This window comes from Serratia sp. CY38905, assembly GCF_052168875.1.
In the GTDB taxonomy this organism is placed as follows: Bacteria; Pseudomonadota; Gammaproteobacteria; order Enterobacterales; family Enterobacteriaceae; genus Serratia; species Serratia sarumanii.
Map to the genome: position 1 here is coordinate 166717 of NZ_JBJNLV010000002.1, position 112040 is coordinate 278756.

At 58.6% G+C, this 112040-nt stretch carries 106 protein-coding genes, 2 tRNA genes, 2 other RNA genes, 1 pseudogene and 1 other annotated feature (1 of these 112 running past the window's edge); of the genes and pseudogenes, 56 read left to right on the top strand and 55 right to left on the bottom strand.

The window, feature by feature from the left end:
* Positions 1-121 precede the first annotated feature (121 nt).
* From ACJ8MK_RS07550 to yeaG, 4 genes are all read right to left on the bottom strand, one after another.
* Positions 122-400 (bottom strand): hypothetical protein, encoded by a 279-nt coding sequence (locus ACJ8MK_RS07550; protein ID WP_103773598.1) that lies wholly within the window; start codon positions 398-400, stop codon positions 122-124.
* A gap of 53 nt (positions 401-453) precedes the next feature.
* Positions 454-684 (bottom strand): hypothetical protein, encoded by a 231-nt coding sequence (locus ACJ8MK_RS07555; protein ID WP_004932237.1) that lies wholly within the window; start codon positions 682-684, stop codon positions 454-456.
* Positions 685-1021: 337 nt separating this feature from the next.
* Entirely contained in the window at positions 1022-2290 is a 1269-nt protein-coding gene (locus ACJ8MK_RS07560; protein ID WP_033634813.1) for a YeaH/YhbH family protein, read from the bottom strand.
* Between the two features lie 132 nt (positions 2291-2422).
* Positions 2423-4357 carry a protein kinase YeaG gene (gene yeaG / locus ACJ8MK_RS07565; RefSeq protein ID WP_004932230.1) on the bottom strand — a complete coding sequence of 645 codons (1935 nt, stop codon included), beginning with the start codon at positions 4355-4357 and terminating at the stop codon, positions 2423-2425.
* 42 nt (positions 4358-4399) lie between these two features.
* Between yeaG and ACJ8MK_RS07570 the strand changes: the two genes are divergently transcribed.
* Complete coding sequence (locus ACJ8MK_RS07570) at positions 4400-4675, top strand: hypothetical protein (protein ID WP_154067234.1); 276 nt, start codon at positions 4400-4402, stop codon at positions 4673-4675.
* A 108-nt stretch (positions 4676-4783) separates the two neighbouring features.
* Positions 4784-5548: a MipA/OmpV family protein gene (locus ACJ8MK_RS07575; RefSeq protein ID WP_033647613.1), complete on the top strand. Its 765-nt coding sequence runs from the start codon at positions 4784-4786 to the stop codon at positions 5546-5548.
* Between the two features lie 94 nt (positions 5549-5642).
* On the opposite strand, the gene ACJ8MK_RS07580 is transcribed toward ACJ8MK_RS07575, so the two are convergent.
* Both ACJ8MK_RS07580 and gapA read right to left on the bottom strand, forming a co-directional pair.
* Complete coding sequence (locus tag ACJ8MK_RS07580) at positions 5643-6518, bottom strand: D-hexose-6-phosphate mutarotase (protein WP_033634810.1); 876 nt, start codon at positions 6516-6518, stop codon at positions 5643-5645.
* Between the two features lie 83 nt (positions 6519-6601).
* Positions 6602-7597, bottom strand: a complete 996-nt coding sequence (gene gapA, locus ACJ8MK_RS07585) for a glyceraldehyde-3-phosphate dehydrogenase (protein ID WP_004932222.1) — start codon at positions 7595-7597, stop codon at positions 6602-6604.
* Between the two features lie 348 nt (positions 7598-7945).
* Between gapA and msrB the strand changes: the two genes are divergently transcribed.
* Both msrB and ACJ8MK_RS07595 read left to right on the top strand, forming a co-directional pair.
* Positions 7946-8359 (top strand): peptide-methionine (R)-S-oxide reductase MsrB, encoded by a 414-nt coding sequence (gene msrB, locus ACJ8MK_RS07590; protein WP_004932219.1) that lies wholly within the window; start codon positions 7946-7948, stop codon positions 8357-8359.
* A 63-nt stretch (positions 8360-8422) separates the two neighbouring features.
* Positions 8423-8695: a YeaC family protein gene (locus ACJ8MK_RS07595; RefSeq protein ID WP_033634809.1), complete on the top strand. Its 273-nt coding sequence runs from the start codon at positions 8423-8425 to the stop codon at positions 8693-8695.
* A gap of 46 nt (positions 8696-8741) precedes the next feature.
* On the opposite strand, the gene ACJ8MK_RS07600 is transcribed toward ACJ8MK_RS07595, so the two are convergent.
* The 4 genes from ACJ8MK_RS07600 to sppA form a co-directional block, all read right to left on the bottom strand.
* A complete protein-coding gene (locus ACJ8MK_RS07600; RefSeq protein WP_060438579.1) occupies positions 8742-10019 on the bottom strand; it encodes a glycoside hydrolase family 18 protein in 1278 nt (425 codons plus the stop codon).
* A 232-nt stretch (positions 10020-10251) separates the two neighbouring features.
* On the bottom strand, positions 10252-10884 hold the full coding sequence (gene pncA, locus ACJ8MK_RS07605; protein WP_033654376.1) for a bifunctional nicotinamidase/pyrazinamidase: 633 nt from the start codon (positions 10882-10884) through the stop codon (positions 10252-10254).
* Between the two features lie 22 nt (positions 10885-10906).
* Positions 10907-11923: an asparaginase gene (gene ansA / locus ACJ8MK_RS07610; protein WP_033638505.1), complete on the bottom strand. Its 1017-nt coding sequence runs from the start codon at positions 11921-11923 to the stop codon at positions 10907-10909.
* Between the two features lie 93 nt (positions 11924-12016).
* A complete protein-coding gene (gene sppA, locus ACJ8MK_RS07615) occupies positions 12017-13873 on the bottom strand; it encodes a signal peptide peptidase SppA (protein ID WP_033634806.1) in 1857 nt (618 codons plus the stop codon).
* A 160-nt stretch (positions 13874-14033) separates the two neighbouring features.
* On the opposite strand from sppA, the gene ACJ8MK_RS07620 reads away from it, so the two are divergent.
* From ACJ8MK_RS07620 to ACJ8MK_RS07640, 5 genes are all read left to right on the top strand, one after another.
* Positions 14034-14585, top strand: a complete 552-nt coding sequence (locus tag ACJ8MK_RS07620) for an NAD(P)H nitroreductase (protein ID WP_004932204.1) — start codon at positions 14034-14036, stop codon at positions 14583-14585.
* 157 nt (positions 14586-14742) lie between these two features.
* Entirely contained in the window at positions 14743-15786 is a 1044-nt protein-coding gene (gene selD, locus ACJ8MK_RS07625) for a selenide, water dikinase SelD (RefSeq protein WP_308885807.1), read from the top strand.
* An 8-nt stretch (positions 15787-15794) separates the two neighbouring features.
* Complete coding sequence (mnmH, locus tag ACJ8MK_RS07630) at positions 15795-16904, top strand: tRNA 2-selenouridine(34) synthase MnmH (protein ID WP_060418874.1); 1110 nt, start codon at positions 15795-15797, stop codon at positions 16902-16904.
* On the top strand, positions 16904-18829 hold the full coding sequence (locus tag ACJ8MK_RS07635; RefSeq protein ID WP_033647606.1) for a DNA topoisomerase III: 1926 nt from the start codon (positions 16904-16906) through the stop codon (positions 18827-18829). Before mnmH ends, ACJ8MK_RS07635 begins: the two co-directional genes overlap by 1 nt.
* The gene (locus ACJ8MK_RS07640; protein WP_442517634.1) at positions 18826-19122 is read left to right on the top strand and encodes a YnjH family protein; all 297 of its coding nucleotides are present in this window, start codon (positions 18826-18828) and stop codon (positions 19120-19122) included. The genes ACJ8MK_RS07635 and ACJ8MK_RS07640 overlap by 4 nt, the downstream gene beginning before the upstream one ends.
* 9 nt (positions 19123-19131) lie before the next feature.
* On the opposite strand, the gene ACJ8MK_RS07645 is transcribed toward ACJ8MK_RS07640, so the two are convergent.
* The 9 genes from ACJ8MK_RS07645 to ACJ8MK_RS07685 all read right to left on the bottom strand — a co-directional run bounded on the left by ACJ8MK_RS07645 (position 19132) and on the right by ACJ8MK_RS07685 (position 23425).
* Positions 19132-19545: a pyrimidine (deoxy)nucleoside triphosphate diphosphatase gene (locus ACJ8MK_RS07645; RefSeq protein WP_442517689.1), complete on the bottom strand. Its 414-nt coding sequence runs from the start codon at positions 19543-19545 to the stop codon at positions 19132-19134.
* 44 nt (positions 19546-19589) lie between these two features.
* Complete coding sequence (gene xthA / locus ACJ8MK_RS07650) at positions 19590-20396, bottom strand: exodeoxyribonuclease III (protein ID WP_033647602.1); 807 nt, start codon at positions 20394-20396, stop codon at positions 19590-19592.
* A gap of 101 nt (positions 20397-20497) precedes the next feature.
* Positions 20498-21070, bottom strand: a complete 573-nt coding sequence (locus ACJ8MK_RS07655) for a TIGR00730 family Rossman fold protein (protein ID WP_004932190.1) — start codon at positions 21068-21070, stop codon at positions 20498-20500.
* A gap of 184 nt (positions 21071-21254) precedes the next feature.
* Positions 21255-21381, bottom strand: a non-coding RNA gene (locus ACJ8MK_RS07660) — RtT sRNA.
* 47 nt (positions 21382-21428) lie between these two features.
* A non-coding RNA gene (locus tag ACJ8MK_RS07665) (RtT sRNA) lies at positions 21429-21555 on the bottom strand.
* A 47-nt stretch (positions 21556-21602) separates the two neighbouring features.
* Positions 21603-21687 (bottom strand) — tRNA-Tyr (locus ACJ8MK_RS07670).
* 96 nt (positions 21688-21783) lie between these two features.
* A tRNA-Tyr gene (locus tag ACJ8MK_RS07675) sits at positions 21784-21868 on the bottom strand.
* Positions 21869-22043: 175 nt separating this feature from the next.
* The gene (purU, locus tag ACJ8MK_RS07680; protein ID WP_016927485.1) at positions 22044-22892 is read right to left on the bottom strand and encodes a formyltetrahydrofolate deformylase; all 849 of its coding nucleotides are present in this window, start codon (positions 22890-22892) and stop codon (positions 22044-22046) included.
* Between the two features lie 68 nt (positions 22893-22960).
* Positions 22961-23425 (bottom strand): YchJ family protein, encoded by a 465-nt coding sequence (locus tag ACJ8MK_RS07685; protein ID WP_039565804.1) that lies wholly within the window; start codon positions 23423-23425, stop codon positions 22961-22963.
* 118 nt (positions 23426-23543) lie between these two features.
* Between ACJ8MK_RS07685 and rssA the strand changes: the two genes are divergently transcribed.
* The 5 genes from rssA (at position 23544) to ACJ8MK_RS07710 (ending at position 29098) form a co-directional block, all read left to right on the top strand.
* Complete coding sequence (rssA, locus tag ACJ8MK_RS07690) at positions 23544-24446, top strand: patatin-like phospholipase RssA (protein WP_033634795.1); 903 nt, start codon at positions 23544-23546, stop codon at positions 24444-24446.
* A 103-nt stretch (positions 24447-24549) separates the two neighbouring features.
* A complete protein-coding gene (gene rssB / locus ACJ8MK_RS07695; protein ID WP_033634794.1) occupies positions 24550-25563 on the top strand; it encodes a two-component system response regulator RssB in 1014 nt (337 codons plus the stop codon).
* 213 nt (positions 25564-25776) lie between these two features.
* Entirely contained in the window at positions 25777-26694 is a 918-nt protein-coding gene (galU, locus tag ACJ8MK_RS07700; protein ID WP_033634792.1) for a UTP--glucose-1-phosphate uridylyltransferase GalU, read from the top strand.
* 40 nt (positions 26695-26734) lie between these two features.
* On the top strand, positions 26735-28078 hold the full coding sequence (locus tag ACJ8MK_RS07705; RefSeq protein WP_101427006.1) for a UDP-glucose dehydrogenase family protein: 1344 nt from the start codon (positions 26735-26737) through the stop codon (positions 28076-28078).
* Between the two features lie 9 nt (positions 28079-28087).
* A complete protein-coding gene (locus tag ACJ8MK_RS07710; protein WP_033634790.1) occupies positions 28088-29098 on the top strand; it encodes an NAD-dependent epimerase in 1011 nt (336 codons plus the stop codon).
* Between the two features lie 186 nt (positions 29099-29284).
* Here the strand turns inward: ACJ8MK_RS07710 and hns are convergent, their stop codons facing one another.
* On the bottom strand, positions 29285-29692 hold the full coding sequence (gene hns, locus ACJ8MK_RS07715; protein ID WP_004932170.1) for a histone-like nucleoid-structuring protein H-NS: 408 nt from the start codon (positions 29690-29692) through the stop codon (positions 29285-29287).
* 700 nt (positions 29693-30392) lie between these two features.
* On the opposite strand from hns, the gene ACJ8MK_RS07720 reads away from it, so the two are divergent.
* Positions 30393-30977 (top strand): thymidine kinase, encoded by a 585-nt coding sequence (locus ACJ8MK_RS07720; RefSeq protein ID WP_033634789.1) that lies wholly within the window; start codon positions 30393-30395, stop codon positions 30975-30977.
* A gap of 119 nt (positions 30978-31096) precedes the next feature.
* Here ACJ8MK_RS07720 and adhE read toward each other — a convergent pair whose 3' ends face one another.
* Entirely contained in the window at positions 31097-33769 is a 2673-nt protein-coding gene (gene adhE, locus ACJ8MK_RS07725; RefSeq protein ID WP_038877249.1) for a bifunctional acetaldehyde-CoA/alcohol dehydrogenase, read from the bottom strand.
* A 531-nt stretch (positions 33770-34300) separates the two neighbouring features.
* On the opposite strand from adhE, the gene ACJ8MK_RS07730 reads away from it, so the two are divergent.
* Positions 34301-34945 (top strand): YchE family NAAT transporter, encoded by a 645-nt coding sequence (locus ACJ8MK_RS07730; RefSeq protein ID WP_015378089.1) that lies wholly within the window; start codon positions 34301-34303, stop codon positions 34943-34945.
* A gap of 145 nt (positions 34946-35090) precedes the next feature.
* Here ACJ8MK_RS07730 and ACJ8MK_RS07735 read toward each other — a convergent pair whose 3' ends face one another.
* Positions 35091-35309 (bottom strand): hypothetical protein, encoded by a 219-nt coding sequence (locus ACJ8MK_RS07735; RefSeq protein WP_133160015.1) that lies wholly within the window; start codon positions 35307-35309, stop codon positions 35091-35093.
* A gap of 332 nt (positions 35310-35641) precedes the next feature.
* On the opposite strand from ACJ8MK_RS07735, the gene ACJ8MK_RS07740 reads away from it, so the two are divergent.
* The 6 genes from ACJ8MK_RS07740 to oppF all read left to right on the top strand — a co-directional run bounded on the left by ACJ8MK_RS07740 (position 35642) and on the right by oppF (position 43019).
* Entirely contained in the window at positions 35642-37279 is a 1638-nt protein-coding gene (locus ACJ8MK_RS07740) for an ABC transporter substrate-binding protein (RefSeq protein ID WP_033634786.1), read from the top strand.
* A gap of 149 nt (positions 37280-37428) precedes the next feature.
* Complete coding sequence (oppA, locus tag ACJ8MK_RS07745) at positions 37429-39066, top strand: oligopeptide ABC transporter substrate-binding protein OppA (protein WP_033647597.1); 1638 nt, start codon at positions 37429-37431, stop codon at positions 39064-39066.
* A gap of 83 nt (positions 39067-39149) precedes the next feature.
* Positions 39150-40070: an oligopeptide ABC transporter permease OppB gene (oppB, locus tag ACJ8MK_RS07750; RefSeq protein WP_033654356.1), complete on the top strand. Its 921-nt coding sequence runs from the start codon at positions 39150-39152 to the stop codon at positions 40068-40070.
* A 14-nt stretch (positions 40071-40084) separates the two neighbouring features.
* On the top strand, positions 40085-40993 hold the full coding sequence (gene oppC, locus ACJ8MK_RS07755) for an oligopeptide ABC transporter permease OppC (protein ID WP_033634783.1): 909 nt from the start codon (positions 40085-40087) through the stop codon (positions 40991-40993).
* Positions 40994-41004: 11 nt separating this feature from the next.
* A complete protein-coding gene (locus tag ACJ8MK_RS07760; RefSeq protein WP_033634782.1) occupies positions 41005-42021 on the top strand; it encodes an ABC transporter ATP-binding protein in 1017 nt (338 codons plus the stop codon).
* Positions 42018-43019 (top strand): murein tripeptide/oligopeptide ABC transporter ATP binding protein OppF, encoded by a 1002-nt coding sequence (oppF, locus tag ACJ8MK_RS07765; protein WP_025303071.1) that lies wholly within the window; start codon positions 42018-42020, stop codon positions 43017-43019. The genes ACJ8MK_RS07760 and oppF overlap by 4 nt, the downstream gene beginning before the upstream one ends.
* 73 nt (positions 43020-43092) lie before the next feature.
* On the opposite strand, the gene ACJ8MK_RS07770 is transcribed toward oppF, so the two are convergent.
* Both ACJ8MK_RS07770 and cls read right to left on the bottom strand, forming a co-directional pair.
* Positions 43093-43416, bottom strand: a complete 324-nt coding sequence (locus tag ACJ8MK_RS07770; RefSeq protein WP_004932139.1) for an HI1450 family dsDNA-mimic protein — start codon at positions 43414-43416, stop codon at positions 43093-43095.
* Positions 43417-43472: 56 nt separating this feature from the next.
* The gene (gene cls / locus ACJ8MK_RS07775; RefSeq protein ID WP_033634781.1) at positions 43473-44933 is read right to left on the bottom strand and encodes a cardiolipin synthase; all 1461 of its coding nucleotides are present in this window, start codon (positions 44931-44933) and stop codon (positions 43473-43475) included.
* A 242-nt stretch (positions 44934-45175) separates the two neighbouring features.
* Here cls and ACJ8MK_RS07780 point away from each other — a divergent pair, with 242 nt between their 5' ends.
* A complete protein-coding gene (locus ACJ8MK_RS07780) occupies positions 45176-45352 on the top strand; it encodes a YciY family protein (RefSeq protein ID WP_025159792.1) in 177 nt (58 codons plus the stop codon).
* A gap of 45 nt (positions 45353-45397) precedes the next feature.
* Here the strand turns inward: ACJ8MK_RS07780 and ACJ8MK_RS07785 are convergent, their stop codons facing one another.
* Together ACJ8MK_RS07785 and smfY are read right to left on the bottom strand one after the other, a co-directional pair.
* Complete coding sequence (locus ACJ8MK_RS07785; protein ID WP_004932132.1) at positions 45398-45889, bottom strand: Dps family protein; 492 nt, start codon at positions 45887-45889, stop codon at positions 45398-45400.
* 200 nt (positions 45890-46089) lie between these two features.
* Entirely contained in the window at positions 46090-47562 is a 1473-nt protein-coding gene (gene smfY, locus ACJ8MK_RS07790) for a multidrug efflux MFS transporter SmfY (protein ID WP_033634780.1), read from the bottom strand.
* Positions 47563-47689: 127 nt separating this feature from the next.
* Between smfY and ACJ8MK_RS07795 the strand changes: the two genes are divergently transcribed.
* Complete coding sequence (locus ACJ8MK_RS07795; protein WP_103798473.1) at positions 47690-48253, top strand: TetR/AcrR family transcriptional regulator; 564 nt, start codon at positions 47690-47692, stop codon at positions 48251-48253.
* Positions 48254-48395: 142 nt separating this feature from the next.
* On the opposite strand, the gene ACJ8MK_RS07800 is transcribed toward ACJ8MK_RS07795, so the two are convergent.
* The 5 genes from ACJ8MK_RS07800 to ACJ8MK_RS07820 form a co-directional block, all read right to left on the bottom strand.
* Positions 48396-49403, bottom strand: a complete 1008-nt coding sequence (locus ACJ8MK_RS07800; RefSeq protein ID WP_033634778.1) for a substrate-binding domain-containing protein — start codon at positions 49401-49403, stop codon at positions 48396-48398.
* A 33-nt stretch (positions 49404-49436) separates the two neighbouring features.
* Positions 49437-50414: an ABC transporter permease gene (locus tag ACJ8MK_RS07805; RefSeq protein ID WP_369783701.1), complete on the bottom strand. Its 978-nt coding sequence runs from the start codon at positions 50412-50414 to the stop codon at positions 49437-49439.
* A 76-nt stretch (positions 50415-50490) separates the two neighbouring features.
* Positions 50491-51996 (bottom strand): sugar ABC transporter ATP-binding protein, encoded by a 1506-nt coding sequence (locus ACJ8MK_RS07810; protein ID WP_049195458.1) that lies wholly within the window; start codon positions 51994-51996, stop codon positions 50491-50493.
* Positions 51993-53510 carry a xylulokinase gene (xylB, locus tag ACJ8MK_RS07815; RefSeq protein WP_103772333.1) on the bottom strand — a complete coding sequence of 506 codons (1518 nt, stop codon included), beginning with the start codon at positions 53508-53510 and terminating at the stop codon, positions 51993-51995. The genes ACJ8MK_RS07810 and xylB overlap by 4 nt, the downstream gene beginning before the upstream one ends.
* Positions 53511-53514: 4 nt before the next feature.
* Complete coding sequence (locus ACJ8MK_RS07820) at positions 53515-54549, bottom strand: NAD(P)-dependent alcohol dehydrogenase (RefSeq protein ID WP_033634775.1); 1035 nt, start codon at positions 54547-54549, stop codon at positions 53515-53517.
* 228 nt (positions 54550-54777) lie between these two features.
* Here ACJ8MK_RS07820 and ACJ8MK_RS07825 point away from each other — a divergent pair, with 228 nt between their 5' ends.
* Positions 54778-55332, top strand: a complete 555-nt coding sequence (locus ACJ8MK_RS07825) for a D-lyxose/D-mannose family sugar isomerase (RefSeq protein WP_060706585.1) — start codon at positions 54778-54780, stop codon at positions 55330-55332.
* Positions 55333-55402: 70 nt separating this feature from the next.
* Positions 55403-56404 carry a LacI family DNA-binding transcriptional regulator gene (locus ACJ8MK_RS07830; protein ID WP_039565832.1) on the top strand — a complete coding sequence of 334 codons (1002 nt, stop codon included), beginning with the start codon at positions 55403-55405 and terminating at the stop codon, positions 56402-56404.
* A 17-nt stretch (positions 56405-56421) separates the two neighbouring features.
* On the opposite strand, the gene ACJ8MK_RS07835 is transcribed toward ACJ8MK_RS07830, so the two are convergent.
* Positions 56422-57372: a DMT family transporter gene (locus ACJ8MK_RS07835; RefSeq protein ID WP_243403108.1), complete on the bottom strand. Its 951-nt coding sequence runs from the start codon at positions 57370-57372 to the stop codon at positions 56422-56424.
* A 92-nt stretch (positions 57373-57464) separates the two neighbouring features.
* Between ACJ8MK_RS07835 and ACJ8MK_RS07840 the strand changes: the two genes are divergently transcribed.
* Positions 57465-58331: a LysR substrate-binding domain-containing protein gene (locus tag ACJ8MK_RS07840; RefSeq protein WP_103798474.1), complete on the top strand. Its 867-nt coding sequence runs from the start codon at positions 57465-57467 to the stop codon at positions 58329-58331.
* Positions 58332-58364: 33 nt separating this feature from the next.
* On the opposite strand, the gene ACJ8MK_RS07845 is transcribed toward ACJ8MK_RS07840, so the two are convergent.
* Together ACJ8MK_RS07845 and ACJ8MK_RS07850 are read right to left on the bottom strand one after the other, a co-directional pair.
* The gene (locus tag ACJ8MK_RS07845; RefSeq protein ID WP_103798475.1) at positions 58365-59306 is read right to left on the bottom strand and encodes an amidohydrolase family protein; all 942 of its coding nucleotides are present in this window, start codon (positions 59304-59306) and stop codon (positions 58365-58367) included.
* A gap of 171 nt (positions 59307-59477) precedes the next feature.
* The gene (locus ACJ8MK_RS07850; RefSeq protein WP_033634770.1) at positions 59478-59774 is read right to left on the bottom strand and encodes a YciI family protein; all 297 of its coding nucleotides are present in this window, start codon (positions 59772-59774) and stop codon (positions 59478-59480) included.
* 175 nt (positions 59775-59949) lie between these two features.
* On the opposite strand from ACJ8MK_RS07850, the gene ACJ8MK_RS07855 reads away from it, so the two are divergent.
* Positions 59950-60603 carry an epoxyqueuosine reductase QueH gene (locus ACJ8MK_RS07855; protein WP_025303057.1) on the top strand — a complete coding sequence of 218 codons (654 nt, stop codon included), beginning with the start codon at positions 59950-59952 and terminating at the stop codon, positions 60601-60603.
* Between the two features lie 236 nt (positions 60604-60839).
* Positions 60840-61583: a TonB system transport protein TonB gene (gene tonB, locus ACJ8MK_RS07860; RefSeq protein ID WP_016927510.1), complete on the top strand. Its 744-nt coding sequence runs from the start codon at positions 60840-60842 to the stop codon at positions 61581-61583.
* Between the two features lie 67 nt (positions 61584-61650).
* Here tonB and yciA read toward each other — a convergent pair whose 3' ends face one another.
* The gene (gene yciA, locus ACJ8MK_RS07865; protein ID WP_004932085.1) at positions 61651-62079 is read right to left on the bottom strand and encodes an acyl-CoA thioester hydrolase YciA; all 429 of its coding nucleotides are present in this window, start codon (positions 62077-62079) and stop codon (positions 61651-61653) included.
* Between the two features lie 76 nt (positions 62080-62155).
* The gene (locus tag ACJ8MK_RS07870) at positions 62156-62695 is read right to left on the bottom strand and encodes a septation protein A (protein WP_033647586.1); all 540 of its coding nucleotides are present in this window, start codon (positions 62693-62695) and stop codon (positions 62156-62158) included.
* A gap of 221 nt (positions 62696-62916) precedes the next feature.
* Between ACJ8MK_RS07870 and ACJ8MK_RS07875 the strand changes: the two genes are divergently transcribed.
* A complete protein-coding gene (locus ACJ8MK_RS07875) occupies positions 62917-64620 on the top strand; it encodes a SulP family inorganic anion transporter (RefSeq protein WP_033634768.1) in 1704 nt (567 codons plus the stop codon).
* 52 nt (positions 64621-64672) lie between these two features.
* Here the strand turns inward: ACJ8MK_RS07875 and ACJ8MK_RS07880 are convergent, their stop codons facing one another.
* A complete protein-coding gene (locus tag ACJ8MK_RS07880) occupies positions 64673-65425 on the bottom strand; it encodes a YciC family protein (protein WP_033647584.1) in 753 nt (250 codons plus the stop codon).
* Between the two features lie 34 nt (positions 65426-65459).
* Entirely contained in the window at positions 65460-65900 is a 441-nt protein-coding gene (locus ACJ8MK_RS07885; protein ID WP_033634766.1) for a YkgJ family cysteine cluster protein, read from the bottom strand.
* Between the two features lie 286 nt (positions 65901-66186).
* Between ACJ8MK_RS07885 and ompW the strand changes: the two genes are divergently transcribed.
* A complete protein-coding gene (gene ompW / locus ACJ8MK_RS07890) occupies positions 66187-66819 on the top strand; it encodes an outer membrane protein OmpW (protein ID WP_004932076.1) in 633 nt (210 codons plus the stop codon).
* Between the two features lie 44 nt (positions 66820-66863).
* On the opposite strand, the gene ACJ8MK_RS07895 is transcribed toward ompW, so the two are convergent.
* The 6 genes and pseudogenes from ACJ8MK_RS07895 to ACJ8MK_RS07920 form a co-directional block, all read right to left on the bottom strand.
* Positions 66864-67178, bottom strand: a complete 315-nt coding sequence (locus ACJ8MK_RS07895) for a BON domain-containing protein (protein WP_025303053.1) — start codon at positions 67176-67178, stop codon at positions 66864-66866.
* A 217-nt stretch (positions 67179-67395) separates the two neighbouring features.
* Positions 67396-68202: a tryptophan synthase subunit alpha gene (gene trpA / locus ACJ8MK_RS07900; RefSeq protein ID WP_033634763.1), complete on the bottom strand. Its 807-nt coding sequence runs from the start codon at positions 68200-68202 to the stop codon at positions 67396-67398.
* Positions 68202-69392 carry a tryptophan synthase subunit beta gene (trpB, locus tag ACJ8MK_RS07905; protein WP_033634762.1) on the bottom strand — a complete coding sequence of 397 codons (1191 nt, stop codon included), beginning with the start codon at positions 69390-69392 and terminating at the stop codon, positions 68202-68204. Before trpB ends, trpA begins: the two co-directional genes overlap by 1 nt.
* Positions 69393-69433: 41 nt before the next feature.
* Complete coding sequence (gene trpCF, locus ACJ8MK_RS07910) at positions 69434-70795, bottom strand: bifunctional indole-3-glycerol-phosphate synthase TrpC/phosphoribosylanthranilate isomerase TrpF (protein ID WP_080431139.1); 1362 nt, start codon at positions 70793-70795, stop codon at positions 69434-69436.
* A gap of 3 nt (positions 70796-70798) precedes the next feature.
* Positions 70799-72395: pseudogene (gene trpD, locus ACJ8MK_RS07915) on the bottom strand (bifunctional anthranilate synthase glutamate amidotransferase component TrpG/anthranilate phosphoribosyltransferase TrpD).
* Positions 72395-73957: an anthranilate synthase component 1 gene (locus ACJ8MK_RS07920; protein WP_442517635.1), complete on the bottom strand. Its 1563-nt coding sequence runs from the start codon at positions 73955-73957 to the stop codon at positions 72395-72397. Before ACJ8MK_RS07920 ends, trpD begins: the two are co-directional and overlap by 1 nt.
* Before the next feature lie 24 nt (positions 73958-73981).
* Positions 73982-74085 (bottom strand) — a sequence feature (Trp leader region).
* A 253-nt stretch (positions 74086-74338) separates the two neighbouring features.
* Between ACJ8MK_RS07920 and rnm the strand changes: the two genes are divergently transcribed.
* The 5 genes from rnm to rluB all read left to right on the top strand — a co-directional run bounded on the left by rnm (position 74339) and on the right by rluB (position 78378).
* Complete coding sequence (rnm, locus tag ACJ8MK_RS07925; protein ID WP_440527616.1) at positions 74339-75220, top strand: RNase RNM; 882 nt, start codon at positions 74339-74341, stop codon at positions 75218-75220.
* Positions 75221-75267: 47 nt separating this feature from the next.
* Positions 75268-75888: an L-threonylcarbamoyladenylate synthase gene (locus tag ACJ8MK_RS07930; protein WP_033643268.1), complete on the top strand. Its 621-nt coding sequence runs from the start codon at positions 75268-75270 to the stop codon at positions 75886-75888.
* Between the two features lie 115 nt (positions 75889-76003).
* The gene (locus ACJ8MK_RS07935) at positions 76004-76363 is read left to right on the top strand and encodes a Rap1a/Tai family immunity protein (protein ID WP_033634755.1); all 360 of its coding nucleotides are present in this window, start codon (positions 76004-76006) and stop codon (positions 76361-76363) included.
* Between the two features lie 148 nt (positions 76364-76511).
* Positions 76512-77309 (top strand): alpha/beta fold hydrolase, encoded by a 798-nt coding sequence (locus tag ACJ8MK_RS07940; RefSeq protein WP_033634754.1) that lies wholly within the window; start codon positions 76512-76514, stop codon positions 77307-77309.
* A gap of 163 nt (positions 77310-77472) precedes the next feature.
* Complete coding sequence (gene rluB, locus ACJ8MK_RS07945; RefSeq protein ID WP_033647574.1) at positions 77473-78378, top strand: 23S rRNA pseudouridine(2605) synthase RluB; 906 nt, start codon at positions 77473-77475, stop codon at positions 78376-78378.
* A gap of 37 nt (positions 78379-78415) precedes the next feature.
* Here rluB and cobO read toward each other — a convergent pair whose 3' ends face one another.
* Both cobO and ACJ8MK_RS07955 read right to left on the bottom strand, forming a co-directional pair.
* Positions 78416-79006 (bottom strand): cob(I)yrinic acid a,c-diamide adenosyltransferase, encoded by a 591-nt coding sequence (gene cobO, locus ACJ8MK_RS07950; RefSeq protein WP_060421319.1) that lies wholly within the window; start codon positions 79004-79006, stop codon positions 78416-78418.
* A gap of 11 nt (positions 79007-79017) precedes the next feature.
* Positions 79018-79779 carry a YciK family oxidoreductase gene (locus ACJ8MK_RS07955; protein WP_442517636.1) on the bottom strand — a complete coding sequence of 254 codons (762 nt, stop codon included), beginning with the start codon at positions 79777-79779 and terminating at the stop codon, positions 79018-79020.
* 359 nt (positions 79780-80138) lie between these two features.
* Between ACJ8MK_RS07955 and sohB the strand changes: the two genes are divergently transcribed.
* Positions 80139-81185, top strand: a complete 1047-nt coding sequence (gene sohB / locus ACJ8MK_RS07960; RefSeq protein WP_033634750.1) for a protease SohB — start codon at positions 80139-80141, stop codon at positions 81183-81185.
* A 51-nt stretch (positions 81186-81236) separates the two neighbouring features.
* Here sohB and ACJ8MK_RS07965 read toward each other — a convergent pair whose 3' ends face one another.
* Entirely contained in the window at positions 81237-81488 is a 252-nt protein-coding gene (locus ACJ8MK_RS07965) for a YciN family protein (RefSeq protein WP_033634749.1), read from the bottom strand.
* A gap of 427 nt (positions 81489-81915) precedes the next feature.
* Here ACJ8MK_RS07965 and topA point away from each other — a divergent pair, with 427 nt between their 5' ends.
* The 3 genes from topA to acnA all read left to right on the top strand — a co-directional run bounded on the left by topA (position 81916) and on the right by acnA (position 88928).
* Positions 81916-84513, top strand: coding sequence for a type I DNA topoisomerase (gene topA, locus ACJ8MK_RS07970; protein ID WP_033647571.1), 2598 nt, complete (start codon positions 81916-81918; stop codon positions 84511-84513).
* Positions 84514-84873: 360 nt separating this feature from the next.
* On the top strand, positions 84874-85848 hold the full coding sequence (gene cysB / locus ACJ8MK_RS07975; RefSeq protein ID WP_033634747.1) for an HTH-type transcriptional regulator CysB: 975 nt from the start codon (positions 84874-84876) through the stop codon (positions 85846-85848).
* A gap of 407 nt (positions 85849-86255) precedes the next feature.
* Entirely contained in the window at positions 86256-88928 is a 2673-nt protein-coding gene (acnA, locus tag ACJ8MK_RS07980; protein ID WP_103798479.1) for an aconitate hydratase AcnA, read from the top strand.
* Between the two features lie 56 nt (positions 88929-88984).
* Here acnA and ribA read toward each other — a convergent pair whose 3' ends face one another.
* Positions 88985-89578, bottom strand: a complete 594-nt coding sequence (gene ribA / locus ACJ8MK_RS07985) for a GTP cyclohydrolase II (RefSeq protein WP_019452695.1) — start codon at positions 89576-89578, stop codon at positions 88985-88987.
* A gap of 279 nt (positions 89579-89857) precedes the next feature.
* Between ribA and pgpB the strand changes: the two genes are divergently transcribed.
* Complete coding sequence (pgpB, locus tag ACJ8MK_RS07990; protein ID WP_049195440.1) at positions 89858-90619, top strand: phosphatidylglycerophosphatase B; 762 nt, start codon at positions 89858-89860, stop codon at positions 90617-90619.
* Between the two features lie 22 nt (positions 90620-90641).
* Here the strand turns inward: pgpB and ACJ8MK_RS07995 are convergent, their stop codons facing one another.
* Positions 90642-91436 (bottom strand): DeoR/GlpR family DNA-binding transcription regulator, encoded by a 795-nt coding sequence (locus ACJ8MK_RS07995; protein ID WP_033647568.1) that lies wholly within the window; start codon positions 91434-91436, stop codon positions 90642-90644.
* A 388-nt stretch (positions 91437-91824) separates the two neighbouring features.
* Here ACJ8MK_RS07995 and ACJ8MK_RS08000 point away from each other — a divergent pair, with 388 nt between their 5' ends.
* The 11 genes from ACJ8MK_RS08000 to lapB all read left to right on the top strand — a co-directional run bounded on the left by ACJ8MK_RS08000 (position 91825) and on the right by lapB (position 102692).
* Entirely contained in the window at positions 91825-92628 is an 804-nt protein-coding gene (locus ACJ8MK_RS08000; protein WP_033634732.1) for a transketolase, read from the top strand.
* A 2-nt stretch (positions 92629-92630) separates the two neighbouring features.
* On the top strand, positions 92631-93536 hold the full coding sequence (locus ACJ8MK_RS08005) for a transketolase family protein (RefSeq protein WP_060418851.1): 906 nt from the start codon (positions 92631-92633) through the stop codon (positions 93534-93536).
* Between the two features lie 10 nt (positions 93537-93546).
* Positions 93547-94347 carry a GolD/DthD family dehydrogenase gene (locus tag ACJ8MK_RS08010; RefSeq protein WP_033647564.1) on the top strand — a complete coding sequence of 267 codons (801 nt, stop codon included), beginning with the start codon at positions 93547-93549 and terminating at the stop codon, positions 94345-94347.
* 63 nt (positions 94348-94410) lie between these two features.
* Positions 94411-95343: a D-ribose ABC transporter substrate-binding protein gene (locus ACJ8MK_RS08015; RefSeq protein ID WP_041035342.1), complete on the top strand. Its 933-nt coding sequence runs from the start codon at positions 94411-94413 to the stop codon at positions 95341-95343.
* Between the two features lie 64 nt (positions 95344-95407).
* Positions 95408-96025, top strand: coding sequence for a DUF2291 family protein (locus ACJ8MK_RS08020; protein WP_103829573.1), 618 nt, complete (start codon positions 95408-95410; stop codon positions 96023-96025).
* A gap of 9 nt (positions 96026-96034) precedes the next feature.
* Positions 96035-97534 (top strand): sugar ABC transporter ATP-binding protein, encoded by a 1500-nt coding sequence (locus ACJ8MK_RS08025; RefSeq protein WP_033653017.1) that lies wholly within the window; start codon positions 96035-96037, stop codon positions 97532-97534.
* Between the two features lie 10 nt (positions 97535-97544).
* On the top strand, positions 97545-98609 hold the full coding sequence (locus tag ACJ8MK_RS08030; protein WP_041035336.1) for an ABC transporter permease: 1065 nt from the start codon (positions 97545-97547) through the stop codon (positions 98607-98609).
* Complete coding sequence (locus ACJ8MK_RS08035; protein ID WP_442517637.1) at positions 98602-100125, top strand: FGGY family carbohydrate kinase; 1524 nt, start codon at positions 98602-98604, stop codon at positions 100123-100125. Before ACJ8MK_RS08030 ends, ACJ8MK_RS08035 begins: the two co-directional genes overlap by 8 nt.
* A complete protein-coding gene (locus ACJ8MK_RS08040; RefSeq protein ID WP_060421004.1) occupies positions 100122-100919 on the top strand; it encodes an SDR family oxidoreductase in 798 nt (265 codons plus the stop codon). Before ACJ8MK_RS08035 ends, ACJ8MK_RS08040 begins: the two co-directional genes overlap by 4 nt.
* A 291-nt stretch (positions 100920-101210) precedes the next feature.
* The gene (locus ACJ8MK_RS08045) at positions 101211-101513 is read left to right on the top strand and encodes a LapA family protein (protein WP_442517638.1); all 303 of its coding nucleotides are present in this window, start codon (positions 101211-101213) and stop codon (positions 101511-101513) included.
* Positions 101514-101519: 6 nt separating this feature from the next.
* Entirely contained in the window at positions 101520-102692 is a 1173-nt protein-coding gene (gene lapB, locus ACJ8MK_RS08050; protein ID WP_033634721.1) for a lipopolysaccharide assembly protein LapB, read from the top strand.
* Positions 102693-102750: 58 nt separating this feature from the next.
* Here the strand turns inward: lapB and ACJ8MK_RS08055 are convergent, their stop codons facing one another.
* Complete coding sequence (locus tag ACJ8MK_RS08055; protein ID WP_033653022.1) at positions 102751-103050, bottom strand: Arc family DNA-binding protein; 300 nt, start codon at positions 103048-103050, stop codon at positions 102751-102753.
* A gap of 172 nt (positions 103051-103222) precedes the next feature.
* The gene (bhsA, locus tag ACJ8MK_RS08060) at positions 103223-103483 is read right to left on the bottom strand and encodes a multiple stress resistance protein BhsA (RefSeq protein WP_041035330.1); all 261 of its coding nucleotides are present in this window, start codon (positions 103481-103483) and stop codon (positions 103223-103225) included.
* A gap of 329 nt (positions 103484-103812) precedes the next feature.
* Between bhsA and pyrF the strand changes: the two genes are divergently transcribed.
* Together pyrF and yciH are read left to right on the top strand one after the other, a co-directional pair.
* Positions 103813-104541, top strand: a complete 729-nt coding sequence (gene pyrF / locus ACJ8MK_RS08065; RefSeq protein ID WP_193169311.1) for an orotidine-5'-phosphate decarboxylase — start codon at positions 103813-103815, stop codon at positions 104539-104541.
* 10 nt (positions 104542-104551) lie between these two features.
* Entirely contained in the window at positions 104552-104878 is a 327-nt protein-coding gene (gene yciH / locus ACJ8MK_RS08070) for a stress response translation initiation inhibitor YciH (RefSeq protein WP_033647552.1), read from the top strand.
* 190 nt (positions 104879-105068) lie between these two features.
* Here the strand turns inward: yciH and osmB are convergent, their stop codons facing one another.
* The 4 genes from osmB to ACJ8MK_RS08090 form a co-directional block, all read right to left on the bottom strand.
* On the bottom strand, positions 105069-105287 hold the full coding sequence (osmB, locus tag ACJ8MK_RS08075) for an osmotically-inducible lipoprotein OsmB (RefSeq protein WP_004945176.1): 219 nt from the start codon (positions 105285-105287) through the stop codon (positions 105069-105071).
* Positions 105288-105558: 271 nt separating this feature from the next.
* Positions 105559-106305 carry a DeoR/GlpR family DNA-binding transcription regulator gene (locus ACJ8MK_RS08080; protein ID WP_033647550.1) on the bottom strand — a complete coding sequence of 249 codons (747 nt, stop codon included), beginning with the start codon at positions 106303-106305 and terminating at the stop codon, positions 105559-105561.
* 50 nt (positions 106306-106355) lie between these two features.
* Positions 106356-108788, bottom strand: a complete 2433-nt coding sequence (locus ACJ8MK_RS08085) for a formate C-acetyltransferase/glycerol dehydratase family glycyl radical enzyme (RefSeq protein ID WP_101426986.1) — start codon at positions 108786-108788, stop codon at positions 106356-106358.
* 4 nt (positions 108789-108792) lie between these two features.
* Positions 108793-109692 carry a glycyl-radical enzyme activating protein gene (locus ACJ8MK_RS08090; RefSeq protein WP_049195431.1) on the bottom strand — a complete coding sequence of 300 codons (900 nt, stop codon included), beginning with the start codon at positions 109690-109692 and terminating at the stop codon, positions 108793-108795.
* A gap of 149 nt (positions 109693-109841) precedes the next feature.
* Here ACJ8MK_RS08090 and fsa point away from each other — a divergent pair, with 149 nt between their 5' ends.
* Both fsa and ACJ8MK_RS08100 read left to right on the top strand, forming a co-directional pair.
* Positions 109842-110507 (top strand): fructose-6-phosphate aldolase, encoded by a 666-nt coding sequence (fsa, locus tag ACJ8MK_RS08095; protein ID WP_033647546.1) that lies wholly within the window; start codon positions 109842-109844, stop codon positions 110505-110507.
* Positions 110508-111437: 930 nt separating this feature from the next.
* On the top strand, positions 111438-112040 hold the 5' portion of the coding sequence (locus ACJ8MK_RS08100; protein WP_086579923.1) for a glycosyltransferase family 9 protein. Its footprint extends 582 nt past the window's final position; 603 of the gene's 1185 nt are visible here — the first part of the coding sequence; the start codon lies at positions 111438-111440; its stop codon lies beyond the right edge, outside the window.

Sequence of the window (112040 nt, forward strand, 5' to 3'; positions counted from 1 at the left end):
CTAACTCGTCGTTGCCATTGCTGAACGCCTGAGGCTGACTATAGAAAATGGGGACTGCGTGGCGCCAAAGGCAGCCACGCGCCTCCCTTAAGGGGAGCCATTCATCTGTCTACGGCGCAGTCTATGAGATGAAGGAGTCGGCAATGAGCACGCAACCCATTATCGTGCTGGTACGCTGATTCTGGGGCGGCGTCGCGCAGGGGATATTCGGCGATTCATACGGTGGAAATGCGTTGACCTCGCTGGTTTCCATGCCGATGAGGTGGCGGGTTTGATTGATGAGGCGGCCGGCGCGAAATACAGCAAGGGCAGAAAGGGTTTTCGGACTAAAAGATGACATTCTGCGGCAGGCTATCCCTTCGCTGATATCGCTATCGATATTAATAATCAACAGCATCATCGACACGCGGCGGCGGCAATAATGGCGTAGATGCCTGCCTTACGTATATCGCCTTAGCGTCCGTTAACGCCGATCATTTCTATGGCTGCACGATGCAACCGCTGAAAATAATCATCGGGCTGTTTTTCTATCTCCTGGATAAGGCTGGCGAGCAGGTTCTGTTTGGTTATCGGCTTGTTGGCGGTCAGCACCAGCAGCACGTTTTTGCCAAGCAGGCAGCATATTTGCTTATGGTATTCATCAACATCGTGCTTGTTGAGGCCATAGAGGGTGTAATCGATCATGATGTCTAACCTGCTGACAGGTAAATGCCCGCCGCAGCGGGCTGAGAAGCCATAGAAAAATAAAATGAGGCAAATTTCGCTTAGGAAGAGACTTAAGCGACGGGGTAACGATAACTGAATGGGAATATTCCTATCAAGCCGTGTGGGCACAGAGGCGAATGTTTAGGAATAACCTCAGAAGAACAAATAATAGAGACGACCGTTCTGGGGAATCTGACTTATTATTGATATTGCCATTGCCTAAAAATCAAACATAGGTGATGTAAATATATAATGCGAAAAAGAAACAGCCGGAAAACGGCGTTTTCCGGCTGTGGTGACATTCACGCGACGTTATTCACACGGTCTGTTTGCGAAACAGTTCGCGGAATACCGGATAGATATCGTCCGGTTCGCGGATATGCTGCATGGCGAAGTTATCGAATCTCGCCTGCAGATCCTCATATTCGCGCCACAGCGTTTGGTGAGCGCGGCGAGTGATTTCTATGTAGCTGTAATAACGCACCATCGGCAGGATCTTCTTCGCCAACAGCTCATGGCACAGCGGTGAATCGTCGGCCCAGTTGTCGCCGTCCGACGCTTGCGCGGCGTAGATATTCCATTGCGCCGGGTCATAACGCTCTTCGACCACGTCGTTCATCAACTTCAGCGCGCTGGAGACGATGGTGCCGCCGGTTTCCTGCGAATAGAAGAACTCCTGTTCGTCCACCTCTTTCGCCTGGGTGTGATGGCGAATATAGACCACCTCGACGTTCTTGTAGGTTCGGCTCAGGAACAGATAAAGCAGAATGTAAAAGCGCTTGGCCATGTCTTTGGTCGCCTGATCCATCGAACCGGACACGTCCATCAGGCAGAACATCACCGCCTGGCTGGAAGGCTCCGGCCGGCGCTCATAGTTTTTGTAGCGCAGGTCGAAGGTATCGATAAACGGTACGCTTTCGATTTTCTTGCGCAGTTCGGCAATTTCCTTGCGCAGCCGCTCCTCTTCCAGCAATTGCACCGGTTCGGTGTTTTCCAACTGGGTCAGCGCGTCTTCCAGCTCGTGCAACGCGCGTCTTTTACCGGCGGTCATGGCGGTACGTCGCGCCAACGAGTTCTGCAGCGAACGCACGACGCTGATGTTGGCCGGCACGCCGTTGGCGGTATAGCCGGCGCGATGGGTTTTGAACTCGGTCAGCTGCTTGTACTGATTCTTTTTCAGGTTGGGCAGGGCGAGATCCTCGAACAGCAGATCGAGGTACTCGTCTTTGGAGATCTGGAAGACGAATTCATCCTGGCCTTCACCGTCCTGGCTGGCGTTGCCCTGGCCGCCGCCACCGCCTGCGCCGCCCTGAGGCCGCTCAACGCGATCGTTCTGCACGAAGTGGTCATTGCCCGGGTGAACGCGATGGCGAGTGCCGCCGCGCCCCTGATGAAACATCGGTTCGTTGATATCGTCAGTGGGGATGGAGACCGACTCCCCGCTGTCTACGTCGGTGACCGAACGCTTGTTGATGGCTTCGGCAATCGACTGTTTGATTTGCGACTTGTAACGGCGCAAGAAGCGCTGGCGGTTCACCATGCTCTTGTTTTTGCCGTTCAGCCGCCGGTCAATGAAATAGGCCATACTTCCCCCAAACGACGTTGCCAACTCTTCATGTCCCGGCCGCGACAGCGCAATATGCCAGCCCCTCCCTGGGCTGCGCTGCAACGTCCATGACTGTGGACATGGCCCTGATAATGCCGCTTACCTGAGGCGTTATGAGGATTTTCTGACCCGCAGATACCATTCACACAGCAGGCGCACCTGCTTGCGGGTATAGCCTTTCTCCATCATGCGGTCGACGAAGTCGTCGTGTTTCTTCTGCTCGTCCGTCGATGTTTTGGCGTTAAACGAAATGACCGGCAACAGCTCTTCGGTATTGGAGAACATTTTCTTCTCGATCACGGTGCGCAGCTTCTCGTAGCTGGTCCAGTTCGGATTACGGCCGTTGTTGTTGGCGCGGGCGCGCAGCACGAAGTTCACGATTTCGTTACGGAAATCTTTCGGGTTGCTGATGCCGGCCGGTTTCTCGATTTTCTCCAGTTCGGCGTTCAACGACTCGCGGTCGAACAGCTGACCGGTGTCGGGATCGCGATACTCCTGATCCTGGATCCAGAAGTCCGCGTAGGTCACGTAACGGTCAAAAATGTTCTGCCCGTATTCCGAGTAGGATTCCAGATAGGCGGTCTGGATCTCTTTGCCGATAAATTCGGCGTATTTCGGGATCAGATAGCCTTTCAGGTGCTCCAGGTATTTCTCGGCCAAATCCTGCGGGAACTGTTCGCGTTCGATCTGCTGTTCCAGTACATAGAACAGGTGTACCGGGTTGGCCGCCACCTCGGCGTGATCGAAGTTGAATACCCGCGAGAGGATTTTAAAGGCGAAACGGGTGGAGAGGCCGTTCATGCCTTCGTCAACCCCGGCGTAGTCGCGGTACTCCTGATAGGACTTGGCTTTCGGATCGGTATCCTTGAGGCTTTCACCGTCATACACGCGCATTTTCGAGTAAATGCTCGAGTTTTCCGGCTCTTTCAGCCGCGACAGCACGCTAAAGCGCGCCAGCGTTTCGAGGGTGCCCGGCGCGCAGGGCGCGTGGGTCAGCTCGCTGTGATCCAGCAGCTTGTCGTAAATCTTGATCTCTTCCGACACGCGCAGGCAGTAAGGCACCTTGACGATGTACACGCGGTCGAGGAACGCTTCGTTGTTCTTGTTGTTACGGAAGGTCACCCACTCGGATTCGTTGGAGTGCGCCAGAATGATGCCGTTGAACGGCAGGGCGGAGATGCCCTCGGTGCCGTTGTAGTTGCCTTCCTGGGTCGCCGTCAGCAGCGGGTGCAGCACCTTGATCGGCGCTTTGAACATCTCGACGAATTCCATTATCCCCTGGTTGGCGCGGCACAGGGCGCCGGAGTAGCCGTAGGCGTCCGGATCGTTCTGCGCATGATTCTCCAGCTTACGGATGTCCACTTTACCGACCAGCGCCGAGATGTCCTGGTTGTTCTCATCGCCCGGTTCGGTTTTGGCGATGGCGATCTGCTCCAGGATGGATGGGCGCACTTTGACGACTTTAAACTTGGTGATGTCGCCGCCGAACTCATGCAGGCGCTTCGCCGCCCACGGCGACATGATGGTGCCGAGATAGCGACTCGGGATGTTGAACTCTTTCTCCAGGATCGAGGCATCTTCCTGCGGGTTGAACAGGCACAGCGGATGATCGTTGACCGGGCTGCGTTCGCCGTTGGCGCTGAGGGTGTAGATGGGTACGCGCTGCATCAACGCCTTAAGACGCTCCGCCAGCGAGGATTTACCGCCGCCCACCGGGCCCAGCAGGTAAAGGATCTGTTTCTTCTCTTCCAGGCCCTGCGCGGCGTGTTTCAGGTAAGAGACGATCTGTTCGATGGCCTCTTCCATGCCGTAGAATTCTTCAAAGGCCGGATAGCGTGCGATCACGCGGTTGGAGAACAGGCGCGACAGGCGTGATTCTAGCGCAGTGTCGACCATCACAGGTTCACCGATAGCCATCAGCAGACGTTCGGCCGCGTTGGCATAGGCACTGCGATCTTGCCGGCAAATGGTAAGAAATTCCTGCAGTGTGAACTCTTCGTCCTTGGCAGCTTCGTAGCGCTGGCGATAGTGGTCAAATATGTTCATGATGCCCGTCCTTTCGTTATTAGCACAGGTTAAAGAGAGCGTGTGATAGTGTTCTGGCCCCCGGAAGATGAGAATACGCCTGAGTACAGCAACCCGTATGCCAACTTGGTGCGCTTATTATCGCGAGTTGCGCTGTTTGCCACTGGGCTCAGGATAAATTCACCTTCTGATTTAAGCTTAGTTTGCTTGCCGGAAAATTTCCTGCCGCAGAAAAAGCTTTTTTTAAGTCATATCAATGACTCAGTTATTACAGTGGAAGCCAAATGCCTTGTCTGGCGCGGCCTGCAGGATGAAACGTCATCGTTCCGCCATGATTAATTCATAATTCCGCTATAAGTTATTCGATCTTGGTCGTTTTCTATTGTAAAGATTAGGCGCGCAACTAAATTTTCACATAAACTATTGCGGCTATTAACCCTGTAATTTATGGAAAAAGAACCAGTGAAGATTTCAAAACTCAAAACGCTAGCAATTATCGCTTCCGCAATGGTTTGTGCGCAAAGTGCTCAGGCGGGAACCTGGTCACTCGGCGCCGGCGCGCTGGTTAGCCCGGACGCGTATCGCGGTTATCAGGATCGCGTATATCCGGTGCCCGTCATCGACTATGAAGGTGACGACTTCTACTTCCGTACTCTGACCGCCGGTTACTACCTGTGGAAAGATCAAGAAAACCAGCTGAGCATCATGGGTTACTACACGCCATGGGGCTACCGCCCTGGCGACAGCGATGACGATCGCATGAAGCGTCTCGACAAACGCCGCGGCACGCTGATGGCCGGCCTGGCTTATTCGCACCACGCGGAGTGGGGCACCCTCCGCACCACCTTCACCGGCGACACGTTGAACTACAGCAACGGGCTGGTGGGCGATGTGGCTTATCTGTACAAGTTTGATCTGGACGCGCTGACGCTGGTTCCGGGCGTAGGCGTGATGTGGAACAGCAAAAACCAGAACAAATATTACTACGGCGTCAGCGCCAATGAATCGCGCCGCAGCGGCCTGGACAGCTACACCCCAGGCGATAGCTGGGCGCCGTACCTTGAGCTGAGCGCCAATTACCAGATCAATAAAAGCTGGAACGCCTTCTTCCTCGGCCGCTATGTGAAGTTGTCGGATGAAGTGAAAGACAGCCCGATGGTGGATAAATCCTACACCGGTTTGTTGATGACGGGTGTGAGCTACACCTTCTAATCACGCATTGCACGATTATCGTGCATGGCGTGCATCAAAAAGGGGCGCTGGCGCCCCTTTTGCACATCTGCAGTGCGCTGTCGCGCGCGGCGCCTCAGGCCTTCTTACGGCTGCGGAAGGTCACGCCCAAACGGGCGGGCTGCTCGCCGGCGGCGACCAGCGGTTTGCTGACGCGCCCGGTCTCGATGCAGACCATGGTCTTGTAACCGTCGTTCGGCATATCCCCCATGCTGCAGGAGAGCTCCACGCCGGGGTTCCAGGCGATGACGTCGCTCATATGATGGTGGTGAACCTCTATGGTGCGCGCGAGCGCCGGATCGCGGATCTGGCTGAAGGCCTCCGGGCGGGTATAGACGCGGTCGGTTTGGCCGACGAAGGTCACTTCGCCTTCCTGAAGCGCCTCTGCGCCGCCCGCCACCTTGTCGATATAAGGCTCGCCCAGGCCCGCCACGCTGACCCGATCGATGTCGCCGACCTGGAAGTAACTGTGCAGCGCCGCCGTGGCCTGATAATCGCCGTGCGATTCCAGTTCGATTTCGCACTCCGCACCCAGCTTGAAGCGGGCAATCAGCGTGAAAGCGTGCGGCCACAGTTTGCGGGTCTGCTCATTGTCTTTCAGCGTAAAGGTCAGGATGACGCCGTTGTCATCTTCATCGTGCGCCGTCAGGCTCCAGGGCTGGTTGCGGGCAAAACCGTGGGAGGGTTGCGCCACCGGGCCGAACCACGGCCAGCAGATCGGCACGCCGCCGCGGATGGCCTTGCCTTTGGCGAAGGGGGTATTGTTGCTGAGCCAAATCACCGGCTGCTCACCGCTGGGCTGCCAGGCCAGCAAATGGGCGCCCTGCAGCGCGACGGCCGCGCGCACTTTCGGATGCGACACCACAACCACGCCCAGCTCATCGAGTTGCCGCTGGCTGATGTATGGCGAAATCTGTTCGGAAACGGGCAGGGTGAAAATTTTCTCGTTCATTTCATGACCTATTGTTTGCCGGAGAGACAAATAAAAAAGGGCGACAAAAATGTCGCCCTCATTATCAGCTTAACATCATGCCATTACTTGGAGATGTGAGCGATCAGATCCAGAACCTTGTTGGAATAACCGGTTTCGTTGTCGTACCAGGAAACCAGTTTCACGAAGTTGTCGTTCAGTGCGATACCGGCTTTGGCATCGAACACGGAAGTCAGCACTTCGCCGTTGAAATCGGTGGAAACCACGTCGTCTTCAACATAGCCCAGAACGCCTTTCATAGAACCTTCAGCGGCGTCTTTGATGGCTTTCTTGATTTCTTCGTAGGTAGCCGCTTTTTCCAGACGCACGGTCAGGTCAACAACGGATACGTTTGGCGTCGGTACGCGGAACGCCATACCGGTCAGTTTGCCTTTCAGCTCTGGCAGAACAACGCCAACCGCTTTCGCTGCGCCGGTAGAAGAAGGGATGATGTTCTGGGATGCGCCGCGGCCGCCGCGCCAGTCTTTGTGGGACGGGCCATCAACGGTTTTCTGAGTTGCGGTGGTCGCGTGAACGGTGGTCATCAGGCCTTCAACGATACCGAAGTTGTCGTTGATGACTTTAGCCAGTGGCGCCAGGCAGTTGGTGGTGCAAGAGGCGTTGGACACGATGTCCTGGCCGGCATATTTATCAAAGTTGGCGCCGCGCACGAACATCGGGGTCGCATCTTTGGATGGGCCAGTCAGAACCACTTTTTTGGCGCCGGCGGTGATGTGCTTACGTGCGGTTTCGTCGGTCAGGAAGATACCGGTCGCTTCAGCAACCACGTCAACACCCACTTCGTTCCACTTCAGGTTAGCCGGGTCTTTCTCTGCGGTAACACGGATGGTTTTGCCGTTAACAACCAGGTGGCCGTCTTTAACTTCTACCGTACCGTTGAAACGGCCGTGAGTAGAGTCATACTTCAGCATGTAAGCCATGTACTCTGCGTCCAACAGGTCGTTGATTGCAACGATCTCGATGTCAGAACGCTCTTGAGCAGCACGGAAAACAATGCGACCGATACGGCCAAAACCGTTGATACCTACTTTGATAGTCATATATTCCACCAGCTATTTGTTAGTGAATAAAAGGTTGGTTGTAAAATTACAAAAACCTTACCCAGCGTCAAGCGGAATCGTGTCAATTCTTGCGGCAAGTCAAACCGGAAGGGTGGTTTTGCACGCTTATTGCACAGTCCATTTGCGCTCGGCCTCATCCGTTATATGGGGACAAGCCGCCAAGTATAAAGTCAGCATACGCAAGATGTGTGATCGCTATCACATATCATCGTGACGTGGCCTTTATGGGCTACAGTTTAGGCCAAAAACCCCTGCAGCGGTGTTAATTTTTTGTTATTATTAATCATTGTTTTCGTTGACATTATCCACATTCAGAGATAAGCACAAATGGCTAAAGAGACAACCCCCGGTCATCCGGTCACGGAACTGAATGAAATCCAACGTTATGTGACGCAACAGCGCGGCACCGAAGCGCCGTTCAGCGGCAAATTGCTGCACAACAAGCGCGAGGGCGTGTACCATTGCCTGTGCTGTAACCAGCCGCTGTTCTATTCCGAGACCAAATACGATTCCGGCTGCGGCTGGCCGAGCTTTTATGAGCCGGTTTCCGCCGATGCTATCCGTTATCTTGATGATAATTCACATAATATGCATCGTGTTGAAATCCGCTGCGGCCATTGCGACGCGCACCTGGGGCACGTTTTCCCCGATGGCCCGCAGCCGACCGGCGATCGCTACTGCGTCAATTCCGCTTCACTGAGCTTTACCGATGGCGAAAATGGCGACCAAACGGCTGGTTAAGTGGTAATTTAACCAACAAAATCGATTCAGCTAATTATTCATCCGTAAGCGAGAAGGGCTCTGATGGACGTGAAAGATCTGATTGCGGCGATGACGCCCGAGATATACCAGCGCCTGGTACAGGCGGTTGAGCTGGGCAAATGGCCGGACGGCGTGGCGCTGACGCCGGAGCAAAAAGAAAACAGCCTGCAGGCGGTGATGCTGTGGCAGTCGATGAACAACGTCGATCCGCAGCACATGAGCATCGGCACCGACGGGCAGATCGTGATGAAGAGCAAGCAAGAGCTGAAACAGCAGTTCGTTGCCGAGCCGTTGGCCAAACTCAAACCGCAGTAAGGCTTCCCTAATGAAAGCGGGGCGATGTCGCCATCGCCCCGTCGATTCACCGTTTTTCGCCCTTAATCCCCAGCGATTCCGCCAGCTGCTGCGCCAGCTGGTTGTTATCGTCCGCGCCGTACTCCCAGAACATCGCCCCTCCCAATCCCTGACTTTTGATGTATTCGGCCTTGATGGCCACCGAACGCGGATTCTCGTAGGAGATTGCGAACAGCGGCTTGCCTTCGGCGGATTGCAGCGTCAGGTAAGGCACTTTGGCGTCGTCATCCCAGTGCTCGCGAAAACGATGCTGCGGATCGTTGAGCAATTTACTGACGATATCGTGGTATTTAAAGTAAGTGTCTTTGCTGAGATCCAGCCCCAGCGCGCTGAACAGGGCGGTTTCTCGCGCGCTGAAGTAAGGTTGCGTCACCGGATGTTTGGCGGCGTCCGGCTTGTCCCAGTCGATACCCGCCTCGGTCGCCCGTTTCGGAACCCGGCCGTAGAAACCGATACCCAGGTTCATCTGCGCCGGTTTCAGGCCGGCAGCCAGATAATTCTTGACCACGAAATCGGCGCTATAGCGATCGGCGGCCGCCACGGTTGGCCAACGCTTTGAATCGTACAGGTTGGCATTGAAGTACTGCGTGCCGTAAGCCATGTCGTAGGTCATCAGATTGATGTAGTCGAGGTAAGGGGCAATGCTTTTCACATCAACCCATTCCTGTGGGCTTTTGACGTTGGCCCCGACGGCGATGGTTAACAGCTTGCCTTTACCCAGCGCCTGATGAAGCTCTTTCAACAGCAGGGTGAAGTTGTCGCGATCCGCCGGTTGGCTTTCCACCAGCCCCCAGGCGCCGTTCACCGGATATTCCCAGTCCAGATCGATGCCATCCAGCTGATACTGGGCGATCACCTGCAGCGCGGAGCGGATGAATATCGCCCGGTTTTCCGCAGTTGCCGCGGCACCGGAGAAACCCCGTGCGCCCCAGCCGCCGACCGACAGCAGCACTTTCAGCTCGGGGTTCTGTTTACGCAGTATCGGCAGCCGTTGCAGATCGGCCGTGACCTTCGGCGACAGGTAGATCTGGTGGCGGCGAGCGGGGTCTTTCAGCGCTGCATTGGCTTCGTCTTTCTCACCGTTGTAGATCAGGCCAAACGAATAGTTGAGGTGGGTGATTTGCGTGACGTCCAGCTTGTCGATGTCGCCACCGGGGCCGGCGGTGACGTCGCCGCCGCCGTTGAAGTAGCCAACGGAGAGATAAGCCGCTTGGGCCGTGCCTGCGCCGGCCATAGCCAACTGCACCGCCGCCAGTAAAGGCAGCAGTTTTCGGGTTATTTTCATGTCTTTCTCCTTGGGTCGGCAAGGCCGACCGTACCGCCTGAGGCGGTCACAATAAAGCCGGGCTCAGTTGGCCCCGGATGCGTATAACCGATTGACGCCAAAAGCGTCGCAGCCATAACAGCAAAAGCGCCTGCCGGTCACAAGCCGTTGGGGAAGAAGAAGGGCGATATTGTGAGCGGCGTCGAAATTTTCGCCACCGCGCAGAGAGGGCGCTGATGGCGCCCTGGAGGATTTAGTTGGCGAGGAATTGTGACAGGGTAACCAGTTGCGCACCGGCGCACGCCATGTCCTGCAGCGCCCGCTCGCTGTCGTCCGGCTGCAGATTCACGCCGCGGCAGCCGTCGACGATCACCTGCGTTGGATAGCCGGCAGCCAGCGCATCCAGCACGCTGAACTTCACGCAGTAGTCGGTCGCCAGGCCCATGATTGCCAGCCGCCGGACGCCCTGCGATTGCAGCCAGCCGTGCAGTTCGGTCTGCGCTCGGTGGCCGTTATCGAAGAACGCGCTGTAGCTGTCGATATCCGTATCCTGCCCTTTGCGAAAAACGGCATTGATATGTTGCCGCTGTAACTGGGGGTGAAAATCGGCGCCGTGGCTCCCTTGCACGCAGTGCACCGGCCACCACACCTGCGGCAGGCCTTCCAGCTCGCCGAGGGTGCCGACCTGCGCATGGGAGTTCACCGCAAAACTGCGGTGATTGGCGGGATGCCAGTCCTGGCTGGCCACCACCGGCTCGCCACGCGCGAGACAGGCGGCGATCGCCTGATTGGCCACCGGGATGACGGCGTCGCCCGCCGTGACCGCCAGCGCGCCGCCGGGGCAGAAATCGTTTTGCAGATCGATCAACAACAGGGCCGTTTTCATCGCCGCTCCAGAGTTCAGTAGGTTAACCGTTGATGCTCAGCTCGCCGCGTAGGTCTTGCTGCATCAGGGCGCGGATTTGTTCCGGCGTCAGCGGCTGGCTCAGTAGGTAGTGCAGCTTGGTCAGGGCGGCTTCCACCGTCATGTCGAAACCGCTGATCACCCCGGCGTGCGCCAGCGCGTTGCCGGTGGCGTAGCCTTCCATATTGACGCGCCCGGAGATGCACTGCGTCAGGTTCACCACCACGATGCCGCGTTCTGAAGCCGCGCGCAACTCGTCGATCAGCTCTGCCTTCTGCGGCGCGTTGCCGACGCCGTAGGAACGCAGGATCAGCGCTTTGACCGGCTGCAGCAGGAAGTTGCGCACCACCGCGCCGGAAATGCCCGGATAGATAGTGACCACGCCGATCGGCTGCGGCGTAATGTCGTGCACCCGCAGCGCGCCGTTGCATGGCGGGCTGTCGATGCCTTGCTGGCGGCGAATGTGAATACCGGCTTCCAGCAGCGGCGGCAGATTCGGGGAGGCGAAGGCGTCGAAGCCGTCGGCGTGCGCTTTGGTGGTGCGGTTGCCGCGGAACAGCTTGTTGTTGAAGAACAGGCTGACTTCATTCACCGGATGGTTGGCCGCCAGATACAGCGCGTTGAGCAGGTTGGTCTGGCCATCGGAACGCAGCTCCGCCAGCGGAATCTGCGAGCCGGTGACGATCACCGGTTTAGCCAGGTTTTCCAGCATGAAGGAGAGTGCCGACGCGGTGAACGCCATGGTGTCGGTGCCGTGCAGGATCACGAAGCCGTCGTAGCGATCGTAGTTCTGCTTGATGTCATCGGCGATGTGCTGCCAGTCTTCCGGCGTCATATCCGAAGAGTCAATCAATGGCGCATATTCATGAATGGTGAAATCCGGCATTTCCGGGCGATGGAATTCGGGCATAAGCGCCAGCTGGCGCTGCAGGTGGCCGGAAACCGGGATATAGCCGTGATCGGAACGCTGCATGCCGATGGTGCCGCCGGTGTAGGCGACGTAAATGGATTTCTTTTGCATGGTCATGATTTTAACAAAGATAAGATGGGCTGAATTATAGGGGCATGGCGGCAGAAAAAAAGCCCGGCGATAGCCGGGCTGCAGAATTATTTGTTAGCGGACTTCTCCGCAGGTGAGACAGATCGCATAACGGTTTTGCGGATCGTTCAGGTTATTGAACAAGCCCGGCTGTTCTTTCACCGCGTTGGCGACCGAGGCCAGCGGAGCGGGCAGCATGGCTTGAATCGCCGCCGGCAGCATGGCGTGAACGGAAACGCCGAACTGGCTGAGCACCATATCGCTCAGGCTTGGGGTATCGACGAACCAGTTGAGCTGCCACTGCTGCAGCTTCGCCAGCTCGGCGGCTTTCTTCACCGCGTCGTCGAAATCGCCCAACTGATCGACCAGGCCGTTGGCCTTGGCGTCGCTGCCGAGCCAGACGTGGCCTTGGGCGATTTGGTCAACCTGCTGCGGGGTCATCTTGCGCGATTTGGCAACCAGATCGAGGAAGTTCTTATACCCGTTTTCGATATTCAGCTGCATCATCTGCGAGAACTCCTGCGGCAACGCCTTGGTGACCGCAATGTCGGCCAGCGGCGAGGTCGCCACGCCGTCGGTGTGCACGCCCAGCGTATCCAGGGTTTTCTCGTAGGTGTTGATGATGCCGAAAATGCCGATCGAACCGGTCAGGGTGCTCGGGCTGGCGATGATGTAGTCGGCCGGCGTCGAAACCCAGTAGCCGCCCGATGCGGCCATGCCGCCCATCGAAACCACCACCGGTTTGCCGGCGGCGCGCACGGCGGCCAGTTCGGAACGGATCACTTCGGATGCGCTGACGCTGCCGCCCGGGCTGTTGACGCGGAACACCACGGCCTTGATGGCCGGATCCAGACGGGCCTGACGCAGTTCGGCGGCGGTGGTATCACCCCCGACGTTACCCGGCGTCTGCGGGCCGTCCATGATGGCGCCGTTGGCGAAGACCACGGCGATCTTGCCGCCCTGGTTGGCGTCCGGCTTCGGCTGGTAGTCGTAGATGCTGATGGCGTTGAAATCGTTCGCCTGTTTATCCCAGCCGAAGGTCTTGACCAGCTGATTTTCGATCGCGGTGCGCGAGGCCAGCTCGTCCACCAGCTTATTGTCCAGCGCATAGCGAGCGGTGTCGCCACCGGCCGCCTGCAGGCCGCTCAGCACGCCGGCGGCACCCGGGAACAGCTGCTGTGGCGTCAGCTGGCGGTTGGCCGCGACGGTTTCCAGATAGTTCTGCCACAGGCCGCCAATCCAGCGGCTGTCCGCTTCGCGCGCCGCCGGAGACATATCGTCGCGGATCAGCGGTTCGACCGCCGATTTATAGGTGCCGACGCGGAAGATATTGGTGGTGACCTTGAGCATGTCCAGCAACGACTTGTAATACAGGTTGTTGGTGGCGAAACCGTGCAGATCGACCGCGCCCTGCGGCGACAGATAGACCTTGTTGGCGTAGCTGGCCAGGAAGTATTGCGTCTGGTTGTAGCTGTCGCCGATGGCGAAGATCGGCTTGCCGCTGTCGCGGAACTCGCGCAGCGCCTTGCCGATATAGCGCAGCGACGGCTGATCGGCGCCGACGAAGTCATTCAGCTGCAACACCATGCCGGTAATGTTTTTATCGTCTTTGGCCTTGCGGATGCTATCGACCACGTCGAACAGCGAGTTTTCCTGCAGACGGCTGCTGGAGGCGCCCAACAGCTCGCGGCCCCATTGCCGCACCCGGTTGTTTACCGAGGGCTGATCGACCACCACGCCGCTTAAATCGACCAGCAGCGCGCCGCGCGCCGGAGCCGTCGTGGTGGAGGAACTTTGGAAGGACAGATAGATGCCAACCCCAACCAGGATCAGCAAGACCAGGAACAGGTTAAGGATCAGTTCCCTGATAAAATTCAGCAGACGCCATGTCCACCGGAAAATGCCGGCAATAATTTGCCACAATGTGCGCATGTGCTCTCCAACAAGAGTCGAGAATGTTCCGCTATCCTAATGAGCGGCCGGGGAAATGTCAGCTTTAAATCGTGGCACACAGACGCTATCGCCGAGGCTGTAACTCGTCGTTTAGCTATGTTAACGTGGCCGGAATGAAAATTGTTATCAGGAGTTTACGATGGATGCTCTGGATCTTTTATTGAATCGCCGCTCGGCTTCGCGCCTGGCGGAACCGGCGCCGGCGGGGGAAGTGCGCCAAAATATCATCAACGCGGGCCTGCGTGCGCCCGATCACGGCGCGCTGCAGCCGTGGCGTTTCGTGATGATCGAAAATCAGGGTCTGGAGCGCTTCAGCCAGCTGCTGCAGGCGGCGGCGAAACAGGATCAGCTGGACGAAGCGGCGATCGAAAAGGCCACCAAGGCGCCGTTCCGCGCGCCGCTGATCATCACCGTCATTGCGCACTGCACTGAAGAGACCAAGGTGCCGCGCTGGGAGCAGGTGGTTTCCGCCGGTTGCGCGGTGCAGGCGATGCAGATGGCGGCGTTGGCGCAGGGCTTTAACGGCATCTGGCGCACCGGCGCCTGGACCGAGCATGCGCTGGTGCGCGAAGCCTTCGGCTGCCGCGAGCAGGACGAGATCGTCGGTTTCCTCTATCTGGGCACGCCGCAGCTGAAGGCCGCCACCAAGGTGACGCCGCCGGACAGCACGCCTTTCGTCAGCTATTTCTGAGTTTTCTCCCGCGGGGCGCGGCGAAAATGCGCCAAACCCCGCAAAATCGCATGGTTTCTGAGCAGGCCGTTCGCTTATCGGCGACCTGCTCTTATCAATCCCTTCGGCAAGCGCTACCCTATGTTATCTTGAGTGCCGTTACCGAAGGGAGTGGACTATGACATCGCCAGCGATCCGTTTAACCCAGTACAGCCATGGCGCTGGCTGCGGCTGCAAAATCTCACCGAAAGTTCTCGAAACCATCTTGCACAGCGAGCGAGAAAAGTTTGTCGATCCGCGCCTGTTGGTCGGCAATGAAACCCGCGACGACGCGGCGGTGTACGACATCGGCAACGGCGTCGGCATCATCAGCACCACTGACTTTTTCATGCCGATCGTCGACGATCCGTTCGATTTCGGCCGCATTGCGGCCGCCAACGCCATCAGCGACGTGTATGCGATGGGCGGCAAACCGATCATGGCGATCGCCATTCTCGGCTGGCCGATCGCCAAACTGCCGCCGGAGGTGGCGCAGCAGGTGATCGACGGCGGCCGTTTCGCCTGCCAGCAGGCGGGGATCGCGCTGGCCGGCGGCCATTCCATCGATGCGCCGGAACCTATTTTCGGCCTGGCGGTCACCGGCGTGGTCAATACCGAGCGGGTGAAGAAAAACAGCGCGGCACAGGCCGGGGCGAAACTCTATCTGACCAAGCCGCTGGGCATCGGCGTGCTCACGACCGCCGAGAAACAAAGCAAACTGCGCTCTGAGCATCAGGGCCTGGCGACCGAAGTGATGTGCCGCCTGAACAAGCCGGGGGCCGACTTTGCCGAGGTGGCGGGCGTCACGGCGATGACCGATATCACCGGTTTTGGCCTGCTGGGCCACCTGAGCGAGGTGTGCCAGGGCTCCGGTCTGCAGGCGACGGTCTGGTTCGATCGGGTGCCGAAGCTGCCAGACGTCGAAGCGTATATCGCCGAAGGGTGCGTGCCGGGCGGCACCGGGCGCAACTTCGACAGCTATGGCCATCTGGTGGGCGAGATGAGCGATTTGCAGCGCCAGCTGCTGTGCGATCCACAAACCTCCGGCGGCTTGCTGTTGGCGGTATTGCCAGAGGCGGAAGCGCAGGTGCTGGCGATTGCCGGGCAGCACGGTATCACCCTCAACGCCATCGGTGAGCTGCATGTGGCATCGGCCGGTAAGCCGCTGATCGAGGTCGTGTAGTGTCCGACATGCAAGGAAGGCCGGACAGCGACGATTACCCACGCATTTTCCTGCAGGACGTGCCGCTGATTGACGTGCGCGCACCGATCGAATTTCAGCAGGGCGCCTTCGCACAGGCGGTGAATTTACCGCTGATGATCGACAGCGAACGCCAGGCGGTCGGCACCTGCTATAAGCAGCATGGGCAGCAGGCGGCGATCGCGCTCGGCCACAGCCTGGTGAACGGCAAACTGCGCGAACAGCGCACCGCCGCCTGGCTGGCGGCCTGCGCAGCGCGGCCCGAAGGCTATATTTACTGCTTCCGCGGCGGGCTGCGCTCGCAGCTGGTGCAGCAATGGCTGCACGAGGCCGGCGTGGATTATCCGCGTATCACTGGCGGTTATAAGGCGCTGCGCAATTATCTGCTCGGTGTACTGACGCAAAGCGCGCAATTGCCGATGGCCCTGGTGGGCGGCAATACCGGCAGCGGCAAGACGCTGCTGGTCAACGAACTGGCCGACGGCGTCGATCTGGAAGGCGCGGCGCGCCATCGCGGTTCATCTTTTGGCCGAACGCTGGCGGGGCAGAGCTCGCAGATAGATTTTGAGAATCGTCTGGCTGTGTTATTGCTGAAAAAACAGCATGGTGGCAGCCGCCGTTGGGTGCTGGAAGACGAAGGGCGGATCATCGGCAGCAACAATCTGCCGTTGCCGTTGTTCAACGGCATGCAGCAGGCGCCGGTGGCGGTGATCGACGATCCGTTCGATATTCGTCTGGCGCGCTTGCAGGCCGAATATATCGACGGTATGCGCGAACAGTTCGAACAGGCCTATGGCATGGAAGAGGGCTGGCGGCAGTACGACGACTATTTGCATCATGGCCTGTTCGCCATTCGCCGCCGTTTGGGCCTGGAGCGCTTCCAGCAGTTGACGCAGCGGCTGGAGGCGGCGCTGCGGGCGCAGCGCCTCAGCGGTGAGGGCGACGCGCACCGCGAGTGGTTGGCGCCTCTGTTGCAGCAGTACTACGATCCGATGTATTGCTATCAGTTGGAAAAGAAAGCCCAGCGGATCGTCTTCCGCGGGAACTATGCAGAAGTAAGAGAATTCTTGATGACGTTCAGCCAGAAAAACGGTGATTAATGCGACTGTTCATAGCCGAGAAACCGAGTTTGGCGCGCGCCATTGCCGACGTCTTGCCCAAGCCGCATCGCCGTGGCGACGGCTATATCGCCTGTGGCAACAACGACGTGGTGACCTGGTGCGTCGGCCATCTGTTGGAGCAGGCCCAGCCTGACGCCTATGACAGCCGCTATGCGCGCTGGTCGTTGGCGGATCTGCCAATCATCCCCGAAAAATGGCGCTTGCAGCCACGCCCTTCGGTCAGCAAACAGCTCAACGCCATTAAAAAGCTGCTGCACGAAGCCGATGAAGTGGTTCACGCCGGTGACCCGGATCGCGAGGGGCAACTGCTGGTGGATGAGGTGCTGGACTACCTGGATTTGACGGCGGAGAAGCGCCAGAACGTGCGCCGCTGTCTGATCAACGATCTCAATCCGCAGGCGGTGGAGCGTGCTGTCGAGCGTCTGCGCGACAACCGTGATTTCATTCCGTTGTGCGTGTCTGCGCTGGCGCGTTCGCGCGCCGACTGGCTGTACGGCATCAATATGACCCGCGCCTACACGCTGCTGGGCCGCAACGCCGGTTACGACGGCGTGCTGTCGGTGGGCAGGGTGCAGACCCCGGTGCTCGGATTGGTGGTGCGCCGCGATGAAGAGATCGAAAACTTCGTGCCAAAAGACTTCTTTGAGGTCAAGGCGCACATCGTCACGCCGAAAGAAGAGCGCTTCGTGGCGCTGTGGCAACCCAGCGAGTCCTGCGAACCTTATCAGGATGAAGAGGGGCGTTTGCTGCACCGGCCGTTGGCGGAGCACGTGGTCAAGCGCATCGAGGGGCAGCCTGCCCTGGTCACGTCCTATAATGATAAACGGGAATCAGATACCGCGCCGCTGCCGTTCTCGCTCTCTACGCTGCAAATCGAGGCGGCCCGGCGCTATAACCTCAGCGCGCAACAGGTGCTGGACGTTTGCCAGCGGCTGTACGAAACCCACAAATTGATCACCTATCCGCGTTCCGACTGCCGCTATCTGCCGGAAGAACATTTCGCCGGCCGCCACGCGGTGCTGAACGCCATCAGCGTGCACCAGCCTGAGCTGTATCCGCAGCCGGTGATCGACAGCGATCGCCGCAACCGCTGCTGGGACGATAAAAAGGTCGATGCGCACCACGCCATTATTCCCACCGCCCGCGCCGGCAAGGTGAATCTGACGCAGGATGAACGGAATGTGTATGGGCTGGTGGCGCGCCAGTACTTGATGCAATTCTGTCCGGATGCGGTGTTCCGCAAATGCGTGATCGAGCTGGATATCGCCGGCGGCAAATTCATCGCCAAGGCGCGTTTCCTGGCGGAGGCCGGTTGGCGTACGCTGCTGGGCAGCAAGGAGCGCGACGAGGAAAACGAAGGCGCGCCGCTGCCGGTGGTGGCCAAGGACGATGAGCTGCTGTGCGAGCGCGGTGAAGTGGTGGAACGCCAGACGCAGCCGCCGCGGCCGTTTACCGACGCCAGCCTGTTGTCGGCCATGACCGGCATCGCGCGGTTCGTACAAGATAAAGCGTTAAAGAAAATCCTGCGGGCGACCGATGGTTTAGGTACGGAAGCGACGCGAGCGGGGATCATCGAATTGCTGTTCAAACGGGCGTTTCTGTACAAGAAGGGGCGCTATATTCACTCCAGCGAAACCGGGCGCGCGTTGATTCACTCGCTGCCGGATCTTGCTGCGCGTCCTGATATGACGGCCAACTGGGAAGCCACGCTGACGCAAATCAGCGAGAAATCCTGCCGCTATCAGGACTTTATGCAGCCGTTGGTCGGCACGCTACAAGAGCTGATTTATCAGGCCAAGCAGAGCCGGGCGAGCATGGCGTTTCGTGGGTTGCCGCCGCCGCCTTCCAGCGGGGGCAAAAAACGCAGGAAAAGCGCCGGCAAGGCGCAGGAGAAGAGTGAATGAAGCATGGACTCAGTGGGGTTTTAGCCGCCGCTGTCTTGGCGTTTTCCGGCCTGGCCGCCGCCAATCGCGGCGATGTGGACGTGGTGTTGCCGGTTTCGCCGGATATTTGGGGCACGGCCAAAAGCGGCGTCAACCCGCCGCCGGCGCAGCCCTGCAATCGCTGTTGCGTCTACCAGAATCAAAACTATTCCGAAGGGGCGGTGCTCAAAGTCGAAGGGGAAGTGCTGCAGTGCGTGCGTGAGCCTAACACCATCGGCACCAACCCCTTGATTTGGGTGCGATTGAAGAAGTGACGATGTAACTTATCGCCGCGCTCGGCGCGCATCGCCTTGCGCGGCGATATAGTCCGCCAGCAGTGGAATGTCGGCGGGCGCCAGGGCGTATTCCTGCGCCTGTTGCGGCGTGACCCAGACCAGCGCCGAGTGGCAATGCAGCTGCAATTCACCGGAGAACGCCGCGACTCGCCAGGCATGCAGCCGGATGAGGCGTTCGCCTTGCTGCCACTGATTGCTGCCCACATGGTCGCCGATACGGGCGCAAATACCCAACTCTTCATCCAGCTCGCGCGCCAGCGCCTCTGGCTGGCTTTCGCCGGCTTCAACCTTGCCGCCGGGAAACTCCCACAGACCGGCCTGATCGCTGCCTGCGCCGCGCTGGGCCAGCAAAATGCGGCCGTTCTGTTCCAGAATGGCGGCTACCACGTCGATAATTTTCATTGGCTTCACAGAGTAAAACCCCGGCGAGCGCCGGGGTGATGGGTTTATAGCGTAAATTCCGCCCACACCGGCGCATGGTCGGAAGGTTTCTCCATCCCACGGGTTTGGTAATCGATGCCGGTGGCGATGCAGCGCGAAGCCAGCGGGGTGCTGGCCAGCAGCAGATCGATACGCAGGCCGCGGTTGTCGTCGAACCCTTTGGAGCGGTAGTCGAACCACGAGAATTCGTCGCTGCGCCCCGGGTTGGCGTGGCGGTAGGTGTCCACCAGCCCCCAGTTCAGCAGGCGTTCCATCCATTCGCGCTCTTCCGGCAGGAAGGAACACTTGCCGGTGCGCAGCCAGCGTTTGCGGCTGTCTTCGCCGATGCCAATGTCATAATCGCTTGGGCTGATGTTCATGTCACCCATAATCAACACTGGGGATTCCGCCGACAGCTGCTGCTCCAGGTAGTTTTGCAGATCCTGATAAAAGCGTGTTTTAGCCGGGAATTTGATCGGGTGGTCGCGGCTTTCACCTTGCGGGAAGTAGCCGTTGATCACCGTCAGCGTGCCCTGCGGCGTAGCCAGATCGGCCATGATGATGCGACGCTGCGCATCTTCTTCATCGGTCGGGAAACCGCGGCGCACGGCCAGAGGCTCCGCTTTGGTCAGCAGCGCTACGCCGTAATGGCCTTTTTGCCCGTGATAGAACACGTGATAGCCGTGCTGGCTGACTTCTTCCAGCGGGAACATGTCGTCGTGAACTTTCGTTTCTTGCAGGCCGATCACGTCGGGCTGGTGCTGTTCGATAATTGCCGCCAGCTGATGCGGACGCGCGCGCAGTCCATTGATATTAAAAGAGACAAACTTCATGAGCGGTGCCGTTTTCACGATAAAAATGTGCTGTGATAGTAGCAGAGTTTGGCGGGAAATGTAACGCAGACAGCGGCGGGACCGCTGGCTGCGCAGCGGCTTTATTTCGCCCAGCGGTCATAATTTTTGGGTTGATAGTCGTCAAACTGTTGCAGCAGCGTTTGCGCCGATTCACTGATGTGCAGGGTGCCGAGGTAGTCGTGGCGCATAAAGCCCTGATCGGCGACGTGCTCGAGGAACTGGCTCAGCGGGCGGTAGAACCCGTTGACGTTGAGCAGGCCGACCGGTTTGTTGTGATAGCCGATTTGCCCCCAGGTCCAGATTTCAAACAGCTCTTCCAGCGTGCCGATGCCGCCGGGCAGGGCGATAAAACTGTCCGCCAGCGCCGCCATACGGGCTTTGCGCGTGTGCATATCCGGCACCACTTCCAATTCAGTCAGGCCGCGATGCGCGGTTTCCGCTTCAACCAGGCGCTCGGGGATAATGCCGACAGCTTCACCGCCCGCCGCCAACACCGCGTCCGCCACGATCCCCATCAATCCTTTTTTGCCGCCGCCGTAGATTAAACGGCGCCCCTGTGCGGCCAGCAGCTGCCCCAGTTGACGAGCCTGCTCGGCATAAGCGGGATTGACGCCTTCGCTGGCGCCACAAAAAACGCAAATATTGTTTCGCATCCACCTGTTCCTTACTGCACTAAAGAAGCCAGTGGTATAGCGAATTGTCGGCCGGAGTTCAAGTTACGGCTGGGAGGCGGAAATAAAACGCCGGATGAGAGCGCCGTTCGACGGTGTGAGTTTTCCCGAAGCGGAGTGATAGATGCGATGTGCTTTGATGAGGTTTGGGGGATTTTATAAAAGATGGTGGTGGGGGAAGGATGATTCGTCGCTGCGCGACTCACCCTGCGGGCCGCGCTGAAGCGCGTTGTCTCACTGCGTGAGACTCGAACCTTGTCGAAGCTTCTCATCCTTCCCCAGTGCGGAGCATTATGGGTGCGATGTGCTTTAAGTTTATTTGGGGTTTTCTATAAAGAGATGGTGGTGGGGGAAGGATGATTCGTCGCTGCGCGACTCACCCTGCTGGCCGCGCTGAAGCGCGTTGTCTCACTGCGTGAGACTCGAACCTTGTCGAAGCTTCTCATCCTTCCCCAGTGCGGAGCATTATGGGTGCGATGTGCTTTAAGTTTATTTGGGATTTTCTATAAAGAGATGGTGGTGGGGGAAGGATTCGAACCTTCGAAGTCTGTGACGGCAGATTTACAGTCTGCTCCCTTTGGCCGCTCGGGAACCCCACCATGGTATTCATGGATTTACAAATTGTCGTTCCAGTTTTATCCGGAAGAAACCTGGCCGGTTTCTTTACTGCGTCCTCGCTCCTGGCGGAGAGAAGATGGTGGTGGGGGAAGGATTCGAACCTTCGAAGTCAGTGACGGCAGATTTACAGTCTGCTCCCTTTGGCCGCTCGGGAACCCCACCATATACATGGCTATTTAACTGGCCTTGCTTGCGAGAGCGCTGTCTCGGTAAGCGGGGCGCATCATATCAAATGAAGCGGATGTGTAAAGCATTGAAATGCAGAAAATGAATCGTTTGCCGTTTTTTTATTCTTGGCGGTGCATCCCTGAACGAAATGCACCGATTTATTGAGCGATTAGAGAATAACGGTGCGGTTGCCGTAGACGAAGACGCGCTGCGCCAGCACCTGATACAGCGCGCGGCTAAGCACGTTTTTCTCCACGTCGCGGCCGGCGCGCATCATATCCTCGGCGGAATAGGTGTGATCGACGTGGATCACGTCCTGCATGATGATCGGGCCTTCGTCGAGATTGTCGTTAACGTAGTGGGCGGTGGCGCCGATGATTTTTACCCCGCGCTCATAGGCCTGGTGATAAGGGCGCGCGCCGATAAACGCCGGCAGGAACGAATGGTGAATGTTGATCACCTGATTCGGGTAATGTTGCACGAAGGCCGGGGTCAGCACGCGCATATATTTGGCCAGCACCACGTAATCCGGCTGATATTGATCGATCTTGGCCGTCATTTCGCGGTCATGCTGTTCACGCGTCAGGCCTTCGTGGCTCACCAGATGGAAAGGAATATCGAAACGCTCCACCAGCGATTGCAGCGTGTCGTGGTTGCCGATCACGGCGGCGATTTCAACGTCGAGGCCGCCATAGGCGCTTTTCATCAACAGATCGCCCAGGCAGTGGGCCTCTTTGGTGACCAGCACCACGATGCGCCGGCGCCCGGTGCTGTGCAGCTCACGCAGCGAACCTTCCGGCAGGGCGCTGTCCAGATCGGCCAGCAGCGTGTTGTCGTTGAAAATGCCTTCCAGCTCGGTGCGCATGAAGAAACGCCCGGTGCGGTGATCGACGAACTCATTATTCTGCACGATATTGAGTTCGTGCTTGTAACAGATGTTGGTGATCTTGGCGATCAGCCCTTTGGCGTCCGGGCAGATGGTGCGTAACACTTTCCGTTGTACATTTTGGTGTGGCATGGGTTTGAGGATCCTGTCTGATACTGAACGGCCTGTCTGCGCAGGCGTAAACGTGAAGCGCCGGCCGGCTAGCGCCCGCAGCACTTCTTGTATTTTTTCCCTGAGCCACAGGGACACATCGCATTTCTGCCGGGCTGGGGTTTGGTGCCGTCGATATAATACCAACGTTGATCGCGACGAAGGAAGCGCGAGCGCTCATGCATCGCCTGTGGTTCGCCGCTTTCGCCATCGATAAAGCGGGCGATGAATTCGACGAAGCCTTCTTCCGGCTCATGACCGGCTTTCTCTTCCACGATCGTCAGGCCTAACCATTCGGTATTTTTAAAGCTGTCGACGATTGCATTGCGCCACGCTTCGGCGCCGCAGTCGGGGTGCCAGGTGGCGATCAGATAGTCGACGTTATGACTCACGTAGGCGGTGAAGCGTGAACGCATCAGCTGACCGGGCGTGGGCGCCGGCTGATTGCCGCTGATAAAAGGGGCGCAGCACGCATTATACGCCTGTCCGCTGCCGCATGGGCATGATTCGGGCAAAATAACTCCTGAGAACACGAGGCAGAAAATGAATTTAGCGCATATGTTACCTAACAATATTCGTCAGTGACAATCTACCCTGAAAGCAGAGAACACCTTTCACCGCGAGGATGGCGCTATGCGGCAAATCAAGATCGGACTGGCGCTGGGGGCGGGCTCGGCCAAAGGCTGGGCGCACATCGGCGTTATTAATGCGATAAAGAAACTGGGGATTGAGGTTGATATCGTGGCCGGTTGCTCCGTCGGCGCGTTGGTGGGGGCGGCGTTCGCCAGCCATCGTCTGCCGGCGATGGAGCAGTGGGTGCGATCGTTCAGCTATTGGGACGTGATTCGCCTGATGGATTTTTCCTGGCACCGTGGCGGCCTGTTGCGCGGCGAGCGGGTGTTTAACGCCGTCGGACAGTTGTTGAAGATCAATGATATCGCCGAATGTGCGCTGAAGTTCGGCGCCGTGACGACCAATCTCAGCACCGGGCGTGAGCTGTGGCTGACTGAAGGCGATATTCATCAGGCGATACGCGCCTCCTGCAGCATGCCTGGCCTGTTGGCACCGGTGTGGGCCGACGGCTATTGGCTGGTGGATGGCGCGGTGGTCAATCCGGTGCCGGTGTCGCTTTGCCGCGCCATGGGCGCCGATATCGTCATCGCGGTCGATCTGCAGCATGACGCGCACCTGATGCAGCAGGATCTGTTCTCGATACGTATCGAGGAAGAAAGCCCGGACGATGCGCCTGCGGCCACCTGGCGCGGGCGTCTGCGGGAGCGCATCGGCAGAATGCGGCAGCGCAAACCGGCGGCGGCGCCCACGGCGATGGAGGTCATGGGCACCTCGATTCAAATGCTGGAAAATCGCCTGAAGCGCAACCGGATGGCGAGCGATCCGCCGGATGTGCTGATTCAACCTTTTTGCCCGCAAATCTCGACGCTGGATTTCCACCGCGCCAATGAAGCGATCGAAGCGGGATTGCTGGCGGTGGAAAAACAACTGGATCGGTTGTTGCCGTTGATAAAAAATAGATAATTCTCGGTTCTCGGTTGGCATTGCGCGGTCAGTCTGTTTCAGACGAGCATAAGTGACCTTTTTGAGCCACTATTACACTATGGAAAGGGACGAGGCTCGGCTGATGGCATTACCACTTACTCACAAGCGCATCTTGATCGTTGAGGACGAACAGGTTTTTCGTTCGGTGCTGGTCGGTTATTTGGCCTCGCTGGGTGCTGAAACCGGCGAGGCGACCAACGGTTTACAGGCGTTGAGTGCCGTCGATGACTTCAAGCCGGATCTGATTCTGTGCGATCTCGCGATGCCGGAAATGGGCGGTATCGAATTCGTTGAACACCTGCGTTTGCAGGGGGTACAGATCCCGGTGCTGGTGATCTCGGCCACCGACAAGATGGCTGACATCGCCAAGGTGCTGCGGTTGGGCGTGCAGGATGTGCTGCTCAAGCCGCTGACCGATCTCAACCGCCTGCGTGAAGCGGTGCTGGCGTGCTTATACCCCAATATGTTCACCTCCCAGGCGATTGAAGAGGTTGAACTGTTTCAGGATTGGGACGCGCTGAGCAAAAATCCTTCCGAAGCCGTCAAACTGCTTAAACAATTGCAGCCGCCGGTACAGCAGACCATTGCGCATTGCCGGATCAACTATCGGCAGTTAACCACCGGCGAAAATCCCGGCCTGGTGCTGGATATCGCCGCCTTGTCAGAAAAGGATCTGGCATTCTATTGCCTGGACGTCACGCGCGCCGGCGATAATGGCGTATTGGCGGCTTTGCTGTTGCGCGCGTTATTTAATGGGCTGCTGCAAGATCATCTGGCTAATCAACAGCATCGTCTGCCGCAAATGTCGGCATTGTTAAAGCAGGTTAATCAATTATTGCGGCAGGGGAAATTAGACGGTCAATTCCCTCTGTTGTTGGGATATTATCACGCCGAAAATAAAAACCTGATCCTGGTTTCCGCCGGGCTGCATGCCAACGTCAATACCGGTGACAATCAAATCCAGCTGAACAACGGCGTGCCGCTGGGGACGCTGGGAGCTACCTACATGAATCAGATCAGTCAGCGCTGTGCCGCCTGGCAGTGTCAGGTATGGGGCAGCGGTGGCCGATTGCGGCTGATGCTCAGCGCTGAATAACAGGCAGCGATCGGCGAGATCTTAAGCTATTCACTTATCGGTAATTAAACCGTTTATTTATTCTCCCGATTATCCGAACGGGTAATAGTCCTAAATGTTTTCTATTTGTGTTCCGGCTAATGCTCGGCGCGTATAAGCTGGTATACTCCGAAGGTTTTTTTATATCGAGCCCAAGCTCATAAAATGAGCGCTTTAGCTTTAAGAGAGGAAATAATGCCTGCTGTAAATCGCAAAGTCAGAAAAGCCGTGATCCCGGTTGCAGGCTTGGGTACGCGGATGTTGCCGGCCACCAAAGCCATTCCGAAAGAAATGCTGCCGCTGGTTGATAAACCGCTGATCCAATACGTCGTCAATGAGTGCATTGCGGCGGGGATTAACGAGATTGTGCTGGTCACCCACTCCTCCAAGAACTCGATCGAAAACCATTTTGATACCAGTTTCGAACTCGAAGCGATGCTGGAAAAACGCGTCAAGCGCCAATTGCTGGATGAAGTGCAGTCGATCTGCCCGAAAGGCGTTACCGTGATGCAGGTTCGTCAGGGCAATGCCAAAGGCCTGGGGCACGCAATTATGTGTGCCTACCCGATGGTGGGCGATGAGCCGGTCGCGGTGGTGCTTCCTGACGTGATCCTCGATGAATACAGCGCCGATCCGAAAAAAGACAACCTGCACGAAATGCTGCAGCGCTTCGAAACCACCGGCGTCAGCCAAATCATGGTTGAACCCGTGCCGCATAAGGATGTCGGAAACTACGGCGTAGCCGACTGCAAGGGCGTCGATCTGCAACCGGGCGAAAGCGCGCCGATGGTCAGCGTGGTCGAGAAGCCGTCGCCGGATAAAGCGCCTTCCAACCTGGCGATTGTCGGGCGTTACGTGTTGTCCGCCGATATTTGGCCGCTGTTGGCGAAAACGCCTCCAGGCGCCGGCGATGAAATTCAGCTGACTGACAGCATCGAAATGCTGATGCAGCAGGAAACGGTGGAAGCGTATCACCTGAAAGGCGTGAGCCATGACTGCGGTAACAAACTGGGTTACATGCAGGCTTTTGTAGAGTACGGCATGCGTCATGCCAGCCTGGGCAAAGAATTTTCTCAGTGGCTGCAACAGGTTGTTGCCGCTGACAAGAAGTAATTTGATCTTTCGTCTTAATTTGAAAAACTAGGATTTTCACATGAAAGTAACAGTTTTTGGTATTGGTTATGTGGGGCTGGTACAGGCCGCGGTGCTGGCTGAAGTTGGCCATGACGTTATGTGCATCGATGTTGATGAGCGAAAAGTCGAAAACCTGAAAAAAGGGAATATCCCGATTTTTGAGCCGGGCCTGGCGCCGCTGGTGCAGCAAAACTATGAGGCCGGGCGCCTGCATTTCACCACCGATGCCAAAGCGGGCGTGGCGCACGGGAATATCCAGTTTATCGCCGTCGGCACGCCGCCGGATGAGGATGGCTCCGCCGATCTGAAATATGTCACCGCGGTGGCGCGCACCATCGCCGAGCACATGACCGATCGCAAAGTGGTGATCGACAAATCCACCGTGCCGGTCGGCACGGCGGACAAGGTGCGCCAGGTGATGGCGGAAACGCTGGTTAAGCGCGGCAGCAACGTGCCGTTCGACGTGGTGTCCAACCCTGAATTCCTGAAGGAAGGCGCCGCGGTGGCTGACTGCATGCGCCCTGAGCGCATCGTGATCGGTACCGATAATAAAGAGGTGATCGAACCTATTCGCGAGCTGTACGAGCCGTTTAACCGCAATCACGATCGTATGATCATGATGGATATCCGCAGCGCGGAACTGACCAAATACGCCGCCAACTGCATGTTGGCGACCAAAATCAGCTTTATGAACGAAATGTCCAACCTGGCGGAAATGCTGGGCGCGGACATCGAGAAAGTGCGTCAGGGCATCGGTTCCGATTCACGCATCGGCTATCACTTCATCTACCCTGGCTGTGGCTACGGTGGCTCTTGCTTCCCGAAAGATGTGCAGGCCTTGATCCGCACGGCGGAGCAGATCGGTTACCAACCGAAGCTGTTGCAGGCGGTAGAGCAGGTCAACTACCAACAGAAAGACAAGCTGAGCAGCTTTATCAAAGACTATTTCGGCAGCGATTTGAAGGGCAAAACCTTCGCACTGTGGGGCCTGGCGTTCAAGCCGAATACCGATGACATGCGTGAAGCCTCCAGCCGCGTGCTGATGGAGCAACTGTGGGCTGCCGGCGCCACCGTTCAAGCCTACGATCCGGAAGCGATGAACGAAGTTCAGCGCATCTATGGCCAGCGTGACGATCTGAAACTGATGGGCACCAAAGAGGCTGCGTTGCACGGCGCCGATGCGCTGGTGATTTGCACCGAATGGCAGAATTTCCGCGCGCCGGACTTCGACGTGATCAAGGGTGCGTTGAAACAGCCGGTGATCTTCGATGGACGTAACCTGTACGATCCGGAGCGTTTGGCGAATCGTGGCTTTACCTACTATGCAATTGGCCGCGGCGCATCGATTAAACCGGTTATTTAAGGAGTGACCATGAAATTCCTGGTTACAGGCGCCGCAGGGTTTATTGGTTATCACGTTGCAGAGCGTTTGTTGACCGCCGGGCATCAGGTTGTCGGCATCGATAACCTGAATGACTATTATGACGTGGGCCTGAAAACGGCCCGTCTGGACAGACTGGCGGATAAGCCGGGATTCCGTTTTATCAAGCTGGATTTGGCCGATCGCGAAGGCATGGCGGCATTGTTCGCCGAGCATCAGTTTCAGCGCGTCATTCATTTGGGCGCGCAAGCCGGCGTGCGTTATTCGCTGGTCAACCCGTTGGCTTATGCGGACGCCAACCTGATCGGCCATTTGAACGTGCTGGAAGGCTGCCGGCATAATAAGGTCGAGCATTTACTTTACGCGTCCTCCAGCTCTGTTTATGGCCTCAATCGCAAGCTGCCGTTTGCTACCGAAGATTCTGTCGACCACCCTGTGTCACTGTATGCGGCAACCAAAAAAGCCAATGAGCTGATGTCACACAGCTACTCTCATTTATACGGTCTTCCGACGACGGGGCTGCGCTTCTTTACCGTATATGGTCCCTGGGGGCGTCCGGATATGGCGCTGTTCAAGTTTACCAAGGCCATATTGGCGGGGGAGAGCATCGATGTATATAACCACGGTGAAATGCACCGTGACTTTACTTACATTGATGATATCACCGAGGCGATTGTGCGGCTGCAGGCGGTTATTCCGCAGGCAGATCCGTCATGGACCGTTGAACAGGGATCGCCGGCGACCAGTTCCGCGCCGTATCATGTTTATAATATCGGCAATAACTCCCCCGTTAAACTGATGGAATATATCACGGCATTGGAGCAGGCTTTGGGGGTAACGGCCCGCAAGAATATGCTGCCGATGCAACCTGGCGACGTGATGGATACCAGCGCGGATACCGCAGAGCTTTATCGTGACATTGGTTTTAAGCCGGAAACCAGCGTTGAAGAGGGTGTGAAGCGCTTTGTTGATTGGTATAAGGCATTCTACCAGGTTCAATAATTGAACGAGGGTAAATGCGATAAAGGGGCCTTAGGGCCCTTTTTTTTCACTGGGATTTCGTGCAAGGAGGAAAATGCGAATTAGGATATTTACTAAAAGAAAAGGGATGAGGCGGGATCACGGCTATAAGCTTTAAAATGAAAAGGCCCCCCGCAGGGAGCCTTTCAGATACGGACTGAATCGCTATTACAGCAGGAAATCATCCAGAGATTTACCTTGCTCTTCGATAGCTTTCTTAATCACCGCAGGGGTACGGCCTTGGCCGGTCCAGGTTTTCAGTTCGCCGTTTTCGTCTTTATATTGGTATTTAGCAGGACGTGCTGCACGTTTTGCTTTGCCGGCAGCCTTGTTGGCAGCCATGGTTTGCAGCAGTTCATTCGGATCGATACCGTCAGCAATCAGCATTTCGCGGTATTGCTGCAGTTTACGGGTGCGTTCTTCGATTTCTGCTTGAGCCTGGCTGTCTTCTTCGCGACGTTCGTTCACAACAACTTCCAGTTTCTCGAGCATTTCTTCCAGCGTTTCCAGTGTGCATTCTCTTGCCTGGGCGCGCAGAGTGCGGATGTTGTTCAAAATCTTTAATGCTTCGCTCATTGTCCTAGTCTCAAATTATATTGGTGGGGGGCGTCTCGATAATAATAGAGTGCTATTTTCCTTTCTGCAATAGCCAAATTGACTTGAATACTCAAATTTACCTTTTAAAAAACCGTTAATCGGATCTGTCCGACTAATATAGGAAGGGCTGTTAACTATTACCCTCACCGCACTTAAGTCAAAAATTCAGCAGGCATGCTTTAAAATGCGCGTGGCACAAGGCTTTCATCGATAAGTTATCGCTGTAATTTATATCAATATTACAATGGGTTCTGTGGGCTTAATCACGTCATGACGAGGCAGACATTGTAAACAATAGGGGTATCTGGGTAAAGATTGCGTCAGGAAACGTCGGGGGAGAACGAAGGTGATTAAATGCCCTGTATTGGCCTCACGTATAATAGGCAAGCACTCCGCCGCGGTTGCGGCGCCTGCCGAGGTGAAAGGGGGGATTATGCATTAATCGGCAAATGACCGGCTTAACCATTAGCAAGAATTAATAGTGATGACAGGCATACATTATCCTGTAAATAGCGGTAAAAAGAACGGGCCGACAGAAGGATATGTTTCGCTTGAAAGCGCATTATTACGGCGAACGCAATATTCGCTCGCTTTGGGCTGAGCCGGGGGGCGGGTTATGGTACACTCACCATCCTAATCAACATTTGAATATTTCTTATACCATCGGAGTTGCGGGGCCATGGCTCAACTTTATTTTTATTACTCTGCGATGAATGCCGGCAAGTCCACCGCGCTGCTACAGTCTTCATATAACTATCAAGAACGTGGTATGCGCACGCTGGTGTTCACCGCGGAGATCGATCACCGCTTTGGGGTAGGCAAAGTCAGCTCGCGCATCGGTTTATCCTCGCAGGCCCAGCTCTATAACAACGACTCGATGCTGTACGCCATGATTCAGCAGGAGCATCAGCAGCAGCCGGTGCATTGCGTGCTGCTGGATGAAAGCCAGTTCCTGACCAAGGCCCAGGTTGAGCAATTGTGCGATGTGGTGGACCAACTGGACATTCCCGTATTGTGCTACGGCCTGCGTACCGATTTTCTCGGTGAGCTGTTTATCGGCAGCCAATATTTGCTGGCCTGGGCTGATAAGCTGGTGGAATTGAAAACCATCTGCCACTGCGGGCGCAAAGCCAATATGGTGTTGCGGTTGGATGAAAACGGCCAGGCGATGCACGCCGGTGAGCAGGTGGTGATTGGCGGTAACGAGAGCTATGTCTCCGTCTGCCGCAAGCATTATAAAGAGGCGATTCACTCCCTGGAGTAGGGGAGAAAACGCCGCCAAAGCCCGCTGAAGCGTTTTGGTGACCTAAGTCGAAATGCAGCGCCTCGGGCGCAATAAAAAACCCGCCGTGTGGCGGGTTTTTTTATCGGTTCACGGAACCGTTATTTCTTGGGCTTCTTTACCGCGGTTTTGGCGGCAGCAGGAGCGGCAGCTTCCTCTTCTACCGCTTCGCTGAATTCGCGGCCGTAGAAGGTATCCAGCATGATTTGCTTCAGTTCGGCAATCAGCGGATAGCGCGGGTTGGCGCCGGTGCATTGGTCGTCGAACGCGTCTTCCGACAGCTTGTCGACTTTCGCCAGGAAGTCCGCCTCCTGCACACCCGCTTCGCGGATGGAGGTTGGGATGCCCAACTCGGTTTTCAGCTCGTCCAGCCAGGCCAGCAGTTTCTCAATCTTCTGCGCGGTGCGGTCGCCCGGAGCGCTCAGGCCGAGGTGGTCGGCGATTTCAGCGTAGCGGCGGCGCGCCTGAGGGCGGTCGTACTGGCTGAAGGCCGTCTGCTTGGTCGGGTTGTCGTTCGCATTGTAGCGAATAACGTTGGAAATCAGCATCGCGTTGGCCAGGCCGTGCGGAATGTGGAACTCCGAACCCAGCTTGTGCGCCATGGAGTGACAAACCCCAAGGAAGGCGTTGGCGAAAGCGATACCGGCGATGGTGGCGGCGTTGTGCACGCGTTCACGAGCAACCGGGTTTTTCGCGCCTTCTTTATAGCTGGCCGGCAGATACTCTTTCAACAGTTTCAGCGCCTGCAGCGCCTGGCCGTCGGAGTATTCGTTCGCCAGCACCGAGACGTAGGCTTCCAGCGCGTGGGTGACCGCATCCAGACCGCCGAAGGCACACAGGGATTTCGGCATGTTCATCACCAGGTTGGCGTCGACAATCGCCATGTCCGGGGTCAGCGCATAGTCGGCCAGCGGGTATTTCTGCCCGGTGGTGTCGTCGGTCACGACGGCGAATGGTGTGACTTCCGAACCGGTGCCTGAGGTGGTGGTGATAGCGATCATCTTCGCTTTCACGCCCATTTTCGGGAACTTGTAGATACGCTTGCGGATGTCCATGAAGCGCAGCGCCAGATCCTCGAAGTGGGTTTCAGGATGTTCGTACAGCACCCACATGATTTTCGCAGCGTCCATCGGCGAACCGCCGCCCAGCGCGATGATGACGTCCGGTTTGAAGGAGTTCATCTGCTCGGCGCCTTTACGCACGATGCTCAGCGTCGGGTCGGCTTCCACTTCGAAGAACACTTCGGTTTCGATGCCGTGAGACTTCAGAACCTTGGTGATCTGGTCGGCATAGCCGTTGTTGAACAGGAAACGGTCGGTCACGATGAAGGCGCGTTTTGCCCCGTCGGTCGCCACTTCTTCCAGCGCGATAGGCAGCGAGCCACGGCGGAAGTAGATCGATTTCGGAAGTTTATGCCACAACATGTTTTCTGCTCGCTTCGCTACAGTTTTCTTGTTGATCAGGTGTTTAGGTCCGACGTTTTCAGAGATGGAGTTACCACCCCAGGAGCCGCAACCCAGCGTCAGCGAAGGCGCGAGTTTGAAGTTATACAGGTCGCCGATACCGCCCTGAGAAGCCGGGGTGTTGATCAGGATGCGAGCCGTTTTCATTTTATCGCCGAAGTAGGCGATGCGAGCCGTTTGGTTATCCTGGTCGGTGTACAGGCAGGAAGTGTGGCCGATACCGCCCATGGCGACCAGTTTTTCGGCTTTGGCGACGGCGTCTTCGAAGTCTTTGGCCCGGTACATCGCCAGCGTCGGCGACAGTTTTTCATGGGCGAAAGGTTCGGACTCGTCGACCAGCTTCACTTCGCCGATCAGCACTTTGGTGTTGGCCGGCACTTTGATGCCTGCCATCTCGGCGATTTTCGGTGCGGATTGCCCGACGATGGCCGCGTTCAGACCGCCGTTTTTCAGGATGATGTCCTGCACCGCTTTCAGTTCTTTACCCTGCAGCAGATAGCCGCCGTGGGAAGCGAAGCGTTCGCGTACCGCATCATAAATAGAGTCGACGACGATGACCGACTGTTCGGAAGCGCAGATAACGCCGCTGTCGAAGGTTTTGGACATCAGGATAGACGCGACCACGCGCTTGATGTCTGCGGTTTCGTCTACCACCACCGGCGTATTACCGGCGCCGACGCCGATGGCCGGTTTGCCGGAGCTGTAGGCGGCTTTCACCATGCCCGGGCCACCGGTGGCCAGGATCAGGTTGATGTCCGGGTGGTGCATCAGCTGGTTGGACAGTTCGACGGTCGGTTGGTCGATCCAACCGATGATGTCTTTCGGCGCGCCGGCGGCGATAGCGGCTTGCAGCACGATATCGGCGGCTTTGTTGGTGGCATTTTTCGCACGCGGGTGCGGCGAGAAGATGATGCCGTTACGGGTTTTCAGGCTGATCAGCGCTTTGAAGATCGCGGTAGAAGTTGGGTTGGTGGTAGGGACGATACCGCAAATCAGGCCGATAGGCTCGGCGATGGTGATGGTACCGAAGGTGTCATCTTCAGACAGGATGCCACAGGTTTTTTCATCTTTATAGGCGTTGTAGATGTACTCGGAAGCGAAGTGGTTTTTGATCACTTTGTCTTCGACGATACCCATTCCGGATTCTTCCACGGCCATTTTGGCCAACGGGATACGGGCATCAGCAGCGGCGAGGGCGGCAGCGCGGAAAATTTTATCCACTTGCTCTTGAGTGAAGTTGGCATATTCGCGCTGGGCTTTTTTGACACGTGCGACAAGCTCGTTCAGTTCAGCGACATTCGTTACAGCCATAATGCTCTCCTGATAATGTTAAACTCTTTCAGTAAATAAGCCGTGCGAGCCACTAGTATAGTCATAACGGGAATAAACGGTGATTTGAATACCGGGGCTTTCCCGCGTTATTTCTTCGCATGCTGCTGATTTGCTTAAAGAGCTTCACCCTACGCCAACCGGAGGGGCAGGCAGTGAGGAGAAGGGAACCGGCTGGGTTGCCGCCGACTTTGTTCTACTCCCTGACTACGACTAAGAGCTTACCTACTGTTGGGTAGTCGATTTGTGATCTAAATCATGAAAAGTGCAAGCTGACACCTTTCAGCTTGCCGGTGTTGGGAATCATTCTTGATAACTGTGAGCGATGACTCTTTTTTCAACATAAAAAATCAAAAGGCCATACATCACTTTAACAAAGGGCATTTGTTTCGTTGCATAACTTGCTGACAGTCAAAAATGCTGCTTGGGCCGGATGGATTACCCGCGCCAATTCCATTACATTAGCGCGCATAGGCAGCACACCTTTTTTATAGCGATTAATGCGGAGCATCTGTGGGCCAATCTCTGTTGGATCTTTCCGGCTTTATCAAGTTCTTTGTCGGTCTGTTTGCGCTGGTCAACCCGGTGGGCATTTTGCCGGTGTTTATCAGCATGACCAGCTACCAGGCGGAAGCGGGGCGCAATAAAACCAACCTGACCGCCAACCTGTCGGTCGCCATCATTTTGTGGACGTCGCTGTTCCTGGGCGAAGGGATCCTGCGGATGTTCGGCATCTCTATCGATTCGTTCCGCATCGCCGGCGGTATTCTGGTGGTGACCATCGCCATGTCGATGATCAGCGGCAAGCTGGGGGAAGACAAGCAAAACAAACAGGAGAAATCGGAGAGCGCGATCCGCGAAAGCATCGGCGTGGTGCCGCTAGCGCTGCCGCTGATGGCGGGGCCGGGGGCGATCAGTTCCACCATCGTGTGGAGTTCCCGTTATCACAACTGGCAAAGCCTGCTCGGCTTTACGGTGGCGATCGCCTTGTTCGCCTTTTGTTGCTGGCTGTTGTTCCGCGCCGCGCCGCTGTTGGTGCGTTTGCTGGGGCAGACCGGCATCAACGTGATCACCCGTATCATGGGTCTGCTGCTGATGGCGCTCGGCATCGAGTTTATCGTTACCGGCATTAAGGCGATATTCCCCGGCCTGTTGTAATACCCTTTGTTTAGCCGCGTACCTTTCGCGTCGGCGCGGCTAAAATTAATTTTAAAGTTTAAATTATTTATTGGTTCGCATTATTATAGTGCACAGAGTGAATAAAAATTATGCCGTTGCACTCTTATGTTGCATAAATCTCATGTTACTGCTCAAAAAAAACGCTGAGCGTTATTTCAAACACTTTTCCTCCCCCCTTTTCGCGCATTTTGCCCCCGTTCAACGGTAAAGCTGTTGTTAAATTAGTCACATCATTCTGTGGGGCTTGTCTCACTTTCATCCAGGTGTTATTAGTGATTAACCGCCCGTAGACAGGTGTTTGTTCTTTGAATGATTGGATTGTTAACTGAATGTTTCTTTTCACGGCGGTGAGATCGTGCTGACGGTTTCAATTGAAATGAATTCGGTTTTTTTGCCTTTAAAATCATATCAATGACATTGGTTTTTCTTGGCCTCGAACGCAGGGGACGGATCGGTCTTCGTGCGATAAAAGAGAATTGCTTAACATTTTCGTAAAATTTATTGGCTATGGAATTTGGCTTCTGCTAATTTCCGAGCAACTTTCCCGTGGTCAATTAACTGAAATGCGCCATAAAAACGGGAATGATTTTTGCTGGTATCCGTTTATTTAGAATTCTTATAAACACTTCACAAACTTCGATAAGCGATGCTTGTCGGTGAAAAGGAGCCTCGATTATGCAGCAAACCCTGAAGCGTACTTCTTTGACCTTGTTGATTAGCGGCGCGCTGAGCGTCGGCGCCGTAAATAGCGGTTGGGCGGCGCAGGTGCCGGCCGGCGTTCAGTTGGCGCAGCAGCAGAATATTGTGATCAACAACGGTAGCGAAGTGGCTTCATTGGATCCGCATAAGGTCGAGGGCGTACCGGAAAGCAATATCATTCTTAATCTGCTGGAAGGGCTGGTGAGCACCGACGCCAACGGGCATGTGGTGCCGGCGGCGGCGGCGAGCTGGGAAAACCAGAATTATCAGCAGTGGACTTTCCACCTGCGTCCCGGCGCGGTGTGGAGCGACGGCAGCCCGGTGACCGCGCAAGATTTCGTCTACAGCTGGCAGCGTCTGGCCGATCCGAAAATCGCCTCGCCCTATGCCAGCTACCTGCAATACACCAAAGTCGAGAATATTGACGACATCCTGACCGGTAAGAAGAGCCCGCAGACCCTCGGCGTCAAGGCGCTGGACGATCAAACGCTGCAGGTGACGCTGAGCGAGCCGGTGCCGTATTTCATCAGCATGCTGAGCCACACGTCGCTCAAACCGGTCAAGCGGGCGGTGGTGGAAAAATTCGGCGATAAATGGACGCTGCCCGCCAACTACGTCGGTAACGGCGCTTACCGCCTGAAAGAGTGGGTGGTGAACGAGCGCATCGTGCTGGAGCGCAGCCCGAGCTACTGGAACAACAAGCAGACGGTGATCAATCAGGCGACCTTCCTGCCGATTACCTCGGAAGTCAGCGACGTTAACCGCTTCCGCAGCGGCGAGATCGATATCACCAACAGCGCCATTCCGCCATACCTGTACGTCAAGATGAAGCGCGAAATGCCTGAACAGCTGCACGTTAACCCTTATCTGTGCACCTTCTATTACGAGCTCAATAACAAGCAGGCGCCGTTCACCGATGCGCGCGTGCGTACGGCGGTGAAGATGACGCTGGATCGCGACATCATCGCCAACAAGATCATGGGCCAGGGGCAGATCCCGGCCTACAGCTTCACGCCGACCTTCACGGAAGGCGCTAACTTCACGCCGCCCGCGTGGGCCGGCTGGAGCCAGGAACAGCGCAACGCTGAAGCCAGGAAACTGCTGGCGGAAGCGGGCTACAGCGACGCCAAGCCGCTGAAATTCTCGCTGCTGTACAACACCTCCGATCAAAACAAACAGCAGGCGATCGCCGCTGCGTCGATGTGGAAGAAGAACCTGGGCGCCGAGGTCACGCTGCGCAACCAGGAATGGAAAACGTCGCTGGAGAGCCGCCATCAGGGGCAATACGACGTGGCGCGCGCCACCTGGTGCGGGGATTACAACGAGCCCAGCGCGTTCCTGAACCTGGTGCTGTCCAACAGCAGCATCAATACCGTGTTCTATAAGAGCCCGGCGTTCGACGCCATCATGGCCGCCACGCTGAAGGCGCCGGATGAGGCCGCGCGCGCCGCGCTCTATCAGCAGGCGGAAGCGCAGCTGGACAAAGACTCCGCGTTGGTCCCGGTTTATTACCGCGTCAGCGCGCGGTTGATCAAGCCGACGGTGGGCGGGTTCACCGGCAAAGATCCGCTGGACTATACCGACGTTAAAAATCTGTACATTATCAAGCAGTAAAAGGGGTATTCCTGGCGCTAGTTCGCGGAGGAATATAGGGAAGGCCGGCCGTCGCATTCGTTCCGCGGCGGCGGGAAAACAGAGTCCGCTTACGGGCAACGCAGGTTCCACGAAGAGCCTGTGATAATAAAAAACTGGAGTCGATAAGTATGACCAACATCACGAAGAAAACGCTCATTGCCGCCGGCGTCATCGCCGCGCTGGGCATCACAGCAACCACCTCCGCCTTTGCCGCCGACGTTCCTGCAGGCGTGCAGCTGGCCGACAAGCAAGAAATCGTCAAAAACAACGGTTCCGAAGTGCAGTCGCTGGATCCGCACAAAATCGAGGGCGTGCCGGAAAACAACGTCACCCGCGATCTGATGGAAGGCCTGGCGAACAACAGCCCGGACGGTTCCATCGTGCCGGGCGTCGCGGAAAGCTGGGATAACAAGGATTTCAAAGTCTGGACCTTCCACCTGCGTAAAGACGCCAAATGGTCCAACGGCAAGCCGGTAACGGCGCAAGATTTCGTCTACAGCTGGCAGCGCGTGGTGGATCCGAAAACCGCGTCGCCTTACGCCAGCTACCTGCAGTACGCCCATGTGGAAAACGTCGATGACATCATCGCCGGTAAAAAAGACAAGTCGACGCTGGGCGTGAAGGCCATCGACGACCACACCTTCCAGGTGACCCTGAGCGAGTCGGTGCCTTATCTGGTTGAAATGACCCCGCACTACGCCATGAAGCCGGTTTACAAAGACGCGGTGGAGAAGTTTGGCGAGAAGTGGACGCTGCCGGCCAACTACGTCAGCAACGGCGCCTACAAACTGAAAGACTGGATTGTCAACGAACGCATCGTACTGGAACGCAACCCGGAATATTGGGATAACGCCAAAACCATCATCAATAAAGTGACGTTCCTGCCTATTTCGTCGGAAGTGACCGACGTTAACCGCTACCGCACCGGCGAAATCGACATGACCTACAACAACATGCCGATCGAACTGTTCCAGAAGCTGAAAAAAGAGATCCCGAAAGAGGTGCATGTCGATCCTTACCTGTGCACCTATTACTACGAAATCAACAACCAGAAGGCGCCGTTCACCGATGCGCGCGTGCGTGAAGCGCTGAAGCTGGGCATGGATCGCGACATCATCGTCAACAAGGTGAAAAACCAGGGCGATCTGCCGGCCTACAGCTTTACGCCGCCATACACCGACGGCGCCAAGCTGACCCCGCCGGAGTGGTTCGGCTGGACGCAGGAAAAACGCAACGAAGCGGCGAAGAAACTGCTGGCGGAAGCCGGCTACGGCCCGGGCAAACCGCTGACCTTCTCCCTGCTGTACAACACTTCAGACCTGCACAAGAAGCTGGCGATCGCCGCCGCCTCCATCTGGAAGAAAAACCTGGGCGTGGACGTGAAGCTGGTGAACCAGGAGTGGAAAACCTTCCTGGATACCCGCCATCAGGGCACCTATGACGTGGCGCGCGCCGGCTGGTGCGCCGACTACAACGAACCGAGTTCGTTCCTGAACATGATGTTGTCCGACAGCAGCAGTAACACCCCGCACTACAAGAGCGCCGAGTTCGACAAGCTGATGGCCAACGTGCTGACCGCGAAGACCAAAGACGAGCGCGCCGATCTGTATCAGAAAGCGGAAGTTCAGCTGGATAAGGATTCCGCCATCGTTCCGCTGTATTACTACGTGAACGCCCGTTTGGTGAAACCTTACGTCGGTGGCTACACCGGCAAAGACCCGCTTGATAACGTGTACGACAAAAACCTGTACATCATCAAGCATTGATACGGTAAGAGCCGGCGGCGCAGGCCGCCGGCCCATGTTGAGAATAATAAGCCGTCATCAGGCTGTCGCACAGGGTTAGGGCAATGCTTAAATTTATACTTCGTCGCTTGCTGGAAGCGATCCCGACACTATTTATCCTTATCACCATCTCATTCTTCATGATGCGCCTGGCGCCCGGCAGTCCATTTACCGGGGAACGCGCATTGCCGCCGGAAGTTATGGCGAACATCGAAGCCAAATATCATTTGAACGACCCGATCTGGAAACAGTACGGTCATTATCTGGCGCAGCTTGCGCAGGGAGACTTCGGCCCGTCCTTTAAATACAAGGACTATTCGGTCAACGATCTGGTCGCCGGCTCTTTCCCGGTGTCCGCCAAACTCGGCCTGGCCGCGTTTCTGCTGGCGGTGGTGCTGGGGGTGAGCGCAGGCGTGATTGCCGCGCTGAATCAGAACACCAAATGGGACTACACGGTGATGGGGTTCGCCATGACCGGGGTGGTGATACCCAGTTTCGTGGTGGCGCCGCTGTTGGTGCTGATCTTCGCCATCACGCTGAAATGGCTGCCGGGCGGTGGCTGGAACGGCGGCGCGCCTAAATTCATCATCCTGCCGATGGTGGCGCTGTCGCTGGCCTATATCGCCAGCATCGCCCGTATCACGCGCGGCTCGATGATTGAAGTGCTGCACTCCAACTTCATCCGCACCGCGCGCGCCAAAGGCTTGCCGATGCGTCGCATCATTTTCCGCCACGCGCTGAAGCCGGCGCTGCTGCCGGTGCTGTCCTACATGGGGCCGGCGTTCGTCGGCATCATCACCGGTTCGATGGTGATCGAAACCATCTACGGTCTGCCGGGGATCGGCCAGCTGTTCGTTAACGGCGCGCTGAACCGCGACTACTCCCTGGTATTGAGCCTGACCATTCTGGTGGGCGCACTGACCATTCTGTTCAACGCGATCGTCGATGTGCTGTATGCGGTCATCGATCCGAAAATCCGTTATTAATCTGGAGCACGCGAATGATGTTGACTAAAAAGAACAGCGAAGCTCTGGAACACTTCAGCGAGAAGCTGGAAGTGGAAGGACGCAGCCTGTGGCAAGACGCGCGCCGGCGCTTTATGCACAACCGCGCGGCGGTCAGCAGCCTGTTCATTCTGGTGTTGATCACGCTGTTTGTGGTGCTGGCGCCGATGCTGTCGCAATTTGCCTACGACGATACCGATTGGGCGATGATGTCCGCCGCGCCAAGCGTGGAATCGGGGCACTATTTCGGCACCGACTCCTCCGGGCGCGATCTGCTGGTGCGCGTGGCGATCGGCGGGCGCATCTCGCTGATGGTCGGCGTGGCGGCGGCGCTGGTGGCGGTGATCGTCGGCACCCTGTACGGCGCGATGTCCGGCTATCTGGGCGGCAAGGTCGACTCGGTGATGATGCGCCTGCTGGAGATCCTTAACTCCTTCCCGTTCATGTTCTTCGTGATCCTGCTGGTGACCTTTTTCGGCCAGAACATCCTGCTTATCTTCGTGGCGATCGGCATGGTGTCGTGGCTGGATATGGCGCGTATCGTGCGCGGCCAAACCCTCGGCCTGAAGCGCAAGGAGTTCATCGAAGCGGCGCTGGTGTGCGGCGTCTCCACGCGCAATATCGTGCTGCGGCATATCGTGCCGAACGTGCTCGGCGTGGTGGTGGTGTATGCCTCGCTGCTGGTGCCGAGCATGATCCTGTTCGAATCCTTCCTCAGCTTCCTGGGGCTGGGCACGCAGGAGCCGCTCAGCAGCTGGGGCGCATTGCTTAGCGACGGCGCCAACTCAATGGAAGTTTCACCGTGGTTGCTGCTGTTCCCGGCGGGTTTCCTGGTTGTCACTCTGTTCTGTTTCAACTTTATCGGCGATGGCCTGCGTGACGCCCTCGACCCGAAAGATCGTTAAGGAGTGCAATCATGAGCACCATTGAACATCCTCAACTGCAAACCGGCGCCGGCGTCAAAACGTCGCCGCTGCTGGACGTGAAAGACCTGCGCGTCACGTTCTCCACCCCGGACGGCGACGTGACGGCGGTGAACGATCTGAACTTCGACCTGCGCGCCGGCGAAACGCTGGGCATCGTCGGTGAATCCGGTTCCGGCAAATCGCAGACCGCGTTCGCCCTGATGGGGTTGCTGGCCAGCAATGGCCGCATCGGCGGTTCGGCCAAATTCAACGGCCGTGAAATTCTCAACCTGCCGGAAAATCAGCTCAACAAGCTGCGGGCCGAAGAGATCTCGATGATCTTCCAGGACCCGATGACCTCGCTCAACCCTTATATGCGCGTTGGCGAACAGCTGATGGAAGTGCTGATGCTGCATAAGAAAATGAGCAAAAGCGAAGCCTTCGAAGAGTCGGTACGCATGCTCGACGCGGTGAAAATGCCGGAAGCGCGCAAGCGCATGCGCATGTATCCGCACGAGTTTTCCGGCGGCATGCGCCAGCGCGTGATGATCGCCATGGCGCTGCTGTGCCGGCCGAAGCTGCTGATCGCCGACGAACCGACCACCGCGCTGGACGTGACCGTCCAGGCGCAGATCATGACGCTGCTCAACGAACTGAAGCGCGAATTCAACACCGCCATCATCATGATCACCCACGACCTGGGCGTGGTGGCCGGCATCTGCAACAAGGTGCTGGTGATGTACGCCGGCCGCACCATGGAATACGGCAGCGCGCGCGAGGTGTTCTACCAGCCGAGCCATCCGTACTCCATCGGCCTGTTGAACGCGGTGCCGCGCCTCGACGCCGAAGGCGAAGCGTTGCTGACCATTCCCGGCAACCCGCCGAACCTGCTGCGGTTGCCGAAAGGCTGCCCGTTCCAACCGCGCTGCCCGTACGCCATGGAGCAGTGTGCGAGCGCTCCGCCGTTGGAGCAATTTGGGGAAGGGCGCCTGCGCGCCTGCTTTAAACCGGTGGAGGCGTTGGTATGACAGCGGTAACCGACAAGAAAGTGCTGCTCGAAGTGGCCGATTTGAAAGTGCACTTCGACATTCATGACGACAAACAGTGGTTCTGGCAGCCGCCGAAAACCCTGAAAGCGGTCGATGGCGTCACGCTGCGGCTGTTCGAGGGGGAAACCCTGGGCGTGGTCGGCGAGTCCGGCTGCGGCAAATCCACCTTCGCGCGCGCCATCATCGGCCTGGTGAAGGCCACCAGCGGGCGCGTCGCCTGGCTGGGCAAAGATCTGCTGGGCATGAGCGACGCCGACTGGCGCAAAACCCGCAGCGATATCCAGATGATTTTCCAGGATCCGCTGGCTTCGCTCAACCCGCGCATGACCATCGGCGAGATCATCGCCGAGCCGCTGCGCACCTACTACCCGAAAATGCCGCGTCAGGAAGTGAAGGACAAGGTCAAGGCGATGATGCTGAAGGTCGGCCTGCTGCCTAACCTGATCAACCGCTACCCGCACGAGTTTTCCGGCGGCCAGTGCCAGCGTATCGGCATCGCGCGCGCGCTGATCCTCGAGCCGAAGCTGGTGATCTGCGACGAACCGGTCTCCGCGCTGGACGTGTCGATTCAGGCGCAGGTGGTGAACCTGCTGCAGCAGCTGCAGCGCGAGATGGGGCTGTCACTGATCTTTATCGCCCACGACTTGGCGGTGGTGAAGCACATTTCGGATCGCGTGCTGGTGATGTATCTGGGCCATGCGGTGGAGCTGGGCACCTATGACGAGGTGTACCACAATCCGCAGCACCCTTACACCAAAGCGCTGATGTCGGCGGTGCCGATCCCGGATCCGGACAAGGAGAAGGAAAAGCAGATCCAGTTGCTGGAAGGGGAGCTGCCTTCGCCGATCAACCCGCCGACCGGCTGTGTGTTCCGCACCCGCTGCCCGATCGCTGGGCCGGAGTGCGCCAAGACGCGTCCGCTGCTGGAGGGCAGTTTCCGCCATGCGGTTTCGTGCCTGAAGGTCGATCCGCTGTAATGCGCCGCTAGCCGGCAACAAAAAGCCCCGCTGAATGAGCGGGGCTTTTTTTATCCGATATGCTATCGGCGAATCACTCTTTCCACAGAATGTGGCACAGCTTGTGGTCTTTCTCGCGGCAGATCAGCACGCGGGCGAACACGTCGTTGATCGGCTCGCCGTCGCTGTCCGCGAGACCGATCACTACCTCGGCGAAGAAGTCCGGGTTCAGATCGTAATCCACGTGCTCGCTCCAGTCTTCGGAGGGGTCGTACAGTTCGGCGCCGCCGCGCTCTTCAAACTGCAGGTTGAACAGCAGAATATCCGCCGGATCCAGATTGTCGCCGGCCAATTCGAGGAAGATGTCGTAGGCCTGTTCCAGCGTTTCGTCTTCGGTAAGGCGGTTATTCAAATCCATAAAAAAATCCTGATAACAAATGATTTGGCGCTATTAAAGCACGCTCGTCGTGGCTTTTACAGCAGCGGGCTGAAAAAGTAGAACAGGCGCTCGACCAGGCGATGCCAGAACGGCCGCTTCAGCCACTCTTTGGCGTTCAGCAGTTTGGAACGGGCGATGTAATCTTCCTGCACGCAGGCCAAATCGCTGCCGAAGCCGTCATCATCGATCACCAGTGTGATCTCGAAATTCAGCCACAGGCTGCGCATATCCAGATTGACGGTGCCGACCAGGCTGAGTTGCCCGTCCACCAGCACGCTCTTGGTATGCAGCAGGCCGCCTTCGAACTGATAGATCCTGACGCCGGCCTCCAGCAGCTCGGAGAAGAACGCGCGGCTGGCCCAGCGCACCATCATCGAATCGTTGTCGCGCGGCACGATGATGCTGACCTCGACGCCGCGCAGGGCGGCGGTGCAGATGGCGTGCAGCAGATCGTCGCTCGGCACGAAGTACGGCGTGGTCATGATCAGCTGCTCGCGCGCGGAATAGACCGCGGTCAGCAGCGCCTGGTGGATCATCTCCTCGGGGAAGCCGGGGCCGGAGGCGATCACCTGAATGGTGTGGCCGCTCTCCTGTTCGAACGGCATGATGTTGACGTCCGGCGGCGGCGGCAGAATGCGCTTGCCGGTTTCAATCTCCCAGTCACAGGCATAGACGATGCCCATGGTGGTGGCCACCGGGCCTTCCATGCGCGCCATCAGGTCGATCCACTGGCCGACGCCCGCATCCTGCTTGAAGTAGCGCGGGTCGACCATGTTCATGCTGCCGGTATAGGCGATGTAGTTGTCGATCAGCACCACTTTGCGGTGCTGACGCAGATCCATGCGGCGCAGGAACACGCGCAGCAGGTTGACCTTCAGCGCTTCCACCACTTCGATGCCGGCATTGCGCATCATCGCCGGGTAGGGGCTGCGGAAAAATTGCAGGCTGCCGGCGGAGTCGAGCATCAGGCGGCAGTGTACGCCGCGCCGCGCGGCGGCCATCAACGATTCGGCCACCTGATCGACCAGGCCGCCGGGCTGCCAGATATAGAACACCATTTCGATGTTGTGGCGCGCCAGCTCGATGTCGCGGATCAGCGCTTTCAGCGTGTCGTCGGTGGTGGTGAGCAGCTGCAGCTGGTTGCCCTTGACGCCGTCAATGCCCTGGCGGCGGTTGCACAGTTGGAACAGCGGTTCGGCGACTTCGCTGTATTCGGTGGCGAAGATGCGGCGGCTCTCTTTCAGCTCCTTCAGCCAGCGCGCGGTCGACGGCCACATGGCCTTGGCGCGCTCGGCCCGGCGCTTGCCCAGATGCAGCTCGCCGAACGATAAATAGGCCACGATGCCGAACAGCGGCAGAATATAGATAACCAGCAGCCAGGCCATGGCAGAGGGAACCGCACGGCGTTTCATTAAAATGCGCATCGTCACGCCTGCGATCAGCAGCCAGTAGCCGAACACCATGAGCCAACTGATTACGGTATAAAATGTTGTCATAAAGGCGAAAAATCCCGTTCGCAAACCACCAATGATGAGTGTACGCACAGATCGGGCAAGGCGAAACCTTTTATCGGCGCTTATGTTACATAAATATGATGAAGTTAAGGCACTTGCTGAAAATGAAAGGGCGGCTTTTGCCCGCGCGGCGTCCGCTGTGCCGCCGATAACGGCGGCTTGGATCACGGGCGGAAAGGGCTATAATGCCCGCGGTTGGCATTAGACGAACGAGTGACGGAATTATGAGACGCAGTAGAAATGAAGTGGGCCGCTGGCGCATGTTGCGGCAGAGCCAACGCCGCCGGCATCGTTGGCTGGAGCGCCAGTCGTGCAGCAATCGCCATATCATCCGGGTGCGGCGCCGCCTGGACGATCAGCATCGGCGCGCGCTGCTGTTTGCGGTATCCTGCGAGTGGTAAAACGAAAACAGTCCCGTAAGGGACTGTTTTGTTATGGCGCCAGGGTTATTTGCCCAGATAGGCGTTGAGCATCCAGACCTGTTTTTCCTGCTCTTTGATGTAATCGCTCATCAGCGACGCGGTGCCTTCGTCGCCGGCGTCCGCCGCCACCGTCAGCAGTTCACGCTGCTGTTGCAGCAAGATTGAATACCCTTCCAACAGGCCGCGCAGCGTGCCCTTATCATCGGTCACGTTGGTGTGTTCCTTGATGTCGGCGGTTTTCAGATAGTCGCTGAAAGCGTGACGCGGCTGCGAGCCCAGCGTCAGAATACGTTCCGCCAGCTCGTCCACCTTGGTCAGCAGATCGTTATATGTCTCTTCGAACTTCGCGTGCAGTTCAAAGAACTGCGGGCCGGTAATGTTCCAATGATAGCCGCGCACGTTCATATACAGCACCTGATAGTTCGCCAACAGCGCGTTCAGCGCTTCGGCGAGTTTTGCCGATTGTTTACTGTCGAGGCCGATATGGGTTTTCGCTGCTTTCTTTGCCGTTGCCATAATAATCTTCTCCTGATTATCTGTTCCGATAGTAGACAGAATCAATTTCCATAGGGGATACAGTAACCGGATTTATCGCAGGGTTAAACACGATAACAGGCATTATTGCCATCGTTCAAACCGATGACGACAAATCCGTCGAGCAAATTGCCGAATCAGTTTACGCAGGTTCCGCCGGCGAAAAAAGCCGCTTTTATCGGTTACTTGCGCAGCGCCAGTTTTACCGCCCCGGCGCCCAGCGCCATTAACAGCGCGGCGGCGATCAGTACCGTAATAAACGCGCGATCAAAGGCCAGACGCGCCAGCTGCGTCAGCTGCTGCGCGCGATCGGCCGCCATCCCGGCCGCCAGGCGCAGGGCTTCGTCGATGCTGTCGTATGCCAGCGGGTTGACCGGCAGCTCCGCCGGCAGCGCCAGGCTATGGCTGTAAACCGCCGTCATCAACCCGCCGAGCAGCGTCACGCCCAGCACGCCGCCCAGCTCGTAGGAGACGTCCTCGATCGACGCCGCCATGCCGGATTTTTCCTCCGGCGCGTTCAGCATGATGGCGGTGGAAGCGGCGGTGATCACGCCGCCGAGGCCAAAGCCCACCAGCGCCAGGCTGACCAATTGCAATGCCATGCCGCTCTGGTATAACGCGGCAAGACCGGCGATGCCGAGAGTGGTCAGGACAAAACCGCCGAGGATGATGCTGCGTTCGCCGTAGCGCGGCAACAGCAGGCCGGCTACGGGCCCCGCCAGCGCCGAGGCCAGCGGGATCGGCAAAATAAACAGCGCCGCCTGCAGCGGGCTGAGGCCGAGCACCAGCTGTAGGCGTTGGCTGAGCACCAGTTCGATGCCGATCAGCGCCACCATCGACAACAGCGCCACGCCGATGCCGCCGGCGAACAGCCGGTTGCGGAACAGAGAGAAATCGATCATCGGGTGGGCGCTGCGCTGCTGGCGTCGCACGAACAGGGCCAGGAACAACACGCCGATCAGGGCTGCCACAAGCAAGGCACTCACATCAGGCGTCGGCTTGCTCAGCTCCTTCAGCGCATAGATAGCGCCGACCAGGCCAATCATGATCTGCACCGAGCCGACGATGTCCGAAGGGCGCGGGTTATCGCCACCGCAGCGCGGGATCAGTTTCCACGCCAGCGGCCAGACCAGCAGCACGACCGGCACATTGATCAGGAACACCGAACCCCACCAGAAATACTCCAGCAGCAGGCCGCCGACCACCGGGCCGATGGCCGCGCCGCCGGAGGCCACCGAGGCCCAGATGCCGATCGCCAGCGCGCGTTCGCGTTCGTCGGTAAAGACGTGGCGCACGATGGACAGCGTGGCGGGCATCATCATCGCCGCGCCAACGGCGAGGAACACCCGGGCGGCGATCAGCCACTCGGCGGTGGGCGAGAACGCGGCGCACAGCGACGCGACGGCAAACACCGGCAGTCCGGCGAGAAACAGCCGTTTATGGCCGATGCGATCGCTCAGCATGCCGGCGCCGGGCAACAGGCCGGCCACCACCAGCGGGTAGGCGTTGACGATCCAGAGTTTTTGCGAAGCGCTGGCGTCCAGCGCCTGGGTTAAGCGCGGCAGGGCGGTATATAACACCGTCATATCGATGACGATCAGGAACAGGGCGCTGGCGACCATCGTCAGGATCAACCAGCGGTTCTTGGCGTACATAAGTCATAATCCAGTTAAAGTGGGCCGCGCGGAGGCGCCGCCATTCGGGTAACCCACCGGCGATGCCGGGTGGTATACTGGTGATAATATATATCCATACGTTCGTATTGAAAAGAAGGGTTTCTTAATGGGACGTCAACGCAGCATCGATCGCGACAAGGTTTTGGACATCGCAGAAGAAATCGTCGCCACCCAGGGCGCCGCCGGCTTGACCATCGACGCCGTCGCCAAAGCGATGGGGATCTCCAAGGGCGGGGTGCAGTATTGCTTTGGCAGCAAAGACGCCCTGATTGATGCCATGTTCGATCGCTGGGGCAGTGCCTATGAAACGCTGTTCACGGCTATCGCCGGCGACGATCCTTCACCGCAGACCGCTGTGCGGGCGCATATGCTGGCCACCCACAGTTCGGATCAGACCGCCAGCGCCAAGGCCGCCGGGCTGATGGCGACGCTGATTCAAACGCCGGAGCATCTGGCGAGCACGCGCGAATGGTATCGCAGCCGCATCGCCGGACTCGATTTGGCCACCGAAGAGGGCAAGCGCGCGCGCCTGGCGTTTCTCGCCACCGAAGGCGCCTTTATGCTGCGTTACTTTGGTTTGATGGATATCGACCAGGCGGAATGGGAAACGATGTTCGCCGATATGCAGGCGTTGATTTTAACTGAGGATGCCTATCGCACTGATAGCTAGTAAAGCCCGCAGTGAAGGGCGTATGGTTATCGAACAAGATATTCCCTCGAAGAACTTTTAAGCCAGCCACTCCGTGCTGGCTTTTTTTTGTTTGCAGGCAAGCGCCCAAGCGGTGCCCCCCTGGAGGCAGGGGGCGGGGGGATTATTTACGGGCGTCCAACAGCGATTGGGCGTTCTCTGCGGTGACGACGGTCCACGGAATGTAATAATGCTTCTGCGTGCCGCCTTCCCATTTCAGATCCTTGGCGTACTGTTTCCAGATATCCGACTGCGGCTGATAGCTTTCACCTTTCACGGCGCGCAGCGCGACGTCGATGGACCCCTGCATCTGGCCTTTGGCATCTTGCAGGATAGAGACCATTTCACCGGCCTGCACCGCATGAATCGCGTCGGAAACGCCGTCAACGCCGGCAATCGCGAAGTCCTTCACATTCAGGCCGGCGCCTTTAATCGCCTCGATAGCGCCCAGCGCCATCTCGTCGTTTTGGCCAATCACGCCGTTGATTTTGCCCCGATGTTTCTGCAGCCAGTTTTCCATCAGCGGCTGCGCTTCCGCGCGTGACCAGTTGGCCGTTTTGCGTTCAAGTACGGTGACCTGGCCGGCGCCGCACTCGGCTATCGCTTTATCATTGCCCTTGCCGCGCTGGATCTCGCCGCTGCCGCCTTTCGGGCCTTCGATAATCACCACGTTCACCTTATGGTTCTTGCAGTCGAGTTTGTCCAGTACGGCTTTGGCTTCCAGATATCCCCCCAACTCGTCATTAGACACCACTTCAGACGTCATCGCGTCCGTGTTCAGGCGCGCATTGGTGACCACCACCGGGATTTTGGCCTCGTTGGCATTGGTGACGATATCGATATTGGCCTCAAAATCCATAGGGTTGACGATAATGGCATCGGCGCGCGTCTGGATAGCGGTGGCGGCCTGATCGTTTTGCACCGATGCATCATAACGCCCATCGTAGAAGGTCAGCACGGCTTCGCCGCTTTTCACCGCCGGGTGTTCCTTCCCGAACCTTTCCATCAATTGCACGAACTCGGCTTTGTTGCCGTACATCAATACCGCGATTTTAACCGGGGCGGCCTGGGCTGCCGACAGGCTGCCCAGCATCAGGGCAGAGGCAAACAACGCTATCTTGGTCTTATTCATGGTTTTCTCCTGGTAGAGTTGGGTCTGATGTTATTAATCGCGCTGTTGCTTACGCGAGGGGTCGAGCAATACGGCAAGGACGATCAATGCGCCTTTGATAATTTGTTGGTAATACGACTGCACGCCGAGCAGATCGAGGCCGTTATTCATCACCCCGATAATCAGCACGCCGAAGAAGGTGCCGACCAGCGTACCGACGCCGCCGGCCATGCTGGTGCCGCCGATCACCACCGCCGCGATGGCGTCCAGCTCATACCCTGCGCCGGCATTGGTCTGCGCCGAACCGGTGCGCGCCGTGAGGATCAGGCCGGCGATGCCGGCCAGCGCGCCGCACAGCGTATACACCAGTATTTTGATGCGGGTCACGTTGATCCCCGAGGTGCGCGCGCTCTTCGGGTTGCCGCCGACGGCGTAGATGTAGCGCCCGAAGAGGGTTTTATTCAGCACGAGCCAGGCGAGGGCGAACAGCACGATGAAGATGATGACGGGCACCGGAACGCCGCCGACATAGCCATTGCCTAACCAGCGGAAATCGCTGTTCAATTGCGATACCGGATTGCCGTTGGTGGTCAGCATGGTTAAACCGCGCGCCGCGGAGAGCATGCCCATGGTGACGATAAACGGCTGCAGCCGATAACGGGCTAACACGGTGCCGTTCATCAGGCCGCAGACGATGCCGATGCCCAGCGCCACAATCAGCGGCGCCATGACGGCGGTCGCGGTGTCGCCGATAGCCAATCCGCTGTTGTTGGTGGCAAAGCGGGCGGCGACGATCCCGCTTAACGCCAGCACCGAGCCCACGGAGAGATCGACGCCTGCCGTGATAATGACGAAGGTCATGCCGATCGCCAGAATGCCGTTGATCGAGACCTGGCGCAGGACGATCAGGGTGTTTTCATTGCTGAGAAAATAGTTGCTGCTCCAGGCCCCCTGAGCGACCTGATATTCGCCAATCAGCGCCACGATCAGGCACAGGGCGAAAAAGGCGATGATAATGCCGTATTTGTGCATACGGCGCTTATTGCGGGTGAAAAATGAAATTCCTGGTGATAAGGAGTGGGCGCTGCTCATTTTTTTTCTCTCTCTGTTAAACCGCAAGTTTCATCAGTGCTGCCTGGGTCGCATCGGCTGCCGAAAGCTCGCCGGCCAACTGCCCGTCACGAAACACCAATATGCGATCGCTCATGCCGATAATTTCCGAAAGCTCGGAGGAAACCATAATGATCCCTTTGTTTTGCAAGGCGAACTCCGACATAAATCGATAGATCTCTTTCTTGGCCCCGACGTCGATACCGCGCGTCGGCTCGTCGAGCAGCAAAACTTCCGGATCCAGCAGCGCCCAACGGCCCAGCACGACTTTTTGCTGGTTGCCGCCGCTCAGGTTGCCCACCGGCTGTTCGCCGTCGTGGGTTTTAACGTTGAAGCGCTGGATCATGTCGCGGGTTCGCGCCTGCTCCCGTTTCTCGCTGACAAACCCCATCCGGCTGATGGCGGCAAAAGAGGCGATATTGATGTTTTCACTGACGGAACGGCACAGCACCAGGCCGGTTTCCTTGCGATCTTCCGTCACGTAGGCAATACCGCTGTCGATGGCCTCGCGCGGAGAGTGGCGGTTCAGCGTCTTGTCGCCCAGGCGAATCGTGCCGCTGTCGGCATGCTGAATGCCGAAGATAAGATCGAGAAATTCACTGCGGCCCGATCCCACCAGCCCATAGATGCCCAGGATCTCACCGTGCTTCAGCTGCAGGCTGATATCTTTTATCTTGCTGCGCCAACACAGGTTATTGACCGCCAGCAAGACCTGTTCGCCGGGCTGATTGAATTTGGCGAACTCGCTGTCGTACTCGCCGCCAATAATGTGTTCGATCAGCTGTTCACGGGTAATGTCGGCGATATAGCCTTCATGGATATAGGCGCCGTCGCGGAAAATGGTGTAGCTGTCCGCGATTTGGAATATCTCTGACAAACGGTGAGAGACGTAAATAATGCCTTTACCTTTTGCCGCCAGTTGCTGAAGCGTCTGAAAGATTTTCTGCGCATCCTCTTCGCCAATCGCCGAAGTGGGTTCATCCATGATGATGATGTCGGCATTGGCATGCGACAGCGCCTTGGCGATCTCGACCAGCTGCTGTTCGGCGACGCTCAGGTTGCGCATTTTTTCTCGGGCGTCGATCTTGAAATCGAGTTCTTTGAGCAGGCTGGTCGTGCGCTGGTTGAGCGTTGCGAAATCGACGAACCCCAGGCGTCTCGGCTCGCGGCCCAGCCAAATGTTTTCGGCCACCGTCAGATCCGGGATCGCGCTCAGCTCCTGCTGCACGATGGCGATGCCGGCATTGAGGGCTTCCCGCGGATGATGAAATTCGCAGCGTTGGCCATTGATAAAAATGTCGCCGCCGTCGGGTTGAATAAAGCCCATCAGAATGCTGAGAAAGGTGGATTTACCCGCGCCGTTGCCGCCGCACAGGGCATGGATGGATCCGCGCCGCAGGCAAAACTCCGCATTCTTGAGCGCCACGACCGGGCCGAAGGCTTTCCTGACGCCGCTGACCTCCAGCAGGTAGGCGGGCGCTGGCGTATGGGGATCTCGCGTCACAGTTGCACCTCCGGATAGGTCTGCTGCAAGCGTTGCAGGTAGCGTTGATAAAGCGTCTCGTATTGCGCCTGCCTGCCGGCGTTTGGCGGCGTGCGCGTGGCCTCATCCAGCGCAACGAAGCGTTGGCACAGTTCGGCCAGCAATGCGACGGCGTTCCGGCGCGGATCGTCGGCCAACATCGTCGCCCACATCGCCTGAATGGCGCCGCCCAGCGCCGCGGTCTCTTTGGCTTTCAGACAGACCACCGGGCATCCCATTACGTCCGCGACGATTTGTCGCCAGGCGGCGCTGCGGGCGCCGCCGCCGGTGAGGCGGATTTCGCGCGCTTCGATGCCCTGACGGCGAAACAGCTCGATGCCATAGCGCAACCCATACGTGGCGCTTTCGACCACCGCCAGGCAGAGATTGGCGCGGGTAAAGTTGTCGCTATCGAGGTTATGCAGGCTGGCGCGCGCGTGGGGCAATGGCGGAACGCGTTCGCCATTGAAGAACGGCAGCATCTCGACACCGCCTGCGCCGGGCGAAGCCTGCGCCAGCAAAGCGTTAAAGCCGGCAAGATCTTGGTCCAGCAGCGTTTGTACCGCGGTGGTGGCCGAGGTGACATTCATGGTGCAAATCAATGGCAGCCACCCGTTGGTGCTGGAGCAGAAGCCGGCAATCATGTCCGATTCCGCCGTGACGGGGGCGGCGGACCAGGCGAACAGCGTGCCGGAGGTGCCCAGGCTCAGGGTGAGGGTGCCGGCCTCGATGTTGCCGGAACCGATGGCCGCCATCATGTTGTCGCCGCCGCCGGTCGAGACCCGCACTGCCGGGCCGAGGCCGAGTTTTTCCGCCGCGGCGGGGCGCACCGTGCCGATGCAGCACTCCGCGCTTTTGAGCGGCGGCAGGGCTTGCCACAGGCGGCCGCTGTCGTCGATGAGATCGACGGCGGTTTTGCTCCAGCGACGGGTGCGCACATCGAACAACCCGGTGCCGGAAGCGTCGCCATATTCCGCTACGCGCTCCCCGGTCAGCCAGAAGTTCAAGTAGTCATGGGGCAACAACACGGTATGCAGTTGTGCCCACAGCGCCGGATGGTGCGTCTTGAACCAAAGGATTTTTGACGCGGTATAACCGGTGGCGATCCGCAGGCCAAGCGTTTCCAGCGAGCCGTTGGCTCCGCCGAGCTGTTGCAGGAGCCGTTCGTTTTCTTCTGCGGTTTCGGTATCGCACCACAGCTTGACGCTGTGCAGCACGTTGCCGTCTGCGTCCAGCGGCACAAACCCATGTTGTTGGCCCGAGACCCCCAGAGCGTGAATCTCCCGTGCATCAACGCCGGCGTGAGTCACGGCTTGGCGAAAAGCGATGACTAGCGCCTCAATCCACCAGTCGGCCTCCTGTTCGCGCCGGCCATTGGCTTGGCTGATGAGACGGTGAGGGGCGTTACCCTCACCGAGGATCACGCCCTGTGTGCTGTCGACAATCACGACTTTCGTGCCTTGCGTACCGCAGTCTATGCCAGCATAGAGCGCCATAGGATCACTCCATCTCCAGCATGATTTTGATGTCTGAGGCATGTCCCGCCGCCGCGCGCTCGAAGGCCGCCACGCTGTCGGAGAACTTGTAGGTTTGGCTTATCAACGGCTGGACGCGCAGCTTGCCGCTGCTCAACAGCCGCAGCGTGCGCGGGTACATGTTGGCGTAGCGGAAAATGGTCTTGAAGGTAATTTCCTTGGCCTGCGCGGCGACGATATCCAGCGGCGCGGCATCGATCGGCATGCCGACCAGCACGGCGGTCGCCCCGGGCGCCGCATGTTCGGCCAGCGTAGCGATAGCCGGTTTCGCGCCGCTGCATTCAAACACGACATCGGCGCCATTGCCGCTGGTGAGGGCGGCCACTTTCCCCGCCAGGTCGCCGGTTTTGATATTGACGGCGTGCAGCCCCTCGTAACTGGCCGCCACGGCGAGTTTTTCGTCGAACAGATCGCAAATAATGACGTCCGAGCAGCCGCCCGCCAGCGCCGCGAGGGCGGTGACCACGCCGATCGGCCCGGCGCCGATCACCAGCGCGATATCGCCGGGTTTGATCCCGGCTTTGGTGGCCGCTTGCATGCCGATGGCTAAGGGTTCCACCATGGCGCCTTCAGCGAAACTGACGTTGTCCGGCAATTTGAACGTGAAGGCGGCAGGGTGGATGACGGTTTCGCGCAGGCAACCGTGTACCGGCGGCGTCGCCCAGAAGCGAACGGCCGGGTCAAGGTTGTAAATACCGGCGCGCGTCTGCGCCGAGTTGAGATCGGGAATGCCGGGCTCCATGCAAACGCGATCGCCGATGCTGAGGTGAGTGACGTTTTTACCTGTCGCGAGCACCACGCCGGAGGCTTCATGGCCGAGCACCATCGGGGCGTTAACCACGAACGGGCCAATGCGGCCATGTTGGTAATAGTGCACATCACTGCCGCAGATGCCCACGGAATGAATTTTTATCTGCACATCATCGGGGCCCAGCGTTTCGGCAAGCTGGACGTCCTCGATAGCGATTTCCCCCGCTTTGGCCAACACTAATGCTTTCATATTGCCTCCTGGTGAATCATTTTTATGGTAACGGTATCATTTCAATGCGGCGATATTGGGCCAAAGCGAGGGGGTAAACTGTGATCGATGTTGGAATTACTCGACGAGAGTTAATTTTGCTGGTGGGTTGTTATTCAATATGGGGATAGCGATCACAAAATCGGCGATGCAATGACGGTTTTAATATCAGCGTGCTGATATCGATACCGTTACTTTGCAGGGGAAATGATGAACAAACGACAAACCGCCATAGCCGCTACGCTGGAATATTTGCGCAAGGCGGACATTATTCTGACTGAAGAAGAACAGCAACGTATTGAAATTGCGACGTTTGGCCTGGCCGACTATCCCGCCTCAGGGCTGCAACTGCTGACCTATGTCAACTCGCCTCGCTATTGTGCGAAAGAGTTGGTGCTGTTTCCAGAGCAGACTTGCCCGGAACATTTGCATCCTCCTTTCGCCGGCACGCCGGGCAAGCAAGAGACGTTTCGCTGCCGTTGGGGCGAGGTGTTTCTGTTTGTCGATGATGAAAACCTGACGCTTAATGACGCCGGCGGTGAACCGGTATGCCGGGTGCCAGAGGGCGCGGAGCCTTGGTATACCTGCAATCGCTATATCCTCTTGCGGCCGGGCGAGCAATACACCATCGCGCCCAATACCCGGCACTGGTTTCAGGCTGGAAAGCGGGGGGCGGTGGTGTCCGAGTTCTCTTCCGAGAGCCGTGACGAGCTGGATATCTTTACCGATCCCCGGATTAACCGCCTGGCGGGCGTAAACCATTAGCGCCACGATGAAAGTTCTGTCATGATGTTGTTAATGGTACAAAATGATACTCAAAGCTAAGGAGCTGCATTTGGCAGTGGGTCGAGGACGGAAAGCGACGCTGGCTAGCGTGGCCGCACAGGCAAACGTCAGTAAAATCACCGCGTCGCGGGCATTTTCACAGCCGGACAAGGTTCATCCGGAAACGCTGCGCCGCATTCGGGAGACCGCTGCCGAGCTCGGCTATGTGGTCAATGCCGCGGCGCGTAACCTGCGGGCAAAAAGCAGCAGAACCATCGGCATCGTCAACCCTGATATGGCCAACCCGTTCTTTGGCGGCCTGACGCGGCTGATGACGCTTGAAGCGCAAAAAATGGGGTATGACACCCTGGTGTTCGACTCCTATGAGTCTCAGGAAAGCGAAGACAGAATCATCGACAAGCTGATTGGCTACAACGTCGATGCGATCATTCTCTCGGTCATTTCCAACGATCATCTGTACCAGCCCTCCTATCTAAAACGGTTGGAAACCTTGAATATTCCGGTGGTGCTGATCGACCGGGAGCTGGACAATCGCCACTGCAGCGGGGTGTATATCGATAACCTGGACTGCGGCCTCCAGGCGGGGCGCTGGCTGCTGGAACAGAAGGCGCAGCGGGTGGTGGTGGTCTCCGGGCCGGAAAACTCCAACGTGGCGCGTGACAGGGTCACTGGCTTACAAGCGGCATTACAAGGCAAGGTGGCGTCGCTTGAAGTGCTGTATGCCGATTTCTTTATGGATGTCGCCTGGCAAGAAACGAGCCGTTGGCTGGCCAATAACCGCGCACCGGACTTTTTCGTCGGCTGCAATAACCAGATCTCCCTGGGCATTATCAAGGCCTGCATTGAACACCGGCTGCCGTTGATGCAGGACGTGTCGCTGTTCAGCATCGATGAGGTATCGCATGCCGAGATCTACGGTTTTCATTTCCCTTGCGTGTCGCACGATTTGCAAGAGATCGCCTGGCAAGCGTTGAATCTGGCGATCCGTCGCATTGCCGACCCCGATATCAAGCCGGGCAAGGTGGTGGTGCGGGGAAAACTCATCGCGTAGCGGCGGCGCCGTTCGCTTTACCCGTCATTTTTCAGCGCGTTGCGCCGTTTACGGCTCATCCCCCCGGCGGGACGGATTAGCAACCACAAACCGCTTCCTGCGGCCGCCGCGCCCAGCAGCATCGGCCAGGAAAGGGGCTCATCGAACATTAACCATGCCCAGCAGAAAGTGACGAAGGGACTGAGAAACAGCAGGCTCGTCACGCGCAGCGCAGAGGTGAGCCTTAGACAAAACCAGTACAGCCCGTAGCCGCCCAGCGTCGCCAGCAGCGCGGTCCAAAGCACGCCGATCACAAAACCCGTCGTCATGGTTGGCAGCAACGGGCCTTCAGCGGCGGCCATCGCGGCGAAAGCCAGTGCTGAAACCGCGCTTTGTATCCCCAGCGCGGCCGGCAAACTCATTGCCTGCGTCTGCGGCAGCCTTTGCTGCCACAGCGTCGCCAGCGCCAGCGACAGCATCCCCGCCAGCGGCAACAAGTAGCTCCACATTGGGGCGTTTCCCCATGAGATGGCGCTGCCGGTCGCCAGTGTTACCCCGCTAACCCCCAATGTTAACCCGAACCAGACGCGGCCATCGGGCAGGCGACGTTGCAACAGCATGCTCAGCAGCGCCGTGCCGAGAGGGAGCAAATCGGCGATGAGCGCGGCCAGCCCGGCCGGCACGCCATATTCAATGCCTTTGCTGACGCCGGTCAGGTAACCGGTCATGGCGAGCAACCCGATCCCGGCGTGAACAGCTACCGTCAGCGGAGATGCGCGCCTTATGGCGCTCAGGCTAAACGGCAGCAGCGCGAACGCGACCACTACGCCGCGCCAGAACGCCACCAGCAACACCGGCGCGTAATCGGCGGCGAAGCGGATGCCGACGAAACCGGAGCTCCAGGCCACGATCAGCAGAACCTCGGCCGCAGCCAGCCAGAGGGCGGCTTTGCCGCAGTGGGAAGAGGGGCGGAATTGTGGCAGGGACATGGTGGTCACCTCCTTTTCCGCCTGATGGTAGTGAGTGGCTATAATTTAATAAATCGAATAATTTTTGTTTAGTTGTTTAACGGAGTTAAATCATGCGGCCGACATTGGATATCGATCTCTTACGCACTTTTCATGCCATTGCGCGTTTGGGGCAATTTCGCGCGGCGGCGGCATTTGTCAATCGCAGCCCCGCCGCCGTGAGCGTGCATATCCAGCGCCTGGAACAGCTGGCGGGCGGGCGCCTGCTGGAGCGTGACAATCAGTCCGTGGCGCTGACGCCGCTGGGAAACAGGCTGCTGGCCTCGACGCTCGGGCTGCTGAACGCCCATGACGATATTTTGCGGGAGCTGCAGGGCGCGCCGCTGAGCGGCCATATCAAATTGGGATTGCCCGATGAGTACGCTTCTCATGTGATACGCCATATTTTGCCGCGGTTTGCCGACAGTTTTCCCGCAGTGGAGCTGGAGGTCTCTACCGCCGCCAGCCAGGCGCTGGCGGAACAAATTGGCCGTAATCGGCTGCATCTTGCGCTGGTGGTTCAACCCTCGGGGAGACAGTGCCAGACACCGCTTGCGGTGACTGCGCCGGTGTGGGCCGGAGGCCGTGCGCTGGCGCTGCAGGCTAACCGGCCGTTGCCGCTGGCGTTGCATGCCGCCGATTGCCCTTATCGCGAAGCGATGCTCGAGACGTTGACGGCCGCGGGGCGGCCATGGCGGGTCATTTTAAGCAGTCCCTCGGCCAGCGTGGTGGCCTCTTGCGTAGAGGCGGGGTTAGCCGTCACGTTGCTCGATCGGGCGCGGCTCTCTGGCGCGATGCGGATACTCGAAGAGTTGCCACCGGTCGCGCCGTATGAGGTGCAGCTGCTGCGCTCTTTTGCCGCCGACGGCGAGCCTGCGACGACGATGCTGGAGAAAGTCATCGGCGAGTATTTTCAGGCCGGTGAACGCATCGCGCAGTAAGCGCGGCCAAACCTGGGAGGGCCGCCTCACATCCTATAGCCCAAACACCGCCGCCGCATTGCGATCCAAAATGGCGTTCACGTCTGCCTTTGACAAACCCGCACGGCGGATGTAGTCCACCGTGGTTTGAAACAGGTCGCCCGGCTGGAACGGGAAATCGGTGCCGAACAGCAGCCGCTCTGCGCCGAAGGTCGCCGCCGCCGCTTGCAACGCGGGCACCTGATCGTGGCCTACCGTGTCGTACCACATGCGCAGAGCGGCGCGGCTCGGCGGTTCCGGCGTATGCGGCGCTTCCCATGCGACGGTTTGGTCGAGACGCTCCAGCGTCATCGGCAGCAGGCCGCCCAGGTGCGGCACAATGATTTTCATATCCGGAAAGCGTTGGGGGATGCCGTGGAGAATAAAGTGCATGGCGGCGACCGTATCTTCAATCGGCGCGCCAATCGACCAGGTCAAAGCGTAATCGGCGATCAGCGGCGAGTGTGCGCCGCGGCCGGCGGGATGAATGGCCAGCACGCTGTGGCGGCGATTGAGTTCCTGATAGAGCGGCTCGAACAGCGGGTTGGCAATAGACAGCCCGAGCACCGAGGTGGTGATGCAGGCGCCCAGCATATTGAGCTGGGTAAAGGCCCTTTCAAGCTCGAGCAACGCCGCGTCGATATGCGGCAGCGGCAAAGAAGCGATAGCCCGAAAGCGGGTGGGATAACGCGCTACCAGTTCCGCATATTCATCATTGATCCGGCGCGCGGCATCAACGGCCGCCTGTTCGTCTTCCAGATGCGGCGACAGCGGCGTCGCCGACAGGATTTGCATGTCGATGCCAGCGCTGTCCAGCAGGGCGAAGCGCGCGTCGAGTTCGCGCTCGGTGCGGCCGGCGCCCAGTTGCCGATAGGCGGCGACGTCGTGCACGCCATGCGCTTGCAAAAGATCCAGATACTCTGTGCTCCACAGGTGAGCGTGTACGTCGAGTCGCATCGGTCTATCTCCCGGCTTCGCGGCGATGCCGCGGGTTCAGGAGAGTATAGGCGGGCGACGCGACGCCTCCTGAAGGGAGAGCATTTTTTCTACCGACGGGTTAGGGTGAGAGCACGCATTGATCCGGGAACGGCGCGCGAACGGGCGTTCCCGGTATTGGGGGGCTGGAGATCAGAACACCTGTTTGAACGGTTTCACCGTCACGTCGGCATAGACACCGGCGGCGATATAGGGATCCTGTTGCGCCCAGGCCTGGGCTTGCGCCAGCGACTCGAATTCGGCGATCACCGTCGAACCGGTAAAGCCGGCGGCGCCGGGATCGTTGCTGTCGATGGCCGGGTTAGGGCCGGCGACCACCAGGCGACCGGCGTCGCGCAGCGCCTGCAGGCGCGCCAGGTGTGCCGGACGCACCGCCAGACGATTTTCCAGCGAGTTGGGGACGTCTTGCGCGTAGATCAGATAAAGCATGTTTCACCTTTAAAATCATGGCTATAAAACGGTGCTACCAAGGTAGCGCAAAAGGCGCGACAGGGGAACGGCGTAGGGCGAATTTCCCGGCGGATTGGCGCTTATGCCTTGAAGCCGCTACTTTTTATTCGTATAGTGCGGCGCGCTTAAACTGATATGCCATTGAGGTGAGGACATGACGGAACTGGTAAGGGAAAAACTCGATTTGCCGGCGGGCAAAAGCAAACTGCTGCTGCATTCGTGCTGCGCGCCCTGTTCCGGCGAGGTAATGGAAGCGATCCAGGCCTCCGGGATCGAGTACGCCATTTTCTTCTATAACCCCAATATTCATCCGCAAAAAGAGTATTTGCTGCGCAAGGAAGAGAACATCCGCTTCGCCGAGCAGCACGGGGTGCCGATCATCGATGCCGATTACGATACCGACAACTGGTTCGCCCGCGCCAAAGGGATGGAGAATGAGCCGGAGCGCGGTATCCGCTGCACCATGTGTTTCGACATGCGTTTCGAGCGCACGGCGCTGTATGCGCATGAGCACGGTTACGACACCATCTCCAGCTCGCTCGGCATTTCGCGCTGGAAGAACATGCAGCAGATCACCGACTGCGGCATTCGCGCGGCGGAAAAGTATCCTGACCTGGTGTACTGGGATTACAACTGGCGCAAGAAGGGCGGTTCGTCGCGCATGATAGAGATCAGCAAGCGCGAACGCTTCTATCAGCAGGAATACTGCGGCTGCGTCTATTCGCTGCGCGACACCAACCTGCACCGCAAGGCGCAAGGGCGGCCGCTGATCAAGCTGGGCGTGCTTTACTATGGCGATGAAGAATAACGCTTAATCACCGCAATCAACCCGCTACGGCGGGTTTTTTACTTTTTGACGCCAGGCGAAACGTTAATGAAGCGTGGTGTTCCGGCGATAAAAAAGCAACGGCCAGGTTAATATCCTTATGAGTTTGCTGGTTTTAGCCGCGCATACTGACGATTAAAGCGATAGTTTGCTTTTCGTTATTGAATATGATTGCTATTTGCATTTAAACTTGGCGAACCAGAGGAAACAGAATCATTATGCCGCTAAAAAAGATGTTCCTTAATCGCCGTATATCCGTGCCTTTCGTCTTGTCTGTAGGCCTGCACAGCGCCCTGGTGGCGGGATTGCTTTACGCTTCGGTAAAAGAAGTGGTGGAGCTGCCGAAGCCAGAGGACGCGCCGATCAGCGTCATGATGGTCAACACCGCCGCGATGGCTGAACCGCCACCGCCGGCGCCGGCCGAGCCGGAACCGCCGCAGGTCGAACCTGAGCCGGAGCCAGAACCGGAGCCTATCGTGGAGCCGCCGCCGAAGGCGATCGTGAAGCCGGAGCCGGTCAAGCCGAAACCGAAGCCTAAGCCGAAGCCGAAGGTCGAAAAACAGGTCAAACCGGAGCCGAAGAAGGTCGAGCCGCGCGAGCCGTCGCCGTTCAACAACGATTCGCCGGCCAAGCCGATCGATAAAGCGCCGGTGAAACAGGCGCCTGCTGCGCCGGTGCAGGGCAACTCGCGCGAGGTCGGGCCAAGGCCGATCAGCCGCGCCAATCCGCTCTATCCGCCGCGGGCCCAGGCTTTGCAGATCGAAGGCAACGTGCGGGTACAGTTCGATATCGACAGCGACGGGCGCGTGAGCAACGTGCGCATCTTGTCGGCCGAGCCGCGCAACATGTTTGAGCGTGAAGTGAAGCAGGCGATGCGCAAGTGGCGCTATGAAGCCAAAGAAGCGAAAGATCGCACCGTCACTATCCGCTTCAAGCTGAACGGCACGACTGAATTGAACTGAGTTCGGTCAACACAAAAAGAAAGGGTCGCCTCGGCGACCCTTTTTGCATTTGCGGCGTAGCGTCAGTTTATTCTTCGAAGCCGACGCGGAAATTCATTTTGCCCTCAGGCAGCGCGCGCGAGTTGCCTTCCGCATCGACAGCCACATAGGTGAACACCGCTTCGGTCGCCCGGTAGCGCTGGCCGATCGGGGCGGAGGAGACTTTCTTGACCCACACTTCGATATTGATGGTGATCGAGCTGCGCCCGGTACGGATGCAGTGCGCATAGCAGCAAACCACATCACCTACCGCCACCGGTTTCAGGAAGGTCATGCCGTCCACGCGCACGGTCACCACGCGCCCTTCGGCGATCTCTTTTGCCTGGATGGCGCCGCCGATATCCATTTGCGACATCAGCCAGCCGCCGAAGATATCGCCGTTGGCATTGGTATCGGCCGGCATCGCCAGCGTGCGCAGCACCAGCTCGCCGCTGGGTAAAGGTCGTTGTTGTGTCATAGCAGTCTGCTTTTAAAAGGAGGGAATAACATCATACTGCCCGCGACAAGCGCCGCAGGCATTAACAATTTTGTAACTATTTTTTCTGTTCTTCCGGCATGTGCCGGTAAATATAGATACCGCTGAGGAGGGTGAAGACCAGCGTCAGCACCGTCAGGCCAAAGACTTTGAAATTGACCCAGACGTTTTGCGGCAGCCAGAAGGCGACATAGATGTTCGCCAGGCCGCAGGCCAGGAAAAAGACCGCCCAGGCCAGGTTGAGGTTGCTCCACACTTTGTCCGGCAGCGTCAGCTCTTTGCCCAGCATGCGCTGAACCAGCGGTTTTTTGAGCACCCATTGGCTGATCAGCAGCGCCAGCGCGAACAGCGCGTAAATCACCGTGACCTTCCATTTGATGAACAAATCGTTGTGGAACACCAGCGTCAGGGTGCCGAACACCAGCACCATCAGGAAGGTGATCAACGTCATCTTCTCGACCTTGCGGTATTTAACCCAGGTGAACACCAGCGCCAGTGCGGTAGCGACGATCAACGCGCCGGAAGCGACGTAAATATCGTACAGCTTGTAAAAAGCGAAAAAGACAATTAACGGGAGGAAATCAAGAAACTGCTTCATAAATCAATCCATCATCTGTTCATCGGCCGACTATACCGGATTCGGCGAGCTCTGTGTACCGCCGGGCGCTGCTGATTATCGGTGTTTGGCCGGCGGATTTCTGCCGCGAAAGCAGGAATTTGCATAAACTTACGCGAGAAAGCGCGGGCGCATTGCCAGCGCGTGCCGCAGGCCGCATAGTAAGTAGCATAATAACCAGATAATTTACCGCGGAAAACAGCATGCAGTGGAAATCTCTCCAGGCCCTGACGCCGGGTTTGACGCATTTATTGGGCTATCAACGCAGTTGGCTCAAGCCGGATATTCGCGCCGGCCTTTCCGTCGCCGCCGTCGCCTTGCCGGTGGCCATCGCCTATGCCGAGCTGGCCGGGGTCAGCCCGGTGGTGGGGCTCTATTCCTGTATTTTGCCGATGGTGGCCTATGCGCTGTTCGGATCGTCACGCCAGCTGATCGTCGGGCCCGACGCCGCCACCTGTGCGGTGATCGCCGCGGTGGTGACGCCGCTGGCGGCGGGCAATATGGAGCGCCATTGGCAACTGACCATCATGATGACCGCCATGATGGGCGGCTGGTGCCTGCTGGCCAGCCGGTTCAAGCTGGGGGCGCTGGCGGATCTGCTGTCGCGGCCGATCCTCAGCGGGTTGCTGAACGGGGTGGCGATCACCATTATGGTCGATCAGATCGGCAAGGTGTTGGGGTTCACGGTGCGCCCGGCGCAGCTGATCGAGCGCATCTACGCGCTGCCCGGCAACCTGCTGCACAGCGACTGGCTGACGATGGCGGTGTCGTTATTGACGCTGGTGACGCTGCTCGGATTTAAAAAATGGCGGCCTAACTGGCCGGCACCACTGTTCGCCATCGTGCTGGCGGCGTTCGTGACCTGGGCGGGCGGCCTGCAACAGCATGGCGTGGTGACGGTGGGCGGTTTCAGCGGCGTGTTGCCGATCGTCCAGTGGCCGGATTTCCAGCCCGGTTTACTGCGCGACATGGTGATCCCGGCGCTCAACCTGGCGGTGGTGAGCTTTGTCAGCATGATGCTCACCGCCCGCAGCTTTGCCGCCAAAAACGGTTATGAGGTGAACGCCGACGCCGAGTTTCGCGCGCTGGGGCTGGTGAATATCGTCTCTGCGCTGTCGCAAGGTTTCGCCATCAGCGGCGCAGACTCGCGCACCGCGGTGAATGACGCCAACGGCGGCAAGAGCCAGCTGGTGTCGATCATCGCCGCCGCGGTAATCGCCTTCGTCTTGCTGTTCCTGATGTCGCCGCTGCAGTTTATTCCGGTGGCGGGATTGGGGGTGGTGCTGATGTATGCGGCCTGGTCACTGCTGGACATCCGCGGCATCTGGATCTTGCGCCGTCGCAACGCGCAGGCGTTCCGCCTGGCGCTGTTTACCTTCCTCAGCGTGCTGCTGGTGGGGGTGATCAGCGGCATCGGGCTGGCGGTGTTACTGGGATTGATGCAGTTTCTGCGCACCGTCTTCCGGCCGACGGAACAGCTGCTGGGCGTCAACGACGAAGGCATGATCCATTCCATGGGCAACAACAATGGGGTGAAGGCGGTGCCCGGCGTCATGATGTATCGTTTCAATTCGCCCCTGACCTATTTCAACGTGGCGTACTTCAAACGCCGCATTCTCAATTTGGTCGACGGCACGCCGTTCCAGCCGCGCTGGGTGGTGGTGGACGCGGTGGCCAGTTTTACCCATGCCGATATCAGCGTGCTGGCGGCCATCGACGAACTGAAACGCGATCTGTTACAGCGTAACGTTAGGCTGGTGCTGGCGGGGCGTCGCACCGAACTGACGCGTTGGTTCCGCATCAACCGCTTAGGGCGCGACAAAGAGCTGATTTTGGTGCCGGATCTGTATCTGGCGCTGAAGCTGATTCAGAGTAAGGAGCAGGCGGAAGCCGCCGTGATGGGGTAAACAAAAAAGGGGCGCGCCGAAGCGTGCCCCTTGATTTTCGCTGACGCCGGCGTTAGCCGCGCAGCAGCATATACAGGCGGAACAGGTAGATCAGCAGCAGGGCAGACACCAGGTTGCTCAACGCGGTCAACACCACACTGGCGACGTTCGGCGTCAGCACCGACAGATGGCTCACCAAAAACAGCACCAGCAGTTTGGCCGCCAGCCACAGCATCATCGCCGGCACGATCACGCGCGCATTGGCGAAGGCCAGTTTGCTGCTCAGCTTGAGCGAAGCGAACACGCCTTTCTTGTCGACCGAGGCGATCACCGGCGCCAGCGCGAAGGCGATCGCCATCAGCACGCCCGGCACCACAAACAGCGTCAGGCCAAGCTGGATCAGCAGGGTGCAGATAAACAGCAGCAGCAGCAGGCGCGGCAAGTCGGGCGCCGAGGCGCCGAGCGCGCGCAGGGCGCTGGTGCGTTGCCCTTGCGACACCAGACGAATCAGCGTCAACATCCCGCCGACCAGCAGCACGTTGCCGACCAGCGCGGAGAAGGTGGCGGCCGCCGACACTTTCAGCAACACCATCTGCTGTTCCGGCGTCATCTGCTGGATCACTTCCTGAATGCCCATACCGGTAGACGAAGCGAAATCGCTGGTGGTGGCAGCGAGCGTCGCCAACTGTTCGGCATCGGGGCTGAAGGCCTGATTCAGCAGCACGGAGATAAACGCCGTCAACAACGCCAGCATCAGGATGCTGGCCAGTTGGTTGCGTAAAAAGTTAAAACTGTCACGGTACAAAGCGTTGGCCGTGATAGACATGCAGACTCCTTGGCGTCGGGAAAACAGAGATAAATCAGTGGGTGATTGTACCCTGTTCCACGCCGCTGTGGCACCCCGCGAATTGCACTACGCCTATTTCTTCAACGATCGTCGTCTCAGGCAACGACAGCGGCAGGGGCACCGGCAAGGGCGGCAGGCCGTAGCGTTCCCGGGCGCGATCGCAGGCTTCGTTGCGCAGGCCGTTTTCACCGGACTGATCGAACTCTCTGCACGGGCTGGGCCGATTGAGGTAGATCGAGCAGGACACGGCTTTGCCGATCTCGCCGTCCAGCGCGTTGCAGCGGGGGGACTTGCTGTTGGTCCCCTGCATGCAGCGCAGGAACGGGGTTAAAGGCTCCGTCAGGGAAAGAGGGACGGTGCCGCCGCCGTCTTCGGCTTCGGCCCAATAGAATGACACTCGAAAATAACCGCAGCATGCGCCGCAGCTGACACAGGGATTAAGGATTTCGCTCATCTTGATTGCCCGCCGACTCCTCACGGCACCAACCAAAACCAACACGGAAAATGAAATTACCTCAGCCGCAATTTTCTCCGCAACCGAAATTTGAACATGTAGATAATTTGCAACAAAATCGATTTTTTGATGCAGATCAATCCTTGATTTATTAGGCGGTTAGGTAACCTTGTTTTTAGTAGGATTTTAAATTTTTACACATAAGATGTGATCTCGATGGGATCACAAATACCCGAAAGTAGGTATATTCCCCCTCGAGCGATTAACCACACAAATGGAATGGATAATGAAAAAGACAACTCTGATGGTATTGGCGACGATGATGGCGCCTATGTTGGCAAGTGCGCATCAGGCCGGTGATTTCCTGTTCCGCGCGGGCACCGCGACGGTGCGTCCAAATGCGGGTTCGGACAACGTGCTGGGGTTGGGTTCGCTGGATGCGAAAAACAACACCCAGCTCGGTCTGACCTTCGGTTATATGGTGACGGACAACATCGGCGTTGAGTTGTTGGCCGCAACGCCATTCCGCCACAAGGTGACGCTGGGCGGCACCGATCTGGCGACCGTTCACCAGTTGCCGCCTACGCTGATGGCGCAATACTACTTCGGCGATAAGCAGGACAAACTGCGTCCTTACCTGGGCGTCGGCGTTAACTACACCACTTTCTTCGATGAGAAGTTCAACGACTACGGCAAAAGCGCCGGGTTGAGCAATCTCGATCTAAAAGATTCCTGGGGTGTGGCGGCGCAGGCCGGCCTCGATTACAACCTGGATGAGCACTGGATGCTGAACATGTCGGTGTGGTGGATGAATATCGAAACCAAAACTCGCTTCAACGATGCGAATGGTGGGCACCACAGCTTCGATACGCGTTTGGATCCGTGGGTGTTCATGTTCGGGGCGGGGTACCGCTTCTGATGAAGGCTCCAAGCAGGGAGGCGTTGCGCCTCCCTGTGTCGGTATTATTTAATCTGCATTACGTTTTCAACCGATTTCACGCCGGCCACGCCGCGTGTGACCTGCACCGCACGGTTGGCGTCATCGCTGGACGTCACGAAGCCGCTCAGCTGTACGCGCCCTTTAAAGGTTTCCACGCTGATTTCGCGTGACTTGATGTTTTTATCCGCCAGCAGTGCCGATTTCACTTTGGTGGTGACCACCGTGTCATCGATATAACCGCCCGTTCCCTCAGATTTTGCCGTCGGCGCGCAAGCGCTCACCGCGACCGCCACAACGGCTGCCATGCACAAGGCCGAAAGGGTTTTAAACAGCTTCATAAATTACTCTCCATGCAATGTTATGGTTGAAATTCGCTACGGTTTTTCGCCGCAGCGAGCGCATTCCCCAAATCAAACGAAGAAATGCATAGCGAACAACGTTCATTGTGAGACAAGACCTGGGTTTGTTCAAATTTTTGCTGTAAATAAATGGAACAAACTTTGAGGGGAAACAAGCTGTTAAAGCGAGCGCCGGCAGGGCGCTCGCTGAAGAGGATCACGCCCGGGTGGCGCGCTTCATATTGCTGACGAAGGCCGCCAGCTTGGTCAGCATCTCCGCCGGGTTGGCATGGTGCTGTTCGATGATTTTGACGATTGCCGAGCCGGAGATCGCGCCGGCGGCCCCGGCCTGCAGCGCGGCCTTCACCTGCTCGGGTTCGGAGATGCCGAATCCCTGCAGCGGCGGCGCGGCGTGGTACTCGCGCAGCTTGTTCACCAGGTGATGCAACGGCAGCTGCGCCCGGCTTTCGGTGCCGGTGACGCCGGCACGCGACAGCAGATAGGTGTAGCCGCGGCCGTGCGACGCGATTTCCCGCAGCAGATCGTCATCGGCGTTCGGCGGGCAGATGAAGATCGGCGCGATGCCGTGGCGCGCGGCGGCGGCGCGGAACGGCGCAGACTCTTCAAACGGCACGTCGGCGACCAGTACCGAGTCCACGCCCACTTCGGCGCAGCGTTGATAAAACGCATCGATGCCTTTATGGAACACCAGGTTGGCGTACATCAGCAGGCCGATGGGAATGGTCGGGTGCTTCTGGCGGATGGCCGCCAGCATCTCGAAGCACTGGGTCGGCGTGACGCCGGCGGCGAAGGCGCGCAGCGTCGCGCTCTGGATGGTGGGGCCATCCGCCAGCGGATCGGAGAAGGGGATGCCCAGCTCCAGCGCGTCCGCGCCGGCTTCGATTAGGGTGTCGATAATCTGCAGCGACAGCGCCGGATTAGGATCGCCCAGCGTCACGAACGGGACGAAGGCGCCTTCCTTGCTGCTTTCCAGACGCGTGAACAGTTGCTGATAACGTTCCATCAGATTTCTCCCCGTGCTTTCAAAATGTCGTGAACGGTAAATATGTCTTTGTCGCCGCGGCCGGACAGGTTGACCACCAGGATCTGCTCTTTCTGCGGCGTTTCACGGATCATTTTCAGCGCGTGAGCCAGGGCGTGCGAGGATTCCAGCGCCGGGATGATGCCTTCATGGCGCGACAGCGCCTTGAACGCTTCCAGCGCTTCGTCGTCGGTGATCGACACGTATTCGGCGCGGCCGGTGCTGTTCAGGTAGGCGTGCTGCGGCCCGACGGACGGGAAGTCCAGCCCGGCGGAAATCGAATAGGACTCTTCAATCTGGCCTTCGGCGGTCTGCATCATCGGCGCTTTCATGCCGAAGTAGATGCCGACGTGGCCGTGCTTGAGCGGCGCGCCGTGCTGGCCGGTTTCGATGCCCAGGCCGGCAGGTTCCACGCCGATCAGCCCAACGTCGGCGTCATCGATAAAATCGGCGAACATGCCGATGGCGTTGGAGCCGCCGCCGACGCAGGCGATGACTGCATCCGGCAGGCGGCCTTCGCGCTCCAGCACCTGCGCTTTGGTTTCTTCGCCGATCATGCGCTGGAATTCACGCACGATGGTAGGGTACGGATGCGGGCCGGCGGCGGTGCCGAGCATATAGTGCGCGGTTTCATAGCTGCCGGACCAGTCGCGCAGCGCTTCGTTGCAGGCGTCTTTCAGGGTGGCGGAGCCGCTGTGCACCGGGATCACTTCCGCGCCCATCAGCCGCATGCGGAACACGTTAGGCGACTGGCGCTCGACGTCTTTGGCGCCCATATAGATGCGGCATTTCAGGCCGAGCAGCGCGCAGGCCAGCGCCGAAGCGACGCCGTGTTGGCCGGCGCCGGTTTCCGCGATGATCTCGGTTTTGCCCATGCGCTTGGCCAGCAAGGCCTGGCCCAGCACCTGGTTGGTCTTGTGCGCGCCGCCGTGCAGCAGGTCTTCACGCTTCAGGTACAGCTTGGTGTTGCTGCCGGCGGTGAGGTTTTTACACAGCGTCAGCGCCGTCGGGCGGCCCGCGTAGTTCTTCAGCAGATCGATAAATTCCGCCTGGAATGCAGGATCGCGCTGGGCGCTGACAAAGGCTTCTTCCAGTTGTTTCAGGGCCGGCATCAGAATTTGCGGCACGTATTGGCCACCAAATTCGCCGAAGTAGGGGTTAAGCAGCGTCATGAGAGTTCCCGTTATTATCCGTTATTAATGTTGAGCCGTATTCAGTAGGCGCGCAGGGTCTGGAAGACCGAGGCCAGGCGCGCGGGATCTTTGATGCCCGGTTCGCTTTCCACGCCGGAGTTGAAGTCCAGCCCGGCGCAGCCGAGCTTGGCCGCCTCGACGCAGTTGTCGGCGCGCAGGCCGCCCGCCAGCATCACGTCAGTCAGATCTTCGCCTTGCAACACCGACCAGTCGAAGCGTTGGCCGGTGCCGCCGGCGCCGTTGTCGAGCAGATAGCGATCCACATGCTGCAGATCGCGCGCCGGCACCCGATCTTTCACGCTCAGCGCTTTCCAGATGCGGCAATCGGCCGGCAAGCGGGCGCGCAGGGCGTTGATATAGGCCTGGTCTTCTGCGCCGTGCAATTGCACCGCGTGCAGACCGAGGCGCTCAACGGTCAACGCCACGGTATCGACCAGGGCGTCGCAGAACACGCCGACGTACTTCAGCGGCGCGCCGGAGATCACTTCGCGAGCGCGGGTGATGTCCACATAGCGCGGCGAGCGGCCGACGAAAATCAGCCCGCCGTAGATGGCGCCGGCCTGATAGGCGGCGGCGGCGTCCTGCGGACGGGTCAGGCCGCACACTTTGTTGTCGCCCAGGATCACGCGGCGCACGGCGGCGCGCAGATCGGGTTCCGACATCAGCGCGCTGCCGATCAGGAAACCGTTGGCGTAATGGCTCAGCTCGCGGATCTGCCCGTAGTTGTTGATGCCCGATTCGCTGATCACCGTCACGCCGTGCGGCACGCGCGGCGCCAGCTGACGGGTGCGGTTCAGATCGATGCTCAGATCGCGCAGATCGCGGTTGTTGATGCCGACCACGCGCGCTTCCAGCGCGATCGCGCGCTGCAGCTCTTCTTCGCTGATCACTTCGGTCAGCACGCCCATATTCAGGCTGTGGGCCACCGCCGCCAGCTGGCGGTACTGCTCGTCGGTCAACACCGACAGCATCAGCAGGATGGCGTCGGCCTGATAGTAGCGCGCCAGGTAAATCTGATACGGATCGATGATAAAGTCTTTGCACAACACCGGTTGGCTGACGGTTTTACTGACTAGCGGCAGGAAATCGAAGCTGCCCTGAAAGTATTTCTCGTCGGTCAGCACCGAGATCGCCGAAGCGAAATCTTTATACACCGTGGCGATCTCCACCGGATCAAAGTTCTCGCGAATCAGCCCCTTGGAAGGCGAGGCCTTCTTGCATTCGAGAATGAAAGCCGTCCGGGTGCCCTGCAGCGCGTGATAGAAGCTGCGTTCGCTCGGTACGATGTCGTTCTGAAAGCCGGCCAGGGGCTGTTGCTGTTGTCGCGCCGCGATCCATTGCGCTTTGTCGCGGACAATCTTGTGTAGCACGGTTTCCTGCATCATTTATCCTCTTGCCGCCAGTGCGATGACACGCTCATAGGCCTGCCCGCTGTTGATCATATCCAGTGCCTGCCGCGCATTTTGGCGCAGGTCTTCATGTCCGAATAACTTCAGAAGCAACGCGACGTTGGCTGCGACCGCCGCGGCGTGCGCCGGCTCGCCTTTACCTTGTAACAGCCGCGCCAAAATGTCACGGTTTTCTTCCGGCGTGCCGCCCAGCAAGGCTTCCAGCGGATAGGTTTCCAATCCGAAGGACTGCGGCGTGAGCTGGTAGCTGCTGATTTCGCCGTTGTTCAATTCCGCCACGTGCGTCGGGGCGTGGATCGCCACCTCGTCCATGCCGCCGCCGTGAACCACCGCCGCACGCTGATAACCTAGCACGCGCAGGGTTTCGGCGATCGGCAGTACCAGTTCCGGGCTGTAAACGCCGATCAGCGCCAGCGGCGGACGCGCCGGGTTGATCAGCGGGCCCAGCACGTTGAACAGCGTGCGGGTTTTCAGCTGCTGGCGTACCGGCATGGCGTGACGAAAACCGGTGTGATACTGCGGCGCGAACAGGAAACACACGCCGAGATCGTCCAGCGCCTTGCGCGCTTCTTCCGCCGGCAGATCCAGGCGGATGCCGAACGCCGCCAGCAGATCCGAAGAGCCGGAGCGGCTGGAGACGCTGCGGTTGCCGTGTTTGGCGATCTTCGCGCCGCACGCCGCCGCCACGAAGGCGCTGGCGGTGGAAATATTGATGCTGTTGGTGCCGTCGCCGCCGGTGCCGACGATATCGGCGAACGGGTAGTCAGGGCGCGGGAACGGCTGAGCGTCGTCCAGCAGCGCTTTGGCGGCGCCGGCGATCTCTTCCGGGCGCTCGCCGCGGACTTTCATGCTGATCAACGCCGCCGCCAGTTGGCTCGGCTCCAATTCGCCGCGCACGATGGCGCTGAACAGCTGTTGGCTTTCCTGCTGGCTCATCGACTCGGCGCGGTACAGTTTCTCAAGAATAGGTTGCATCGTCGTGTTCCTTATATTACTTCGCCAGCGCCCAGGCTAGGGTCTGCTCAAGCAGACGCGCGCCGTGGGTGGTCAGAATCGATTCCGGGTGGAACTGGAAGCCGCACACGCGGCGATGATCGTCGCGCACCGCCATCACCATCTCGCCGAACCGGGCGTTGACGGTGAGATCGGCCGGGATATTGCTGCCGACCAGCGAGTGGTAGCGCGCTACCGGCAGCGGGTTGGCCATGCCGGCGAACATACCTTCGCCATCGTGAACGATCGCCGAGGCCTTGCCGTGCAGGATCTCGCCCGCCTGGCCGACCTGGCCGCCGTAGGCTTCGACGATCGCCTGGTGGCCGAGGCAGATGCCGATGATCGGCAGCCGGCCGCGCAGGCGCTGCAGCAGTTCCGGCATGCAGCCCGCTTCGGACGGGGTGCCGGGGCCGGGCGACAGCATCAGCACCGGCTGGGTCATGTGCTCCAGGCGTTCGATGATCACCTCGGCGGCGATCTGGTTACGGTAAATCACCACCTGGTGGCCGCTGGCGCGCAGCTGATCGACCAGGTTGTAGGTAAAGGAATCGACGTTGTCGAGCAGCAGAATATCGGCCATCAGAACACCTCCTTGGCATGGTGCGCAGTGGCGATGGCACGCAGCACGGCACGGGCTTTGTTGCGGGTCTCGTCGGCTTCCGCCTGCGGGACGGAATCCAGCACCACGCCGGCGCCGGCCTGCACGGTGGCGATGCCGTCTTCAACGTAGGCGGAACGAATGACGATGCAGGTATCCAGATCGCCGGTGGCGGTGAAGTAGCCTACCGCGCCGCCGTAGCTGCCGCGGCGTGTGCCTTCGGAGGCGGCGATCAACTGCATCGCCCGCACCTTCGGCGCGCCGCTCAGGGTGCCCATGTTCATGCAAGCCTGGTAGGCGTGCAGCACGTCGAGATCGGCGCGCAGGGTGCCCACCACCCGGGAAACCAGGTGCATGACGAACGAATAGCGGTCCACCTTGGTCAGATCGGCGACGTAGCGGCTGCCGGCCTGGCAGATGCGCGCCAGATCGTTGCGCGCCAGATCGACCAGCATCAGGTGCTCGGCCAGCTCTTTGTGGTCGGTGCGCATTTCCAGCTCGATGCGGCTGTCGAGATCCAGATCCAGCGAACCGTCCTTACTCCGGCCGCGCGGGCGGGTGCCGGCGATCGGGTAGATTTCGATTTGCCGATTGCTCGCGTCGTATTTCAGCGCGCTCTCCGGCGAAGCGCCGAACAGGGTGAAGTCATCATCCTGCATGAAGAACATGTACGGGCTGGGGTTGTTGTCTTTCAAGGTCTGGTAGGCCGCCAGCGGCGCCGGGCACGGCAGGGAGAAGCGGCGCGACGGCACCACCTGGAAAATCTCGCCCTGGCGGATCGCTTCCTGCAGCCCGCTGACCACCGCGCCGTACTCTTCGTCGCTCTGGTTGCAGCTCAGCTGCATGTTTTCCAGCGTTTGGTGCGGGATCGGCTGCGGGGTTTGTTGCAATTCGGCCTGCAGCTGTTCCAGGCGTTGCTGCAAACGCTGCGCTTCACTCGCCTGCTCACTGAAGACGCTGGCCTGCAGACGGGCCGTACCGCGTTGGTGATCCAGCACCAGCAGGGTTTCCGCCAGATAGAAGCAGAAGTCCGGGCAGCGCTGATCCTGGCGCAGCGCCGGCAGGTCTTCGAAACCGGCGACCAAATCGTAGGCGAACAGGCCGCCCAGCATCACGGCTTCGCGTTCGTCCGCCGGGGAGTCCACCAGGGTCAGCAGCGTGCGCAGCGCGTCGAACACCGACAGTGAACGCAGGCGGGCGTCTTCGTCCTGCACCGCGTCGATCGCCGGGAAGCTCAGCTCGCGGCCGTTGGGGCGCGCCTGATTGCGCACCTCGGGCGGCAGCGCTTCGTCCAGTAACGGCAGCAGCGCCGCGCCGTTGGCGGTCAGCGCCTGCACGCTGACGGTGTGGCCCAGTGCGGTAATACGCAGCGCGCTGTCGATCACCAGCAGGCTCTGCAGATTCTGTTTGCTGTTGATTTCCGCCGATTCCAGCAGCAGGGTGGCCGGACGGGCGCCGCACAGCTGGTGGAAAATGGTGGTGGGGTCGCCCCGGTAGCTGGCTTGCGCCTTCAGCAATGTCAGTTGTGGTTTGATGTTCATCATCGGTGGTTCCAGTGAATTCTGTCCATAAAAAAGCCCGCATCAGGTGCGGGCTCAGGAAATCTGCATTGTCAGATGACAGCTATGCGCGATTACACCGCCCGCAAGAGGGAAGTACGCCACCAACCGTGAAGAGAAATGTAGTTGTTCATTTGCTGACTCTCTCTGTTAACGCTCATCCGACACGGCCGTTGCCGTGAACTTGTGTACTAGTTAACTGGTTCGGGAGGGCAAAGTCAACCCTCTTTTTGCACAATGTTTTAGCGGTCAGCGTGAATTATATTCATCATTCCGCTTGGCGTCCGCGGCCGGGGCAGAATAGATTTCCGTCCGGCCGCCGATCGCGGGTATGATAGAAAACCAAGCCATTGCCGGATAGCCGTTTTGACAGACAGTAACCCCCCATCCACCGCCTTTACTCTGTACGACCTCCACAGCCACACAACCGCCTCCGATGGCTACCTGACGCCGACGCAGCTGGTGCAGCGGGCGGTCGAGATGCGCGTGGGCGTGCTGGCGATCACCGATCACGACACCACCGCAGGCCTGGCCGAGGCCGCCGCCGCCATTGCGGAGCAGGCGTTGCCGCTGCGGCTGGTCAACGGGGTGGAAATCTCGACGCTGTGGGAAAATCATGAGATCCATATCGTTGGATTGGGCATGGACGTCGCGCACCCTGCGCTGGTGGCGCTGTTGGCGGAACAAACCGAACGGCGCAATCGGCGTGCGCAGGAGATCGGCGTGCGTCTGGGTAAGGCGCGCATTCCCGACGCCTATACCGGCGCCCAGCGGCTGGCGGGTGCCGGCGCGGTGACCCGCGGCCATTTCGCCCGTTATCTGGTGGAGATTGGCGTGGCGGACAACATGGCGCAGGTGTTCAAGAAATACCTGGCCAAGGGCAAAACCGGCTACGTGCCGCCGCAGTGGTGTACAATAGAACAAGCCATTGATGCGATTCATCAATCGGGCGGCCAGGCGGTGATGGCGCATCCCGGCCGTTACGATCTGACCGCGAAGTGGTTGAAACGTTTGCTGGCGCATTTCGCCGAACACGGCGGCGACGCCATGGAAGTGGCGCAGTGTCAGCAGGCGCCGCATGAGCGCTCGCAATTGGCGAAATACGCCCAGGACTACCGCCTGTTGGCCTCGCAAGGCTCTGATTTTCATCAGCCTTGTTCGTGGATCGAACTGGGCCGCAAACTGTGGCTACCGGGCGGCGTCGAGCCGGTGTGGCGCGATTGGCCGCAGCCTGGCGAGGCGGTCTGATTTTACGCGCGTGGCAACGCGCGCGGGCATCATTTTAGGAGCAAGTCATGAGTCAGCTTTTTTATATTCACCCGGACAACCCGCAGCCGCGTTTGATTAACCAGGCGGTCGAGGTGTTGCGCAAGGGCGGGGTGATCGTTTATCCCACCGATTCCGGCTATGCGCTGGGTTGCATGCTGGAAGAGAAGGCGGCGATGGAGCGCATTTGCCGCATCCGTCAGTTGGACGGCAACCACAACTTTACCCTGATGTGCCGCGATTTGTCCGAGTTGTCGACCTATGCGCACGTCGATAATACGGCGTTTCGCCTGATCAAAAACAATACGCCGGGTAACTACACCTTCATTCTGAAAGCGACCAAGGAAGTGCCGCGCCGCCTGATGAATGAAAAGCGTAAAACCATCGGCCTGCGCGTGCCGTCGAACCCGATCGCGCTGGCGCTGCTGGAGGCGCTGAACGAACCGATGATGTCCACCACCCTGATGCTGCCGGGCAATGATTTTGCCGAATCGGATCCGGAAGAGATCAGCGATCACTTGGGCAAGGTGGTCGATCTGGTGATCCACGGCGGTTTCCTCGGTCAACAGCCGACTACGGTTATCGATCTGACCGAATCCTCGCCGGAAGTGGTGCGTGAAGGGGCGGGCGACGCGGCGCCTTTCCGCTGATGTAAACCGTCGCCGACTTGCCCATTGTCTGAAAATCGGCTGAAGCGACGCTATTTCGGGTGAAAGCAGCTATTCTTGACTACTTCAGAATTGATAATGGGCAGGATGCGCACCAATGATTAAACGGGTTTCTTTTTTAGCGGCCTTATTATTTTCCTCGATGGCAAATGCGGGTTTTTATTCGGGCAGTTCCTTGCTGGCGGAATCCGGCGGTTACGTAAAAAATAAAAACGGTGAGGCCACCGTTGCCGAAGCGCTTAACGGCGGCATGTTTATGGGATACGTCGCCGGCGTATTCGATACTTATTCGATGCAGGGCAACCGCAATATTTGCCCGGAAGCCGGGATGAGTATCGGCACGGCCGCCGATGCGGTGATGCGCTATTTGAACGAGCATCCCGAGCAGTTGCATTACTCTGCGCCTTCGGTGATCATGCTGGCGTTAAGCGCCGCCTATCCCTGCGTGCGCCATTAAATTTGCATTCCATTTAGTGCGCATTTTTTCATAAGGTGCGCTCTCATACTTTCCGCACGAACTTCAATAGATCAATCTCCGCGGCGCTGTCACCTTAGCATCGTCGGCATCCCCCGAACGGGTCGGGGAGAGACGCGCAGGAGGTTATATGACCACATTTCACAGCGCCAACATCGCTCTCGATTATCAGGATATCGGCTCAGGGCCGCTCACGCTGGTGCTGCTGCCCGGCTGGTGCGAGCCGAAAACCGTGTTCGATCCCTTCATCGCCCTGGCGGCAGAACGTTATCGGGTGATCAGCATCGACTGGCGCGGCCACGGCCTGTCGTCAAAAACGGCGGAGATGTCGCTCGCGGCGGACGATTTGCTGGAAGATGTGCGTCAGCTACTGACGGCGCTGCGTTTGGACAACGTGGTGACTCTGTCGGTGGCGCACGCCAGCTGGCTGGCGGTGGCGTTGGCCGAAGCGTTGCCGCAGCGGGTGCGGGGCATGGTGTTTCTCGATTGGATCATGACGCAGCCGGAACCGGCGTTCTTTACGGCGGTGAGCCGTATGCAGCAGCCGCAGCAGTGGCTGGCGGCGCGCGACGCCTTGTTCGCCTTCTGGCAGGGCGGCATCCGCCACGAACGGGTCAAACGCCATCTGGAGGTCGAGATGGCACAAGAAGATTACCGGCTCTGGCGTGCCGCCGGCGTGGCCATCGAACAGGCCTACCGGCAATTCGGCTCGCCGCTGCAACGTCTGGCGGGAATGAGCGCGCCGCCGCCGTGCCGCCACATCTACTCGCTGGATCGCCGCGACGACTATCTGCGGCGCCAGCAGGCATTTGCCGCCGAACAGCCGTTTTTCTCCGTGGTGCGTTTGGGGGAGGCTCGCACTCACCTCGGCATTCTGGAACGGCCCGACGCGGTGCTGTGGGCGGTGGAGGATTTTTTGGCACCGTAAACGCCGCCCGAGGGAGGTCGCCGCCGATAAAGTGGGTTTCAACACCTTAGAAAGCCTGTATAATACGCGGTTCGATCCTGATAAATGTATTGTTACCGTTGTGGCGGTTGGCCGCGGCGGTTATCCCCCCGACGCCTGTGAAGGCGACATTAGAGGTTGCTCAATGAGCGAAAAGTTACAGAAAGTTTTAGCGCGCGCCGGGCATGGCTCGCGTCGTGAAATCGAAACCATGATTGAAGCCGGGCGCGTCAGCGTCGACGGCAAGGTCGCCAAGCTGGGCGATCGCGTTGAAGTGACGCCGGCGATGAAAATTCGCCTGGACGGTCATGTCCTGTCGATCAAAGAGTCTGAAGACGTGGTCTGCCGAGTGCTGGCCTACTACAAACCGGAAGGCGAGCTGTGTACCCGCAGCGATCCTGAAGGCCGCCCGACGGTGTTCGATCGTTTGCCTAAGCTGCGCGGTTCGCGCTGGGTGGCGGTAGGGCGCCTGGACGTCAACACCTCCGGTCTGCTGCTGTTCACCACCGATGGCGAGCTGGCCAACCGTCTGATGCACCCGAGCCGTGAAGTGGAGCGCGAGTACGCGGTACGCGTGTTCGGCCAGGTCGACGATGCGAAAGTGAAGCAGCTGAGCAAGGGCGTGCAGCTGGAGGACGGCCCGGCCGCCTTCCGCACCATCAGCTTCCAGGGCGGTGAAGGCCTCAACCAGTGGTACAACGTGACCCTGACCGAAGGCCGCAACCGTGAAGTGCGTCGCCTGTGGGAAGCGGTGGGCGTGCAGGTGAGCCGCCTGATCCGCGTGCGCTATGGCGACATCGATCTGCCGAAAGGCCTGCCGCGCGGCGGCTGGGCAGAGCTGGATCTGCCGGCGATCAACTACCTGCGCGAGCTGGTGGAATTGAAGCCGGAAACGGTCAGCAAGATGCCGGTGGAGCGTGAGCGCCGCCGCGTGAAGGCCAACCAGATCCGCCGCGCGGTCAAGCGCCATTCGCAGGTGGCCGGCAGCGGCCGCCGCAGTGCGCCAGGCAGCAAGCCGGGTAAACCGGGCAAGCCGAGCAAACGCGGCTAATCTCTCATTCTGGCCCCGTTCGGGGCCAGAACTTTTGTTACCAATCGATCCCCTGTTGCGCCTTCACGCCCGCATCAAACGCGTGCTTCACCGGCCGCATCTCCGTGACCGTATCCGCCAGTTCCAGCAGATCGCGATGGCAACCGCGCCCGGTCAGGATCACCGTTTGGTGCGCAGGGCGCTCCAGTAACGCGGCCTTCAGCTCTTCCAGTTCCAGATAGCCGTAGGTCAGCATGTAGGTCACTTCGTCCAGCAGCACCAGATCCAGGCTGCTGTCGGTCAGCATGCGTTTGCCGTGTTGCCACACCGCCTGGCAGGCGGCGGTATCGCCGGCTTTGTTCTGCGTCTCCCAGGTGAAGCCGGTGGCCATCACCTGAAATTCAACGCCGTGTTGCTGCAGCAGATTCTTTTCGCCATTGGGCCATTCGCCCTTGATGAACTGGATCACCCCGGCGCGCATGCCGTGGCCGACCGCCCGGGTGACGGTGCCGAAGGCGGCGGTGGTCTTACCCTTGCCGTTGCCGGTAAACACCAGCAGCAGGCCACGCGTGTCCTGCGCCGCGGCGATGCGCGCATCGACCTGTTCTTTCAGGCGCTGCTGGCGCTGCTGATGACGATCTTCCGCCATGAAAACGCTCCTTATTCGGCCGCGCCGGGTTTACGGTTCGGCTGGGCGTCGAAGCTCATGCCGGTTTTGCGGCGGCTGTCTTCGCCCATCAGATACAGATACAGCGGCATGATATCGGCCGGGGTTTTCAGCTTGTTCTTGTCTTCGTGTGGGAAGGCAGATGCGCGCATTTTGGTGCGGGTGCCGCCCGGATTGATGCAGTTCACCCGCAGATTGCGGTTTTTATACTCGTCGGCCAACACCTGCATCATGCCCTCGGTGGCGAACTTCGACACCGCATAGGCGCCCCAGTCTGCGCGGCCGGTGCGCCCGACGCTGGAACTGGTGAACACCAGCGAACCCGCGTGGGATTTCAGCAGCAGCGGCAGCAGCGCCTGAGTCAGCATAAAGGTGGCGTTGACGTTAACCTGCATCACCTCTTGCCACATGGTCATCGACAGGTCGGCCATCGGCGCGATGTCGCCGAGCAGGCCGGCGTTGTGCAGCACGCCGTCAAGGCGGGGGATCTGGCGCGCCAGATCGTCGGCTATCTGCCGGCATTGCTTCGGCGTGGCGTGCAGCAAGTCCAGCGTCACCACCAACGCCGGGGCGCTGCCCTGGGCCGCGATCTCTTGTTGCACCGCCAGCAGCTTGCTTTCGGTACGCCCCAGCAGCACCAGCCGGGCACCGAAGCGCGCGTAGGTCAGCGCCGCTTCGCGGCCGATGCCGTCGCCGGCGCCGGTGACCAGAATGATACGTTGTTCGAGCAGATCTTGTTTGGGTTGGTAATGCACGATAAATCCTCGCCTGGGTGGCCGTTCTCCCGCAGATATCGGGGAGCAAGAGTGAAACGCGCGGCCGGGGCGGGAGCGAAGGCTCGACCGTCTGCGGGCCGCGCAGCGAATGCGTCTCATCATATTGATGAATAATGGGTGTTATATGCCTTAATCCGCCGGCATTTTCAATGCGTAGCAGGCTGAAATGGCATTCTTTTGTAACAAAAGCGCGGCGGCGACGGCTTGGTTCGGCCGCAAATCGTCCCCATAGTGATGCTCCGTGCGCAATGAATTTTCATTTAGCCGCGACAGCAGCCGCTGCGGTTGGCTAAAATGGGAAGAATCATACTAACAACCTGTAAATAAAGGCGGAATCTGTGGAATTTATATCTGTTTATGGCCTGTTTCTGGCCAAGGTTGCCACGGTGGTGCTCGCCATCGCCGCGTTGGCCATCCTGGCTGTCAGTTTGGGGCAACGCAAGAGCCGCCAGAAAGGGGAGCTGCAGCTGACCGATCTCGGTGAACAGTATCGCGAGATGCAGCGTGACATGCGCCTGGCGCGCATGGATGCCGCCGAGCAAAAGGTTTGGCTGAAACAGTTCAAGAAACAGACTAAGGCCGACGATAAGCTGAAAAAGCAGCGCGCCAAGTCCGGCGCGGTCGAGGTGGCCAAGCCGTGCCTGTATGTGCTGGATTTCAAGGGCAGCATGGACGCGCACGAGGTGACCTCGCTGCGCGAAGAGATCTCGGCGGTGTTGGCGGTGGCGTCGGCGCAGGATGAAGTCCTGCTGCGGCTGGAAAGCCCTGGCGGAGTGGTGCACGGCTACGGCTTGGCGGCCTCGCAGCTGGAGCGCCTGCGTAAAGGCGGCATTCGCCTGACGGTGGCGGTGGATAAAGTGGCGGCCAGCGGCGGCTACATGATGGCCTGCGTCGCGGATCGCATCGTGGCGGCGCCGTTCGCCATCATCGGCTCGATCGGCGTGGTGGCGCAGATCCCGAACTTCCACCGCCTGCTGAAGAAGAACGACATCGACGTGGAGTTGCACACCGCCGGGCAGTTCAAGCGCACGCTGACGCTGTTCGGTGAAAACACCGAACAGGGGCGCGAGAAGTTCCGCGAAGATCTGAACGAAACCCACGAGCTGTTCAAACGCTTCGTGCATGAGCAGCGCCCGTCGCTCGACATCGACAGCGTCGCCACCGGTGAGCACTGGTTCGGTTCACAGGCGAAAGAGAAGGGCCTGATTGACGCTATCGGCACCAGCGATGACTTGCTGATCGCCGAGCTGGATAACCACGAAGTGATCGCCGTGCGCTATTCGCGCCGCAAACGCCTGATGGATCGCTTTACCGGCAGCGCGGCGGAAAGCGTCGATCGCTTGCTGTTGCGCTGGTGGCAGCGTGGGGAAAAGCCGCTGCTGTAACGGCGGCGAGAGCGTGAATCAGCGGGGGCCGGGCGCCCCCGTTTTCTTTTCTCAATCGACCAGGTGGTATTTTTCCGAAAGCAGATGGGCCAAATGTTTAAACATATTAAATACCGCGGTGGTTTTGGCGGTGGGCAATCCGTCGGCATCCAAAAAGTATTCGCCGCGGAAAACTAAAACGCCGTTTTTTTGTTCAACGTCGGTGGCGATCATGCCGTGCAGATAATCTTCGTGTTGGCGGATGATGTTATTTGCTTCCGCCAGCAGGGCCTCGCGGCCGATAGGGGCAGTATTTGTGCGCATTTATTAGACTCCAAACTAAAAACTCTGCGCATATTCTAACGCCGGTTCGCTTTTATCCGCAAACCGACTAAGGTTTATTTGCCGTCTGGATGGCCATGCGCGGCCGCCGGTTGGCGAAATCGGTCTTTCCGTGCTAATTAGGTTGCGTGACGCTTTTTATCAGGTACAGTGTGGGATTTTGCGGCGTCGGGTGGAAGGTTTTGTTTACGCCATGAATAAAACTCACACAGCCATACTTCTGGGGCATGGGTGAATAGCAGGCAGGATCAACAACTTGCGTTCAGGTTGAGCGGTTGGGCAACCAAAAGGAAAAAATCTGTTGATCTCTTGCCAGACTGCCGCAATATAAAAAAAGAGACACGAATTGCCGCGGCACGGCGAGATAAAAGACTTCTTTTTAGAAGAAATAAATTAGGTAAAGGTAAATATGGGTAAAGCTCTCGTAATAGTTGAGTCCCCGGCAAAAGCCAAAACTATTAATAAATATTTAGGAAGTGACTACGTGGTGAAGTCCAGCGTCGGTCATATCCGTGATTTGCCGACCAGTGGCTCAGCCAGCAAAAAGAGCGCTGACTCAACCGAAGACAAAGCCAAGAAAAAAGTTAAAAAAGATGAGAAGGCGGCGCTGGTAAATCGCATGGGCGTCGACCCTTATCACGGCTGGAAAGCGCATTATGAAATCCTGCCGGGTAAAGAAAAAGTGGTCGCCGAGTTAAAATCGCTGGCGGAAAACGCCGACCACATTTATCTCGCAACCGACCTTGACCGCGAAGGGGAAGCCATCGCCTGGCACCTGCGGGAAGTGATCGGTGGGGATGACAAACGCTTTAGCCGCGTGGTGTTTAACGAAATCACCAAAAACGCGATCCAGCAGGCGTTCAAACAGCCGGGCGAGCTGAACATTGACCGCGTCAACGCGCAGCAGGCGCGCCGGTTCATGGACCGCGTGGTGGGCTATATGGTCTCGCCGCTGCTGTGGAAGAAAATCGCCCGCGGCCTGTCCGCCGGCCGCGTGCAGTCGGTGGCGGTGCGCCTGGTGGTTGAGCGCGAGCGCGACATCAAGGCCTTCGTGCCGGAAGAGTACTGGGAGCTGCATGCCGATCTGCTGGCGAAGGGTGAAACCGCGCTGCAGATGGAAGTGACCCACGCGCACGACAAGCCGTTCAAACCGGTCAACCGCGAGCAGACTCACGCCGCGGTCAAGCTGTTGGAAAAAGCACGCTACACGGTGCTCGATCGCGAAGACAAACCGACCAGCAGCAAACCGGGCGCGCCTTTCATTACCTCCACGCTGCAGCAGGCCGCCAGTACCCGCCTGAGCTTCGGCGTGAAAAAAACCATGATGATGGCGCAACGGCTGTATGAAGCCGGCCACATCACCTATATGCGTACCGATTCCACCAACCTGAGCCAGGATGCGCTCAACATGGTGCGTGGCTACATCGGCGATAACTTCGGCGACAAATACCTGCCGAAGGCGCCGAATCAGTACAGCAGCAAAGAGAATTCGCAGGAAGCGCACGAAGCGATCCGTCCTTCGGACGTGAACGTGCTCGCCGAACAGTTGAAAGACATGGAAGCGGACGCGCAGAAGCTGTATCAGCTGATCTGGCGCCAGTTCGTTGCCTGCCAGATGACGCCGGCGCAATACGATTCCACCACGCTGACGGTGAAAGCCGGCGATTATCAGCTGCGCGCCAAGGGCCGTACGCTGCGCTTTGATGGCTGGACCAAGGTCATGCCGGCGCTGCGCAAGGGCGATGAAGATCGCACCCTGCCATACGTCGAAATCGGCAGCGAACTGGATCTGCAGAAACTGATCCCAAGCCAGCACTTCACCAAGCCGCCGGCGCGCTACAGCGAAGCCTCGCTGGTGAAAGAGCTGGAAAAACGCGGCATCGGCCGCCCGTCCACCTACGCCTCCATCATCTCGACCATTCAGGATCGCGGTTATGTGCGGGTGGAAAGCCGCCGCTTCTATGCCGAGAAAATGGGCGAGATCGTCACCGATCGCCTGGAAGAAAACTTCCGCGAGCTGATGAACTATGACTTCACCGCGCGCATGGAAGATGGTCTCGATGAGGTCGCCAACAACCAGGCCGAGTGGAAAGCGGTGCTGGACGAGTTCTTCGTCGACTTCAGCGAACAGCTGGAAACGGCGGAGAAGGATCCGGAAGAAGGCGGCATGCGGCCTAACCAGATGGTGATGACCAGCATCGACTGCCCGACCTGCGGCCGCAAGATGGGCATCCGTACTGCCAGCACCGGCGTGTTCCTCGGCTGTTCCGGCTACGCGCTGCCGCCGAAGGAGCGCTGCAAAACCACCATCAACCTGGTGCCGGAAGCGGAAGTGCTCAACATCCTCGAAGGCGACGAGGCGGAAACCAACGCGCTGCGCGCCCGCCGCCGCTGCAAGAAATGCGGTACGGCGATGGACAGCTATCTGATCGACAACCAGCGCAAGCTGCACGTCTGCGGTAACAACCCGGCGTGCGACGGTTACGAGATCGAAGAGGGCGAGTTCCGTCTGAAAGGCTACGACGGCCCGGTGGTGGAGTGCGACAAGTGCGGCTCGGAAATGCACCTGAAAATGGGGCGTTTCGGCAAGTACATGGGCTGCACCAACGAGAACTGCAAAAACACCCGCAAGATCCTGCGTAACGGCGACGTCGCGCCGCCGAAGGAAGATCCGGTGCCGTTGCCGGAGCTGCCGTGCGAGAAGTCGGACGCCTATTTCGTGCTGCGTGACGGCGCTGCCGGCGTGTTCCTGGCGGCCAACACCTTCCCTAAATCGCGCGAGACCCGCGCGCCGCTGGTGGAAGAGCTGGCTCGCTTCAAGGATCGCCTGCCGGAGAAGCTGCGCTATCTGGCCGATGCGCCGGTGGCGGACGCCGAAGGCAATAAAACGCTGGTGCGTTTCAGCCGCAAAACCAAACAGCAGTACGTCTCTTCTGAAAAAGACGGCAAGGCGACCGGTTGGTCCGCGTTCTACGTGGACGGCAAGTGGGTCGAAGGCAAGAAGTAAGGCCAATGTCCCGCCCGCAAGATGAAAAACCAGCCCTGGCGGCTGGTTTTTTATTGGTGAAAAGGGGGAAACGGATCTATCCTTTGCTGTTTTTACCCCTCCGTCACCGCCGTTTCACGTTGATACCAATGCAAAATAATCGTTATCATAGTGTGACGCGGATCTATACTTGAAGCTGCAACGTGGTATAGTGGTTATATAAAAAGTTTTTTTATTATTAAAGCTTATTAACAACGGCGTTTTCTTCACCATCAGGGTAAAACACGGTGTTTATGGCTTGTGAGTTTCAGCATACCGGGGCGACACCGATATACCTGGCTGCGGGTAAGCCGCAGTGTTTAACCTAGGATGGTATAAGATATGAAATTGCAGCAGCTTCGTTACATTGTGGAAGTGGTTAACCACAACCTGAATGTCTCCTCGACGGCAGAAGGGCTCTATACCTCGCAACCCGGCATCAGTAAGCAGGTGCGCATGCTCGAAGATGAGCTGGGCATCCAGATCTTCGCCCGCAGCGGCAAACACCTGACCCAGGTCACCCCGGCCGGCCAGGAAATCATTCGCATCGCGCGTGAAGTGCTGTCCAAGGTGGATGCCATCAAAGCCGTTGCCGGTGAACATACTTACCCGGACAAAGGCTCGCTGTACGTCGCCACCACGCATACCCAGGCTCGCTACGCCTTGCCCAACGTCATCAAGGGCTTTATCGAGCGTTACCCGCGCGTCTCGCTGCACATGCACCAGGGCTCGCCGACGCAGATCGCCGAAGCGGTCTCCAAAGGCACCGCCGATTTCGCCATCGCCACCGAAGCGCTGCACCTGTACGACGATCTCATCATGCTGCCGTGCTACCACTGGAACCGCGCGGTGGTGGTGAAGCCCGATCATCCTTTGGCGGGCAAAAGCAGCATCAGCATTGAAGAGCTGGCGGCTTACCCGATCGTCACTTACACCTTCGGCTTTACCGGCCGCTCGGAGCTGGATACCGCTTTCAACCGCGCCGGCCTGACGCCGCGCATCGTCTTTACCGCCACCGACGCCGACGTGATCAAAACCTATGTGCGTCTGGGATTGGGGGTGGGGGTGATCGCCAGCATGGCGGTGGATCCGGTGCAGGATCCGGATCTGGTGACGGTGGATGCAAGCGATATCTTCACCTACAGCACCACTAAAATCGGCTTCCGCCGCAGCACCTTCCTGCGCAGCTACATGTACGACTTCATTCAGCGCTTCGCGCCGCACCTGACGCGTGACGTGGTCGACAGCGCGGTGGCGCTGCGTTCCAACGAAGAGATCGAGGCGATGTTCAAGGACATCAAGCTGCCGATTAAGTAATCGTTGACGATATCAAATCAAACCCGGAGAGGCGCCTGCCAAACCGGGTTTTTTTAGCCCGGAAATCCGCACCTTGCTTGTTGATCATCCTGAAAAGTCGCCGTCCTCCAGGAACACTCTCTATCAGGTATCTGACTTTCATATCCTTCGGGATGCGCTGCTAAGGCGTAGCTAACCCCCGCTAAAACCGCGAGGTCTTCCTCGCCAAAGCGCCGCCTCGTTGCAGCGTTTTCGTTGGCGCACCGCCTAACCCCTTGGCGGCGTTCGGACTTCCTTTGCGCTGATTGTTCCCGCCTATCGTTGTGATCAAATCGTGTTGTTATCAAAACGTTAACTTATCTTTGTGGTATCTTTAAACAAGACCTCAGTGATTACCCTGTTTTATCACAATAAGAAATGGAGGAGCTATGTCGTCCGATCTTCGTGAAACAAGTATGGATAAGCTGGTTGCGCTGAATAGCGAATATTACTATTACAGTCTGCCGCTGGCGGCGAAGCAGCTGGGTGATATCGACCGGTTGCCGAAATCAATGAAAGTGCTGTTGGAGAACCTGCTGCGCCATGTGGATGGCGATACCGTGCAGGTTGACGACCTCAAGGCCATCGTCGCCTGGCTGCAAACCGGCCATGCCGACCGTGAGATAGCCTACCGCCCGGCGCGCGTGCTGATGCAGGATTTTACCGGCGTTCCGGCGGTGGTGGATCTGGCCGCGATGCGCGAAGCGGTGCGGCGGTTGGGGGGCAACGTCGATCAGGTGAACCCGCTGTCGCCGGTGGATCTGGTGATTGACCACTCGGTCACCGTCGATGAATTTGGCGATGACAACGCCTTTGAAGACAACGTGCGTATCGAAATGCAGCGCAACCACGAGCGCTACACCTTCCTGCGCTGGGGGCAGAAAGCCTTCAACCGCTTCCGCGTGGTGCCGCCGGGCACCGGCATCTGTCACCAGGTCAACCTTGAATACCTTGGCCAAACGGTCTGGCACAGCGACGAAAGCGGCCGCCGCGTGGCTTATCCCGATACGCTGGTGGGCACCGACTCCCACACCACCATGATCAACGGCCTCGGCATCCTCGGCTGGGGCGTCGGCGGCATCGAAGCGGAAGCGGCGATGCTGGGCCAGCCGGTGTCGATGCTGATCCCCGACGTGGTCGGCTTCAAGCTGACCGGCAAGCTCCGCGAGGGCATTACCGCCACTGACCTGGTGCTGACCGTCACCCAAATGCTGCGCAAGCACGGCGTTGTCGGCAAGTTCGTCGAGTTTTACGGCGATGGCCTGGCCGATCTGCCGCTGGCGGACCGGGCAACCATCGCCAACATGTCGCCGGAATTTGGCGCCACCTGTGGCTTCTTCCCGGTGGATGACGTTACGCTCGGCTACATGAAGCTCAGCGGCCGCAGCGCAGAACAAATCGCGCTGGTGGAAGCTTACGCCAAGGCGCAGGGCATGTGGCGCAACCCCGGTGATGAACCGGTCTTCACCAGCTCGCTGGCGCTGGACATGTCGACGGTGGAAGCCAGCCTCGCCGGGCCGAAACGCCCGCAGGATCGCGTTGCGCTGCCAAATGTGCCGCAGGCGTTCAAGGCCGCCACCGAGCTGGATATCGGCGGTCAAAAGGCCAAAGCCGACAGCAAAACCTTTACGCTGGACGGGCAGCAGCACGAACTGCGCGACGGCGCGGTGGTGATCGCGGCGATCACCTCCTGCACCAACACCTCCAACCCGAGCGTGATGATGGCGGCCGGCCTGCTGGCGAAAAATGCCGTCAAGAAAGGGCTGCGCAGCAAGCCCTGGGTAAAAACCTCGCTGGCGCCGGGTTCCAAAGTGGTGACCGACTACTTCGATAGCGCCAAACTTACCGCCTATCTGGAAGAGCTGGGGTTCAATCTGGTGGGCTATGGCTGTACCACCTGCATCGGTAACTCCGGCCCGCTGCCGGATCCGATCGAGCAGGCGATAAAAGAGGGCGATCTGACCGTGGGCGCGGTGCTGTCGGGCAACCGCAACTTCGAAGGGCGCATCCACCCGCTGGTGAAAACCAACTGGCTGGCCTCGCCGCCGCTGGTGGTGGCTTATGCGCTGGCGGGCAGCATGAAGATTGACCTGACCAAAGAGCCGCTGGGCGAGGGCAACGACGGTCAACCGGTCTATTTGAAGGACATCTGGCCGAGCAGCCAGGACATCGCTCAGGCGGTGGAAGAAGTGCGCACCGAGATGTTCCACAAGGAATATGGCGAAGTGTTCGACGGCGACGCTAACTGGCAGGCGATCCAGGTGACCGGCTCGGCGACCTATCAGTGGCAGGAGGATTCTACTTATATCCGCCATCCGCCGTTCTTCAGCACCATGAAGGTGACGCCGGATCCGGTGCAGGACATCAAAGACGCGCGCATTCTGGCGATTCTGGCCGACTCGGTGACCACCGACCACATCTCGCCGGCGGGTAACATCAAGCGCGACAGCCCGGCGGGGCGTTACCTGAGCGAGCACGGCGTGGCGCCGCAGGATTTCAACTCTTACGGCTCGCGCCGCGGCAACCACGAAGTGATGATGCGCGGCACCTTCGCCAATATCCGCATTCGCAACGAAATGGTGCCGGGCGTGGAAGGGGGTTATACCCGCCATATCCCGTCGCAGAAGCAGCTGTCTATCTACGACGCCGCCATGCAGTATCAGCAGGAAAAGGTGCCGCTGGCGGTGATCGCCGGTAAAGAATACGGTTCCGGATCCAGCCGCGACTGGGCGGCGAAGGGGCCGCGCCTGCTGGGCGTGCGGGTGGTGATCGCTGAATCCTTCGAGCGCATTCACCGCTCCAACCTGATCGGCATGGGGATTTTGCCGCTGGAGTTCCCGCAAGGGGTGACGCGCAAAACCCTGGGGTTGACCGGGGATGAGCAGATCAGCGTCGGCGGCCTGCAGCAGCTGCAGCCGGGCCAGACGGTGCCGGTGCACATCACCTATGCCGACGGGCGCAAGGAAGTGATCGACACCCGTTGCCGCATCGATACCGGCAATGAGCTGACCTACTACGAAAACGACGGCATCCTGCATTATGTGATCAGGAAAATGCTGTAATTAAGCAATAAAAAGGGCGCCGCAAGGCGCCCTGATTGTTTCCGCCGCGGCGGCGATCACTTCTGGTCGAGCAAATGGCCCATTTTGGCGGCCTTGGTCGCCAGATAGTGTTCGTTCTTCGGGTTACGGCCGACGATCAGCGGCACGCGCTCGCTGATGTTGATGCCGGCTTCGGTCAGGATCTCGACCTTTTTCGGGTTGTTGGTCAGCAAACGCACCGCGTCGACGCCCAGCAGTTTGAACATGTCGGCGCACAGGGTAAAGTCGCGCTCGTCGGCGGCGAAGCCGAGCTGGTGGTTGGCTTCCACGGTGTCTGCGCCCTTATCCTGCAGGGCATAGGCGCGGATCTTGTTCAACAGGCCGATATTGCGGCCCTCCTGGCGATGATAAAGCAGAATGCCGCGGCCTTCTTCGGCGATTTGCTCCAGCGCGGCTTCCAGCTGAAAACCGCAGTCGCAGCGCAGGCTGAACAGGGCATCGCCGGTAAGACATTCGGAATGCACGCGCGCGAGCACCGGCGCTTCGCCGGAAATATCACCGAATACCAGCGCCAGATGGTCATGCCCGGTCGCCAGTTCTTCGAATCCTACCATCAGGAAATCGCCCCAAGGTGTCGGCAGTTTAGCCTCTGCCACCCGTTTAAGCTGCATGTCACTCTCCACAAAAACCTACGATTCAATCATTGTCGCGCATCCTAAGTCCGGTTCGGTAAATTGACCAAGACTAAAACGTGCTGCGCCGATCTCTATTTCGTTAATTATCGGCTATTTTGCCACAACTTCTTGCCAGGCGGTGCTCAGCAAACCAGCAGATGGCGTTTTCCGGCTACCTATTATTGCGATAGGTTGCCTATCTGTTTAATTTTTCGCGTGTTATCAAGATTACACTCTTGTTACACTGCAGTCTGATTCACGCAGAGGAAAACGGGAATGTATGAGATAGCAAAACGCACGGCGGGCGGCGCGCTGCTGCTGCTGTTGATGCCGCTGGCGGTCTGGGTATCCGGCTGGCACTGGCAGCCCGGCGGCAATGATCGGGTGCTGAAAGCGCTGTACTGGGTGACCGAAACCGTGACCTCGCCGTGGGGCATTTTGACCAGCGCTATCCTTTGCGGTTGGTTTTTGTGGTGTCTGCGCTTTCGGCTCAAGGCGGCCATCGGTCTGGCGATCCTGCTTTCCGCCGCGTTGGTGATTGGGCAGGGGATCAAGTCGCTGATCAAGGATCGGGTGCAAGAACCGCGGCCGTTTGTGGTATGGCTGGAGCAAAACCACGGCGTGGACGGCAAATACTTCTATTCGCTGCATCGCAAAGAGCGCAGCGCGCTGGTGCGCGAGCAATTGCAGGATCAGACCCTGGTGCCGAACTGGCTGCGCAAGCACTGGCAGTTTGAAACCGGCTTCGCTTTCCCGTCGGGGCATACGATGTTCGCCGCCACCTGGGCGCTGTTGGGCGTAGGGCTGCTGTGGCCGCGCCGCCATTATAAAACAGTCGCGCTGCTGATGGTGTGGGCAACGGGGGTGATGGGCAGCCGTTTGCTGCTGGGCATGCACTGGCCACGCGATCTGGCGATGGCCACGCTGATCAGTTGGCTGTTGGTGGTGGTCACCTGCTGGCTGGCGCAGCGCTGGTTTGGCCCGCTGACGCCGCCGCCGCAAGAGCAGCAGGAAATCGCGGCGCGCAAGCCGGAATAAGCATTCTTCTCGCAGGCGCCCGTCAGGCGCCTGCCACCAACACCTTTACTCCCACCTTCTCAAAGGCCTGTATGGCGGTATTGCTGATACCGTCGTCGGTGATCAAATAGTCGATATGCTGCCAGTCACAGGGCAATGCGAACATCGACACCTTATCGATTTTGCTGGAGTCGGCAACCACATACACCGTGTTGGCTGCGTTGATCATCGCCGTTTTCAGTTTGATGTCGGTCTCGCTTGGGAAACTGAGGCCGTGGCGGGGTGAGATGCAGGCCGTTGCGAGGAACAGTTTCTGGGCCAGAACGTTCTCGAAGAAGCCGGCGGCTTTGTCGCCGGAAGTGGAAAGCGTCGGAAATTTGAACGAGCCGCCGGTCAGCAAAATGTTCACGCCCGGTTCGCCGCCCAGCTGCAGCGCGATATTGACGCCGGTGGTGATAACGGACAGTTTCTTGATGTGGCTCAGGTGATTGGCGATAGCCGTGGTGGTGGTGCCCGAATCAAGAATGATGGTGTCGCCCGGTTCGATAAAACCGGCGGCGAGCTTGCCGATGCGATCCTTGGCGGTCAGGTTGACCTGGCGTTCCAACAGCATGGCATGGGTGTTTTGCTTGCCATCGACCAGGGTTGCGCCGCCGTGGAAACGCTGCACATAACCTTGTTGCTGCAGGACCCGCAGGTCGGTGCGAATGGTCGCTTCGGTCAGCTTGAAGGTATCGGTCAGCATTTTGACCGTCGCCGAGCCGTCTTCGCGGATCATGTCGAGGATCTTTTCGCGCCGTTGCTGCATTTCCGCCAGCTGTTCGCTTTTGCTTTTCAATCGAAAGACTCCTACACCTGTCAGTTCCCGCCGGGCGGTTTGCCACGGCAACTCCTTATTGATGCGCTGAATTTTAGCTCGCGATTATTGATAAAGCTATGGATAAACCCGGTCAATCCCTATTGATTTTTATTCGAAAGCCTATGGTGTCAGCGAAAGTCACCGGGTAAAACGAATTTTAAGTTATTTGAATGCTTGCATTTCATTGTTATTAATTGCTTTTTGTGAATTGTGATTCCGCCTGTTGCGTGCTTTTGCTTGAAATTTGATCTTGCCCACATTAATTATCGTTTTTGCTGCATATGATTTCCATTCGAAAATCAATGGCGGGTTAGCGGATCGTTTTAGAGGCGATAACGATAATCAATGTGCTCAAGCAGAGGTGACGATGGACTTCCAGGCGATTAAAAACACGGCGCGCCAGGCGCGCCGATATGTGGTGACCATGAACCATAAGGCAGGCAAGGGCCATACCGGCGCCGATCTGTCGGAAATCGACATCATCTGCACCTTGTATATGGCGGTGATGGATCGCGGCAATGCCCGGCCCGATCAGGATCGGTTCATTTTGTCTAAAGGGCACGGCGCCGGCGGTTTTTACTGCAGCTGCGCGGCGATGGGCCTGCTCGATCCGGCGGTGCTCGATCAGTTCATGGGCGACGACACCTTACTGGCCGGGCATCCGGTGCGGCAGAAGCTGCCGGAGCTGGTGGAGATCAACTCCGGCGGTTTGGGGCATGGCCTGCCGATCGCCGTGGGGCTGGCGCTGGGCAACAAACTGGCCGGGCGCGCACATCGCCGCGCTTTCGTGCTGCTGGGCGACGGCGAGCTGGCGGAGGGATCCAACTGGGAGGCGGCGATGGCGGCCAGCAAATTCAAGCTGGATAACCTGATTGCCATCGTCGATCGCAACCGGCTGCAGCTGGCGGGCAAGACAGAGGCCATCATGCCGCTGGAGCCGCTGGCGGAAAAATGGCGCGCTTTCGGTTTCGAAACCCTGGAATGCGACGGGCACGATCCGGCGGCGCTGGTGGCGGCGATCCAACGCCCGAGCCAGGACAAGCCGCGGGTGATTTTGGCCAATACCGAAAAGGGGCACGGCGTGTCGTTTATGGCTAACGTTGCCGCCTGGCATCACGCGGTACCGGACGAACAACAGCTGGCGCAGGCGCTGGCGGAACTGGAGGGGTGAACATGCAGGACTTACGCGATGCCGTGGTGACGGCGTTGATCGAAGAGCAGCTGGCGGGGGCAGATCTGAGCGTGATGGTGGCGGACTCCACGTCCACGTCGAAAATCGCGCCCTTTGAGCAGGCTTATCCGGAGCGTGTGGTGAACGTCGGCATCGCCGAACAAAATATGGTGGGCATGGCCGCCGGCATGGCGCTCAGCGGCCGCACGGTCTTTACCGCTAACGCCGCGCCTTTCCTGTTCGCCCGTTCTAACGAGCAGATGAAAAACGATGTTTGCTACACGGAAACCAACGTGAAAATGCTCGGCCTGAATGCCGGATTCGGCTATGGGCCGCTGGGGGCGACGCACCATTGCATGAACGATATCGCCATCGCCCGCACGCTGGGCAATCTCAGCGTCTATGCGCCGGCGGATGCGCGACAAGCGGCAGAGATTGTCCGTTATGTCATCGCGCAACCCGGCCCGGCCTATATCCGTATGGACAGCGACAAGCTGCCGGTGCTGAACGCGAGCTATCACTTCCGCCCCGGAGAGCCGGAGGTGCTGCATCAAGGATCTGACAGCCTGGTGTTTTGCCTGGGGACGGTGGCGCACGAGGCGATGAAGGTGCTGGAATTGGGCGATAACCCGACCATCGTCTCGCTGCCTTCGCTCTGGCCACTCAATGAGGCGGCGGTAGTGGCGTTGATACGTTCGCACCGCCGGGTGCTGACCATGGAGGAGCACGCCCTCAGCGGTGGCTTGGGCACCATCATCGGTGAGCTGTTGCTGCGGCATCAGCTGCCGCGGCCGTTTACCGCGCTGGGCGTGCCGGCTTATGAATTCACCCACAGCAGCAGCCGGGCGGCGCTGCGGCGGCAATACGCCATCGACGCCGCAGGGTTGCATGCTCAGTTAACGCCATAGGGGGAATGCGATGGAGCAGAACGAATACGACGTTAATTTACGCTACGGTGTCGATAGCCGGATGTCGCTGGCAGGGAAGGTAGCAGTGATCACCGGCGGTCTGGGCGGCATCGCGATGGCCGCCAATCGCCTGCTGCTGGAGAAGGGCGCGCGCCTGGTATTGATGTATCCGGCCTTTGAACAGGACAAGGCCGCGGCGGCGCTGCGGGAGTTGGGTGAAGAACAGGTGTTCTGCCAGGTGTGCGACGTGACCGAACCCGGCTCGGTGGCTGCCGCCTTCAACGCGGCTCAGCGGCGCTTTGGCCGGCTCGATATCCTGGTCAACTGCGCCGGCTACGTCAATCTGCAACCGGCGACGGAAGTGACGCTCGAGGAGTGGCAGCGCCACTTGGCGGTCAACCTCACCGGGCCCTTCTTGTGTTCGCAGGAACTGGCGCGCCGTGCGATAGCCGCCGGCCACGGCGGGAAAATCATCAACATCGCGTCGCAGGCGGCCTCCATCGCCATTGACGATCACTGCGCTTACACCGCCGCCAAGGCAGGGCTGCTGGGCATGACCAAGGTGATGGCCAAAGAGTGGGCGCCGCACGGCATCACCGTCAACACGTTATCGCCCACCGTGGTGCTGACGCCTATGGGAGAAAAAGCCTGGCGCGGCGAGAAGGGCGAGGCGATGAAAAAGCTGATCCCGCTGGGGCGTTTTGCTTATACCGACGAAATTGCGGCGGCGATCCTGTTTTTTGCCAGCAACGGCAGCGACATGATCACCGGCGCGGACCTGATGATCGACGGCGGTTTTACCATTTGGTAAGCGGCAACCGCAGCGATCGCCAACACCAGACGATGTTCAACACAACGATAAGAGAACACCATCATGAGAAAAATAGCCACTTACCTTACCCTGCTCACCGGTTTTGCCTGCACCTCTGCCATGGCGGCGGAAAAGGGCACGATCGCCATTCTCGTCAATTCGCTGGATAACCCTTATTACGCGGCGGAAGCCAAGGGGGCCGAGAGCAAGGCCAAGTCGCTCGGCTATCAGACGCTGGTGCTGTCGCACGGCGAAGACGTTAAGCGCCAGGGGGAGCTGATCAGCCTGGTTATCGGCCGCAAGGTTCAGGGCATCATTTTGGATAACGCCGATTCTCAGGCCAGCGTCGCCGCTGTGCAGCAGGCGAAAAACGCCGGTATTCCGGTGGTGCTGATCAACCGCGAGATCCCGGTCGATGGCGTGGCGTTGGCGCAGATCACCCATAACAACTTCCAGGCCGGCTCGGACGTCGCCAACCAGTTTGTCGAAAAAATGGGGGAAACCGGCAAATACGCCGAGTTGACCTGCAACCTGGCGGACAATAACTGCGTCACGCGCTCGCAGTCGTTCCACAACGTGATCGACCAATACCCTGAGATGGTCAGCGTGGCGCGTCAGGATGCCAAGGGCAATCTGCTGGAAGGGAAACGCATCATGGACAGCATTCTGCAGGCGCATCCGGACATCAAAGGCGTGATCTGCGGCAACGGCCCGGTGGCGCTGGGCGCAGTGGCGGCGCTGAAGGCCGCCGGCCGGCAGGATGTCACCGTGGTGGGTATCGACGGCAGCAACGATGAACGCGACGCCATTCTCAACGGCAGCCTCTACGCCAGCGTGATGTTGCAGGCGCAGGCGATCGCCGCGCAGGGCATTGAAATCCTCGACGGCTATTTCCAGTCCGGCAGCTATACCGGCAAGGAGCGCGTGATGTTCCGCGGCATCCTGATCGGCAAAGACAATGCGCAACGGGTCAGTGACTTCAACTTCAAACCGTAATCCGCGTTGAGCGGCGTCTTTCATCACCCCGTCCCGGCGGCGGGGTGCGATCGGAGGTGTTGTTATGTCGATGCGCATTGCGCTGGCCGTCACCGTCGTCCTGGCGTTGAGCGGTTGCCGTATCGTTTCGGAGAAAAAGCTGGCGGAGCTTCGCTCCCCGGTGAATCCGCATGTGGCGCAGGCGGCGGAAATTTACCGCGGCCAAATCGCTCCGCAGGCGGTCAAAACGGCGCAGCCGCTGGGCGAGCTGATCGCCCGGATCGCCCAGGCCAAGGATTTTGACAGCGCCTGCGGTCTGCTGGGGTACCGCGCTCAACCGGAGTTTCCTTGTTATTTCAACGTTAAGGTCAGTGGTGAAGTCGCGGCGGTCAACACCCGATCGCGCAGCGGAAAATTAACGCTCAAAGTGACCGATGCGCCGCTCAGCAGCGTGGAGGTGCAGATCGGGCCGGTTTATCGCGGTACGGCGTTGCGCGACAGCTATCGCGGCCTGAGCTACAGCGATTTCAATGACCAAGCGTTGTTCGGCGATTTTGCCAGGGCGATTAATCAGGCTTCGATCGACGAACTGGCCGGATCCCAGCCCAAGGTGGGTGACCACATTACCGTGTATGGCGTATTCAGCAGCTGGCAGGCGCCTGCCGAGCCGCTGTTGATCACGCCGGTACGCATTCAACCTTAAGGGGGCGTGATGAGCGATCCGGTCATTATTCAAACGCGCAACGTTTCGCGTCTCTATCCTGGCGTCACGGCATTGGATAGCGTGAGTTATCAAGTGTTTCGCAATCAGGTCAACGTGCTGATCGGCGAAAACGGCGCCGGCAAGTCGACCATGATGAAGCTGCTGGCGGGGGTGGATACCCCGTCCTCCGGTACCATCGAGCTGGAGGGTAAAGCGGTGACGCTAACTTCCACGCAGCAGGCGGAGCGGCTCGGGATCAGCATTATTTTCCAGGAGCTGAACCTGTTCCCCAACCTGTCGGTGATGGACAACATTTTTATGGCCAACGAGTTCTTCCAGCGTGGCCGCATCAATGTGGACTATCAATATCAGCTGGCCAAATCCTTGCTGCAGCGGCTGGAGTTGGACATCGATCCGCATACGCCGTTGGGCAGTCTCGGCATCGGACATCAGCAGCTGGTGGAAATTGCTCGCGCCTTGGCGAAGGACACCCGGGTGCTGATCATGGATGAGCCGACGTCGGCGCTGAGCCAGGCTGAAGTGCGCACGCTGTTTCGGGTGATCGCCGATCTGAAAAAACGCGGCGTCACCATCATCTACATTTCTCACCGTCTGGAAGAGCTGATGGAGATTGGCGATCGCATCACGGTGTTTCGCGATGGGCGTTTTGTTGCCGCCGAGCCGGTCTGCAACGTCAGCATCCCGTGGATCATCGAAAAGATGGTCGGGGAAAAGAGCAAGCACTTTGATTATTGCGCGGCAGAGCAAGGGGATGAAGTGCTGAAGGTTGAGCAGTTGACGCTGCCGCGTGAAAACGGCGGCTATTGCCTTAACGACGTCAGTTTTTCACTGCGCAAAGGGGAAGTGATCGGCATTTATGGCCTGTTGGGCGCCGGCCGCACCGAACTGTTCAAGGTGATCAACGGCGTGATGCGCCAGACGGCAGGCCGCATTCTGCTCAACGGCAAAAGCGTGGAGCGGTTGGGGTTTCGTCAGCGCATGGCGTTGGGCATGGCGCTGGTGCCGGAAGACAGGCAGGCGGAGGGCTTGGTGCAGATGATGTCGATCAAGGCCAACATGACCCTGGCCAGCCTGGGGCGCAACGCGCTGCGGCCGTTGGCGTCGGCCGGGGAGTGTGCGTTGGTCGACGGCATGATCGAAAAACTGGCGATCAAGGTGAGTGACCGGGAGCTGCCAATCACCAGCCTGAGCGGCGGCAATCAGCAGAAAGTGGTGTTGGGCAAGGCGCTGCTGACCGGGCCGCAGGTAGTGTTTCTCGATGAGCCGACACGCGGAATCGACGTCGGCGCCAAAACGGACGTTTATCACCTGATTGGCGCGATGGCACGCCAGGGGCTGGCGGTGATGTTCTCTTCGTCGGAGCTGGATGAGGTGGTCTCACTGGCCGACCGGGTGATGGTGATGGCGGACGGGAAACTGACGGCTGATCTGCCGCGCGAACGGGCCGATCGCGAAACGCTGATCCGCGCCTCAACCCCACACGCATAAGGATAAGGCAATGCAAACCAAGTATCGGTTGTATATGTATTTGCTGCAGGCGCGCACCTTCATCGCCCTGTTGCTGGTGGTGCTGTTCTTCAGCGGCATGGTGCCGAATTTTCTGACCGTCTCCAATCTGTTGATCATGACGCAACACGTGGCGATTACCGGGTTGCTGGCGGTTGGCATGACGCTGGTGATTCTCACCGGCGGCATCGACTTGTCGGTCGGCGCGGTGGCGGGCCTGTGCGGGATGATCGCCGGTGCGCTGTTGACCGTCGGCATCCCGCTGTGGGATGGCAACCGGCTGTTTCTCAACGTCTTTGAAGTGATCGGCGCGGTGGCGCTGTTGGGCGTGTTGTTGGGTTTGATCAACGGCACGTTGATCACGCGGCTCGGCGTTGCGCCGTTCATCTGCACCCTGGGCGCAATGTACGTGGCGCGCGGAGCGGCGTTGTTGACGGCGGACGGCAAAACCTATCCCAATCTGGTGGGCATGGAAGCGCTGGGCAACACCGGTTTCGCGGCCCTGGGATCCGGCACCTTTCTCGGGATTTACAACCCGATTTGGCTGATGTTGGCCATCGTGTTGTTGGGGATCTATCTCACCAAGAAAACGCCGCTGGGCCGTTATATCTATGCGATTGGCGGCAATGAGCCGGCGGCGCGGCTGTCGGGAGTGCCGATCGTCAAAGTGAAAATGTTCGTCTATGCCTTCTCCGGGCTGTGTGCGGCGCTGGTGGGGCTGGTCATCGCTTCTCAGTTGCAAACCGCGCACCCGATGACCGGCAATATGTTCGAGATGGACGCCATCGGCGCGACGGTGCTGGGCGGTACGGCGCTCAGCGGTGGCCGCGGCAGGGTATTTGGTTCGATCATCGGCGCCTTTGTGATCGTTTTTTTGGCGGACGGTCTGGTGATGATGGGCGTCAGCGAGTTCTGGCAAATGGTGATTAAAGGGCTGGTGATCGTTACCGCCGTGGTGATTGACCAGTTCCAGCAGCGTTTGCAGAGCAAGGTCATTTTGATGCAGCGGCAGGATAAAAAAGCGGTGCAACCGCTGGCTGAGGTGAGCCATGGCTAAAGCGGATTGCATTGTCGCGTTGGACGAAGGCACCAGCAACGCCAAGGCCGTGGTGGTGGATGCGCAGGGGGCGATCGTCGCCAGAGCCAGCAGGCCGTTGACGCTGCAGACGCCGCAGCCCGGTTGGGTGGAACAGCGGGGCGAGACCTTGCTGGCAGCCTCTGTGGCGGTGCTGCGGGAAGCGATTGCGTTGGCCGGCGCATCCCGTATTGCCGGTATCGCCATCAGCAACCAGCGTGAAACCGCCATCGGCTGGCGGCGTTCCAACGGCCAGCCGATCGGGCCGGCCCTAACCTGGCAATGCGCGCGCGCCGCCGATTTCTGTGAACGGCTGCGGCACGATCGGCAGGCCGAAGTGGTGCGTCGCGCCACCGGCCTGCCGCTTTCACCGCTATTCTCGGCGGCGAAAATGCGCTGGTTGCTCGATCGCTGCGAAGGGGGGCAACGGATGGCGGAGAACGGGGAAATCTGCCTTGGCACCATCGATGCCTGGCTGCTGTGGCAGTTGAGCGGAGGACAGGCATTCGGCTGCGATACCTCCAATGCCGCTCGCACCCAGCTGTTGAACCTTGCCTCCGGCGATTGGGACGAGCGGATGCTGGCGCTGTTCAACATTCCCCGCCAGGCGCTGCCGACGATCTCCCCCTCCAGCCATGTGTTCGGCGTGACGTTGGGATTGGAAGGCATTGCCGACGGCATTCCGATTGGCGCGATGGTCGGTGATTCGCATGCGGCGCTGTACGGCCATGCGCTCGGCCAGGCGGGGCAGGTTAAGGCCACCTATGGCACCGGTTCATCGGTGATGGCGCCGATCGCCGAAGCGCAATGCGACACGAGCGCTCTGGCAACGACCGTCGCCTGGCACGATGGCGAGCGTATGCAGTATGCGCTGGAGGGCAATATTCCCCACACCGGCGACGCCATTGCCTGGATGCTGGATATCACCGCCATGCCGGCGGGGGGCGAGACGCCGTTAAGTGAACTGCCTGTTTGCGTGGCCGACAGCGGTGGCGTCTATTTTGTGCCGGCACTGACCGGGGTCGGCGCACCCTGGTGGGATGAGCAGGCGCGCGGCGTGATCTGCGGCCTCAGCCGCGGCACGCGGCGGGAACATTTGGTGCGGGCCGCATTTGAGTCGGTGGCTTATCAAATCGCCGATGTGATCGGCGTATTGCGGCAACAGCCGGGTTTTGCATTGCAGGGGTTAATGGCCGATGGCGGCCCCAGCCGCAATGACTGGCTGATGCAGTTTCAGGCCGATCTGCTGGGTTGCCCGGTGTGGCGCAGCAACACGGCGGAACTCTCGGCGCTGGGGGCGGCGCTGATGGCGATGCGCAGCCTGTGGGGGACTACCGATCGGCAACTGGCGGCATTGTTGCCCCAACATGATGAATTTAAACCCGATATGCAGCGCCACCGGCAGCTGCAGGAAAACTACAGCGCCTGGCGGCAGGCGGTGCAACGCACCCTGTGGCGGCCGCAGGCGAGCTCATCGATGACAGGAGAACAACCATGAATCGTGATTTCACGGGGAAAACCGTGGTGATTACCGGCGCATGCCGCGGCATTGGGGCCGGCATCGCCGAGCGCTTCGCCCGTTTGGGTGCCAATCTGGTGATTGCATCGAATGCGGAACGCATTCTGACCACGGCGGAAACGCTGCGCCAGCGTTATGGTGTGGAGATTCTGCCGGTGATCCTCGACGTCACCGATGAGGCGCAGGTGGTTGATTTTTATCGTCAGGCTTGGGAGCAATTCGGCGCGATCGACGTTTCCATTCAAAACGCTGGGGTGATCACTATCGATCGTTTTGACCAGATGCCCAAAAGCGATTTTGAGAAAGTGTTGGCGGTAAATACCACTGCGGTGTGGCTCTGCTGCCGGGAAGCGGCTAAATATATGGTCGGCCAGCGCAAGGGGCGGCTGATCAACACCTCTTCCGGTCAGGGGCGTAACGGATTCATTTACACACCGCATTACGCCGCCAGCAAAATGGGCGTGATCGGCATTACGCAAAGTTTAGCGCTCGAGCTGGCACCGTATGGCATTACCGTCAATGCATTCTGCCCCGGCATCATTGAAAGCGAGATGTGGGAATATAACGACCGCGTTTGGGGCGAAATTCTCAGCGGGCCGGAAAAAACCTACGGCAAAGGGGAGTTGATGGCCGAGTGGGTGGCGGGTATTCCGCTCAAGCGCGCCGGTCAGCCCGAGGACGTGGCGGGTCTCGTGGCCTTTCTTGCCTCGGACGATGCCGACTACATCACCGGCCAAACCATCAATGTGGACGGCGGGTTAATCATGTCATGACGTGACTGTGTCACAAAAACGCGGCGTCGGAACGGCGCCGCATTAACCGCTTACATTTTCCCGCCATTGCAATCCGCGCCGTCGCCCCCATATCCTTATAAATTCGACGTTTTGAGAAGCTTTCTCATCAATTTGTTCGCTAAGGCCGTTTACTGCCGAATATGCCAGCAGATATGTGGTTTTATCGTGCCGCAGGGTTTCCCTGCCGCAGTGGGAAATGCTAACTTAAGGGTTAGGGACGCCACGTTTTGGCATCGTTCATCCGATTCACTCGGCATCGCGGGAAAGAATGTGAAATATTTGCTGATTTTTTTGTTGGTTCTGGTGATCTTCGTGATTTCCGTCACCTTGGGTGCGCATAACGATCAGGTGGTCAATTTCAACTATCTGGTTGCGCAGGGTGACTATCGCGTATCGACCCTGTTGGCCACGCTGTTTGGCGCCGGTTTTGTTCTCGGCTGGATCATTTGCGGCCTGTTTTACCTGCGCACGCGCATTGCGTTGAGCCGCGCCGAGCGCAAGATCAAAAGGCTGGAGCTGCAGCTTGAGCAGCCCGCTGAACCGGCGGCTCAGCCCGTTGTCAGCAAGGAATAATCCTCTATGTTAGAACTGCTGTTTCTGTTGCTGCCCGTGGCTGCCGCGTACGGTTGGTACATGGGGCGCAGAAGCGCTCAGCAGGATAAACAGCAAGAAGCCAACCGCCTGTCGCGTGAATACGTGGCAGGGGTGAACTTTCTGCTTTCCAACCAGCAGGACAAGGCGGTCGATCTGTTCCTCGACATGTTGAAAGAGGACAGCAACACCGTTGAAGCCCACCTGACGCTGGGTAACCTGTTCCGTTCGCGCGGCGAAGTCGACCGCGCCATCCGTATCCACCAGGCCTTGATGGAAAGCGCCTCCTTGACCTTTGAACAGCGCCTGCTGGCGGTACAGCAGCTGGGCCGCGACTATATGGCGGCCGGGCTGTACGATCGCGCGGAAGACATGTTCAGCCAGTTGACTGACGAAGCGGATTTTCGCGTATCGGCGCTGCAGCAACTGCTGGTGATCCATCAGGCCACCAGCGATTGGCAAAAAGCGATCGACGTGGCGGAAAAGCTGGTCAAGCTGGGTAAAGAGAAACAGCGCGTCGAGATCGCGCACTTCTATTGCGAACTGGCGCTGCAGGCGATGGGCAGCGACGATCTCGATCGGGCGATGAGCCTGCTCAAACGTGCGGACGCAGCCGATAAACAGTGTGCGCGCGTATCCATCATGTTCGGGCGCATCTATATGGCGCAAAACGACTACGCCAAAGCGGCAGAGTCGCTGCAACGCGTGCTGAGCCAGGATAAAGAGTTGGTCAGCGAAACGCTGCCGATGCTGCAGGAATGCTACACGCATCTGCCGGAACAACAGCACAGCTGGGTTGAATTCCTGAAACGCTGCGTGGAAGAGAACACCGGCGCCACCGCCGATCTGATGCTGGCCGAGATCATCGAACAGCACGAAGGGCGCGACGTGGTGCAGGTCTATATCAACCGCCAGCTGCAGCGCCATCCGACCATGCGCGTGTTTTACCGGTTGATGGATTATCACCTGGCGGACGCCGAAGACGGCCGGGCGAAAGAGAGCCTGCTGCTGTTGCGCGATATGGTCGGCGAGCAAATTCGTACCAAGCCGCGTTACCGCTGCCACAAATGTGGCTTCACCGCGCACTCGCTCTATTGGCATTGCCCGTCGTGCCGAGCCTGGTCATCGGTCAAACCGATCCGCGGTCTGGACGGGCAATAACGCGGCGGCGGGGCAAAACAAAACGGGGCGATTATCGCCCCGTTTTTTCGTTTGCCGCTTACTTTTTCTTGCCGCCTTTGGCGCCGGTTTTCAACAGCTGGCGCAGTTTCTTCAGTTCTTTCTGGCTCAGCGGCTGTTCAACCTCTTCTTCGGTGCTTTGATTGTCGATCTCGCCGTGGTGCAGCTCATCCGCCTTTTTGGCCGGCTTTTCTGCCTTGGCGGCGGGCGCGTTGAAGCTGTTTTCCAGGCGCTGGCATACTTCCACGCTCAACGAAAATTCGTTTTCAGCGGCGGCGGCGCGGATTTTTTCCTTCAGTTCCAGAGGAATTTTGATGGTAAGTGTCGATATCTCGCTCATTTTGAAAGCCTTTCTGCAGGAAGATGCCTTCAAGCTAAGCCACTGGCGATCGGGTGTCTAGTGTGTAATAAAAATTTAATATTTCTGTAACAAAGAAGGGTGAGGCAAACGCGGGTTTTTTAGGCGAGAAACAGAGGCAGGGCCCGAGCGTGCGGGCCCTGTACCGGAAACATTATTTATAGATGATCGCGGTGCCGCTCAGCATGTTGTTACCGCCGGCGGAGATGATGCGGTAGCTGCCGGCGCCTTGGGCATCGGCTTTAGCGGCCAGTTTTTTCTCCAGGCTGCTGAGGGTGGTCGCATGGCCCGCGGAAACGATGCCGCTGGCGGTCAGGCTGTCAGCCTGTTGGCTGTTGACCGGCTCAGCGGCGAAGGTAGCGAAAGAGGTCAGTGCGATAGCGGTAGCGGCTGCAAAATATTTGATGGTTTTCATAGGTGACTCCAGTCTGTTTATTTAGGAAGGAAGCCATTCGCTTCCGATGTGGTGAATAATAAAGCATCTGCGCCGTTTGAAAATCTGATAATGCTGAGCAAGTTGTTCAAAATGTTTGATTGATAATTTACGCATCTTTACGACGTTTTACGCTGCGTGGTTTATCGCTGACGCGCTTTCGTTGACGCGCCATGACAAAGGTGAGAGGTAACATGACAGAGCGGCGGTACGCGCTGCGGCTGGGATTTCTGGCCCTCGGCATGTAGAATGCGGCGGTCAGTTTCGCGGGTGAGTACCTGATTATGTCCATTTTACAGAAGGTAGAAGAAATGAAGTCTGAAAATAACACTAATAACAATGACTTAAAATCATCTCCAATCGTTGTGGCGTTAGATTACGCCGATAAGAACGCTGCGCTGGCGTTCGCCGACCGTATCGATCCGCAAGACTGCCGGCTGAAAGTGGGCAAAGAAATGTTCACGCTGTTTGGGCCGCAGCTGGTGCGCGATCTGCACGGGCGCGGTTTCGACGTGTTTCTCGACCTGAAATTCCACGATATTCCCAATACCACCGCGCATGCGGTTGCGGCGGCGGCCGAGCTGGGCGTTTGGATGGTCAACGTCCATGCCAGCGGCGGCGCGCGCATGATGACCGCCGCTAAAGAAGCGCTGCTGCCTTACGGAGCGGATGCGCCGCTGCTGATCGCCGTGACGGTGCTCACCAGCATGGAAGCGGAAGACCTGCGCGGCATTGGCATCGAGGCCAGCCCGGCGGAACACGCCGAGCGCCTGGCGCGCCTGGCCCGCGACTGCGGGCTGGACGGCGTGGTCTGTTCGGCACACGAAGCGCAGCGCCTGAAGGCCGCCTGCGGGCAGGCTTTCCAGCTGGTTACGCCGGGGATCCGCCCTGAAGGCAGCGCGGCGGGCGATCAGCGCCGTATCATGACCCCGGTGCAGGCCCAGACCGCCGGCGTGGACTACATGGTGATTGGGCGTCCGATCACCCAATCTGCGGATCCGGCCGCGACGCTGCGCGCGATCCGCGCCTCTTTGGCCTGAGGAGGCAATGATGAATGACGATAACAGCCGCCTGGTGTATTCCACGGACACCGGCCGCATCAAGCAGGAAGACGTTAAGCCGCAACGCGCCAAGGGCGACGGCATCGTGCGCATCCAGCGTCAGACCAGCGGCCGCAAGGGGAAGGGGGTATGCCTGATCGCCGGCGTCGATCTGGATGATGCCGCGCTCGACAAACTGGCGGCCGAGCTGAAAAAGAAATGCGGTTGCGGCGGTTCGGTGAAAGACGGGATTATCGAGATCCAGGGCGATAAACGCGATCTGCTCAAACAGCTGCTGGAAGCCAAAGGCATGAAGGTCAAACTGGCGGGCGGTTGAGGTGAATCGCCATGCCGCGGTGCAATACTGCGGCATGGCTTGAGGTTGTTGCTGCCGGGGGTTAGCCCGTTAACGGCAAAAGAACCATAGACTTAAAGTAAAACAGACCTGAAATCATCGTTATTCTGGTTAATACGTCAAAGCGCCGAGGCGCTTTTGCCAGCCTGTCGGCCGAGGTCTCTCGGTCAGGTTATTTGCCAACCTGGTGACCGATGATGCCCCCTACCGCAGCCCCACCCAGCGTGCCCAGCGCGCTGCCGTCTGTCAGCACTGCGCCGCCGACTGCACCGGCGCCGGCGCCGATAGCGGTGTTGCGATCGCGTTTGGACATGTTGGAACAGGCGCTGAGTGAAAACGCCAGAGTCAGTGCCAGCGCGGCGGTGGCGAAACGTTTATTGATAATCATCATAATGACTTCTCCTTAGCATTGGCTATATGGAAGTGCCCTATAAGTATAGGCGTTAACCATAAATCAGGCCTGCCGTTGATTCCCGTACAGTATCGATATAAAAAAATGGCATTTTTTGTTAACGGCCGAATAATTAGCAAGTTACGGCCCAAAAGGCGCCGAAACTGAGTATAGGTTTCTCGGGAAGGATAAACAGGTAAATAGTCTTAAAATCCTGCTGCGCAAGGGGAAGGCGCGCGGTGTAGCCCGCGCGGTGCGGCAGTGACCTGCGTTATTCGTTGACCAGCTCCACCTGTACGCCCTGGCGTTTCAGCTGATGCTGATACTCCAGCGCCAAGCGCGAATCGGTGATCACCCGGCTGATCTGGCCGGTCTGCGCCAGCGGGTTGGGCTGGATCTGGCCGAACTTGCTCGAGTCCGTCAGCACGATATTCTCCACGCCCTTGGCCAGCACCGCGCTGACCACGTCGGCGCGCATCATGTCGCGGCCGGTAAAGCCGGTTTCGGCCTGAAAGCCGTCAATGCCGATAAACGCCTTGTTGAAATGCACCTGCTGAATGCACAGCCGCGTAAGCGGGCCGACCACGGTCTCGCTTTTCTTCTGGTACATGCCGCCCAGCACAATCACGTCGCAGTCGGTTTCTTTCAGCAGGTTGGCGATGTAGTGGCTGACGGTGATCAGCGTAATGCGCTTGCGCTCGGCGATGTAGCGCGCCAGCAGGGCATTGGCGCTGCCGCTCTCGATGAAGATCGTCTCGCCGTCGTTGACCTGCGCGGCGGCATATTGCGCCAACCGTTGTTTGAGGGTGAAATTGGACATCATGCGGGCGTCGACGTCGTCGCTCTCCAGCGCCACGGCGGAACCGTGTACCCGCTTCAGATAACTGCGCTTTTCCAGCAGGTTGAGATCCTGCCGGATGGTGACTTCCGAGACGCCCGAGGCGCGCGCCAGCTCATTGACGCTGATCCGCCGGCGATCGTTAACCAACTGCAATATGGTCTGTTGTCGTAAATTCATATCGGCCTGATGATGCGGCCGCCAAGGTGCGGCCGCTAAGAGTCAAAGGTTTAAAGAGTATGTTCTGTGCGCGCAATAATATCATCCTGCGCCTCAGGGGATAATGCGGTAAAGAAGGCGGAATAGCCAGCTACGCGAACCACTAAATCACGATATTGGTCAGGGTGTTGCTTCGCCGCCAGCAGCGTTTCGCGCGACACGATGTTGTACTGCACATGCCAGCCGCGATAGCTCTCGAAGAAGGTGCGCAACATCAGCATCAGCTTTTCCCGATCGCGCGGGTTGTCCAGCGTCGCCGGGTTCAGCTTTTGGTTGAGCAGCACGCCGCCGAGAATTGCCTCGGTAGGCAACTTGGCGAGCGAATTGAACACCGCGGTCGGCCCCAGGTGGTCGGTGCCAGACGCCGGGCTGGCGCCTTCCGCCAGCGGCTGGTGCGCCTTGCGTCCATCCGGGGTGGCGAGGGTGGCGGCGCCGAAGGGCACGTTGGCCGAGATAGACGAGGTGCCGGCGTAGTAGCCGCCGCCTATCGGCCCGCGGCCGAAGCGGGTGTTGCGATACTGCTTCAGTTCGTCGATGTAGGTTTGGTAGGCGCGCACCAGCAGCCGATCGACCTCGTCCACGTCGTTGCCGTATTTGGGTGCGGCGTTGAGCAGCCGCTGGCGCAGCTGTTCGCCATCCAGCCCGGCGAAGTCGTCGGCCAGCGCCGCCGCCAGCCGCTGCTGGCCGATCGCCCCCTGGTCAAACACCAGTTTGCGCACCGCCGCCAGGCTGTTGCCGAGGTTGGCGATGCCGACCTGCAGGCCGGAAACCCAGTCGTACTTGGCGCCGCCCTGCTTGATGCTTTTGCCGCGTTCGATGCAGTCATCTACCAGCGCGGAACAGAGAATATCGTGGGCGTTCTCCTCCAGCACGCTGTCCACCACGCATTCGATCTCAATTGACTTGCGCGTGTAGTAGCGGATTTGTCGGTCCCAGGCGGCCATCACCTGCTCGAAATCGGCGAAGTTTCCTTTGGACAACGCCTGTTCCTGCGGCAGGAAAATCTGCCCGGAGGTGGCGTCGCGGCCCTGTTCCAGCGCCGCCAGCAGCACGCGGGCAAAGTTGATGAAGCTCATGCCGGTGCAGCGATAGCCCCATTTGCCGCCGACGGCGGTCTCGATGCAGCCGATGGCGGCATAGTCGTAGGCGTCCTGCGGTTCAACCCCCAGCTTGATGAACTCGGGAATGACGATTTCGTCGTTGTTGAACGCCGGCATGCCGAAGCCGCAGCGGATCACCTGTACGCAGGCGTCGAGGAAATCGGCGCTCATTCCTGCGTGGTAACGCACGCTGAGGTTGGGTTGGGTGGAGCGCAGGCGGCCGCAAGATTCGAGAATGGCGTAGGACAGCGGGTTGACCGCGTCGCACGGCCGGCCGTCGAGCAGTTTTTGGCCGCCGATGGTGACGTTCTGGTACAGCGGGCTGCCGGCGGAGGCCTTGGAGTGCGAGCCGGAGCGGATCTTGTTGACCTCCAGCAGCTTAAGCCAGCAGCTGTGCAGCAGCTCGATGGCGTCTTCCCGCGCCAGGTTCTGCTCCAGCTCGACGTCGCGCCGATACCAGGGATAGAGATATTGGTCGAGGCGGCCGAAGGAAACCGAATGGCCGTTGGATTCGATCTGCAACGTCAGCTGGATGAAATAGCACAGCTGCAGCGCCTGCCAGAAGGTGTGCGGTGGGCGATGGGCGATCAGATCGCAGTTGTCTGCGATGGCCAGCAGCTCGGTGCGCCGCCAGTCGCGGGTTTCGCGCTGCGCCATATCGCGCGCCAGGTGAGCGAAACGCAGGATGTGTTCGCTCAGCGCCGCCAGCACGATGTCGATGGCGTTGAGAAACTGCGCTTTATGCAGATCTTCCCACTCGGTCAGGCGCAGGCGGCTGCGGCGCGCGTTCACCTTTTCACGCAGGCCGTCGAGGCCTAGTTCCAGCAGCAGCGGGAAGTTGACCGCCAGGTGGGCGTCGCCGGAGGTCATGTTGCCCTCGGCTTTGATGATGCCGGTGGCGAGCAGCGCCTTCTGTTCGTCGGTAAACATGCCATAGCAGCGATCCTGCACCGTTTGGCCGCGCCACCAGGGGCAAAGACGGTGCAAAATCGCCTTGTTCTCTTCGCTGACCGAGAAGCCGGCGCCCGGCCGGTCGGCCAACTGGTCGATCTCGTTTTCTATCCAGCCGACGGTGTATTCGGGGAAGATCGGCGCGGCGCGCAGCTCGCTGGCCTGGTTGCCGACGATCAGCTCGTCGTTGGCGATCCAGATGCTGCGCTTCGCCAGGTGGTTGGCCAGCGCCAGCGCGCGGCGCACCGGCAGCGGCCGATCCTGATGGTGTTGATAGGCCTCGGTATAGTGCTGAGCGCGTTCGGTGCACACCGGCGGTTTGACGATGTGAATCAGCGCGTTCTTATGCGCCTGGATGCGGGCGCTGAGGGTGGTCAAATCCAACGTAGTCATGGCGTTATCCTCGCAAAATGGCGCTCAGGCCTTTGGCGCCGGCGTACGCTTCGGCGAAGGCCAGCAGATCGGGCGCGTCCAGCGGCGTGCGGGCGGCGCGGTAAGGTTCGCCGAGCAGGTGATACTTGTTGATGCCCAGCGTGTGGTACGGCAAAAAATGGATTTCCGACACGCCGATCTCGTCGGCGGCGAAGTCGACAATCGCGCGGACAGAATGGCGATCGGCGTTGAAATCGGGGATCAGCGGCACGCGCACGGTCATTGGCACGCCGTGCGCCGCCAGCCGGCGGAAATTGTTCATCACCCGACGGGCGGAGCCGCCGGTCCAGGTGTTGAAACGCGCTTCATCGGTGTGTTTGAGATCGGCCAACAGCAGATCCAGCCAGGGCAACGAAGGGGCGATGTAACGCCACGGAACGTGCAGACAGGATTCGACGGCGGTGTGGATGCCGGCTTCGCGGCCGCGCCGCAGCAGCTCCGCCGCGACCTCCGGCTGCATAAAGGGTTCGCCGCCGGACAGCGTTACACCACCGCCGCTGCGCAGGTAGAAAGGCTTATCCCGCATCACCTCGGCCATGATATCGTCGGGGTTGACCGCGCTGCCGCACAGGCTGAGCGCGCCGGTCGGGCAGGCGGCGGCCAGCGCCGCATAGTCGTCTGCGCTGATGGCTTCGCGCCGCAGCGTCAGCGCGCCCTCGTCACGCTGCAGGCCTTGCGGGCAGCGCTCGGCGCACAGCGTACAGCCGCTCAGGCACAGGCGTTCGTCAAACAGCAGATCCGCGTGGCGCGAGCGGCTTTCGGGGTTCTGGCACCAGCGGCAGCTCAGCGGGCACCCTTTTAAAAAGACCACGCTGCGGATACCGGGGCCGTCATGGGTCGAGTAGCGCTGCAGATTGAAGAACATGAGTCACCCGTTTGGCGTTGCTGAATCTTTCGCCATTAAAAATGTTTCGAATGAAAGTTGGATTGATTTTGGTCAAAGGTTGGCGGGGTTTTTGCCCTATGATGATCAGAGTTTGAATCCGCCCACAGAACATGACACAGGAGTCCGTGATGGAGCTTTATCTCGATACCGCCGATGTGACGGCGGTAAAACGCCTGGCGCGCATTCTGCCGCTGCACGGCGTCACCACCAACCCAAGCATCGTGGCGAAGGAAGGCAAGCCGATCTGGGAAGTGCTGCCCGCGCTGCGCGACGCCCTCGGCGGCACCGGCAAGCTGTTCGCGCAGGTGATGGCGGCCGATGCGGAGCGCATGGTGGCGGAGGCCGCGCTGCTCAGCCAGCGCGTACCGGGGCTGGTGGTCAAGATCCCCGCAACCGCCGAGGGGCTGGCGGCGATCAAGAAGCTTAAAACGATGTCCATCCCGACGCTGGGCACGGCGGTATACGGCGCCGGGCAGGGGCTGCTGGCGGCCTTGGCCGGGGCGGAATACGTGGCGCCTTACGTCAATCGGGTGGACGCGCAGGGCGGCGACGGCATCGAAATGGTGCACGAGCTGCAGCAGCTGCTGAGCCTGCACGCGCCGTCGGCGCAGGTGCTGGCCGCCAGCTTCAAGACGCCGCGCCAGGCGCTGGAATGCTTGTTGGCGGGTTGCCAGGCGATCACGCTGCCGGTGGATGTGGCGGAGCAGTTCCTGAGCGCGCCGGCGGTGCAGGCCGCGGTCGAGAAATTCGAACAGGATTGGCAGGGGGCGTTCGGCAGCAATTTGCTGGGCTGATAGCTGTCCGTCTCGTTTACTGATTCTCCTCCCGATCCACAATTAATTTTAAAGGATGGCGCATCATGGCGTCATCCTCCCGCCGTTTCGCCATTCTTCGCATGCCCGCCGCCTCCCTTATACCGTTCCGCGAAGCGGACGTGCTGCACCCCGTACCTAATCGGCCCCCTAAATCCCGGTCGGTCTTGGCTAGCTTAGCGCAGTGTTTCCCTGGTGGCGTCGTCAGTGACGACAGTGATCCAGAATGTCTGATGCTGAAGCGTCAGTTGCAATAAGGGCCTAGTGTAAACCTGAGTGTGCTGAGCGAGTTGGTGGGGGCGGAAACGCCGCCGCCGGCTGGCAACCAGGCGACGATGGTGCGGCGCAGGGTGCCACTCATACGGTGGGCGTCAGCATCTCCCTGCGTGCATTTCGGCTCCTCGTCAGAGTCAGTGAAATAAATTCCGACCGGTTACCCATGCGGAACATCACAGGTATTCCTGTTTTACTGCGATCCTGTGAATTTACGAATCACTTGCCGGGCCGGAAAACTCAGGTCTATTTCTACCTGGGTTATATCTTGGATGAACGTATGGAAATAAACGTAATTGTGATTAAGATCAAACATCCTTTCTCTGAAATACCTGTCTAGGCAGTCATCGATGTTGATGGTAAAGTAACTCACCCAAGCGATAACATGTCACGGTTAAATCGTCGGCAAGGTGATTGATATTATTCTCGCTTGGATGCGATAAAGATGGTGAATGTGTTTTGGAGTGATTATTTTATGGGTGAATTATTATTTCCCGCAGTGGACAGATAAGTGGTGGGTAATGATTCTGCATCTAAATTTTCTTGTCGCGGCAACCGAAAAGGATTAATTACTACGTAAATGCCATACGGTTTTTTCTCGGCGTTGGCTTTTTTTTATTAAAATTAATGGAGTGTGTTATGCATAAGGATTTGGACGTTTCCATATCAACAGGGCGGTTTAGGAAAATAAGAGAATGGAACAGGCGGCGCAATTATTACCTCAAAAGAGTAAGGCTGAGCATTAAAATCTATATTGCAAAGCTTATCTGGGATAAACGTAGAAAAAGTGTGTTTGATGTCAAATCTGTCAAAACCATATTGCTCCTGCGCAATGAAGGGACGATCGGTGATGTGGTGGTTTCGACGCCGCTAGTGAAATGTCTTTATGAATCAGGGTTCACAGTTGATATTTTGCTTACAAAATCAAGCAGCGCGGTGATGAAACACAACGCCTATATTAGAAATATCTATGAGGCAGGAGATAGCAATAATGAAGTATTTTTGAAAAGATTCGCTCATACGGTTGATAAATCAACGATCAAGATGTTAAACGAGAATGATTATGACCTTGTGGTCGATCTTTGTCTGTTTGATATCCCGGTACATAGGATGATGCTTTTTAGTGATATAAACGCAAGATTTGTTCTTGGCTTTAATAAATGGAGTTGCATTAACCACTACAGTAAATCTATTTCATTTGAAAATGGTAAGGAACATGTGACGAAAGCCACTGCTTTGGTT

What these genes read in the sequence shown, in the direction of transcription:
- ACJ8MK_RS07895 (WP_025303053.1), bottom strand. Translation starts at nt 67,178, where the DNA reads ATGAAGCTGTTTAAAACCCTTTCGGCCTTGTGCATGGCAGCCGTTGTG.
- cls (WP_033634781.1), bottom strand. Translation starts at nt 44,933, where the DNA reads ATGACAACATTTTATACCGTAATCAGTTGGCTCATGGTGTTCGGCTAC.
- yciH (WP_033647552.1), top strand. Translation starts at nt 104,552, where the DNA reads ATGAATGACGATAACAGCCGCCTGGTGTATTCCACGGACACCGGCCGC.
- ACJ8MK_RS08010 (WP_033647564.1), top strand. Translation starts at nt 93,547, where the DNA reads ATGGAGCAGAACGAATACGACGTTAATTTACGCTACGGTGTCGATAGC.
- oppC (WP_033634783.1), top strand. Translation starts at nt 40,085, where the DNA reads ATGATGTTGACTAAAAAGAACAGCGAAGCTCTGGAACACTTCAGCGAG.
- topA (WP_033647571.1), top strand. Translation starts at nt 81,916, where the DNA reads ATGGGTAAAGCTCTCGTAATAGTTGAGTCCCCGGCAAAAGCCAAAACT.
- oppB (WP_033654356.1), top strand. Translation starts at nt 39,150, where the DNA reads ATGCTTAAATTTATACTTCGTCGCTTGCTGGAAGCGATCCCGACACTA.
- ACJ8MK_RS07965 (WP_033634749.1), bottom strand. Translation starts at nt 81,488, where the DNA reads ATGCGCACAAATACTGCCCCTATCGGCCGCGAGGCCCTGCTGGCGGAA.
- lapB (WP_033634721.1), top strand. Translation starts at nt 101,520, where the DNA reads ATGTTAGAACTGCTGTTTCTGTTGCTGCCCGTGGCTGCCGCGTACGGT.
- ACJ8MK_RS08030 (WP_041035336.1), top strand. Translation starts at nt 97,545, where the DNA reads ATGCAAACCAAGTATCGGTTGTATATGTATTTGCTGCAGGCGCGCACC.
- yeaG (WP_004932230.1), bottom strand. Translation starts at nt 4,357, where the DNA reads ATGAACATATTTGACCACTATCGCCAGCGCTACGAAGCTGCCAAGGAC.
- ACJ8MK_RS07770 (WP_004932139.1), bottom strand. Translation starts at nt 43,416, where the DNA reads ATGGATTTGAATAACCGCCTTACCGAAGACGAAACGCTGGAACAGGCC.
- osmB (WP_004945176.1), bottom strand. Translation starts at nt 105,287, where the DNA reads ATGATGATTATCAATAAACGTTTCGCCACCGCCGCGCTGGCACTGACT.
- ACJ8MK_RS07640 (WP_442517634.1), top strand. Translation starts at nt 18,826, where the DNA reads ATGAAGCATGGACTCAGTGGGGTTTTAGCCGCCGCTGTCTTGGCGTTT.
- ACJ8MK_RS07845 (WP_103798475.1), bottom strand. Translation starts at nt 59,306, where the DNA reads ATGCGACTCGACGTACACGCTCACCTGTGGAGCACAGAGTATCTGGAT.
- ACJ8MK_RS08005 (WP_060418851.1), top strand. Translation starts at nt 92,631, where the DNA reads ATGCAGGACTTACGCGATGCCGTGGTGACGGCGTTGATCGAAGAGCAG.
- gapA (WP_004932222.1), bottom strand. Translation starts at nt 7,597, where the DNA reads ATGACTATCAAAGTAGGTATCAACGGTTTTGGCCGTATCGGTCGCATT.
- ACJ8MK_RS07620 (WP_004932204.1), top strand. Translation starts at nt 14,034, where the DNA reads ATGGATGCTCTGGATCTTTTATTGAATCGCCGCTCGGCTTCGCGCCTG.
- pncA (WP_033654376.1), bottom strand. Translation starts at nt 10,884, where the DNA reads ATGAAAACGGCCCTGTTGTTGATCGATCTGCAAAACGATTTCTGCCCC.
- rssB (WP_033634794.1), top strand. Translation starts at nt 24,550, where the DNA reads ATGGCATTACCACTTACTCACAAGCGCATCTTGATCGTTGAGGACGAA.
- cobO (WP_060421319.1), bottom strand. Translation starts at nt 79,006, where the DNA reads ATGGCGGAAGATCGTCATCAGCAGCGCCAGCAGCGCCTGAAAGAACAG.
- ACJ8MK_RS07560 (WP_033634813.1), bottom strand. Translation starts at nt 2,290, where the DNA reads ATGGCCTATTTCATTGACCGGCGGCTGAACGGCAAAAACAAGAGCATG.
- ACJ8MK_RS07935 (WP_033634755.1), top strand. Translation starts at nt 76,004, where the DNA reads ATGATTAAACGGGTTTCTTTTTTAGCGGCCTTATTATTTTCCTCGATG.
- rluB (WP_033647574.1), top strand. Translation starts at nt 77,473, where the DNA reads ATGAGCGAAAAGTTACAGAAAGTTTTAGCGCGCGCCGGGCATGGCTCG.
- trpB (WP_033634762.1), bottom strand. Translation starts at nt 69,392, where the DNA reads ATGACGCTGCTTAACCCCTACTTCGGCGAATTTGGTGGCCAATACGTG.
- ribA (WP_019452695.1), bottom strand. Translation starts at nt 89,578, where the DNA reads ATGCAGCTTAAACGGGTGGCAGAGGCTAAACTGCCGACACCTTGGGGC.
- ACJ8MK_RS07555 (WP_004932237.1), bottom strand. Translation starts at nt 684, where the DNA reads ATGATCGATTACACCCTCTATGGCCTCAACAAGCACGATGTTGATGAA.
- ACJ8MK_RS07805 (WP_369783701.1), bottom strand. Translation starts at nt 50,414, where the DNA reads ATGCACAAATACGGCATTATCATCGCCTTTTTCGCCCTGTGCCTGATC.
- ACJ8MK_RS07635 (WP_033647606.1), top strand. Translation starts at nt 16,904, where the DNA reads ATGCGACTGTTCATAGCCGAGAAACCGAGTTTGGCGCGCGCCATTGCC.
- ACJ8MK_RS07930 (WP_033643268.1), top strand. Translation starts at nt 75,268, where the DNA reads ATGAGTCAGCTTTTTTATATTCACCCGGACAACCCGCAGCCGCGTTTG.
- ACJ8MK_RS07940 (WP_033634754.1), top strand. Translation starts at nt 76,512, where the DNA reads ATGACCACATTTCACAGCGCCAACATCGCTCTCGATTATCAGGATATC.
- ACJ8MK_RS07835 (WP_243403108.1), bottom strand. Translation starts at nt 57,372, where the DNA reads ATGTCCCTGCCACAATTCCGCCCCTCTTCCCACTGCGGCAAAGCCGCC.
- ACJ8MK_RS07850 (WP_033634770.1), bottom strand. Translation starts at nt 59,774, where the DNA reads ATGCTTTATCTGATCTACGCGCAAGACGTCCCCAACTCGCTGGAAAAT.
- ACJ8MK_RS07795 (WP_103798473.1), top strand. Translation starts at nt 47,690, where the DNA reads ATGGGACGTCAACGCAGCATCGATCGCGACAAGGTTTTGGACATCGCA.
- mnmH (WP_060418874.1), top strand. Translation starts at nt 15,795, where the DNA reads ATGCAAGGAAGGCCGGACAGCGACGATTACCCACGCATTTTCCTGCAG.
- ACJ8MK_RS08020 (WP_103829573.1), top strand. Translation starts at nt 95,408, where the DNA reads ATGTCGATGCGCATTGCGCTGGCCGTCACCGTCGTCCTGGCGTTGAGC.
- ACJ8MK_RS07580 (WP_033634810.1), bottom strand. Translation starts at nt 6,518, where the DNA reads ATGAACGAGAAAATTTTCACCCTGCCCGTTTCCGAACAGATTTCGCCA.
- ompW (WP_004932076.1), top strand. Translation starts at nt 66,187, where the DNA reads ATGAAAAAGACAACTCTGATGGTATTGGCGACGATGATGGCGCCTATG.
- ACJ8MK_RS08040 (WP_060421004.1), top strand. Translation starts at nt 100,122, where the DNA reads ATGAATCGTGATTTCACGGGGAAAACCGTGGTGATTACCGGCGCATGC.
- ACJ8MK_RS08015 (WP_041035342.1), top strand. Translation starts at nt 94,411, where the DNA reads ATGAGAAAAATAGCCACTTACCTTACCCTGCTCACCGGTTTTGCCTGC.
- ACJ8MK_RS07855 (WP_025303057.1), top strand. Translation starts at nt 59,950, where the DNA reads ATGACGGAACTGGTAAGGGAAAAACTCGATTTGCCGGCGGGCAAAAGC.
- hns (WP_004932170.1), bottom strand. Translation starts at nt 29,692, where the DNA reads ATGAGCGAAGCATTAAAGATTTTGAACAACATCCGCACTCTGCGCGCC.
- ACJ8MK_RS07825 (WP_060706585.1), top strand. Translation starts at nt 54,778, where the DNA reads ATGAACAAACGACAAACCGCCATAGCCGCTACGCTGGAATATTTGCGC.
- ACJ8MK_RS08000 (WP_033634732.1), top strand. Translation starts at nt 91,825, where the DNA reads ATGGACTTCCAGGCGATTAAAAACACGGCGCGCCAGGCGCGCCGATAT.
- ACJ8MK_RS07800 (WP_033634778.1), bottom strand. Translation starts at nt 49,403, where the DNA reads ATGAATAAGACCAAGATAGCGTTGTTTGCCTCTGCCCTGATGCTGGGC.
- ACJ8MK_RS08025 (WP_033653017.1), top strand. Translation starts at nt 96,035, where the DNA reads ATGAGCGATCCGGTCATTATTCAAACGCGCAACGTTTCGCGTCTCTAT.
- oppF (WP_025303071.1), top strand. Translation starts at nt 42,018, where the DNA reads ATGACAGCGGTAACCGACAAGAAAGTGCTGCTCGAAGTGGCCGATTTG.
- ACJ8MK_RS08085 (WP_101426986.1), bottom strand. Translation starts at nt 108,788, where the DNA reads ATGACTACGTTGGATTTGACCACCCTCAGCGCCCGCATCCAGGCGCAT.
- pgpB (WP_049195440.1), top strand. Translation starts at nt 89,858, where the DNA reads ATGTATGAGATAGCAAAACGCACGGCGGGCGGCGCGCTGCTGCTGCTG.
- pyrF (WP_193169311.1), top strand. Translation starts at nt 103,813, where the DNA reads ATGAAGTCTGAAAATAACACTAATAACAATGACTTAAAATCATCTCCA.
- ACJ8MK_RS07820 (WP_033634775.1), bottom strand. Translation starts at nt 54,549, where the DNA reads ATGAAAGCATTAGTGTTGGCCAAAGCGGGGGAAATCGCTATCGAGGAC.
- xthA (WP_033647602.1), bottom strand. Translation starts at nt 20,396, where the DNA reads ATGAAGTTTGTCTCTTTTAATATCAATGGACTGCGCGCGCGTCCGCAT.
- ACJ8MK_RS07575 (WP_033647613.1), top strand. Translation starts at nt 4,784, where the DNA reads ATGGAAAAAGAACCAGTGAAGATTTCAAAACTCAAAACGCTAGCAATT.
- ACJ8MK_RS08035 (WP_442517637.1), top strand. Translation starts at nt 98,602, where the DNA reads ATGGCTAAAGCGGATTGCATTGTCGCGTTGGACGAAGGCACCAGCAAC.
- ACJ8MK_RS07880 (WP_033647584.1), bottom strand. Translation starts at nt 65,425, where the DNA reads ATGTCTATCACGGCCAACGCTTTGTACCGTGACAGTTTTAACTTTTTA.
- ACJ8MK_RS08080 (WP_033647550.1), bottom strand. Translation starts at nt 106,305, where the DNA reads ATGAATTTACGACAACAGACCATATTGCAGTTGGTTAACGATCGCCGG.
- ACJ8MK_RS07885 (WP_033634766.1), bottom strand. Translation starts at nt 65,900, where the DNA reads ATGAGCGAAATCCTTAATCCCTGTGTCAGCTGCGGCGCATGCTGCGGT.
- xylB (WP_103772333.1), bottom strand. Translation starts at nt 53,510, where the DNA reads ATGGCGCTCTATGCTGGCATAGACTGCGGTACGCAAGGCACGAAAGTC.
- cysB (WP_033634747.1), top strand. Translation starts at nt 84,874, where the DNA reads ATGAAATTGCAGCAGCTTCGTTACATTGTGGAAGTGGTTAACCACAAC.
- ACJ8MK_RS07600 (WP_060438579.1), bottom strand. Translation starts at nt 10,019, where the DNA reads ATGAAAATAACCCGAAAACTGCTGCCTTTACTGGCGGCGGTGCAGTTG.
- ACJ8MK_RS07920 (WP_442517635.1), bottom strand. Translation starts at nt 73,957, where the DNA reads ATGATGAACATCAAACCACAACTGACATTGCTGAAGGCGCAAGCCAGC.
- ACJ8MK_RS07645 (WP_442517689.1), bottom strand. Translation starts at nt 19,545, where the DNA reads ATGAAAATTATCGACGTGGTAGCCGCCATTCTGGAACAGAACGGCCGC.
- ACJ8MK_RS07655 (WP_004932190.1), bottom strand. Translation starts at nt 21,070, where the DNA reads ATGCGAAACAATATTTGCGTTTTTTGTGGCGCCAGCGAAGGCGTCAAT.
- ACJ8MK_RS07740 (WP_033634786.1), top strand. Translation starts at nt 35,642, where the DNA reads ATGCAGCAAACCCTGAAGCGTACTTCTTTGACCTTGTTGATTAGCGGC.
- adhE (WP_038877249.1), bottom strand. Translation starts at nt 33,769, where the DNA reads ATGGCTGTAACGAATGTCGCTGAACTGAACGAGCTTGTCGCACGTGTC.
- ACJ8MK_RS07595 (WP_033634809.1), top strand. Translation starts at nt 8,423, where the DNA reads ATGGACGTGAAAGATCTGATTGCGGCGATGACGCCCGAGATATACCAG.
- ACJ8MK_RS07875 (WP_033634768.1), top strand. Translation starts at nt 62,917, where the DNA reads ATGCAGTGGAAATCTCTCCAGGCCCTGACGCCGGGTTTGACGCATTTA.
- yciA (WP_004932085.1), bottom strand. Translation starts at nt 62,079, where the DNA reads ATGACACAACAACGACCTTTACCCAGCGGCGAGCTGGTGCTGCGCACG.
- galU (WP_033634792.1), top strand. Translation starts at nt 25,777, where the DNA reads ATGCCTGCTGTAAATCGCAAAGTCAGAAAAGCCGTGATCCCGGTTGCA.
- ACJ8MK_RS07840 (WP_103798474.1), top strand. Translation starts at nt 57,465, where the DNA reads ATGCGGCCGACATTGGATATCGATCTCTTACGCACTTTTCATGCCATT.
- ACJ8MK_RS07780 (WP_025159792.1), top strand. Translation starts at nt 45,176, where the DNA reads ATGAGACGCAGTAGAAATGAAGTGGGCCGCTGGCGCATGTTGCGGCAG.
- ACJ8MK_RS07785 (WP_004932132.1), bottom strand. Translation starts at nt 45,889, where the DNA reads ATGGCAACGGCAAAGAAAGCAGCGAAAACCCATATCGGCCTCGACAGT.
- ACJ8MK_RS07705 (WP_101427006.1), top strand. Translation starts at nt 26,735, where the DNA reads ATGAAAGTAACAGTTTTTGGTATTGGTTATGTGGGGCTGGTACAGGCC.
- fsa (WP_033647546.1), top strand. Translation starts at nt 109,842, where the DNA reads ATGGAGCTTTATCTCGATACCGCCGATGTGACGGCGGTAAAACGCCTG.
- trpCF (WP_080431139.1), bottom strand. Translation starts at nt 70,795, where the DNA reads ATGCAGGAAACCGTGCTACACAAGATTGTCCGCGACAAAGCGCAATGG.
- bhsA (WP_041035330.1), bottom strand. Translation starts at nt 103,483, where the DNA reads ATGAAAACCATCAAATATTTTGCAGCCGCTACCGCTATCGCACTGACC.
- sppA (WP_033634806.1), bottom strand. Translation starts at nt 13,873, where the DNA reads ATGCGCACATTGTGGCAAATTATTGCCGGCATTTTCCGGTGGACATGG.
- smfY (WP_033634780.1), bottom strand. Translation starts at nt 47,562, where the DNA reads ATGTACGCCAAGAACCGCTGGTTGATCCTGACGATGGTCGCCAGCGCC.
- ACJ8MK_RS08055 (WP_033653022.1), bottom strand. Translation starts at nt 103,050, where the DNA reads ATGAGCGAGATATCGACACTTACCATCAAAATTCCTCTGGAACTGAAG.
- ansA (WP_033638505.1), bottom strand. Translation starts at nt 11,923, where the DNA reads ATGCAAAAGAAATCCATTTACGTCGCCTACACCGGCGGCACCATCGGC.
- purU (WP_016927485.1), bottom strand. Translation starts at nt 22,892, where the DNA reads ATGCCACACCAAAATGTACAACGGAAAGTGTTACGCACCATCTGCCCG.
- tonB (WP_016927510.1), top strand. Translation starts at nt 60,840, where the DNA reads ATGCCGCTAAAAAAGATGTTCCTTAATCGCCGTATATCCGTGCCTTTC.
- ACJ8MK_RS07720 (WP_033634789.1), top strand. Translation starts at nt 30,393, where the DNA reads ATGGCTCAACTTTATTTTTATTACTCTGCGATGAATGCCGGCAAGTCC.
- rssA (WP_033634795.1), top strand. Translation starts at nt 23,544, where the DNA reads ATGCGGCAAATCAAGATCGGACTGGCGCTGGGGGCGGGCTCGGCCAAA.
- ACJ8MK_RS07870 (WP_033647586.1), bottom strand. Translation starts at nt 62,695, where the DNA reads ATGAAGCAGTTTCTTGATTTCCTCCCGTTAATTGTCTTTTTCGCTTTT.
- msrB (WP_004932219.1), top strand. Translation starts at nt 7,946, where the DNA reads ATGGCTAAAGAGACAACCCCCGGTCATCCGGTCACGGAACTGAATGAA.
- acnA (WP_103798479.1), top strand. Translation starts at nt 86,256, where the DNA reads ATGTCGTCCGATCTTCGTGAAACAAGTATGGATAAGCTGGTTGCGCTG.
- selD (WP_308885807.1), top strand. Translation starts at nt 14,743, where the DNA reads ATGACATCGCCAGCGATCCGTTTAACCCAGTACAGCCATGGCGCTGGC.
- ACJ8MK_RS07710 (WP_033634790.1), top strand. Translation starts at nt 28,088, where the DNA reads ATGAAATTCCTGGTTACAGGCGCCGCAGGGTTTATTGGTTATCACGTT.
- oppA (WP_033647597.1), top strand. Translation starts at nt 37,429, where the DNA reads ATGACCAACATCACGAAGAAAACGCTCATTGCCGCCGGCGTCATCGCC.
- ACJ8MK_RS07760 (WP_033634782.1), top strand. Translation starts at nt 41,005, where the DNA reads ATGAGCACCATTGAACATCCTCAACTGCAAACCGGCGCCGGCGTCAAA.
- ACJ8MK_RS07550 (WP_103773598.1), bottom strand. Translation starts at nt 400, where the DNA reads ATGATGCTGTTGATTATTAATATCGATAGCGATATCAGCGAAGGGATA.
- trpA (WP_033634763.1), bottom strand. Translation starts at nt 68,202, where the DNA reads ATGGAACGTTATCAGCAACTGTTCACGCGTCTGGAAAGCAGCAAGGAA.
- ACJ8MK_RS08090 (WP_049195431.1), bottom strand. Translation starts at nt 109,692, where the DNA reads ATGTTCTTCAATCTGCAGCGCTACTCGACCCATGACGGCCCCGGTATC.